This window comes from uncultured Vagococcus sp. (assembly GCF_963518325.1).
Classification (GTDB): Bacteria; Bacillota; Bacilli; order Lactobacillales; family Vagococcaceae; genus Vagococcus_D.
Genome location: NZ_CAUQJB010000022.1, coordinates 1 through 84191, shown reverse-complemented (window position 1 = coordinate 84191; position 84191 = coordinate 1). Strand labels below are relative to the sequence as shown.

The window sequence follows — 84191 nt, the reverse complement described above, 5'->3', positions numbered from 1 at the left end:
CTTTAACCAATCAAACAGTTGGGATGATACATCTGAATTAACCGGATTTTTCTAGCGGTCCACAGAAAAATCAAAAAAAAAACCGTTGAAAGATTTTCTCATTCTCTCAACAGTTTCCTTTATTCAGCTTTTTCAGGATCGATTTTATAAACAAAATTCGGATCTATTTCTTTGTCTAACTGAGCAAAAGCATCCGTCATTCGACGCTCAACCTCTTCAATTCCTTCTTGATTCATTTTAGCCACATCACTAATATCAATAGGTTCACCGAATCGAATCGTCACTTTCTGACGTTTAAATAGTCCGCCTAAAGTCAGTGGACCTTGATACACTGCTGGTACGATTGGCACTTTAGCCATTTTGGCAATCAGCGCTGCTCCGCCTTTAAGTTCCTCTGAATGTCGCGTCCCACTTGGAAACATGATTAAACTCAAATCAGAATTTTTCAAACTTTTAATCGGTGTTTTAATAACGCTTGGTCCCGGATTATCACGTTTCACTGGAAAGGCATGGGCATGAATTAAAATAAAACGGATAATAGGGTTTTTAAATAACTCTTCTTTGGCCATAAAACTAAACTCTTTAGGAGCTGCCGCAACTGCAAAGTATAATGGGTCCCACCAAGTACGGTGCGGTCCAACGAGTATGTAGTTGGTATCAGTTGGTAATTTGTCACGCTGTTGATAACTGGCCTTGCCATTAATCACAAACAGCACGAAGCGCACTACTTGGCGCATAAATCGAAAGAACATTTGCTTCTCCTCACTTTTCCTTATTCCCTAATAGTATGACGAATAAATAGCTTTCTTGCAAGTTTTTTATTTTATTTTTTCAGTTCATGTTATAATGTAGAACGAGTTGCATACCTTGCAATAATAATCAGACTGATAGCCTCGCTGGTTTATTCTCAGAATCATCAACATACGAATGATGATTTCAACAATAGCCGGTAGTTTAATGGCAAATGATTATTTAACAAGAGCGATATAGACTAATAAGGAGTTATCAAAATAGATGGAAGAATTAATAAAAAGTGGTGAGCGTATCGATCAGCTTTATGCAGATGGTATTCAAATCATTCAAAGTAAAGAGGTCTTTTCATTTTCATTAGATGCGGTCTTATTGGCAAATTTCGCTAGTTTACCAAAACGGGGGCAGATCGTTGACTTATGCGCTGGTAATGGTGCCGTTGGCCTCTTTATTAGTCAGAAAACAGAAGCCAATATCGTTGGGATCGAACTGCAAGACCGGTTAGCCGATATGGGCCGCCGTAGCATCCAGTTAAACCAGTTGGAAGAACAGATGACCCTTCACACCTTGAACTTAAAACAAACCACCACTATCGTCAAAAAAGATTCTGTCGATTTAATTGTGTGTAATCCTCCTTACTTTAAGGAATTACCCACAAATGTTAAAAATCCTAACCCCTATTTAGCAATTGCCCGTCATGAAATCGAAACGAACTTAGACGAAGTGGTTAACGAAGCGGCTGGCTTGTTGAAATCAAATGGAAAACTAGCTTTAGTCCATCGACCAGAGCGACTAGTAGACATTTTAGAGACGATGAAACGCTACAGCATCATTCCCAAGCGGGTGCGCTTTGTTTACCCTAAAACAGGCAAAGAAGCCAATGTGCTGTTAGTTGAGGGCATTCACAAAGGACGACCTGACGGCCTAAAAGTCCTACCGCCGCTCTTTGTTTACGACGAACAAGACGACTATTACCCAGAAGTGCGAGGGATGTTATATGGAAGCTAAAGAATTTTATTTTTATGTGCTGCTCTGTGCCGATGATACCTTTTACGGCGGCTATACCACTGAGCCAGAACGGCGCTTAAAAGAGCACAACGATGGAACAGGAGCCAAATACACACGTGTTCGCAGTCGCCGCCCGATGCGGATGATTTATACAGAAGCCTTTGAAACTAAAAGTGAAGCCATGCGAGCCGAGTATGCCTTTAAGCAGTTAGCTCGTCACGAAAAGATGGTCTTTTTGAAGAAATATATATGACCCCCCGCCATTGATTCTTAGTCAATGGCAGGGGGTTTTAGCAAAAAGATATACGTTAAGAAATACCACACTCTAAACAGACACGGATACTCATCTGTTCTAAAATTCTAGATTATTGCTAAAACTCTGTCAATAAGTCTATGGGACTATAAAATTGTTGTCAATGGTTTTAACTCACTAGAATCCAAATTGTACTTTTTCATCAGACTATCTACTTGTACTTTATTCTTAAAATGACTATAGTTTACCATCACCATTTTTAATAGGTCTGCCTTAGTATCTGGATCAGTTTGAACGTTAGAAGCCATAGCTAACAGTACGTCTGGCTCTACAGAAGACTTCTTAACATCTTTCAATAGTTGTATATATAATGCTGCTGTTTTTAAACGTCCACCTTTAAATTCACTAACTTGCAATTGAGCGTCGGACAATAACCTCTTGACATTCACTGTCATACCATCACCTCCATAGCTACTTATTTACCTTGATTACAGCATTTCTTCTAGTTTAGGAAGAATGTCATTTTTATTTAGTTCTGGATCATTTGAGAAAGGATTATACTCTTTTATTAAATCTATTGTTCTTTGTGGGTCAATAATTTCTAGAAGATCCTCATTCAAAATATCGTCCAAGTCTCTAGAACGTTTGGTTAGTGCTTTAGTTACAATTAACATTTCTGGTGTTACTACATAAACTCGGATGTTGATATAACCATCATTAAATTCTTTATATTCACCATCTCGTAAAGTTTCAGCCCCCGGAGGGAAAAGTACCGAATCAACATTTGAATTAATAGTTAATAACTCAAAGTGTGCTAATAATTTAGCCTTTTTTTCTGCGTTAACTTTCATTTCACTGACATCAATATCTCTAGTAGTTCTCACCTCCCTGTTGTGCATGGCAAGTGTCAAAATTAAAGCAGCCCCTCCTACTAAAATGAAGCTTGCATTAATGTTTATCTTCTTGACAAAGTTTATCTAGAAGTTTCAATTTAAAACGGATTTTTACATCATCCATCAACGTTTAACGCGACATCTTGTTTAAGGCTCCCCCGTTCGCACAAAAGAACCTCTCAAAAAGTTTCCTTTTCAAGAGGTTCTTCATTTTTATTCATTACATCCCCGGATCATAAAAGTTGCCTAGAATGGTAACATTGTCGGCAATACTAACAAAGGCCTCCGGATCGGATTCCTTCATGGCTTTTTCTAACGAATGCATTTCAAATCGTGTAATCACTGTCATTAAGACCGCTTTTTTATGGTGATCGAAGGCACCTTCTGCCCCATTAATAATGGTAATACCGCGACGTAAACGCTCCTGAACGCAATGGATAACCTGATCAGGGTGCTTCGTAATAATCATCACTTGCATTTTTTTCTGTTTAGTATAAACGGCATCTGTCACTTTGCCGCTGACGAAAATCGACAATACACTGTAAAAGGCAAAGGGCCAACCAAAAAGATAACCTGCAGTGAGGGCAATCATGCCATTAAAAATAATCGCTATAGAGCCAATACTTCTACCAGTGGCTTTACGGATGGTAATACTTAAAATATCCAACCCACCTGAGGAAATGCCATTTTTCAGCGCAAAACCTACTGCAAATCCATTCACAGCCCCACCAAAGATGGCACAGATAATCGGATCAGGAGACAGTGGGGTTACCGGCATTAGTTGAATGGCCAGCGAAGACAAGGTAACCGTAATTACCGTAAACACAGTGAACTTCTTGCTGATGCGTTTCCAAGCAAGAACGAATAGAGGAACATTCAATAAATAATAAATAACAGAAACTGGTGCGTTTTTTCCAGTTGCATTGCCGATTAAAGTCGTTATAATTTGCGCTAAACCTGTTACCCCGCTAGCGTAGATATTTCCTGGTCGCCAGAAGACATTCAGCGCCACCGATGCAAACAAGGCGTAAAGCACTGCCACCGTTAATTTCGTCGTATATTCATTACTAGTCAATCGTTCTCTAAGGTCGTCCATTTTTCCTTTAGTCACTCCCGTTTTTTAACTTTCTCTATGTCGTAGTCGGTGTCTAGCTTAGCTCATCAACCGATTCGCGAAGCTTTTCTGATTGACTTCATTATAGAACGATAGTGAAAACTTTAAAAGGAGAACTCATCAATATGAGAGGATATTAATAGATTTGTAACTTTTCACGAACTTCTTCGGGAATTTGCTAATAAAAAATAGCTGTATCAGCTATTTCTTTGGGGTTAAGGTTCGATATAATTTAATCATCAACCGACCTTCACTATAATCAACTTGCGCATCGTCGGTCATAATTCCCAACAATGAAAAGTCTTCAGCTTCGTGATGGGTCCCAACCAACCCTTCCACATATTCATCTAAATCAGGATCACGTTCAACACTCAAGAGCCAACTAACTTCCTCTAAATCACGAGGGGGCTCTGCCATTTCGCCTTGAACACTGACAATAAACTGCCGCCCTTCAAAGACCACATTCATTTGAATATTCGCTACTCGGTGAATAAAAAAGTAACGTAATAACTCATGGGAAATCAATTCAGCTTTGCGTCGTTCTTCTAACATCTTCTTCCCCTCCAACTCATCCTCTGATTTCAGGTTTGTTTCCTTCTCTTATTTTAACAAGACTATCGAGAATTGGCACTAAAAAGGCTGCGATAAACCCTCCTGAAAAACCATTATTGTACAAATTAATACCACCATGGAGAAAACCAACATTGCTGACTAATGCCATATGCAAGCCACCAGCTAAAAGACCTGCAACTGGGCCATAATAACCGGCAATCGGTGCCAAGGTCGTTCCAAAAAGAGTGGTCAGTAAAACCGACGCACTGTTAGGATCCCCACCCGTTAAAAACGAGGTTAGATAGACACCTAAGACAATCGGGATACTGTTTCGCAAATGGACACCGTAAGCACTGAATCCCACTACAGTATAAATCCCCCCCAGAACAGCACCGCTTAGTTGCCCACCAATCAGTAGGACATAACTCGTAGCGGCGATGCCCATTATTCCCATATTTATCAACGTTAAGCCGTAACCTTCGAGAGCAATAAAATCGGTGACCAATTTTCCAGATGACTTAAGAATACGGCTATAGCCTTTAACACTGCGTTCATTCAGCGCCCAGCCAATTACCAGCAAGCCTATAAATGAGGCATAAAGAAAACTGGCTAATAGAAGATTATTACCCGATGACACATGATTGACATTGGATATATCGTAGTTAAACAGACGCATAATTGCTGTAAAAACCATGCCGATAATTCCCGCAGTGAACCCCACATTATACAAGCTAAAGCCTTGATGAAAACTTAAAAAATGACTGGCTAACGGTGGCAAAACAAAACCTATTACCACACCGACGAGGGTGCCAACCAGCATGCCTACAAAAGGCGGCAGACCAAAACCAAAAGCAACTACGCTGACAGCTGGTGCTAATGCGGTGCCAAATAAGTTAACAATAATATAACTGGAAAAGGGCTTTTTCTGAAGCCTAGCAAATAGAAAAACACCTAAGGTAATTGGTAATGAGTTTAAAAGAGTTTTACCAAAAAAAGAAAAACCACTCATGGTATACAGCGCCGCAATCAAAGGACCACTCATGCGCACTTTATTAAGCTTTGCTAGCAGCACACTTAAAAGGGTTAAGAGTCCACTGTTGACAAAGGCTGCCCCTAGACCGGCAATTTGAATATAATCTGTAATCAATACACTGGATGAAATTGAAATAGCCCATAAGCCTTTCAAAATAATTAAAGGTGGGTCCAGTAAGAGGCCCATCCCGATTAAGATAAGGCTAAAGAGGAAGACTAATCGGTATTTTATTTTTTCTGATACTTTGTGCTGAGCTCTGGCGGCTGTTAGTTGTTTATTCATGGTTGCTCCTTAAGTCTGTTTGGTTTCATTATATAGAGAATAACACTAGTTAAGTTTGTAACGATTTATTATACAAAAAGCAGGTTAAAAAAGCGAATTTAAACACTTAAAAACAATGAATCCAGATTAAAATAGCGAATCATGGCTCCCTGTTCTTGTTAAAACTAATTCACTTGAATTTTTCCCCGATTAATTTTATAACTCAACAACCAGTCATCCTCAATATCGCATTCTCTATCACCTTTCCAATTACCTTTAAGGAGATCCTTAAACCTTCGTACCAAGATCTCAGTGTCTTCTCTAATAATTAAATTGATGACTTTTTCAAATTTGATCAAGTCGTAGTGTTTCTATTTTAAACGTTTCAACTCTCTTACAAAAATCGGCGTTGCTCTAATCTTCATTCGGCATACTGCTTATGAAATCTTTGACCGACTCATAAGTTTCCCCTTCCCCTTTTCCATCCGATGCCTTGCAACATCATTTTCTATCGGCTCCCTACTTAGTTGGAATGGCAATCGTTGCTCCGCAGTTTGAATCAAAAAAAAGTAATAGCCCTTGTCATATCCAATCCTAATTCATGAAATAATTCTGTTGCTTGTTCTTTTAACTGATCAATTCTGATATTTACTCTACTCATCTTCACCAGTCCTTTCTCCTGCTATTACATCACGTTCCATCCCATCGTACGCACAAAGGGATAAAAAAATCGTGCCAAGTAACTTGGCACGAGGAGCTTACTATTCACCTAAACTTTGGCCATTACTGGCGATTAATTCTTGATACCAGTTAAAGGATTTTTTCTTGTAGCGCGCTAAGGTTCCTTGGCCTTCATCATCCAAGTCCACATAGATAAAACCGTAACGTTTGCTCATCTCGCCAGTTGAAGCACTGACTAAATCGATGCAGCCCCAAGGTGTGTAAGCAAATAAATCCACACCGTCTAAATTGATGGCTTTCTCCATCTCACTAATATGCTGACGTAAATAAGCAATCCGATAATCATCGTCAATCTTAAAATTAGCATCTGGTGTATCAATTGCCCCTAACCCATTTTCAGAAATATACAACGGCACGCCGTAACGTTCATATAAATCCCCCAGGGCCACGCGCAAACCAACGGGATCAATTTCCCAGCCCCACTCACTGGCTTTCAAATAGGGATTTTTAGTGCCTCCGAAAAAGTTCCCTTGAGCCCCAGCATGTTCCGGATTGGTTGAAATAGTCGTCGACATATAGTAGCTAAATGACAGATAGTCCACTGGATGTGCGCTAATCAACTCTAAGTCGCCTTCGACTATTTCTAACTTAATCTGATTGTTTTCAAAATAGCGCAGAGCGTACTGTGGGTACTCCCCTCGAACTTGAATATCATTACAGAAGTAATTAAACATCCGATTACGGTCTTTCATGGCTACCACTGTATCAGGATTGCTATCGTAGGCATACATCGTGGCATAGATACTCATACAACCAACCTTTAGTTCTGGATTCAGCTCATGAGCAATCTTCGTTGCCAGAGAGCTAGCAACAAATTGATGATGAAGAGCTTGAAAGTTTTCTTGTGGGGCTTCGTTTCGCATGGCCACACTAAAGAATGAGCCACCAATTCCCGTGTTGATTTCATTAAAGGTCATCCAATACTTTACTTTTGTGTGGAACCGTTCCAAAATCGTTCTAGCATAGGTTTCAAAAAAATCGACTAATTGGCGATTTTTCCAGCCACCGTATTGTGTGACTAAGTTAAGAGGTGTTTCATAGTGAGACATGGTAATGGTTGGCTCAATGCCATATTTCAACAGTTCGTCAATGACATTCTCATAATATTGCAAGCCTTCTTCATTCGGGACGCCATCATCACCATTAGGAAAAATACGCGCCCATGAAATGGACATTCTGAAAGTTTTAAAGCCCATTTCAGCGAATAAGGCGATATCTTCTTTATAGCGGTGATAAAAATCAATGCCTTGATGGTTAGGGTACGTGTATTTTTCTCGATTAATTTCTAAAGGATAGTCTGCTGAAAACAACGTTTTAATCCGCTCTTTGCCACCAGGAGAGACATCGGCAATCGTCAAGCCTTTGCCACCTTCGTTATAGGCGCCTTCAAACTGGTTAGCGGCTGTTGCACCACCCCATAAAAAACCTTTTGGAAATTGAGCATTTTTTTCTGTCATAATAAATCGTCTCCTTTTAGATAATATGAATAATTTCTTCTTCTTTAAAAATCAAACCCTCTGTTTGGGCTGGTGACACATCAAAATAATTGGCTGTATTGGTGACAATCACCATGGTCACAGTCTCTAGCCCTTTTTCCTTAATGAAATTGTAATCCACTTTTCCAAGTAATTGTCCTTTTTCAACTCGCTGACCTTGAGTGATGTTAAAATCGAAGCCTTCTCCAGCTAATTCCACTGTGTCAATGCCAATGTGTAGGAGCACTTCCACGCCATTGTCGCCAAGAAAACCGATGGCATGCTTAGAATCAGGAAACATCATCACCGTTCCACTAACAGGTGAATAAACATTTTCATCACTAGCTTGAATCGCAATGCCTTTGCCAACTAATTCACTGGCAAATGTTTCATCTGGCACTGTTTTCAACTCAACTAATTGACCATTCATCGGTGAAAAAATACGGTGCTGCTCGCCTGCTTCTACTGGTTCAGGAGTTACCTCAACGGTCGGCGCTATTTCATCCACTTCATCTTCAAAACCTAAGACTAAAGTGAAGACAAAGGCCAATACCCAACTAATCAACAAAGCCAAGGCGAACCAGATAACGTTCATGGGGTCCTCCGCATTAATGTAAGCGGGAATTGACAGTAAGCCAGGCATGCCACCGCCACCAAATGAGCGGGTATTCATAAAGATGGCAAAGCCACCAGCCAGTCCACCACCGGCTAAAGCTGCGTAAAATGGACGTTTTAACTTTAAGTTAACTCCGTACATGGCAGGTTCGGTAATGCCAATGACAGCTGATATCCCTGATGATAGAGCAATTTGTTTCATGTTCGTGTTTTTAGAGCGCAAAGCCACAGCAAAGGCAGCCCCAGATTGTGCCACATTTGTCACAGCATTAACAGGTCCAATCATATTTTCATAGCCATTCTTCGCTAAGTTTGTTAAGGCGATTGGCACCAGTGAATAGTGCATGCCTGTAATTACTAACAGTGGGAAGGTCGCCCCTAGAACAATTCCTGCCAAGGGTCCAGCCACTTTAAATAACCAGCCAATCCCATCACCAACGAAATTACCTAGGTACGTACCAGCAGGGCCAATAATCACCATGGCAATCGGAAAAACTATCAAAAGGGCAACCATCGGCGTAAACATTAAGTTTAAACTTTTAGGCATCCACTTTTTGACCCAGTTATTGACATATTTTAATAATAGAACTGTAAAGATAATCGGTATAACCGAACTCGTATAGGTCACCAAGGGAACGGGTAACGCACCAAACAACTTCCAAGCGCTTACTGTTTCACCTGCCATTTTAGCGGCCATGGCCCCTTGGGCTGCCGTTAAAAAGGAAGGGTAAATCATGGCACCAGCTAAGGCCATTGCCAAGAATTTACTGGTTCTAAATTTCTCTGCTGCTGAGACGGCCAACATCATTGGGAAGAAATAAAGGACGGTATCGGATAACCCATACAACAACAAGTAGGTTTGACTATCTGAGGTCATCAGTCCCATAATAACCGCTAAAGCTAGGAATCCTTTTAATAAGCCTGTTCCAGCAAGTGCTGGTACAATCGGTGTAAAAACACCTGAGATCACATCAAAAATTTTAGACATGATGCCTTCCTCTGAATTTTGTGGCGCATTGCTGCCGCCACCGACAATCCCTTCGACCTCTTCAAAAACATCCCCAACGGTATTACCGATAATTACTTGAAATTGATCCCCTGAGAATTGAGCTCCCATCACACCTGGGATTTTTTTTATTGCGTCAATATTGGCTTGATTCTTATCATTTAAGTTAAAACGCAAGCGGGTCACACAATGCCAAGCATTGTTAACATTCCCTTTGCCCCCTATATTGTCGATCACTTGCTGGGCTGTTTCCTTGTAATTTGACATATTCCAATCTCCTCATCCTAATTTTATGTATAAAAAAATGAATAACAAAAATAAGCCGACTAACTAAGTGTTAGTGCCTTATCTTCATTATTCAGTAATGCCTGATCGAGTCAGTGACAATCCAAATCTTGAATGTGTCTTTAATTGTCTTCAGAGGTCAAACGTCGCACATGAACCGTTAAATAAAGTTTCTCGTCTGACGTTAACTGCCAGCCCTCTTTAAGAAAGAGAAACTCTTCAATCTTATCCGCCATGCGATAAGCCTCTGGGTATTTCATTTGAAACATATCGATTAACTCCTGATCAATCGAATTTTCGGAAAACATATGATGATTCATTTTGCGTAAAATAAAATAACGTAAATGACTGACAAATTTGCTGTAGTTAAAGGAATCCTCATCTAAATTAACTTGAAACTGATACTCCACTAAGGTGATGATTTTTTTGATTAACTTAGTCATTCGCAACGTATCTCTCAGACTACTATACTCCGTATTAGCATTAACAAAATGATTGGTAATAAAACTGATTTCCGCACTGTCCAGCTCAATCCCAAACTCCTCTTTAATAATCCCTAAACTTTCAACTGCCACATCATACTCTTTGGGAAATAACTTCTTCAATTCCCACTGATTTAAAGGCGCATACTCCATGCCTTCTTGCTGTCGCTTAATGCCATAGGCCAGGTGATCCGCTAAAATCAAGTAGTGAGTATTGTCAAAATGAATACCTAATTTTGCTTCGGCATGGCGACTGACTTTAGTGGTAATGTCCACAATATCCGAATTCATCTGAGTCAAAATTGCTAAAGACCCCGCCTCTTCGCCACCGTCTTCCGCCTTAAACATGCGGTCAACTAACTGCTCATCCACTAGAGAACCTGGCTCTGACTGAAAGCCGATCCCCTTACCAATCACCACATAATCAACTCCGGCTCGATCACGGGTAAACGCCACATTGTTATTAATTTTTTTTATAAACTCCAAGTTACGTCTCCCCTTCACCTAAACTGATATTTTTTAACACAAAAAATCCCTCTTTTAATTGCACCAAACAAGACTTCCCCAACAGGAAGTAACCGCTCAGTGATGCAATCAAAACAGGTAATGCCTGATCGAGTCAGTGACAATCCGTTTGATATCTCTATTAGTCAAGGCTTATATTATCATCAAATGAAAGCACTGTCAACACTATTTTTAGTTAAATGCCCCTTTATGTATAAACTCTTAAAAAAAGACGCTTTTCAGCGTCTTAGTTTTTAATCTTCAATTGTTACGTCTAAACTTAACTCAAAGAGCTGAGCTGGTGAGACTTTTCCTGGTGCTTCATTCATCGGATCGATGGCACGGTTATTTTTAGGGAAGGCAATCACTTCACGAATATTGTCTTTGTCCGCTAATAACATGGCAAGACGATCTAATCCTAAGGCAATGCCGCCATGTGGTGGGAAACCAAATTCCAAAGCATCCAACAAGAAACCAAATTGTTCGACGGCTTCTTCTTTTGTAAAGCCTAGGACTTCAAACATTTTTTCTTGAATCTCACGTTTGTGAATTCTCGTTGAACCGCCACCTAATTCATAGCCATTTAAGACGATATCATACGCTTCTGCGTAGACTTTTTCTGGCGCAGTGTCCATTAAAGGCAGATCGCTTTCTTTTGGCATAGTAAAGGGATGGTGAGCAGAGGTGTAACGTTTTGCATCCTCATCATACTCAAGTAATGGCCAATCAACGACCCATAGGAAGTTATACTTAGACTCATCGATTAACTCAAGTTCTTTCCCTAAACGATTACGCAAGGCTCCTAATGAGGCTGCCACCACTTCCGCTTTGTCGGCAGCAAACATGATGATATCACCTACTTCAGCGCCAACTTTAGCCACTAAATCAGCTTCGATTTCCGTTAAGAATTTCGCGATTGGCCCTTTTAAGCCATCATTTTCCACTTTCAACCAAGCAAGACCTTTAGCACCATATTGACTAACAAACGTGCCTAAGTTATCCATGTCTTTGCGGGAATAGTTACCAGCAGCGCCTTTTGCCACGATTGCTTTAACCTGACCGCCAGCTTGTAACGCCATTTGGAAGACTTTAAATTCCACGTCTTTGACCACATCAGCTAAGTCAATTAATTCCATGTCAAAACGAGTATCTGGCTTATCGTTACCAAAACGAGCCATTGACTCATCGTAGGTGATTTGTGGAAATGGCGTCGGAATCTCAATTCCTTTAACTTCCTTCATCACTTTAACTAACATGTTTTCCGTATAAGCTTGAATCTCTTCTGGTGATAAAAATGATGTTTCTATATCAATTTGGGTAAATTCAGGTTGACGGTCCCCACGTAAATCTTCGTCACGGAAACAACGGACGATTTGATAATAACGATCAAATCCCGCTGCCATTAACAGTTGCTTCGTAATTTGTGGCGACTGCGGCAACGCATAAAAATGACCAGCTTGAATCCGGGATGGGACCAAATAATCACGAGCCCCTTCTGGCGTTGATTTATTTAAGTAAGGTGTTTCCACATCGATAAAATCATGATCATCCAAGAAATGGCGAACAGATTTTGTCACTTCATGACGGAGACGCATATTGGCCAACATCTCTGGACGGCGTAAGTCTAAGTAGCGGTATTTCAAACGTAATTCTTCGTTACTTGGCGTCCCCTCTTCAATGCCGAATGGGACTGTTTTTGAGGCATTCAAAATCTCAATCTCCGTGGCCATAATCTCGAACTCACCAGTTTTCATTTTCGGGTTAATGGCTTCTGGATCGCGGTTAATCACTTCACCGGTAATCTCGATGACGTACTCTGTCCGACATGTGTCGGCGATTTCCCAAGCTTCACGTGATTTTTCTGGATTAAACACGATTTGCGAGAACCCTTCGCGATCTCTTAAATCGATAAAGATCACACCACCGTGGTCACGACGTTTGCGGACCCATCCTTTTAGTGTCACAACTTGACCTAAGTCCTCTTTAGAAATGTCGCCACAATACTTTGTTCTTTTTGCCATTGTTTGTCTTCCCTTCATTCGTCAAATTCCCTGTTTATACTTCCGTTAATTCATCGTAAATAGCTGCAAAACGAGTGTAAATATCTGTTAATGGCACTGTTTTTTCTTTTCTTGTTTCCATCTGTTTGACATTCACCGTGCCTTCAGCCAATTCTGTTTCACCAATGGTTAAAACCAAGGTGGCATTTAATTTATTAGCTGACTTAAACTGCGCCTTAGCCTTGCGATTCAAGAAATCCCGCTCTGCCGAGAATCCTGCCTGGCGAATGCTTTGAACTAGCTTCAAGGCTTCGATGTTAGTAGCTTCACCCAATCCAACGACATAGGCATCAATTTGGTTCAACATTGGGACTTCGGCGCCTTCTGCTTCAATCGTAATAATCGCTCGTTCAATGCCCAAAGCAAACCCGAAGCCTGCCGTTTCTGGTCCGCCTAAATCAGCCACCAGCCCATCGTAACGTCCCCCTGCACAAATCGTCGTAATCGCCCCACCAAAACCAGGTGCTTCACTCATGATTTCAAAGATGGTGTGATTGTAATAGTCCAAACCGCGAACCATTCGGTGATCGATTTCAAACTCCACATCAAGTGCCGTTAACATCTTTTTCACTTGATTGAAGAATGCTGCTGATTCCTCCCCTAAATAATCTAATATAGAGGGCGCGTTTTCAACAATCACTTTGTCTTTCTTATCTTTACTGTCCAGTACCCGTAGCGGATTATTGTGGAGACGGGTTTGAGAATCCTTGCTCAATTCTTCGAAGTGTGGTTCCAAATAATCAATTAAAGCTTGACGATAGACTTGGCGATCTTCTCTCGATCCTAATGAGTTAATCACTAAGCGAATGTGTTTCACCCCTAATTGCTCATAATAATCCATTGCCATCATCATGGTTTCCACATCGGTTGCAGGGTTCGTGCTGCCAAAAACCTCCACCCCAATTTGGTGAAACTGACGAAAACGACCAGCTTGAGGACGTTCATAACGGAACATCGGCCCCATGTAATAGGTCTTATAAGGTTTTTGGAACTCAGGTCCAAATAACTTGTTCTCAACAAAAGACCGTACGACCGGCGCAGTCCCCTCTGGTCTTAATGTAATGTGACGATCACCCTTATCATAAAAATCATACATCTCTTTTGACACAATATCCGTCGTGTCACCCACACTGCGAGAAATCACTTCATAATGTTCAAAAATAGGAGTGCGAATTTCGTGAAATTCGTAATCTTTGAAAAGTAAACGAGCCGTTTCTTCAACGAATTGCCACTTCTCTGATTCTCCCGGTAAAATATCGGCGGTGCCTTTTGGTTTTTGATAAGCCATTGATAAGTCCCCTCTCTATTTGGTTAATAAATTAATTCCAACACTTAACTACTACATCCACACGCCTCGTTTTAACAAGAACCTCATACGTACACAAACACTTTAGCTTCAGGATTCTTCTAGCCGTTTTCAGATGAACCAAACTCTACAGGTCTCGCTTTAACAAGACCTTAATACATACACAAACACTTTAGTTTCAGGGTTCATCTAGCGGTTTTCAGATGAACCAAACTCTACACGTCTCGCTTTAACAAGACCTTAATACATACACAAACACTTTAGTTTCAGGGTTCATCTAGCGGTTTTCAGATGAACCAAAAAAGCCCCTGTTTATTTTTTAATAAACAAGGACGAATGTATTCACACGTGGTACCACCTAGATTGAAAGATTGCTCTTTCCACTTTAACGATTAACGCTCGTAACGGAATAGCTTTGCACTACTCATCTCCAGAGTGTCCTTCACAGTTCTCTTTTTAGACTTATTTTCAGCCAAGATAAGTCTCTCTGAGTTAAAAAGAAAAAGTTACTGTCTCTATCATTGATTTCTTATGTATTACTAACTAACTTACTAGAAAGCCAGAGAAAAGTCAAGAGATTATTCTGATTTATGAGTTTGGTGGCGTTTTAGCCACAACAAGAATGAGCCTATTGCCATAATTCCACCTAAAATACCGATGCCTGTCACTAATTGTTCACCCATTTTTGGTAAAGTCGTTTGCTCATTATCTTTTCCACTGTTTTTTTTCGTAGACGGATCTGTGTCAGTTGTTCCATCGCTTGTTTCTGTCAAGTCACTGGAACTTTGACTAGTTTCGGTCGTACTTGTCGACTCTTCTAATGTGTCTTGATAAACAGTCACCGATAAAGGACCTACCCCTTTACGGCTTAACCCTTTTTTGCTGTCACCCTCATTAGAAAGGATGCTTTTCATTGCCTTGATACCAAACTCCGACACATCAAGATCGCTCTCTTTGGCATTCAACACCACAACATACCGATTTTTATTATTAGCCAACTCGTATGCAATAACCTGATCCTCTTGTGTTAAAATCTTGACCTGTTTGTTAATCTCATCATAACTGGTTAGACGGAATAACGGCTCGCTTTTCCTTAATGCAATCAGTTTTTTTACAAAGTCGACACTTTCCTGATTCTCATAAGCTAGATGCCAATCGAACTGATTCACAGTGTCAGATGAATTATAGCTGTTTTCATTCCCACCTTTTGTTCGCATAAATTCTTGTCCAGCATGAATAAATGGCACACCTTGAGAAAGTAACGGAATGCTCGTCGCAAGAGTATGACGTTTCAAACGCCATTCCGGACTGTCATTTGGATTGGTTTCACTTAACTTATCATATAAGGTTAAATTATCATGAGCTTCCACATATTGTATAACCTGTTGAGGGCCACTGTACTTGCCCGCACTAGCGTCCAAACCTTGCCCACCTAAAATATTCGTCATAACAAGACTTTCCTGATCTGGCTTGCCATTAACAAATCCCGGTTCAATTCGATCAAACACACTTCCCTTGACACCATCACGCAGCGAATCATTAAAGTGGGCAATTCCCGGCATTTTAAAGGCATTTTTTTGGGTGGCTTTCAATTCCGGGGCTAGCGGTGTATTCAAGTCCCAACCTTCTCCTAGAATAATAATCGATGGGTCAATTTTGTCCAAGGCCTGACGGACCGCATTCATTGTCTCCACATCATGAATGCCCATCAAATCAAAACGGAACCCATCTAATTGATAATTTTCCGCCCAGTAGCTGACACTATCGACGATATACCGACGCATCATCGCCCGTTCTGAAGCCGTATCGTTGCCCACACCTGTCCCATTGGCTAATTTTCCATCAGCTGTATAACGGAAATAATACCCTGGTACTGTTTTCTGTAAGGCTTGTTGATTTACTGCATAAACATGGTTGTATACCACATCCATAATGACTCGTATGTTGTTATCATGCAGTCCTTGGATCATTTCCTTCATCTCTAAAATACGAGTCAGCGGGTTGTAGGGATCTGTACTGTAGGACCCTTCCGGTACATTATAATTTTTCGGGTCATACCCCCAATTATACTGAGGACTTGGATTGGTTTCGTCCACAGAAGCGTAGTCATACATCGGTAATAGCTGAACATGTGTCACTCCTAGTTGCTTGAGATAATCCAATCCAGTTACTTGACCTTTCCCATTCTTAGTTCCCTCTTCAACCACTCCTAAGAATTTTCCTTTATGCTTAATCCCATTGTCTTCCTGAATAGAAAAATCTCGAACATGAAGCTCATAAATAATCGCATCTGCTGGTTGAGTAGGGGGGATTCTCTTAAACGCCTGCCTCTTTACAGTTTGAGGATCAACCACCACTGATCGCTCCCCATTGGCAACAACGGCTTTTGCATAAGGATCGCTAGTAACCGTCGTTGTCCCATCAGCAAAGGTTAACCGATAGGCGTAGCTTACCCCTGCCTGATTACCGGACAAACTTAGTTCGTGGGTCCCCCTTTCTTTTGGCAGCATCAGCCTGACTTGTTTTTCTTGACTATCTGGCTGACTGTCAACGTATTCCACTAACTCAACTTTCTGAGCCGTTGGCGCCCATAAACGGAAGGTTGTTTGTCGATCCTCGTAAAGAGCGCCTAACTCACCTGAATAGGCATAGGTCTCATCAAAAGACGGGGTTCTCACAATACCGCCAATGGTCAGTGGTACACTTGTCAATCCTTCAACGTTGAGCAGATAATTTTTTCCTAGATTCAGAGAAAGTGATGTCGTTAACCAAAAAACTCGCTCATTTTCCTTATCCAAGCTAATCTCAAAATCAGTCCCAATATCTGTCAATGACAATTTTCCCTTGAGCCACTCCAAGTCCACTGGATGACTCATGGTCACTTTAACTTTATTTGTCTCTTCAATCGTTGCTTTTTTAATACTCATCTCTTTATTCGCAAAATAGGGATTGTAATAAACCTTCTCATCCCCTGCTATTACCCACACATCGGTCACCTCTTTTTCAGGTAAAACTCTTATCTTGCGATCCTCCTCACCATCTTTTTCAGCCCACGGATTGTCACCCACAGATTTTTTGACGATGAAATTGACATGGCTAATAGGCTCTTCACTCACCGCTTCTATACGGGTGATTTTCCCATAGTTATCACTCTGATCAAAGGAATGAACCCGTCCATCTTCTTGATTAACCCATGACCATAACTCCCAGCCATCATAACTGTCTGGTCTAAAATAGTGAACCCTAACAGCCCCACTCAATTTGTTATCTTCAAACCCGACAGGTGGGCTTATTAAAGTCTCTGGGCTACCACCGTTAATCCAAACCTCACCCATGCCAGAGCTTGTATCGATAAAACGGTCACCACCATCCTGCGCTTCCCATGACCCTTTCTGCTTCACAATAATGCCGACTTTTTGATGAACACCAGGGACTTTCAGTACAGCCACCTGTCCAAATTTATCAGTCGAGGTAAACTGAAGCTCCTGGCCTTCACCTTCTTCCGGCCAAACCCATAAAGCCCATTGTCGTTCCTCAGATGAGCGATAATGAACCACAATCGTTGTTTCCTCCACCGGTATTTCCTCTCCACTAACACCCACATTCCAGCCAACCAAGCCGACCAACATCAAAAATAGTCCCCAACTTAGTTGCTTTAACCTTTTTTTCAACAAAGACACCTCTCCTTTTTAAAGCGTTATCATGATTATACATAAGGCTATATAGTTAAACAACTTGTTACCGGTAACAGAAATTAGACATTTCACAAAAAAAAGTCAGCTTGAAACAAATGCCTGCTCCCATCAATTTGTTACAACTTGATGTTGTTTTAGTGACGATTCGCATTAAGCGACAATATTCGACCCAATCTTTGTTATAATGGAAAAAGAATTTGTATGTTACAGTAAGAGAAGCCCTTCTTGTTGAAGATAAATTAAGTGAGGATATAACATTGAATAAGTACTTAAAACTGATAAAAAAACACCAACTCATCATTATTAACTTGGCGATTATCGTGATTGTCGTCATCGCTTTTTTGAGTTTTGGTAAAAATAAAGTGATTACCGTTTCAGCCATCGCCATGAATGTGCGAACAGGACCTGGTATCGAAAGTGAAATTTCCACCCAAGTCCAACGGGGTGACAAACTTGTTGTCTTAAAGGAAGAAAAACAATGGTACCAAGTGCGTTTGCAAAGTCGACGAACCGGTTGGGTAGCCAGCTGGCTCTTTGATGACAATCAAGATAGTCCCGCTACCAATCAAGTCGCCACCGTCAACACGGCTGACACCAAGTTACGGAAAGACCCCAACACAGACGGTGAAGAGATTCAGTCATTGAAAAAAGGCAAAGTAGTAACCATTACCTCAGAGCAAAATGGCTGGTCAAACGTGACCGTTGGCAAGAAACATGGTTGGATTTTCTCTGAACTCTTAACACTAGGTGCTCCTAAGAAAAATGATAAAGAAGTCATTGATGCCGATCAGCTTTACGCTCGGGAAGAAGGAACTAAAGTTCGTTCCACCCCTTCCATCGACGGTGCTGTTGTAGCAACCTTAAAAGCTGGCGCAAAATTAAGTTTCAAACAGCGGGATGGTTTATGGTATCAAGTTGAGACAGAGGATGGCCAAACAGGCTATGTGGCCAACTGGGTCGTCAGCTTTGAAGAACCCGGTAAAAATACGAAAAAAGCCAGTTCTCTGGCCGAAACAACCATCGTTCTTGATCCTGGACACGGAGGCAGTGACGTTGGTGCTCAAAGCAACGATGAAACAATCTCTGAAAAAATCATCACCTTAGCGACAGCCCACTATGTAGAAGCCGCTCTGAAAGAACTGGGCGCTAATGTGATTTTAACTCGGGACGACGATTCGTTAGTCGAGCTTGGAGACATTGCCCTCATCAGTAATCGCAAACGAGCCGATGCCTTTATTAGTTTCCACTATGATTCAACGGAAATTAGCAATGAAGCCTCTGGTTTTACCACTTATTTTTACGACGATAAGGATAAAACCCTAGCCGAAACACTTAACCGTCATTTGGAAAAAGAATTACCCTTACCGAATCGTGGTGTTGAAAAAGGCGATTATCAAGTGATTCGCGAAAATGAGCGGCCAGCCATCTTATTGGAGCTTGGCTATATGAATAACGATAATGACGCCCATACTTTTAAGACGAAAAAATTCCAACGACAAGTAGCCACCGCTGTCACCAATGCCTTGGATGAGTACTTTAGCAAATAGACATTAGCGAGCACCACCAAGTGACTTATTTCAGTCACTTGGTGGTTTATTTGTATAATGACATGATAGTTTCATTAGAAATCACGACTTAAATCAAAAAAATCACAATTAAGATTGACTCTTTAATTGGATAGCGTTATCATTTCTTTGTTGAATGTCCTTTAAGGTTCAAGCGGTGACTTAATGCTTTTTGCAAAAAACGGATCATTTAAAATCTTACCTCTTGTGATTCATTGAACTTTAAAGGGTAACGTCACTTTTTTTAATGATAGGAGGAAGAATACTTATGATGAATTTTTTAGCTCTACTTGTCGGTTTTATTAGCTTCGGGATTATTTATTTCTTAAGTAAAAAGAACAGTTTTAGTTTTTTGACAATTATCGCATTGGGTCTAGGTGTTGTTATAGGCTTATTTTTTAAAGGAAACACTGACTATTTAAGCATTTTTGGCACAATCTATGTCAAAGTGATTTCCATGATGGTTATTCCCTTATTAATGGTCTCGCTCATCCGGAGCATCTATAAAATGGAATCGGTTCAAGCTTTAAAATCAATTGGCTTAAAAACGTTCTTCTGGCTATTATTTCAAACCTTTTTAGCAGGCATCGTGGGCCTTTTCCTAGCACTTATCACTAACCTTGGAAAAGGAAGTCAGCTAAGTCTAGTGCAAGGCTTTACTGAAAAGGAAATCCCACCATTTACTCAAGTTATTACCGATTTGTTTTCCAGCAATTTATTCCAATCTATGGCTGAAGGGAAAGTGATTCCGATTGTCTTTTTTTCAATTATTATCGGGATTGCAATAGTAGTAGTTCGCGGAGACGGGCGTGATGTTCATGCTTTTATGTCTTTTATCGATGCTTGCCACATTTTAATTTATCAAATTGTCAAAGTGATTATTAAACTATTACCTTATGCCATTGTTCCATTGATGGCCAATACTTTAGCCACGAGTGATACTTCTGTCTTGAAACCACTTATTTTAGTCATTATCCTAACATTTATCGGCTGCTTTGTTCACACGTTCATTACAGGCGGTCTTTTAATTACCTTCGTTGCAAAAATGAACCCTGTCGCCTATTTTAAAAAGATTATGCCAGCCCAGATCATGGCTTTCACTTCTCGCAGCAGTTCGGGTACGCTACCTCTCTACGTTGATTGTTTAACCAACAAAGTGGGCGTCTCGGAAACCATCGCTAATTTTGTTGGCTCTTTGGGAACCAGTGTCGGAATGGCTGGCTGTGCAGGTGTTTGGCCTGTCCTTCTTGGCGTTTTCGCCATCAATGCCACAACTGGAAGTGTTTCTCCGTCACAAGCCATTTTAATGGTTTGCCTGACGCCACTTGTATCACTGGGAACAGCCGGTGTTCCTGGCGGCGGCATCTTAATCGCAACTGCACTTTTCATCACTATGGGTTTACCAGTTGAAATCGTCGGCATTTTTGCCGGAATTGATGCTTTTGTTGATATGGCTCGAACAATGGCTAATGTCAGCAGCTCCATGACTGCCGCCACTCTAGTGGCAAAATCAGAACAGGCCATCATTTCTGAAACAGAAAATGAAATTCTGGCATAATCATTGTGGGGAACCCATTTGACCCTTCCTTTCCATGCAAAAGAAGTCGTCTCACCAAAACTTGAGACGACTTCTTTTTTATGTTATTTATTTTCTGAGTCAAGTACAATCGTCACAGGCCCATCATTTACTAAGCTAACGGCCATATGTGCGCCAAACTGCCCTTCTGAAACGGAAAGTCCAGTCTCTCTTAACTTCTCGTTAAAGTAGTCATAAAGTGCCGTAGCTTCATCTGGTTTAGCCGCTTCAGTAAAACTTGGCCGATTGCCTTTTTTAGTATTGGCCAGTAAGGTAAATTGGGAAATAGATAAAACCTCCCCCTTAACATCATGAACCGATAAATTCATCTTATCCTCACTGTCCTCAAAAATTCGCATTTTACTAATTTTATTAGCCAAATAATCTGCATCCTTCTCCGTATCGCCTGTCTTCACTCCCACAAGCAACATCAAGCCCAGGCCCACATTAGCAATCACCTGCTGATCCACACTGACCGACGCTTGACTGACTTTTTGCAACACGACTTTCATGCTTTTCACCTTCCTAATGAGCTAACCATTTGTTCGTCGAACACTGTGAACATCTGGTACATTTTTTATTTTATCCACAATTCGTTCTAAATGAGCTAAATTTTGGATGGAAACAGTCAGTAAAATAACTGCCATTTTATTTTTAGTTGGCTTGGCTTCAACCCCAATCAAATTTTTAGTGGCAGAATTAACCACAATTAAAATATCATTAAGTAAGCCCGAGCGATTATAACCGTACACCTCTAAGTCAGCATTGTATTCTTTGCCACTTTCCGCCGCAGTATCTTCCCACTCCACGTCAATCAGGCGTTGTTGAACCTCTTCGTTATTGACGATATTAGGACAGTCTGCCCGATGAATCGAAACCCCTCGACCTTTCGTAATATAGCCCACAATCTCATCGCCAGGAACCGGATTACAACACCGACTAATGCGTACTAGCAGATTATCCACCCCTTGGATGACAATGCCACCTTCATGGCGAACTTTCATTTTATCCGGCTCTTTTTTCACCGGTTGCTTCATCAACTCTTCAGCCTCTTGTTTTTGACGCTCTTTTTCCTGTTCACGGCGCGCTTTTTCCGTTAAACGATTGACCACGATTTGAGCCGTCACTTCACCAAAGCCAACTGCCGCATACATATCGTCTTCGCTTTGAAAATTAAAGCGATCAAGGGTCTCTGCCAGCGCCGTTTTATTTAGAAAATCCTTCGGTCTAAAATCCTGACTTTGAAGTTGTTTCTCAACAGCATCTTTTCCCTTGTTAATATTCATCTCACGATCTTGAACTTTAAAGAACCGTTTAATCTTGTTGCGGGCTTTTGAGGTGGCCACCATATTGACCCAGTCACGACTTGGGCCAAATGAATTAGCTGAGGTCAGCACTTCAATAATATCGCCATTTTTCATCTTGTAGTCCAATGGCACCATCTTGCCATTAACCTTGGCACCAGTGGTTTTATTACCGATTTCCGTGTGAATATTATACGCAAAATCAAGGGGACCAGATCCTTTTGGCAGTTCCGTCACATCGCCCTTTGGTGTAAAGACGTAGACTTTGTCGCTAAAAATATCACCCTTCACACTTTCCATAAATTCGGAAGCATCGTAGCTTTCATCTTGTAATTCAATGATTTCATGGAACCAACTTAATTGTTTGCCAGTGCCGTCATCCTGCGTTTTTTCTGTCTTGCCTTCTTTATAAGCCCAGTGAGCCGCAACCCCAAACTCGGCGATTTCATGCATTTCATGGGTTCTGATTTGAACTTCCACAGGATTCCCCTTCGGTCCAATCACCGTTGTATGCAAGGACTGGTACATATTGGCTTTCGGCATGGCGATATAATCTTTAAAACGGCCAGGCATGGGCTTCCATTTTGTATGAATAGCGCCTAAAACAGCGTAACAATCCTTAATTGTATCCACCACAACACGAATCGCTAATAAATCGTAAATTTCTTCAAACTCTTTTTTCTGGTCTTTCATCTTCTGATAAATCGAGTAGATGTGTTTCGGTCGACCATAGATTTCAGCAAAGATATCCAATTCTTCTGTTGACAAGCGAATCTGTTCCACCGTCTCTTCAATATAGGCTTCCCGCTCGTCTCGCTTAGAATCCATCAAATTAACAATACGATAATATTGATTTGGATTTAAATAACGAAGAGCCGTATCTTCCAACTCCCACTTAATCCGACTAATCCCCAAACGGTGTGCCAGTGGCGCGTAAATTTCAATCGTTTCCTGAGCAATGCGACGCTGTTTATCCTCACGCAAATGGCGCAAGGTACGCATATTGTGCAATCTATCGGCCAGCTTCACCATGATCACACGTAAGTCTTCCGCCATGGCCAATAACATCTTGCGATGATTTTCCGCTAGTTGTTCCGCATGAGATTTATATTTAATTTTACCTAATTTTGTTACCCCATCGACTAACATGGCTACATCCGAGCCAAACTCTGCTTTTAAATCATCTAACGTTACATCCGTGTCTTCCACAACATCGTGGAGAAACCCTGTAGCAACGGTATGAGGATCCATATGCAACTCGGCCAAAATACCGGCAACCTGAATCGGATGAACAATATAAGGCTCCCCTGATTGGCGTGTCTGAAGCGCATGAGCCTCTGTTGCAAAGTCACATGCTTTTTTGACAAAGGCAACATGCTCCGGGCTCATATAATTTGACACAATTTTAATCACCGTTGGTCCAGTTAATACTTCATCTTTTGGCATGTGTTTCACTCCTCTAACTTAATGGTCCGTTGTCCTCTATTTCTAGCGAACTATCTTTATATGGTTTTTGGCGATTCTTTCAATTAATTATGATGATTCTGTGACAGTTTTAGCTTTGATTCATCGACTGTCTTATTCCGAGTTATTTTACGGGATGTATGTATTATACAAATTTTAAGCCGGCATTTCAATAAGCGACTAACTAATGGCTATTTTAAGAAACGGCGAATCCATTTATCTTTTATCTTTGTATAAGGTGCATACATTAGTTTTAATGGTAAATATGTTTTCCGCTCTAAGACAGAACGCTGATGTGTAAAGCATTCAAAGCTGTAGCGACCATGGTAATGGCCCATGCCTGAATGCCCCACACCACCAAATGGCAGTTGCGAATTACTAAGATGCAAGATGGTGTCATTAATGGTGGCTCCACCAAATTGAGTTCGGTCAATGATTCTTTGAATTTCTGCTTTATCGTTTGAAAAGGGATAAAAGGCCAATGGTGCTTCCCGTTCCTCAATATACGATAAAGCCTCATCTAAACGACTGTAGCTTAAGACTGGCAGAATCGGTCCAAATAATTCTTCCTTCATAGCTCCTAACTCTGAGGCTAGGGTACCTTGAATAATCGTTGGTTCAATGAATAAATCGGCCTTATCGATTTTGCCACCTAAGACAATCTGACTGGCGTCCTTCTCAAGAATCCCTTGTAAACGATTGAAGTGTCGCTGATTGACGATTCTTCCATAATCAGGAGACACTTGGCTATTCTCACCGTAAAGAGCTGTTATTTTGTGCGCCAACAACGACATGAACTCCTCCGCCATTGTTTCGTCAACTAAACAATAGTCTGGGGCAATACAGGTTTGCCCCATATTCAACAGCTTTCCCCAAATAATCCGCTCTGCTGCTAAATTCAAATCAGCATGTCCCGTGACTAGTGCGGGGCTTTTACCGCCTAATTCAAGAGTGACGGGCGTTAAATGTTGACTAGCTGCCTCTAAGACAATTTGTCCTACTGTGGTACTGCCGGTAAAAAATATTTTATCAAAGCGTTCCTTTAAAATCTGGGTATTTCGCTCTTTATTACTCTCAAAAACAGATACATAATCAGCCGAAAAATACTTGGGACAGACCTCAAATAAAACCTGATTAACATGTGGTGTGTACTCCGACAACCCCACCAATGCCACATTACCACCAGCAATGGCGCCGATTAAAGGGTCTAAAGACAAGAGTAAGGGGTAGTTATACGCACTTAAAATCAAGGTAGAGCCATATGGACTAGGTGTGATGTAACTTTTAGCAGGCATTAAAAAGAGCGGTGTCGCCACTTTTTTGGGTCGACTCCACCATTTTAGTGAGCTTTGAGCTTCTTTAAGATTATGATACAGCAGGCCGATCTCCGTCATATAGGATTCATTCGAATGTTTGCCTAAATCCTGCTTTAAGGCCTCAATCAACGCCTCTTCATGATCTTTAAGCAATCGCTCCAACTGCTTAAGTTGTCTTAAGCGAAAGTCCACTGATTTTGTTTGCTGACTGCGGAAAAATAAGCGTTGTGCCTCAATTATTTCTTTGATATCCCATTCCATCATCATTGAAATCCTCTCTGTTTGTTGTCTCATTATTATACCATATGTCAGGCTACCCTTTACTTATAAGATGATTACCGAACATCCTTTGATACTGCAAAAAGAACCATTCATTGATGAATGGTTCCAAATTCTTTTAGACTTCCAATAAGTCATACTGATAACTAATTGCACTTAACAAATATAGCGGAGCCGTTTCTGCTCGTAAAATACGTGGACCAAGACCACATATCTTGGCGCCCAAGGTCTCAAAGAAACTGACTTCTTTCATTGAAAAGCCCCCTTCTGGGCCAATTAGAACAAGTAGTGTTTGTCCCTGAGACATCTCTTGAATGGTTTGCACCAAGCGAGCTTTCTCACCAGCTTTAGCTGCTTCCTCGTAAGCCACTAAAATCTGATCATAACCACTGAAACTCTCATAAAAGGGCGCTGCTTGCTCAAACATGGTCACTGTTGGCTGAACTTGACGATGAGATTGCTCAGCAGCTTCTTTGGCAATTTTACTTAGACGGTCCTGCCGTTTGGCTAACTTCTTGCCATCCCATTTAACAACAGATGTCTGACTAGGAAACCCAATAAAATCATGGGCTCCCAACTCTGTCCCCTTTTGGACGACCAAATCCAGCTTGTCACCTTTGGGATAGCCACAGGCAATTGTCACATGAATCGGTAGCTCCTTGGTTTGCTCCTCACGTGCCACTTCTTTTAATTCTACTGTCTCAGGTAAGATACGCGTTACCTCAGCTTTGATGGCCACTTCATCTTGAAAGACCAGATAACACTGGTCGGTTTCTTTCATGCGCATCACATTGACCGCATGGTGATAGTCCTCTCCTATTAAAGATAATCCCTGATCAACTGCGGTCTGATACGCCTGCTCCACAAAATACCGTTGCATTCACAACTCTCCCTGACAATTCAACTTATTTTTACTCTTGATCACTGGCTGGTTTCGTTAAAATAATGCCAAACCAATCGGCTTGCTGCAAGATTTCAGTCACTTCAAACCCAATTTCCAGCAGGCCTTCCAGCACTTCTGCTTTTTTATCTTCAATAATCCCTGAGACGATAAATTTCCCACCAGGCTTAACTAAACGCCAAGCATCAGGAATCAATCGCAAAATGATTTCCGCCAAAATATTCGCCACGATTACATCGGCTTGAATCTCAATCCCCGTCAACAGATCATTGGCGCTGACATGAACATCTGTGGCAATCGGATTTAAATCCATGTTTTCTTGCGCGGCGGTCACTGCCACATCATCCAAGTCATAAGCATAGACGTCTTTGGCACCTAAATGCTTGCTGGCGATGCTTAACACCCCTGACCCTGTTCCCACATCTAACACTGTTTCGCCGCCTCGTAAGACGATTTCCAGGGCGTGTAAACTAACCATCGTTGTCGGATGCGTCCCTGTCCCAAAGGCCATGCCTGGATCCAGCTTTAAAATTTTTTCATCGGCATTTTTAGCTTGATAATCTACCCAGTTCGGCACAATTGTTAAATAACGACTAATCGACACTGGGTGATAATATTTTTTCCAAGCAGTGGCCCAATCCGTTTCCGCCACTTCATTAATTTCCACAGTGTTAGCCCCAATGGCTAAACCAAACTCAGGTAACTGATTAATTTTTTGTTTAATCGTCGGTAAAATTTCTGGTAAAAAGGCCGTTTCCGGAAAATAAGCCATCACAATGGCCCCTTCTTTAATATGATCAAAGTCAGTGGCATCTAAAATTTCGCCAAACTTATCACTTACAAAGTTCGTCACATCCAAGGCATCTTCAATGGCAACCCCGCTAGCTCCTGCTTCCATCATAATATTCGATATTGCTTCCACGGCTTCACTAGCCGTGGTTACTTTTACTTCAGTCCATTTCATCTTTCTTCGTCCCTTCTAGTATTTAGGATAAGGAACGTACTCAGTCGGTCCTGTAGCATCTGCTAATTGTTTTTCAAATTCAACTTGGTTCCACTGCAACTCAAATACTTCCGCGTCTTCATTTGCTAGGAAGTCCATTAAATCACTTTCGCCTTCAGTTAAGACCTGACCTAAGTACTTCGCCAAGGTTATTAAGACTTTCTTTTGAATGCCTTTTTTGCCTTCATACGGGATAACAGCCAAGTAATCTTCTTGATCGACAACATCGCCTTTAGCTGGATCATACAACAGCACGCTATCTTCGAATTCAATAACTTCTTCTTCTGTCTCGATACCATCTAAATCAGCAATCGCTTCGCTTCCTTGATTTTGTGCATACAAGACAGCAATGACTTCGACCGTATGGCTTTTAGCATCCCAGTCAATAGCGAAATCATAATCCCCTAAGTTTTTTTCTAATTGTTTTTCTAAAAATGTCAACATATGTTCTTTTTTCATCAGTTGTAATCCTTTCTTGGTACATTCTGCTATATAATTTCTATTTTAATAACCAGTATCTGCATGACGTTTAACTGATAATGCTGTTAAATTAGATGTTTGATTACTGTCGTAATGTATCTATTTTATCATACAAGATAGTGCCTTGAAATGCTACTATCATCTTCTCTCATGACTCGTCTATTTACTACTTTTTGACATTTGATAATTCACTTAAAAAAACGTATACTTTGCCTATATCAATTTGTAGCTAAATCTGACAATCAAAAGGAGCTCCTTATGTTTTCAACCATCCAATACTACGACCAACAACTCATTCGCTATATTCAACAGATACCCCGTTTACGTTTGTTGACGCAAATTGCCAGATTCATTAACACGATTGGCAATGGCGGCATCATGTGGGTTTGTTTAGCCCTCCTGCTAATCTTTACAGGTCATCAACCCTACGGCTATATGATTATCTTTGGTGATGCCTTTTATTTTTTAGTCTGTCACCAACTCATCAAAAAGCTGGCCGTGCGAAAACGACCCTTTCAAAACAACCCTGACATCCAGCTGGACATTAAGACACCGAGCAGCTCTTCGTTCCCATCTGGTCACGCCACTATCTCATTTGCCAGTACGACAATCCTCTTTTTTCTTAATCCCTTGGCCGGCTGGATTGCTTTGACAGTCTCTGTGATTGTTGCACTTTCCCGTCTCTATCTAATGGTACACTACCCAAGTGATGTCCTAGGCGGCATCCTTATCGGGGTTTTGGATGGCTTGATTGCTGTCTCTGTCGTTAGCTTTTGGCTGCATCTGTAAGTTATGTTACTGGTATTTTTTTCACTGTCATTAATGTTATGGCTCAAGTGACACCCATACTGATATTAGTATTTCCATGCTAATCCCCCAGCATTAAGAAGTCAAATACAAGAGGCAAAAAAACATCCAGGCCAATATAGGCACCTAGATGTTTAAACCAACAACAAGAATTATAAATCTTTTCTACGATCTATTTCCCACGGGAAGCCAGAATTAGCGTCCTGCTCTCAAGGATTTATTAAAGTCAACCAATTGTCTCATGCTCAACATCTTCGAGTAAAAAAGACCTCTTCATTTTCCCATGATTTCCTCATTCCTTTTTTCACTTTTCAAAATATGGCGCAATGAATGGATAACTTTTCTCCTCATTAATCGTCCAGATTGTATCAAAGTTCCAACCAGTAAACATCTTCTGCTGTTTCATTTCTTTATTAGACAAGCCTACTGGAAATGCCCCTTTTTCCCCACTTGGATTACCGCTATTACCGTGTGCTCTTAAGTTATTAGTACTATCACGATTATAGAAATTCGTTCCGAGATAATTGACACCAGAACGCCCATTGAAACTTCCATATTCTGCTGTTCCACTACCGCTAACATTTCCCGAAGCGTAACAATTCTTAACAGACTTCGCAAGACTGTTAGTATCTTTACCAGACCCAGCAAAATAACCAACTAATCCCCCCGTACCTGTTGTTCCTTTCACATTCCCTTGGGCGTAGCTGTCACTGATGGTAGCAGCAGATACTTCACCAACAAGCCCACCTGCTATATAGCTAATAGTGCTGACATTGCCATAGGCACCACTTTGTTCTAATATAGAGCTACCGTACAAGGTCCCAATCAACCCACCTGCATAATTTCGAGCGTTCACCTCTCCTTTTGCAAGGCCTCCTTTAACGGTCGATTTCTCGTAAACAACCCCTGCAAGCCCACCTGCATAAGACGTCTTGGCACTCACGCTTCCGGTTGTGTAGGCATTCACAATACTTGACTTACCTTTAAGGCCACCGACTCCCCCTCCTACGTATGAATTACCTGTGGAACTTGTCTCTATCGTCTGACAGTTTTCAATAATTGTTCCACTGTCAGCCACACCTACTAGACCACCTGAATAGTTCCCACTAGTCTGAGTATGAGTTTTCTCTACCACACAATTTTTAATACTGACAGGTGAACTATTGAGACTGCTATAGGCAAATCCAACAACGCCTCCTGCGTATCCACCACCAGTGGCAACAACTCTACCACCTTTTACTTTGACATTTTCGATGATTGTACCATCTCGAGCGTCTCCAGCCACCGCCCCAATTTCATAGCCACCTTCGATACCGGCATCGGCAAGCTCAATTGTCAAATTTTTAATTGTGGCATTTCTTGCCACAGAAAACAAGCCCTTATAGGAGATTCCCCATTTTTTGCTACTCCACAACCCTTTTATGCTATGCCCATTACCGTCTATTTCACCTGTAAAATAAGGTGCGCCATAACCTATTGGGTACCATCCTTTATCTTTTGTATGAGTACTAGAAACATAATCTGTCAGATCTATGTCTGCATGAAGCCGGTAGTTAGCTGCGGGATTTTTTCTGACTGCATCAAGGTCTTTCGCAGTCTTGATAATTAAATACCCATCTGGATCCACCGTTTCTCCAGTCCCACTTTTTTTCTTGAATTTGGCTGTAAGTGTCACATCTTTCATTACTCTGAAACGATAATTTAACTCTGTAGATAGACGTTTATCTTTCTCGTACCAGCCAAGAAACTCACTTTCTTTTAGAGGGATCGCTTCAACTTGAGTAAATGTTCCAAGCTGTCTAGAGCCAGAACCGCTTGCGTAACCTAAAGTCATATCAGTTGATTTAGCCTCAACATAAAAGTATGCTGATAAGGCATCCTCTCCGCTTAATTCATCATTTGGACGTATTTCTTCCCCTTCAGTACTAAGTTTATACTCAGTGGTAGAAGGCTTTTCAGTCATATCACCTACTTCTGTTTCACTGTAGGCTGGGATTGTGCTAAGGTATTTTTGTCCCTTTTTAATTGGTAAGTCATAGTAATTCAACAACCGATTTACTTCACCGACATTTGGATTAAACTCATTGATTGCATAAGTCATCACCCCATCACCTGTTGCTGTAATCTCAATTGAATAATCATCTGTTGTCGGAAGATACACCAACTTTTCCCCATTCTCATTCAATGCTGAAATAATACTACTTTGCTTTTGAGGGATATCGTTAATTATCGACGTCACTACTTCTCCAGTCGCATTGAATACTCTAACATCAACAGGGCAATTAATTCGCACAATCCGATACTTCCCATTTGTAAAGCCGTCTACGCCAGCAGCATCAGATGTATAATAGGAATCCATTGACTGCATCCACGCCAAACAAATTTCAGGCATATGCGCTTGTCCAATCCCTTTATAATTTTCTTTTAAAGTCGCAGTAAGATGAGGGTTTTGCAACAAGAAAGCGAGAACTGAATCTGCAAGGTAAGCCGCCGCTTTATCAAATGCCCCTTTATCATATTCTGTAATTCCCACTTCATTCAAACTTGCCCGTAACATCTTAGACACTTCTTGATAAACTGCCAACTCACCAGATGGTAATTTCAGGACAATATCCCCCCAATTATTTTTCAAGATATCCAAAAATATTTCGATTACTTTTCCTGTTGTACCTGGCTTTGAACCAAAGACGATACCCGCCAATTCTCTAACACCTTCTTGATAAGTTGACACATAATAGGTTCTGTTTCTCAAAACATCTCTTGTCATTAACGTAATAGTGTTCTGTAAAAATAGTCCCTGCGACTGGGCATTCTCTGGATCGTCATATATCATAGGCTTACCCAGTGGTAAAACACCAGATAAGAAATCAAATTTTTTCATGGAAAAATCGTCAATAATGTACGGAGACGTCCCCTCGAGGTCATTATGTTGAGTAAGCATTCTTTCTTTATTTGCATGATATACTTTTTCAGATTGAGTTTCTCCAGATGGTAGCCTCACATCCTTGCCATATCTAGTAAATTTCCATATTGAAGGAGCTACTCTAGGGACAGCATCGTTCCAATTTATCACATTGTAAATATTATCAAATTTGCTTGTTTTTCCATTATCTGAAGTAACAGAACCTGCTGGTGCTTCAAATGTATAGGTATATACATCGTCTAATTTCAGATTACAGTTTGGGAAAGATACTCTTCCTTCATCGATTCTACCAGCTACCATATTAGCAGTGGCTCCTGCACGACTATACCCAGTAATCCAAAGCTTAAGGTCTCCCTCAATCTCATGACGCTTCACATATTGTTTTAAGAATGCGATCACTTGATCGCGTGCTTGACTAAAGCCTTGATGTTGACCACTCTGACCGATAGTAAAATTACTGGCCCATTCACTTTCATAACCGCCTCCTCGCACAGCAAGAGCGATTAGCGTCTGTTTCTTTCCTTTCTCTTCAATTACTTTATTAGCTACAACGGCACCAATTGAATCCTTTGTTGGTTTACCGATAATGCCCTGACCAGTGAAATCCGTATAGTTATGAGCAAAATCTTTGAAACCAATATCAGTAAGCAGATTCTCTGCGTTAACCATTTTCAACGTATAATCATTTCCAACATCGGCACTTCCCCAGGCTGAAAGCTCTAAATTGAGAGACATGGTTGCCAAATGCTCATTATAGACATACGAACTCTTTTGGAAATAGGCGTCATCATAGTAATAAGTCGCCGTATTATCCCGATTGCTCCCAAGGTATTTAAATGTCCCCGTCTTTTTCGTGATATTTTCTATCACGTCTCCAAATACAAACTCTAACTCATTGGGATCTTTTACATCATAGAAGTGACGTGTTGAGGACGCTAATTCTAACGCACTCAGCTTGAAAAATTGAACGATTTCTTTTCCTTCTTCTGGCATATCGTTCATCATTTGAAAGAGACCAATCGTATAAATAGTCGCCTTGTTTTTAAGTTGTTCCGCCGCAGCATATGCCACATTAGCGTAGGCATATAAGCGAATTTGTGTATCACTGCGATGCCACTGACTCCCAACTGTGTTTTCATCATAATGCCCTGCATAATTATGGGCTCCATCATTTGTCATCCCTGTTGTAAAAAGAACCACATTTTTATTGGTCGTACTTGACACACTATCTAAAAGAATTTCAGCTGCAGAAATTCCTTTAGCAACATTTCGTGTGTTACTAGAAGCATACAGTCCGTCAATGGCTGATGATAGTCTTGTTAAATCCGTTGAAAATGATGCCACAACGGATGATGTTGCTCCTTTATACTGAACAACAGCAATATAGTTAGTCCCATTCGCTTTTTGACTATCTTCAATAAATTTTTTAGCTGAAGCCTTAACATGCGTAAGTGCCGTGTTTGCTGTATAAAACAATTTGCCATCCGATCCAACAAATCCTGTAGATGAGGAGGTGTCTAACACTAGTACCGTGTAACGCTCCGTTCCTTTCTCCTCGTTACGATTGTTTTTGTCTTGAAGATTTTGGGTCATTATTTCAACCTTAGGTGGATTGTCTGGCAATTCGATACTTTTTACTTGTCCCTGTTCCAGTATGTCTCCTTCTCCAAGGGATACTGCCTGAGATAAACCTAATTCATCACCCTCCAATTCATCAGCTAGAAAAATATTAGAACATGAGAATGCCACCACAAAAAAGCAACTTAACACAATCCATCTTTTTATCCATTTTAACATCAATCATTCCTCCTCTTTCATAATGTATACTGACTTTCCCTCTACTGCTTCGTCGCTTAAGACCACCGGTACACTTGGTGGTAAACAAAATGCTGGCCGAACACCACTTCCGATATCAGCCCCCCCTGAGCTATAGCCTCGTGTCCCCATTGTAAAAACACTATAGGAAACAAAAAATTCTGGCTGCCGCGTCCAATATGGACAGGCCTCGCCATTGGAAAACGAGGCAAAACGACGCCTGTAATCATCCTTAAAATACCTTAGATAGCTTCCTTCCGGTGCACTTGTCCCTCTAGCTTTACCTGTCAATTCTGTTAAGGAAAGTAAGAATATTTTCCTCGGAATTGTATGCGTGTCTCGCTTTGGAGTGCCAAAGTTACTTTTACTTGATATGACGACATGACTTAACACAATGGACTCTTTCACCTTTGAATCTATGGCGCCAATAAACTCTTTATTCAAAAAGGAATCGATACTACTTTCTTCATAGTAAGCACCAAAGTCATGATACGACCAAGAATGACTGTCATTCTTTTTAAAGGGTCTAGTGTCATCCAATAAGTATTTTCTAAGTAATAACACACACCCTTCATAATCCTCAGTAAGAACGAGATAAGGTGTGAAAAATCCATTTTCTTTGATGCAAATCTCATTATCTGTCTTTTTACTAACATCGTATGACAGCTCTCTTAGTGTTTCAGCTTTCCCTTCACAGCCTGCTAAGATGATACAAACAAATAGATTAGTCACCAATAAAAAAAACATTTTTAATCTTGGCATCCTAAAACGTCTCCTTTCCCCTCTCGATTTTTTTGATACCGATCCATTTTTACCACTCGTTTTAGCGGCATTTTACTCTTTTATAATGTATACTGACTTCCCCTCCACTGCTTCATCGCTTATGACCACTGGTGTACTTGGTGGTAAACAAAATGCTGGCCGAACACCACTTTCGACATCAGCTGCACCTGCACTAACACTACGTGTTCCCATTGTAAAAACATTATAAGTATCCCAAATTTCTGGCTGCCGTGTCCAATACGGACAGGCCTCTCCATTAGAAAACGAGGCAAAGCGGCGAGTATAATCATCTTTAAAATACGTTAAGTACTTGCCTTCTGGTCCACTTGACCCATCATTTTTACCAGTCAATTCTGTTAAGGAGAGCAAGAATATTTCTCTAGGAATAGTTAGTGTATCTAAATTTGGGGTACCAAAGTTACTTTTACTTGATATCACGACATCGCTTATCAGAATAGATGCCTTCACCTTTACCTCTATGGTCTCAATAAACTCTGTATTCAAAAAGGAATCAATACTACTTTCTTCGTAGTAAGCACCAAAGTCATGAGACGACCAAAGATGACTGTCATTTTTTTTAAAGGGTCTAGTGTCATCCAATAAGTATTTTCTAAGTAACAGGACACCACCTTCATAATCCTCAGTAAGAACGAGATAAGGTGAGTACATGCCATTTTCTTTGATGTAAATCTCATTGTCTGTCTTTTTACTAACATCGTATGATAGCTCTCTTAGTGTTTCAGCTTTCCCTTTACAGCCTGCTAAGATGATACAAACAAATAACATTGCTATCACTAAAGATTTCTTTTTTACGCTTACCTGCATAATAGCCCCCTTTCACATTTTTAAGTACGGGAAGTCAAGCTGTCGATGCCGTCACTAAGGAATATCCCGTCTCTCAACACGTTCATCTAAAAAAATCACACCCTCATATTTTTTAGGATCTCCTCTACATCGCATTAGCATCAAACAACCTCGATCAATAAAACGTGACAATATGAACTCTTCTATTTTAATACGCGCTCTCTCCTTCACACCCACCATTACGTTGAGTCCCTTTGAGAAACTGTTTAAAATTCCTCTCACTGATATAAACAAGTTCAAGCATAGAAACATCCCGTTTGAAATAAGCCTCAAGAGCCATGTCTATGTCCCTTAAAAAACTTATGACAAACTGCCTCTCCAATAATTTTTTTCACCTCTGTTCGGTTATAGTCAGTAAAAGTATCTTTTTTGAACTGTTTTATATCTTTTTAAGACAATCTGATTTCCTTTCTACCACCCTTTAATCAGAAAACGAATTCTCTTTATATAACTTTAACACGTTATCCGTTCACTAAAGGAGCGTTGAAACGCTATAATTAAAAAAAATTCACCTGTATGATTACTTACTTCATAAAAAACATTAAATTCGTCACGATAATAAATAGTGTTGATAATAAATTCATCAATAGCTATCATTAATAAAAAAGAAACCTGTCAAAAATCACCATGACCCATTTAGTTCAGCAACATTTGGTGTCAACCTGTTCCGTCGTTTGTATCTTAACCTCACTTAAACCAGCCTTTGATTATGATCGTTTGCTCCTACCGACAGCTCTCTGTTTTGGATCAGTTTAAATCTGTTTAGTGGATCTCGTGAGCGGTGCAATTAGTGCCTATTCACTTAATTGCAAGCCCTATTTACCTATTATCAAGACGTAAATCCGACTTATGAACCCAAGCCTGATTCCCTCCAACCCATTATCAATTTAAACGTAAACGGGCCAATGCCACTCTTCCATTGGTCTATGGTATAATTGAACCAGATAGTCCCAGTAACCTATGGAACAACCGGTCCCTTTTACACAATGTCTATCTATATAAAGGAGGTTAACGATGAATAAACCTTTAGCTTATCGCATGCGCCCTCGCAATTTAGATGAGGTTGTTGGTCAGCAACACCTTGTAGGGGCAGGTAAGATCATTCGCCGAATGGTCGACGCTAAAATGCTGTCATCGATGATTTTATACGGCCCACCAGGAACAGGTAAAACCAGCATTGCCAGCGCTATTGCTGGCTCAACTAAATACGCCTTTCGCCTATTAAATGCGGCCACTGATACAAAAAAAGATTTGCAAATCGTCGCCGAAGAAGCTCGCATGAGTGGCACGGTGATTCTCTTATTAGATGAGGTCCATCGCCTTGATAAGACCAAACAGGATTTTTTACTGCCCCATTTGGAAAGTGGCCGAATTATTTTGATTGGTGCGACGACCGAAAATCCTTATATCAGCATTAATCCAGCGATTCGTAGCCGGACACAAATTTTTGAAGTCAAGCCACTTAGTGAAGAGGATATCGAAACAGCCATAAACCAAGCCCTGAAGGATAAGGAACGTGGCTTAGGAGAAGAGGCCGTTACCCTTGACGAAGAAGCCATGCTTCATTTGACCCGGGCCACTAACGGCGATTTACGCAGTGCTTTAAATGGGCTGGAGTTGGCCGTTAAATCAACTCAGCCTCAAGAAGATGGTAGCATCCATCTCACCCTCTCGATTATCGAAGAATGCGTCCAACGAAAAGCCTTGACTCATGATAAAAAGGGCGATGCTCACTACGATGTGATTTCCGCCTTTCAAAAATCAATCCGTGGCAGTGATGTTAACGCAGCCTTACACTATTTAGGCCGCTTAGTCGAAGCAGGTGATTTACTGATTATCTGTCGCCGTTTGATGGTAATTGCTTATGAAGATGTTGGTTTAGGGAATCCACCTGCCGCCGCCCGCACAGTAAGTGCTGTCCAAGCAGCTGAAAAATTGGGCTTTCCTGAAGCCCGAATCCCATTAGCCAACGCCGTCATCGACTTGGCCTTATCACCAAAATCCAACTCAGGATACATGGCCTTAGATGCAGCCATTGACGATATTCGCGCCGGTAAATCCGGTGAAATCCCCGACCATTTGCGAGACAGCCATTACAAGGGAGCTGAGGAGCTTAACCGCGGAGTTGGTTATCAATACCCTCATGACGCACCTGGTTCTTGGGTGGATCAACAGTACTTGCCTAATAAAATCAAACGGGCCCGCTACTACGAGCCAAAAAATACCGGCAAGTACGAACAAGCTCTGTCCCAGCAATATCAGCGAATTAATCAAAATAAAAAAACATGAGACAACAATGTAACAACAGTTTTCTGATTAAAAGAAAGCGGTATGAATTGCTCATTTAATTGTAGTATGCTATTATAAGGGTGGGATATCTGTGATGTTCGAATCATTCCAATCTGTGTTGACCGAACATTTTTAGTATTACTTCGGGATTCAACGAGTTCAGAAAGAAAACAAGCCTTTTCACTTGGTAGTTTGACGTTTGGACAGCGAACCCCACCTGCTTACTGCGGGATCAATACTCCGGCGTGATAAACGGCATCTACGGATACTGCCCATTTTAGTTTAAACTAAAGCAATTTGCGCTAGCAAGTTGCTTTTTATTCTATTATAATTTAGGCCAACAGAATCACTTTTGCGAGCCGTAAAAAGGAGTTTCATATGATTATTAGAATTTTGTTGGTTATTGTTGTTCTCGTTTTATTTTTTGTCGCCTATTACTTACGTAAAAATAACTTGTCTTTTAGCCACGTATTGGCCGGTGACAACCAACCCGAACCGATTCAAACCATCTTTAAACAGTTTGCCAAAACTTGTCTCATCTTAGCACTAATCGGCTTAGTCTTTCTTGTTTTAGGCCACAAGTCCTTGGCTCTAGCCTATATTGCAGTCGTGATGATCGCATCGGCTATTTTTAGCATAAACTTATCTAAACTAATTTCCTGACCAACAGGATTGACTATAAAAATTTTTGAATTGAGGTGCCTTCCATGATCCAACAATACAAACACATTTTAGTGGCTGTCGATGGTTCTGATGAATCTGAATTAGCTTTTGCCAAAGCCGTTAATGTGGCTAAACGAAATCAAGCTAAATTATTTTTAGCCCATATTATTGACACCAGAGCCTTTCAATCAGTCTCTTCATTTGATGATGAACTGGCCAGTCAGGCGACTGAGTTAGCTAAACAAACACTGGCTGACCTATCTGCGAAAGCCAAGCGAAACGGTGTAGCACATGTGGTGGAAATAGTGGAATACGGAGCGCCAAAAGGACTTTTAGCTCGCCAATTGCCAGATGAGTATGAGATTGATTTAATCATGGTTGGTGCCACAGGGCTAAATGCAGTCGAACGCTTATTGATCGGCTCTGTATCCGAGTATATTATTCGACACGCTCATTGCGATGTCCTTGTTGTAAGAACTGATTTAACTAACCAACGACCAGAATAACTTAATGACAATCGAAAGTCAGACGTCTTGTTTATTCTATTTCAGGAAGTTTTTCCTCATCTGATACGCTTATAGAAGCATTAAGATACCCCTAAAAATCCCACTTCAGCCCAAAACTGAAGTGGGATTTTATTTATCTTTTGGTAAAATCACTTGGCAATGAGGATCAGACCGCATCTCTTTCTCTGGCCCTGAAAATTGATACACCGCTAAAATTTCCAGAGGACTGTCACCATTATTAATGGTGGAATGAAACACATCAGCTGGGATATGAATCAACTCACTAGCTACGACTACTTTTTCAACTTCCCCCTCAGGTAGCTCCAACATCTGAATTCCCGTTCCTTTTAACACATAGAGAACCTCTTGGATGCCTACATGATGGTGACGCTCATGGCCTTGGCCAGGTTTTAATGTAACTAAACCGGTCTTCATCTGATACGTCCCTGTCACTTTTGGTTCAGATAACCACTCCAGAGTCCCCCAAGGAAAGTTCTGAGCTTTCACATTCGTTTTTTACAAATCGCTTCATCACCTGAGCTTATTTCTCTAGCCACCCTATTAAATAATCCAATGAATCTGTTTATTTTAATGACGTAACAAGACCCGTCTATTTGATTTTTTTGAATTTTTCAGTTTGTTCACGAATCCCTTTTTCTGCTGCAAAACGCTCAATACTGGATGCTCCGAAAAAGCCATCTAAGTCTTTCGTCTGTTCAATCACATACTGCGCATCTTCTGGTTCCGCAATTGGTCCCCCATGACAAATGACCAAAATGTCTGGATTAACGGCTTTGCCAGCTTCGATAATGGCTTCAATTTTTGCGACACAATCATCAAGAGTAAGAGCTGTTTTAGCTCCGATCGTCCCTTTAGTCGTCAATCCCATATGAGCCACTAAGATATCCGCTCCCGCTTCTGCCATATCACGCGCTTGTTCCGCATCAAAGACATAAGGCGTCGTTAAGAGATTAAGCTTATGCGCCTTACTGATCATCTCGACTTCCAAACCATACCCCATATTGGTTTCTTCCAAATTTTGGCGGAAGTTTCCATCAATTAGTCCCACTGTAGGAAAATTTTGAACGCCACTAAACCCTTGTTCTTTCAATTGACGCAAATAGACATCCATCACGCGAAACGGATCTGTTCCGCAGACTCCTGCAAGTACCGGTGTATTGTCTACTACCGGCAAGACTTCTTGTCCCATTTCAACGACAATTTGGTTGGCATCTCCGTATGACAGTAAACCTGCTAATGAGCCACGACCTGCCATGCGATAACGACCAGAATTGTAAACGATTAACATATCTGCCCCACCCGCTTCGCTGCTTTTTGCTGTAATTCCTGTTCCTGCACCAACGCCTACTAAGTAAGCCCCTGTCGCTCTCGTTTGTCTAAATTCCGCCATAATCTCTTCTCTTGTTTGTGTATTCATCTTTAGTTCCTTCTTTCTTGATGTTCAATTAAATCAATCAATTGTTGCGCTGCAAATTCAGCAAATGTCGGCTCATTGATCGCTTCTTCTCGCTCAATTAGCGTGACCTTATCTGAGTTCACATGGGTCCTTAAAGCATCAAATAAACAATTATCCTCTTCGGGGCCATAAAAAAGCTCCCCTGCGACATCAATCCCTGATAATCCTTTCAACGGTAAAATTAACTGAGTATCACCAATCGACTTATTCAGTTTTTCAGCAATTATTTCACCTAGTTGCTGATTTTCTGCCCTAGTCGTCCGCATTAATGTGACTGTTGGATTGTGCTTGTATAACAATCGCTGATCAAATTTTTTAGGGACTGTTTCAAAGGGGCCAAAATTGACCATGTCCAAAGCGCCTACCGATACCACTTGAGGCACCCCAGATAGGGCTGCCGCTTCCAGACGATGTGGCCCTGCATTCAAGACCCCACCTACTATTTCATCGGCCCATTCGGTCGTTGTCAAATCCAAAACCCCATCAATAAATCCAGCTGAGATGAGAGCTTCCATCGTTTTACCGCCACTCCCTGTCGCATGAAATACCAGTACCTCATAACCCCTTGCCTCTAAATACTCTCGGGCAGTTGTCACTGCTGGTGTCGTAACACCGAACATAGTCGCTGCAATTAGAGGTCGCTTGTCAACAACCCTTTCAGGCCTTTCAAAATGCAACATTCCCGCCATAGCAAAAACAGCGTTGGTAAATATTTGCGTCGAAATCGAATTTAACCCAGAAACATCGACGATTGATGGCATCATCATAATATCACTGGTCCCCACGTAAGGTGAAATGTCCCCAGCAGCCATGGTTGATACCATCAATTTTGGCACCCCAATGGGTAATGCTTGCATGGCTGACGCCACCAATGAGGTTCCTCCAGAACCACCAAAAGAGATAATTCCAGCAAACTTGCCTTCAGCATACAAACGTGGAATAAGTTGCCTCATCCCTTTAGCCAATATCTCAGTGGCATAAGCTCGGTCCTTTTTAGCCATCAACGATTCAATTGTCACACCTGCTGCTAAGGCTACTTCCTGATTACTGACGTCTGGTTCAAAGTAAGGCGGAAAAACACCCGTATGGATGGTCAGTGTCTGAACCCCCACATCATGAAATAACTTTCGAATAAATAGATACTCTTCCCCCTTCGTATCAAAGGTTCCTACTAATGCTACCGTTCTTGTTACCATCTTAAAGCTCCTCTCTCTATCCCTTATACTTTCATTATAAGAAAAAAACACCAAGTGTAAACGTTTTTATAACGCATTCACTAGTGTTTATATTAGATGATTTGTGCTTTATAGTCACTGGGTGACATTCCCATATAACGTCTAAAAATTTTATTAAATTGGGCGTAGTCCTGATACCCTACTAAAGTAGCGACTTCTTTGAGTTTTAATGTCGGGTTGCTCAGTAATTGAACAGCCTGATTAAGCCGATATCTGATCAAATAGTCCGTAAAAGTAGACCCTGTTTTATCCTTAAACAACGTGCTAAGATAACTACTAGAAATATGGGCAACCTTAGCTAAATCATCTAATTGAACCTCACCGGCATAATTTTGTTTAATGTATTTTTTTACAAATTCCACATAATCATAATGCTTTTCAATACCATCCAGCATTTTCGCCATCAAATTAGTTTCAACCAATTCCTGAGGGTGCTTAAAATGTTTAGTCTTTTCAATAACTGCTTCAGCTGGCGTAATTCGATCAAAAGTCGACCCGCCAATATACCCATCCAACTCCCCTAAATGATTATAGATATACTGGCTATCCACTAAATCATTAACTGGACCACCATAAATCATCGTGATGACATTTTGGCGAATCTTACGACTTGCAGTAAAAATACCACGAGCTTGATTAATAACAGCTTCTAGCGTAATCACTTTTTTAGCCCCCAGCTTGCCACCTCTTGTCAGCCCACAGTGAAAACAGATGACATCTGCTCCCGCCCGAGTCATCGCATTCCCTTGAGATTCATTAAAAACAAAGGCAATCGTAAAAAGCCCCTGACGATGAGCCTCTGCGATGGCTCTGACCTCCTCTTCATAAGAGAGACCAGCTTCTTCTAACGCCTCTGCAAATTGACCATCCAATAAGCCCACAGTTGGATAGTTATTCACACCGGAAAAGCCACCTTCCTTAATCGCTTTAATAAACTCTGGCAAATCAATTAAAGGATCGGTCCCATTGAGACCAAAAATAATCGGCAAGTTAGGTAAAAGAGGCAAAAATTCCTTTGAAGCAAACCGAAAGACTTCCTGATTACTGTTTTCAAATGGCAAAAAGCCTGCAAGAGAACTCCGACCCATCGTTCGAAAGCGGCCTGAATTAAGAGCCATAATAAAATCAGCACCGCCTCTTGCTGCTTGACTAGCCATCATCCCCGAACCGGTCGACACACCTAAAAGATGCTGACCATTTCTCAGCTCACGACGCAGTCGCTTTAACGTATCTTGACGATCCATGCTCATCCTCCTAAGGCTACTCTTTTTCTTTTAGTATAAGCCAATAACCCGCTATTTGAAAGTCGTCATATAAAAAAATCCCGATTCAGCCTTCGCCGAATCGGAATTAATCAGATTATTTTAACGCTTCAACGTCACGAGCAATCATGACTTCTTCATCTGTTGGAATCAATAAGACTTTAACAGTTGAGTCATCTGTTGAGATCACACGTTGTTCACCACGAACATTGTTTTTCTCATCATCGATTTCGCAACCAAACCAAGTCATACCATTGATGATTGATTTACGCATGTTTGAATCATTTTCGCCAATACCAGCCGTAAAGACAATCGCATCCACGCCGTTCATAACTGTCACGTAGCTACCAATGTACTTACGAACACGGTCTGCAAAGATTTTAAGCGCCAATTGCGCTTCTGGTTTTTCAGAATGCTCCAAATCACGCATGTCACTTGAAATACCTGAAAGACCTGTTAAACCTGATTTCTGGTTTAAAATATCAATCATGTCTTTCACATCTGTTAAGCCTAATTTTTCCATTAAGTATGGTAATAGAGAAGGGTCGATATCGCCTGAACGAGTTCCCATTGTCACACCAGCAAGAGGCGTAAAGCCCATCGAAGTATCCACAGATTTACCGCCATCAACCGCTGTAATTGACGCACCATTACCTAAGTGACACGTAATGATTTTTAATTCTTCAGCTGGTTTGCCTAACATTTCAGCCGCTTTTTCAGACACATAACGGTGACTTGTTCCATGAGCGCCGTATTTACGCGCTTGGAATTTTTCATAGTATTCCATTGGGATGCTGTACAAGTAGTTAACTTCAGGCATCGTTGTATGGAATGACGTATCAAAAACAGCCACATTAACTGTGTTTGGCAATAACTTTTGAATCACACGAACAACAGCTGCTTCAGCAGGGTTATGAAGTGGTGCAAATTCAGCTAACTCATCAATTAATTTCAAAGCAGCATCGTCAATCAAAGCTGACTCTTTAAAGTGTTCGCCACCAGCTACAACACGGTGACCTGCACCAGTGATTTCATCGAAAGAAGCGATGATGTTTAATTCTGTCATTTTTTCTAATAACATGTTAATCGCAAATTCATGGTCGTTAATGTCTAATACTTCATTGAATTTTTGGCCTTCACCATATTTAATCGTAAAAATTGAATCATTTAATCCAATACGTTCCACGATTCCTGATGCGATAACATCTTCCTGAGGCATTTCGAATAACTGCCATTTTAGACTTGAACTACCTGCGTTGATTGCAATTGTTTTTGACATAATTTGATAGAACTCCTTTTAGTTAACTTATATTTTTGGCTTTCCACGTGCTAAACTGTTTGAAAAAGCGTTGTAACTGTTCGCCGTTTTTAAGTGACGGCACACTTGCTAACAATACTTCTTTGGCTTGATGACTCGTTTCGCCATGATTTTGGATAATGATAATCGACTTCTGAGAATTTTTGGCTTTAAACAAGCTATCTGGTAATTGTAAAATCCCTTGTAGATACACTTTTTCTGTCAGCCATTCTTTTAATTCTGAGGCTTGTTCTGTCTCTAAAAAGTCTCTCGGAACTAAGAATAAGCCAAAACCGTTCTCTTTGACATACGTCATGCTTTGTTCCATCAATAAGTGATGGGCATAAGAATGACCGTCCTTAGCACCTGTTACGAATCTTTGAGCGTGTTCGTCATTTGGATAAAACCCGATTGGCAGATCTGCCACTGCCACATCAGCAGGCTCCACTAGCAAGTGTTGCAAGCTGTCCTGGTGGAATAACTGCAAAGGCGTGTCAAACCACTGAGCATTAACTGCCGCCACAGCTAACAACGCGTCATCCACATCTACCCCAGTCCCTTTAACTGAATAAGATTCTCGCAAGCTCAGCATCACAGTCTGGATCAGATTTCCCATTCCCACTGTTAAGTCATTGATGGCCACTGATGGTTGGGTTTTCCCAACTAACGCTTCAACCAGATAAGCAAACAAAAAACCTAAGGCATCAGGTGTTAACTGATGATTGGCCTGTAAAGGTTCTGCCATGGTTCCTTTTAATAATAACAATTGGCTGACTTTACGTTTTTCTTCACTTGTTAATTCCAGTTGTTGAAACTCCTGATAATTTGCTTCAATCAATCCCTTTGTTTCCTCATCCGGCACATGATCAAGCACTCGCACTTGATAACCATCAGTCATATTTTCACCATTTTCGATATAGGCGTCAATAAACGGAATCTCTAGAGCTGTTTGAATTAATTTAATCGACGTTTCAAGTAATTGAAAGCCTGTTTCAATTTTATTTTGAGGCATTCTGTCACTTCTTTTCTCTCTTAAATATAACAATTTGCGTACCTCTTTCATTCTAACGAAAAAAGGTCTCAGATTCAAGAGTTTTGGCTCTTTTAGTCAAGTTTACTTTTAAAAATGTTAGGGAATTATTTCACAGAAATTGAAACACTTATTTTGTCTTGTTTTTTGACCGATTAAAGAGGCTGGGAAATCCCCTCAGCCTCTAGCTATCTAGTTCCTTTAAACGACTTGCCTGATCATTTAACAGGATGTCTCTACTAACTGTATTGTTGGTACCTATTTTCCAAATAATGCTGCACACGACCGATGGCCAAGCACAAGAGCCAATAGATGACGGCTACTAAAACATAGAGACTCATATAGTCAAATTCACGGCCACCGATGATTTTGGCTTTTTGAAAGATTTCAGGAACGGTGATCGTCGCCGCTAAAGCCGTCCCTTTAACGAGATCCATGGCCACATTCCCCAAGGAAGGAATGGCAATCCGAAAGGCTTGTGGCAAAATAATCTTGGTCATGATTTTAATAAAAGGAAAGCCCAAAGCTCTGGCAGCATCCCACTGACCGCTATCAACACCACTGATGGCGCCACGGTAAATTTCAGCCAAAAAGGCACTGCTCGTCAAGGTAAAACAAATCACCACTGCCGTAGTGGCGCTTAGTTGATAGGGCATGCCAAAGTATAAAATAAACAGTAAAACCAAGGCAGGCACACCTCGCAAAAATGAAATATAAAATCGCAACAACCACTGCAAAGGTTTAACCGGCAATAACCCCAATATCGTCAGCAAGATACCCAGAAAATTCCCCAATAAAAAACTTAACAGACTTAAACCAAGAGTGTAGGGTAACCCCTGTAAAATAAAAGGCACAGACTCCCACATTAATTTAATATCCAGCTGAGGGATATAAACTGCCCCATTCATCAATCCGCACTCACAGTCCGATCGACTTTAACCGTTGGCTCTACCGATACATCCGTACCAAAAAAGCTTTCTGCCAAGGTTTTTAACTGACCCTCTTGTTGCATCTCCTTGATAACACCATCAATTTTTTCACGTAACGCCACATCTTTTTTGTTATATAACAAACCTGAAGTTGAGGCATTAAAGTAGACATCTTCTAAAATTTTGACTGGAATATCCGGTAAAGCCCCTACTGACATCTTTTGTAAATAATAATCATTCAAAATAACATCAGTTCGACCATTAGCCACATCTGTTAAGTATTGGTCATTAGTGGCGTTATCGTAGCTCACCAATTCAGCTCCAAACTTTTCAGCGATTTTCATATAGCCAGTTGTCGCTTCTCCCGCTGCTTTTTTCCCTTTTAAATCTTCTAAGGAAGCAATTCCAGAATCATCGCTTTTTCTGACAATCATGCTGTCAAATGAATACTTTAAAGGCAGTGATAACGCAAAATTTTTCGCACGCGCCTCTGATAAGGATAAATCATTGGCAATCAAATCTGCCGTGCCATTTTTTAATGAGGCAATCGTGCCATCTATGTTGTATTCTTTAAACTCAATTTCCAGCCCTAAACGCTTGGCTACTTCCCGACTGACTTCCACTGAATAGCCGGTTAACTCATTCTGATCATTGTAGTAAGAAGCTGGAAACAAGGTGCCTGACGTGGCGACGACCAATTTGTTTGCTTTCTCCACCTTTTCCCAACTAGTGTCCTGAGCCTCTTCTTTGGCAGTCGGCTTTCCACAAGCCCCTAAAAGTAAAACCATCGCTACCATTAATCCCATGACTGTTTTTTTCATTTCCCCATCATCCTACTCTCTATAATATGCTGGCACAATCAATTGTTGGGCCTCTTCTAATTCTTTTCCTAAACGAAATAAGATGTCCTCACAACTTTTTGACGCCATTAACTGGACCCCAATTGGCAATCCATTTTTAGCCACATAGATTGGCAAACTAATGGCTGGCTGTCCCGTTAAATTCGCCAGTTGCGTATACGGTGTAATCGCCAGACTTTTCGCGAACATCTCATAAACCAGATCCTTCAAAGCCCTTTGACTTAGAACTTCCGCCTGAGCAAGCCCTTCACGAATCACCTCACTTTGTAAGTCATGGCTGATCTTTGGCGCTGTATCAGTCGCCGTTGGCGATAAAAAGGCATCATATGATTCAAAAAGAGTTTCCATTGTATACGCCGCCTGATCCCATAATTGCAGAGCACGAACGTATTCCCCTGCGCCAATTCCTTTACCATATTGATAAATAGCCCAAGTCATCGGCTCCACATCGTCTTTGGTGACAGCTCGACCAATCGCCCCTTCAATATCAGCCATCATGGCAACCGTCTCAGCCCCATTCATGGCATAATAACTGTTAATCAATTGTTCCCCATCAACTGGATAAGCCACCTCAACCAGTTCATGACCAGCTCGTGCCAAAAAGCTAGCGGCTTTTTCAAAAGCCTGATGGGCCTCTTCACTCACCAGCCCTTTGACCGGTGACGCTACGCAATAAGCAATTCGCAAAGGACCCTGACGCCCCTTCTCATAGGCCGGCGCCTGATAAGGCGAGGCTTTATGATTGCCACTTAAGCCTTTAAACAATTGCTCCGTATCTCTCATGGAGACCGTTAACGCAAAATTAATCGACGCCCCTTGCCAACCTCGCCAGCCATTAGGGCCTGTCGGCATGCTGCCACGAGTTGGCTTTAAGCCAATTAGCCCGGAAAAGCTGGCAGGAATCCGAATCGAACCACCACCGTCACTAGCCCCCACAATCGGGAACATGCCACTAGCAAGCGCTGAAGCAGCTCCACCACTAGACCCCCCTACATGATAAGCAGTGTCCCAAACATTTTTTGTGACCCCATATAATTGAGGATCGGTGATATTTTTAAAACCAAACTCTGGGGCATTTGTTTTCCCAAACGGAATCAGTCCCAATTTTTCGAATCCTTTAACAAAGTTGTCCGTCATACTGGCACAATGATTTGAAAATAAACGTGAAGAAGACGTATCCCCCATCCCCGCCTTATTTTGACCTAACATCTTCAACGCTATTGGCACCCCATAAAATGGCGCTGCTTCCTGACCAGTACGAGACGCCAAATCTGCCAGAGCACTGGCTTTATCAAATTCAACAACGGCATTTAATGCCGGATTAAGCGCCAATACACGCCGCTCGGTTTCCTCAATTAACTCTTGGGGCGATACCCGTTTCTCACGAATTTCCGTTGCCCAATAAGTTGCATCTTTCATATACGTTCTCCCCCTTTCACAAGCACCTCACAGGACTAATAAAAGTAGCCCAATCAAGAAAAGTATAGCACTCGCCCCCTTAAAGAACCATTGTTCAAACTCAACAGACCAACTTCCCAGCCCTCACTTAGCCTATCCTCTGACAAAAGACTAGTTTAACAACATTAACCAGCCATTAGCTCACAAAACAGACATACAAAATTGTTTTTTAAAACTCACTATAGTCATTCGGAACTACCACAATCACTCCAGCTACACGCCTCGCTTTAACCAGTCACCCAACAGCACATAAACACCAACAATCTCAGGATTTCCCTAGCGGTCCACAAGAAAACCAAACCAAGCAATGACCATGCTCTCCTTAACTACACGCCTCGCTTTAACCAATCAACCACTAGCGCACAAACACCAACAATCTCAGGATTTCCCTAGCGGTCCACAAGAAAACCAAACCAAGCAATGACCATGCTCTCCTTAACTACACGCCTCGCTTTAACCAATCAACCACTAGTGCACAAACACCAACAACCATCGGATTTCCCTAGCGGTCCACAGGGAAATCTAGACATCCCAACAATCACTCTAACCAGACTCCCCATCTACACGCCTCGCTTTAACCAATCAACCAACAGCGCACAAACACTAACAACCTCAGGATTTCCCTAGCGGTTCACAGGGAAATCAAACTATGCAATGACCATGCTCTCCCCATCTACACGCCTCGCTTTAACCAATCAACCACTAGCGCACAAACACCAACAATCTCAGGATTTCCCTAGCGGTCCACAGGGAAATCAAAAAATCAAAAAAAAAAAGCCAAGATTCTTCTCAGCTTTTTCCTTTCTTCTATTCCATTGTGCCCTCGATTACCTCAGCCATGCGCTGTCCCACTAGCGCCATGCCATCACTATTCGGATGTAGCTTGTCATACATATACTTGACTTGATTGTCACTTTCTTTGGTAATACCTGAATTTTCCATCAGGTTATCCGTCGGTAACTCATAGCTCTTAGCCACTTCCATAATACCGAGAGCAGTTGCCTCCATCTTCTCTTGCAAATTGTCTCGATCTGTTCGTTGGATCGGCGTAAAAACAAAGATTTGACACTTAGGATTGTTCGATTTGACATAATCAATAATCCCTCGCAAAGCTCCGAGGGTTGTAGCGGGTGTCTTATCCGTCACCGTGCCAAGGGCGGAACCTCTTCCCACATCATTGGTGCCACCAAATAAGGTGACAATATCCACGTCTTTAAAATCCACTTTAGCTTTAACAATCATATCGTAAATCGAACGGTGCTCACTGCCAGAAATGTTCTTATCATACAAGGCATAGGTGGCACCACTGTATCCATAAGTAACAACCGTTGCCCCCTGTTGGCGGAAAACCTCTTGATAACCAACGATTGGGCCAACATTTTTCACAGTTTGACCATCTAATTCAGTAATCGAATCACCAATCACCGCCACTTTTTTATCTTCCAAATAAGGACGCTTAGTAATTTCAACTGCCTCTAATTTTTCTGTCACAACTTTTTGACTTTCGCCAACCAACCCTTCCACTACTTTAGTGATACCTTGTGATTCACTTTTGGCTAATCGAGGTGCCAGATCCATCACTAAGACCGAAATTCCCGCCACCGTTACTAAGGTCATTAACAAGTCTCTAACAAGCTTGCCGTGTTTCGTTAATTTGCGACTAAAAAAAAGAATAGTGATATCAATTAAGCGCATGGCAATTATCACAATCACAACTTTTTCTAAACTCATTTCTTACATTCCTCCAAAACTCTTCAACTCTATCTTGTCTATAGACAACAATATCCACAACCTTTTTCCAAAATCCGGAAAGACTTCAGGTTGTGGATAGTAATTAACTCATTCAGCTTAATTAAAGAGTATCTTTTTGTTACTTATTTATACAGAACACTCTTGCCTTTCATTTCAGTTTTTTAGGACTATCACTTATGAGTTGAATAACTCATCATCTGACATGTTAGCAAATTCATTTTTAGTAATATCCTTCGACTCATTTATTTCTGCCATCAATGAACTGCTTTCGGTAATCAAAATTTTAGCACCAGCTCGTTCATTCACTATTCTTTCGATAGCTTGTTCTTCAACATTTTTCTCAGCAATATTAAGGTCTATAGTTTCTGGGATATCTCTGCCTGAATCGGTGTCCAACCTAACATAAAAATTTAAGTTTTCTTTTATTCGTCCCATAGTCATCATTCTTTCCAATAATAAAATCACTTGACTTAGTTCAATTTTACTATATTCACACCGTAACCTCAATGCGAAAGTCACTTCGATTCCTTTTGAAAATCTATCTCACTGCCGTCTTTTTCAGAAAAAAAGGCTACAAATCACTTTAAGATAACAGTAATCTGTAGACTTATTTATATCGCCGTCAAAAGGAAAGACTACGTCACACTCTTGCTTGGTATGCTAATTTATACAGATCAAGTAATTCGACATAAGTCTCTAACATATACGTCCGAGCCTTAGTCGGCGTTTTTAGGAGCACATCCTCTTTTGTGATAATCCGGCCCACTTGAAATTCGCCTTTCTTGACATCACGCCATCGTGTCAAATCTTTTACCAAATCAGTTTCCTTAATATTAATGTAGTTATTTATCGTATGATCTGTGTTAATAACAAAATCACCTGGTAGTTTTTCTAGTAATTCGATAGTCTCCAAAAAAGCCTGAGCCATCTGTTTTTCATTTTGTGGATTATCAATAAAAGATAACCACATCACAATATAATTTTCATTAATGCCTAAGGTAAAGTGGGGGTATTTTTTATAGCCACGCTTATCGCCACCCATAGCGCTCCAAGTGAAATCAGGAGCATTGGCAGTTCGACGACGGTGTTGCGCAATATGCACAATCAGTTCTTCCCCAACTAGCGGTGTCAGCTTTTTAACAAAATACTCATCCAGCTCTTGGAAAACTGGCTGAATCCGTTCACGAACAGCTGCCATTCGTTCATCTAAGCCCTCAACTTTAAACACATCAAATTCTTTTTTTCGAAACATCTTTACCATTTTATTTCTCCTGACTTTTACAATAATCCTCTTTCGTTACGCCGTACACAACATTAGTCGCCACGTCACCCTTAATAATCACCACATCTCTTAAAACCGCTTCTTTGATCATACCGATTTTCGCCATCACGCGACCAGATGCTGGGTTACGACTATCATGTATAGCTTCCACACGGTTCAATTCTAATTTTTCAAAAGCCAATCGAATTAATTCTGCTGCCGCCTCGGTCGTATAACCTTGGCCCCAGTATGCTTTATTTAGTGTATAACCCATCTCAGCTTTACGATGATCCTCATTGACTCGTAAATCAATCGTGCCAATCATTTTTTGATTGACCCTCAATACAATCCCGTAGTTGCCTAAGGGCTTACTCAAAAAATACTTAGCCAGGTTTTCCTTAGTATCCTCAAGTGAGGTATGAGTCTCAAAAACATATTTTGTCGTCTCATCATCTGAGGCATACTCATACATATCCTCAGCATCTGCTAGTGTGACAGGGCGCAAAAATAATCGCTCCGTTTCTAAAAATTGATTTTCTGCTAACATTAACGTTTGACTTTTCATCCTACTCCCACCTTCTCAAATTAGTTCTTTCTATAATAACATAATTTATGGTGGGAAAAGGGGAATTCTAAAAAAGAGGCTGAAAATCTCTCAGCCTCTTACGAACCATCTAGTTAAGTGCTGCTTGGACATCTTTCAACATTAATTCTGTACATTCAATCCCACCGCCAGATAAATACCAAACATCTGCTTGAAGGGAAATAATTTTATCGTTTTTACCAGCATTCGTTTGCGCCACTAATTCATTTTTAGACACATCGTTGTTTTCATCGTCGCCACCAATAGCTTTCGTACGGTCAATCACAAAAATCACATCAGGATTTTTTTCCAGAACATATTCAAATGAAGCAGATTGGCCATGCGTTGACGCCTCGATTTCTGTATCTGCTGGAATAAAGCCAAAGGTATCGTGAATGATGCCAAAACGTGAGCCTTCACCATAAGCTGACAGTTGGCCTTCGTTCACTAGTGTCACTAAGGTTGTTAATTTACTGGCTTGTGCTTTTTCTTTAGTGTCTGCAATTTGCGTTTCTAAATCAGAGATTTTTTCTTTAGCTAGCTTTTCTTCACCAAAAATAGTCGCAAGCGTCTCAATATTTGTTTTTGTTGACGCCCAAGTATCGGTGTTATCTACTGCCAAATACAAAGTGGGAGCAATCGCGGATAACTCTTTTTTGAAATCGCTTTGGCGACCGGAAATAATAATTAAATCTGGTTGTAACTCATTTATTTTTTCCAAATCAGGCTCTTTAATGCCTCCAGCTGATTCCACATCAGCAAAGGTGTCCAAGTAAGCTGGCAAATTATCCGTTGCGGTTCCAATGACTCTGTCACCTTTGCCTAAACTATTAATCGTATCCAATGAGCCCATATCAAAGACCACAACTTTTTGCGGGTCAACTGGTACTTCCACCTCCCCCTCTGAATCCTTGACGGTCATAACTTTTGCAGTCTGACTCGATGAGGCGGTCGTCTCTTTCTTGTCCCCACTATTACCACAACCAGCTAAAACCAATAATCCCAACGCTAAAATTCCCAACACTTTCATGCTTTTTTTCATGCCTATTTCCTCCTGTGTTTTTTAATTTTTAAACCCATTAGTCATTGAAGTACAAACAAAAGCGCTTGCCTTCCAATTCGCAAACACGAATATTCATCTCATAAAGGCTATCCAAAACGTCCTTTTGAATGACGTCATCCGTTACTCCCCGACAAAATATTTTGCCGTCTTTCATGGCCACGATTTCATCGGCATAACTTGAGGCAAAATTAATATCATGTAAAACAATCACCACTGTTTTGCCGTGTTCCTCCACTAAACGCTTTAAGGTTTTCATCATTTGGACCGCATAATTCATATCCAAATTATTCAATGGTTCATCTAATAAAATATAATCCGTATCCTGAGCGAAAACCATGGCGATGTAGGCCCGTTGCAGTTGGCCTCCTGACAATGTGTCGATTGGCTCATCTTGTAACTCAACCAGCCCCAGATAACTGAGAGCCTCGTCGATTTTTGCCTGATCATCCACCCCTAAGCGGCCCTTGCTGTATGGAAAACGACCAAAGGCCACCAACTCACGAACCGTAATTTTCAAACTAACGGAATTAGCTTGTTTTAGTATTGACAATTTTTTAGCTAACTCATTTTGTTTCCAGGATTTGACCTCATCTCCGTCTAAATAAATCTCACCAGCATCTTTGTCAATCAAACGACTCATCATGGATAATAAGGTGCTTTTGCCTGCGCCATTAGGGCCGATAAAGGCTGTCAACTTGCCTTCTGTTATGGGCAAATCCACATCTACCACAACCGCTTTTTTTCCGTACTGCTTGGAAACATTCTCAATATCCATCATCGTTCATTCTTCCTTTCAGACAAGATTTTTCCGACAAAATAAACACCGCCGATAAACTCAATTACCACGCTCATAGTCGTGTTCCACTTAAAGACCTGTTCCACAAAAAACTGACCGACAATCAATAACAACATGCCTAATAAACTGCTGGCCACAAACAGTGTACGATGACGAAAGGTTCCCATTAACTGGTAGGTCAGATTAGCCACAATAAACCCAAGAAACGTCACTGGCCCCACTAAAGCCGTAGACAAGGCAACTAATAAACTAATTGCCAACAATAAGCGAATTTGAAACTTCCCCACATCAATCCCTAAATTCAAGGCTTTCTCTTTGCCTAAGTGAAGGACATCCAATTGATGAGCCGAAAGCCATAGATAAACGATGGTTCCCAGCATTAACACCCCTGCAACCTGCAGTAAAGACACATCCACATTGGCGAAACTAGCAAATAACTTCCCTTGCAATTTATCGTATTCATTCGGATCCAGTAGGACTTGTAAAAAGGTGCTAGCGCTGCCGAAAAAAGTTCCTAAAACCATGCCAATCATCAAAAGTAAATACAAATTTTGATCGCCCTTCTTTAATAGAAAGAAAAAGAGCACCGTACTAAGGCCAACCATTAACACTACATTTAAGCCAAACATGGCATAATCACTTTGAAGAAGTGTACCTGTCTCGTGACCCATAAAGAAAAACAACAAGGTTTGAATCAAGATATACAAGGAGTCAAAGCCAAGAATACTCGGTGTCAAAAAATGATTGTGGGTCACTGTTTGAAAAGTAATCGTCGAAAAACTAGTGGCAATTCCCACAAAGGCAAACGCCAAGATCTTTTTCCCTCGTAAACGTAAAGCAAACTCCCAATTGCCATAAGTGTGATAGGTTAGAAACAACCAGCTAAACAACAAGACCCCGATTACCAAAGCGGCGATTTTCACCCACTGCGCTTGCCATAACTTCCTCATTTTTTCGCCCCCCTTAATAAGAGAGCAATAAAAATCACACTACCGATGACTCCCACAACCAAACTCACTGGAACCTCATAAGGCTGAATCACCAATCGGGATATGATATCGCAGACGATCAAGAAAATACTGCCTGCCCCAGCCGCCACCCAAAGGGTTTGTTTCATCTGATCACCATAATAAAGTGACACAATATTCGGCACAACGACACCTAAAAAGGGCAAGCCTCCAATTGTGACCAGAATAATACTGCTGGCCAAGGAGACGATTGCCAAACCAAACAGTTGCACTAGTTGGTAATTCAAGCCAATACCGGTCGCCAGATCTTTTCCCATGCCGGCAATCGTAAAATGATAGGCGTAAAGGTAAGCCAAGATCAACAATGGCACCGTCAAGTAGATTAACTCATACCCACCGCGCGTAATCGTCGCAAAGTTTCCCTGAAGCCAAGATGACATATTTTGAATCAGTTGTAGCTGATAAGCAAAAAATGTCACGACTGACCCAACAATGTTGCCAAACATCAAGCCAACTAAGGGCACCATCACCTGATTTTTTTGCGGTAAACGCTGGATTAATTGAATAAAGAGCATGGTTCCTAAAAAAGCAAACACAAAGGCCACAAAAGAGCGACTTAAGGTTGAGCCATTTGGAAAAAAAACCATTGCCACTAATATTCCTAAACGAGCACTGTCCATGGTACCCGCCGTTGTCGGAGACACAAATTTATTTTGAGTTAAATGCTGCATAATCAAGCCACAGACACTGCTTGTAGCACCAGCAATAATCAAGCTCACTGTTCGAGGGACCCGCGTACTCCACAGCACCAGTTGCTGAGTCTCATTTAGTTGAAAAAGATCTCTAATTGAGATACTTTGAACACCAATAAATAAGGAGCTTACAGCGACAATTACGAGAATAATAAAAAGTAAACCTTTTTTCAACGCTGCAGCCCTCCTTTTAATTGAGAATGATTTTCACTCTCATTTGTAAGTGTAAGTAATTTCACAAAAAAAAGCAAGACATTCTGACAATTTTCCTGACTTTTATCGAAGATTAGGTCCCCTGTTAAAAAAACAGAGAAAAAAGCTTGAGGCAACCCCAAGCTTTTTCTTAGTTACTACAATAATTCACCAAACCGCCGAATGTAGATTACCTTAAGCAAGGTAGCCAATAGCATATAGGCCAGAATCGTCACTGCCAGCCAAGCAAAGAACACCATAGGCAAAGCTACCATTCCTAGATGAGCTCCTAATGCCGTATAGGGCAACACTGTTCCGACGCCAATTCCAAGGAAGGTAATCGTCGTCACAATAAAAGACGCACGACTTTGCAAGAAGGGAATTTTTGGCGTCCGCAACGCATGAATCACCAAGGTTTGAGACCACAACGATTCGACAAACCAGCCCGCATGGAATAAAGCGATAAACAAAGCTTGATCCCCACCACTTAAGGTGTGATAAGAGCCACCGACTACTGCCGGACAGATAATAAAGTACATCAGTAAGTAGGTCGTAATATCAAAGACTGAACTGGTCGGACCAATCCATCGCATAAAAGAACCAATTGAAGACGCGCTCCATTTTTTTGGCTTCTCGAGGTACTCCTCATCCACATTATCCCATGGTAAAGAGACACAGGAGATATCGTAAATCAGATTCAAAAAGAGAATTTGAATGGGTAGCATCGGTAAAAACGGCAGAAACAGACTGGCCACAATCACAGAAAACATATTGCCAAAATTAGAACTGGCCGTCATTTTTATATACTTCACAATATTTCCAAAGGTTTGCCGTCCTGAGATAATGCCACGTTCTAAAATCATCAAATCCTTTTCCAGCAAAATCACATCTGCTGATTCCTTGGCAATATCAACGGCCGTGTCAACTGAAATTCCCACATCCGCTTCTTTCATTGCCGGCGCATCATTGATACCATCACCGAGAAAGCCCACTGTATTGCCTGCCTCTCTTAAGAGTTTAACAATCCGCGTCTTTTGTTTAGGTGATAACTTCACAAAGATATTGTAATCTGCCAGCTTCATAGTCAACACTTCATCAGACATCATTTCAATGTCACTGCCTGCCAACATCTCTTCATTTTCCAAACCAACTTGTTGACAGACCGTCCGCGTCACTAGCGCATTGTCACCTGTCAACACCTTAACTTGCACATGGTTCTTTTTCAAAGCCTCTAGAGCAGGTCGAGTCGTTTCCTTCGGAGGATCCAAGAATGCCAAGTACCCCATCAGAACCATCTCACTTTCATCCGAAACTGAAAATTCCCCTTGTACACGAGGATTGGTTTTTTGGGCAACCCCTAGAACTCTTAAACCATCCTGATTTAACTCATCCACCGTCTTTAAGATTTGCTGCCGCCGTTCATCGGTCAGCTCCAACACAGCTCCCTGATGTTCCACGTAACTTGAGACCACCAGCATCTCTTCAATGGCACCTTTCGTAATCATCTGAGTCTTTCCAAGAGGATCACGAATAACCACACTCATCCGCCGACGTTCAAAATCGAAGGGCACTTCATCGACTTTTTCATAATCATCCTTCTCAATCTCCAACTCTCGATCTGACGCATCGATAATCGCCACATCCAAAAGATTTTTTAATCCAGTTTGATAATAACTATTAAAAAAAGCATGACGTAAAACCCGATCGTCTTCGATACCCTCAACATTTAAATGGTATTCCAGCACAATCCGATCCTGGGTCAAGGTTCCCGTCTTATCGGTACACAAAACATCGATAGCACCAAAATTTTGAATGGCGTTAATATTTTTAATGATGGTGCCTTTCTTGGCCATGCCTGTGGCCCCTTTCACTAAATTAGTGGTGACAATCATCGGCAACATCTCAGGGGTTAAACCAACTGCCACTGATAGTCCAAATAAGAAGGCTTCTAACCAGTCCCCTTTCGTTATGCCATTAATTAATAGAACCGTCGGTGCCATGATGCACATAAAACGAATCAAGAGCCACGAGACAGAACTGATCCCCAGTTCAAAACTGGTTAAGCCTTTCTTTTTACTGACTTCTTGGGCAATGTCCCCAAAAAGAGTGTCATCACCTACACGTACCACGATTCCTTTGGCACTTCCACTGACCACGTTGCTTCCCATATAAACCATATTCACAAAATCAGTCATGGATTTTTGCGTGTCCTTTTCCACATTTGCCAGTTTTTCCACTGGCTGACTTTCTCCCGTCATTGCCGATTGACTGACAAATAAATCCTTTGCCTGAAAAAGGCGGACATCTGCCGGAATCATATCTCCCGCAGATAAATTAACAATATCTCCACAGACAATCTCTTCGATTGGGACTTCGGCTACTTGATGGTTGTTACGGGTTACTGTCGCCGTCACCCTAACCATTTTAGTCAAGCGCTCTACGGCATTGGTCGATCTGACTGATTGAAACAACGTCAAACTACCACTAACAACCACCATTGTACTGATGATCAGCACCGCCGTTATATCTTTTTCAGCCGGTGGCGCAATAACATAGTCCGTCACAAATGAAATGGCTGCTAATGCCAGTAAAATCATGGTAAACGGCGTAATATACGCCTTGAGTGCTTTCATAAATAAACTATCCTGTTTCTCTGTCGTGATAACATTAGCCCCATTACGCTGACGAGACACCAGGACACCATCCCCATCCAACCCCTTGTCAGATGTACCAAATTGTTTCATTACTCGTTTAAAACTGTTAGACGCTGAAAATTGATACACCTTATCCCCTTGTCCAACAGTCGCTAATCTTTTTGTCATTTTTTTCCCCTCAACTTTCTTCCAAACCACAGGTACCACAAAAGAGTGCCTATTCCGCCAAACACAATGACATCACATAATGCTGACATATCCGTTCCTCCTTGCTTGAACCATCAGTTTGGCTTGCTAACGCTGATTAATCACAGCTAGCAAGGCAAACAAACTTAAACATGGGACATTATTGGAAAAAATGAGAGACCTGTTTTAATTGGTCGGAATGACATGGTCGATTAAAGGACCATAATCATCCTCATCGCTCTCATCTTTTTCCTGCTTCTGCCAACTCGGTAAATGATCGTCCATTACTAACCACCTCTTCCTAACCTTCCTTATTACTAAAAAACATCAAAAAAACCTTACGCTAAACTCAACGTAAGGTTTATAAGCACGAAATTAAGGCACACAAAATAACCGCTTAGAGATCTCATCGTTGAGTTTTGGCACTATACAACGTAAAAAGCAGTTCGCTTTTAGCTACCTTATGAAAAGCCTTAGATCGACAATCCCTGTTCTACCCATTGGCGTCTCTCGACATTTTTGGGCAGTAGCCTGTGTTTGTATAGGAGCCTCACCTAACAAATCTTATGAAGTTTTCTAATTCGGGTTAACTATAACAAGGTCCTTTATAAAAGTCAAGGGTGAAAAACAACTTTAGATGCTTTTGCTACTGTCATTATTGGCGAATGTCGACCCACCAGCGATCGTTTGCGCCGAGATCTTCCACATTATCCGAGACACCACCATAGTAGAAAAGATTAATAAACATACTTGAAAGCTGCTCTTCATCAACAAAATAACCGAAGTGAATGGTTCTTTTTTCCTGTGGTTCAATCTTGGGCATTTTATAAAAGCCTTTATCTTCACCATGACTATCCAAGTAAGCCAATTCGCCTGAGCGTACTTGTATTTATTCTTTTTCATCCTTCGACCTCCTCTCACTCTATATAACGAATCAACTCGACTATATGTGACAGTTTTGACTTTCTTTCTAAGATTACCATAGCTAAACAGGCCAATGTCCAGTAAAACAGGTTCATAAGCCTACTGGGGCGCGAGATGTGCTATAATTGAAACAAAAGAAGAGACAGAAGGAAGGGGATGTTTATGGCCAAAGATGTTCAAGATTACTTAGAAAAAGGGATGTACGGAGCACCACAGATTAAGCCTGATGAAAAGCGAAAATACTTAGGCACCTTTCGGGAACGAATTTATTTATCAATGACCCTTGCTGAAATGTCAAAAGCCAATAATCTGGCTTATTTCAAAGAGGAATTGACAAAAAATCCAAACCACCAAGTTCTGATTAATGCCGCTCTAGCCCCTCATTTACAAAATACCTATATGGTCGCCAGTCAAAAAGCCAACTGTTCCTTTAAAATTGTGGATACAGAAAATCAAGCACAACCTGAGGCGATTGGCCTAGTTTACGCTGGCGAAGAAGCAGTCGATATTGATCCCATTAGTGTGACAGAAAAATACGATCACCAACCTGACGCACTTAATGTGGAAGAAACCAAGGTACCTGACAGACCACCTAAGAAAAAAGGTTGGCTTGGTCAACTATTCAAGTAAGTTTAGCTGCGGGCTTAATTCCCTTAAACTAAGCCCACAGCTTTCGATAAGCAGATCTCATCAGAAATAAGGAGGAATTTACATGACTTACCCTGTTGAACAACTGGAACTGAAAAAAGAATTGAGTGCTGCCTTAAGCGCTCACACCCAGCTACTGCGAAACGTGGAACACATCGAACCGGAGCAAATGGATGCCTTTACGTTTATGATGCGTAGTTTCGGCTTTATCTTTGAACGAGTCCCTGGGATTTTATTGGATAATGATGCGGAAGAAACCTATTTTGGCATCTTCCAATACTACAATTTATTAGCCGAACTTAAGCACAATTTAATGATGTCATTCCCTTATGCTCATTTACAAAACGTTAACTTCAGTGATATTTTGGCACCTTTTCCAACTCAATACGTCGCAGAAGTCAATCAGTGGTGGGAAGAAAAAACTGGTCTTGTGGTCGGCAGTACGAAACAAACAATGACGATGTAAGACAAACAAGGTCAGATACCTCATAACGAGAGTGCCTGACCTTGTTACCTTTATTAGATTACGATATATCACACCGGTTTAACCATTAATTTTTACAGTTAAACAACATCCTTTGCCTTTCATAAACTTACTTTTCTCACTTATCCTCTATCCCCGGTGCATCAACCAGCTGCCAATCCAGTTTCCCCTGATAGTTGCCTTTATAATTCCCCATCTGAAAGGATTGATACCGCAACCCTCGACCTGACTCCCAGCCACTTATCACATCAATAAACTCCGTACTGGCGTTGCTTTTCCCTTCCTCAATCCCTTTGTAAATTCCCACAGGAAGTTCGATCAATTGATTGGCTTGATTGGTATACAGATAAGACCCTTTCAAAATATGAGCTTCGCTCGACAACTCAGTCGGTTTAACTTTCAATTGCCAATTGCCGCCTAGTCGGTTATCACGAATTCTCAATCGATCATTCCCACTTAATCCAACTGGTTCCATCGCTAAACTGTCGGTTTTTAATGTTAGAGATAGGGTTTTAGGTGTGCCCATAATTGTTAACTCACGTGGCGTGCCTTTAATCACAAAGCAGTTATTCGGATTATTAGGCGCATCATCCATAATAATTTCAAATGATTCTCCCACATCAGCCACCACTTCCACTGACTTATTAGCAAGTCCTTCATAGACGACCTCACCTGTTTTTTGACTGATTATCTGATAGCGATGATCTGGGAAAAGAGCCAGTTTTGACTCGTCTGAAGTGGCCTTAACGTGAAGATTAAAGAATCCACGATTCGCTGGATCAAAAGGTTTAATCACCGTCTGATCCACTACGACTGGCAGTTTTTCATGGCCATTTAAATGCCATTCAACATAGGGCTTACCCGTGTTGCTGTGGTTCTTAACAATCAAGGTTCGTCCGTATTCATCTACTCTTGGAATAAAGGTCGGCGTCCTATGATCATTAAAAGTGACCTGAGAATAACTCACGTCATATTTAGTTAATTGACCATCTGGAAATACAGGAATCGAACCGATTAATTGATTAAAGCTCACATTTATTTCCCGTAACTTTTTCAAGTTTCCTAAGCCTTGCGGAATTGCCCCACTCAGTGAATTAAAATACAAATATAGAATGCTTAATTCCTTTAAATTCCCTAAGGACTCTGGGATGCTACCTTTAAATTTATTGCCATAAATAATTAAATGCTTTAAGTGACTAAGCTCGCCAAGTTCCTCTGGCAGTTTCCCAGTCATCTCCTTGTTCCAGAGCTCCAAACTTTCTAAATTTTTTAATTCACTGATGGTCTTAGGAATGTGTTGTCCAGCAAACTTAGCTTCCGTATCTCGATCAACAATTGACTTAATTTTCAGTAAATCCGACATATACACATCACTGTCGATTGTTTTAGGCGCAAGTTGCCGGTTGACTTCCTTAATTAACCACTCCTGGTCCTCAAAGAAGGCTCTCGTTACAATCACCGCCTCATCAATTGCTATGGGGACGCTGACTACTTTCACCCTTTGAGTCGACTTACTCGTTATGCTAACCTCAACTTGATACGTTTTGACCTCATCAAAGGTAATGGTTGGATCTACCATAGCAATGGCAAGCTCATCGCCAGGTAACGTCGTGGCAACATTTTTTAAGAGCCTCTCCACGTCAAGGTCACCACTCATCGTATACTGTGAAGCCTTAATCCCAGTCATTGCTTCTCCGTATATATTGGGAATAATATTAGCTACAGCCACCAGTTCCTCTGATTTTATTTTTTGATTATTTTGCCACTTATAGTTATAAAAAGTAACCGGTACAGGGTAAACCCCTTCCACTTCATCAAAGTCCTTCATAACTGCCTGACTATCTAAGCCTTCAGCTGAAAACGTCAGATTTAATTGATTACTCCCCAAGGCAATCAAGTCTTCCCTTTTAACACGAAATTCTACTTCATGATCGTTAATAGGAACCAACTCAATCAAATGAGAAATATCCTCACCTCCTTGATCTGTGAATATAGCGGAATCAACCCGAAGTCTTTTAAATTTACCTTTCCGATCAGACATGACGACACTAAGGTAATCAGGAAAATATTGAGTATAACCATCATTCAGCCCCTGAGTTAAATCAAAGTGAGCCTCAAATTTATCAGTATTCTTAACCGACTTTGTCTTTGGAGCAAGATACTTGATTTCTCCAGGGGTTTTAAGACTACTTTTGAAAAAAGTAGCATAACTAGCTGGAGATGTTACCCCTTTACCGTAAAATACCAAAGGCTGATTATTATCAAAAAAGAACGTCATGCCGACATTCTCTCCTAGGGGTGAGGTTGATTTGGAATTATCATGAACCATCTTCAAAGCCTCTGCCTCATAGGACTTGGCAGAGGTATCTATAAATGTATGAACCTCACGAGATACCCGATTAATTATATTGTTATAGGATAACGTCGTAAAATAAACACGCTTTAGGTTACTCGTTCGAACGTAAGACGTATCATAGGTCCCCTTCATCGGATTGTAAGCTGTCGGTCGATAAAGCAGTGGCAATTCCACATAAACATTTTCAACTGGGGTCCTATAATCACCATCATTATAAACCAGTCTAACTTCAGCTGGACTTTCATAATCCATAGCAAATCTGACTGCCCCATCACTTTCCAAGTTGACTTTAGCTGTCCAACTAGGGGTCGCCCGAGTGAAATCCATTCGTAAGGCAATTTCTTTGCCTTTGAACGTCCCCAGATTACGCATAATCGTGTTCGTACCAATCCGGTATTCATGCCCGTAATAACTGTCTCCCGAGCCAACATTTGGTTTTTCGCCATAAAATCCTAGAAAAGGTCCATCTGGCCCACTCACGTCTTCTTTGATGGCTTTTCCCACATACGTCGGCCTAATAACAGGTTTATCATGAGGGATATCTGCTAGACTCCCATCGATGACGGTACCATTACCATCAATTTCTGTATAAAGAGAATCCGTTGTTTCCCCTAGCACCGAATGAGGAAACCAGACAACGATCAACAAAAAACTTCCAGTGACTACCCACTTAACAACAGCTTTCATCATCTTCGCCTCTCTCTCTGTTGCGTAACTATATACCCTACTGTCAACAAGAAGATAATGATAAATACACTGATTAAACTCACCATTAAGATCATGCCGCCCTTGTTCACTGTTTTTTCTAGCTCGACTGCTTCCTCATTAAATTCAGTTGCCTCATCACGAGTAATTCTAAATTTTTTTGTTAACAACCAGCTTGCTTCACCAGAGGTTGCCTTCAAGCTCAACTCGTAACTTCCAGGCTGTAACTCTTGATTTTCCAAAGAAATAGGAAAATCAAAGTTTGAATTTGGCGCAAAAGCGATTCCCTTTTTTTCAACTTCATAAAGAGTTTTATCAGACCCTTTTTTCTTAACTTGTGCAACCACCTCAACATTACCTAAAAAATCTGGTTGGGGATTTTGAAGATTGACCAACACAGCCGTACGATAATTAAATAATCCTGCCTTGACCCCGTTCAAGGTCAATTTGGGTTGAATCATTGTCTCTTGTTCACGTAATTGAATCCCAATCACAACTGAAAAAACATTGTGAATTTGTACCTCATCTTTTCCTGATGACATACCATCTGCCTCATTCTCTTTATCGTAAATGGAAAAACCACCAACTAATCTCCCTGTCACTGCCTCTTTTGGCATAGTCAAGCGAAACGTCACGTGTTTCGTTTCCTTTGGTGGAACAGTCACAGATTGTTTGCTTGAGAGTAAGTCAGTGATTGGATAAAGAAGGGTAGAATCTTGTGTCTTAGGCGTGACACTGTATTCCAACTCACCATTTTGATTGGTCGTTGCAACATGAGGCTCCACCATTAACTCTAATGGCTGATCACTAGTACTGACTATTTCTAGTACCAACTCTTGTGTCGCACCAGCTACCATCTTTAAATCAAAGTATGTTTGCGATTTGTCTACTTGATTATCAGGGATAACCGCCCTTACTGAGTAGCCCATCCCCTCTGCCTCTACTAAACTCCCCTTGCCAAAAAGAAATAATAGACCTAACACTATTTGACTACATACGATCCATTTCATATTTTTCATGACTTATATCTGACTCCATCTTTGTTTTTTTCCATCACTCACTACGAGGAACATCTGAAAGTTTCCATGTAATTATTGCTTCGTAATTTCTTCCAGGCTGTGCCGTTTCTGGCAATATTGACAGTTCAATTTGATGATTAACCCTTTGACTACTCGGCCATCTTGTTGCCCATATCCCTTGTCCAGTTCCTTTCACAGCTCCTGTCACCTCTTGATACTGCTTATTTAATGTGACGTTACAACTAGTTGGTGATGCAGCAAAAACAGAGTCGTATTCTTGAACGGCCCCTTGGTGTAAGGTCAGCGTCGCCCCACTTAGTAAATAGGCTCTAGTGTCCTCTTCCGTTCGTTTTGAGACAAAATCAGAAATTTTAGCGGAGACACTCCACCCTCCTAAACTGCCACGAAAATCCGAGACTTGCAAATAGGGATTCGTATTACTGGCATACTCTGTTTGATAAAGTCCACTGGCAATCACATTATTAAAATGGAAGTTAGGCACTCGATCTATTTTTAACAATCCAGGAGTAGCCGTCCCTTTGTTTTCAGCATCTTCTGGGTCAACCCCAAAGAGGGGAGGAACTGGTGTGTCCTTCCCTTCTTCTACATGGGCTTGCAGCTCTGAATTAACTGGTGTTGCCATAACGTCTAAACCTAGCCCTGTTATGAGAAATCCAGCCCCTAGTCCCCATTTCAGCCATGTCCATAAGGTCATTCTCTTCCCCTCCATATTGACTAACTTTTCGGGACATTTAACAGTGTCCACTCTAATTTCCCACTATACGCCGCTTTACGTGCACTATTGGGAATGCTTAACTGAACTCCCGTTGTTCGTGTTGGCGTTTGCCCTGCGCGATACCGCTCAAAGATATTCGTGTAGCGTCCCATCCCTTTATCAGCCTCGGCCGCAAAGACCACTGCCGAAACATTGGCCGATAAATTAACAACTTTGCCAACTGGCGCCTCTTCTGCAGCCAGTGAACTATTTTTTGAAGTGATTTCTGCTGAAGGGATAGTTAACTCCCAGCCTTTCAGTTCTTCACCTTTATTAGCCCCATCGGCAACTGTTAAGGAAGGTAAAGTCACTTTGACGTGCCAGCCCGTTCCACTTCCGGTTACATCCACTACCTCAATGCCATAAGCTTTATCCTTTTCAATTGTCCCTGAACGTGTCTCTCCAATAGGCACCGAGGGAAAAGAAAAATCAGAGACAGCTTTAATCACAAATTCACCATTTGTGTGGCCCGGTTTGGTCATAATTGGCTCTTCCGGCTCCCCCGCACCCGTTCCCGCCTCAACATTGGCCGTTACATCTGACGCCGAGCTATCCGCCAAGACGACGACTGGCAACAAACTGGCACTACAGACTCCCACTAAGAACAGACTACTTATTTGTCGTTTCATCTCACTTCTCCTTAACGATTCTTATTTTCAACAGCTTACTACGATAACTTCATCCAAAAAGAAAACAAGGGCTGTTTTCTATTTTTGATTACTATTTATTCTACGATTAACATACGATTTGTCGATAATACGACTTATTTAGTGTCATCCAATGACCAGGTAACCGTTCCGCTAAAGGCTTTTCCTTTAGTTTCTTGATCACCATTTACTAATAGTTGAACGTTTTTCACTTCTGCAGCAAAACCACCATGCTCACCTTTTGCCAAGGCATCAGCTGTAGCGGTCATAACAGCTGTACTTGCAGTTGATCCCGCTTCAAGATTAACTTTCTTAAACCCTTGAACGGCAGTGCCGGCATAATCAACTAATGGTGGCAATTCAGAAACAATTTTCGGGAACATGCCATCTTCGTCTTTTACCAGTTTAAATGTACTAACAGTTGCTGTGTTAAAACTTAACGTTGCCGCTAAATTAGTGGCGCCATCTGCTGCTTTAAGATCTGACATTTGAGCATTGACGCTCCATTTAGTTTTTTCATCACGATCCTCATAAGCAGAAAGGTATTGCTTCTCATCGACAACTTGATCGTAAGCTTTAGTTGTTTCACTTGAATCGTTCGTTGTGCCAAATTGGAAAGCCGTAGGACGACTAATTAAACTCAATTGATTTTCGTAAGGTCCAGGAACAATCGTTGTGCCACCAGAACTAAACCCAATTCCAACACCTGTTTCTGCCACACCTTGTGCGTTGGCTTCTTTAGGCAATAATGCTGCCCCACATGCTAATGCTAATACTAAACTACCCAATACTTTTTTATTCAATTTCATTTCTCCTATTCTATCTGTACCGCTGATTCCATTAAGGAGAAGTTATCGTAGTAAACTGTTGAATTACTTTTTTACATTGGAAATAAGGCCAATTGATGTTGAATAACAGAAAATAAATAGAAGGTTAAGCCAAAACAGAGGATGGACATTGCCACCAGCACCCAATTCAACCAAATTTTACTGCGATTCAATTTCAACTTTTTAACTAGTACATTGTCTCGGTTAAACGTGATTAAAAATAACCCTAAGGCAATCACACCACCCGTTCCTAATAAATAGAGCCATATATAGACATTCATTGTTAATCCACTCCTTTAGTTTCAGTCCTCTGACAAATGAATTTGTTTGTCTAAAACCATCACAAACATCAAGATAATCACAATCATGCCACTAATAAGAATCCCCAAATGAGTCATCATTTCCCCCGTTTGAGGAAGTAGTGGTCCTTTTGTGACACTTGGTTGCACCCCAGCTTTCGGCGTGTTATCATCGGGAAGTTTTGTGTCAGGCAATTTAGTCGGACTATCATTAAAGCCAATTCCCACATTTGCCTGTTCTTCACCATAGACCCGGCCCCCCCCACTTAACAGTAAAATACCAACCATCATTATCATGGCGACACCCTTTTTCACTTTCTCAATCACACTCTCCCACCTTTCATGCTCGTTTCTTTCGCTTCTTATCTTGTTTCGATTTTCTTTTTTTAGCACGCTCTTTTAAGCGTTTTTGCCACTTAGAACTTCTCAACATTAATAAAATAGTGATACCAGCCATTGCACAAAGGGTCAGTACCACACTAACTGGAACCCATTTAGGCAATACTAATTTGAACGCAGCCTCTTCATTCATGGTCCTTGCCTCATCATCTGAGACACGAAAGCCTTTCTCCCAAGCCCACTCCCCATGGTCTGTTTTAGCTGTCATCTTGACTACATAGTCTCCTGCCTGAACCCGGTCAACGCCCCAGTCAATCAGAAAATTGTACGTGCTATTAGGTGCCATTCTGGCATTTTCTACTTTTTGTTGTTTTAACACCGTCTCTGACCCTTTTTTAGTAACCTTCGCCTCAACTGTCAATTTTTCGGCTAATTTAGGATCGGAGTTATGAATCATCGTCGAGACTTGTTTTCGTCCTAACGTTATCCCTAATTTGGCCGATAATAAATCCAGATTCTTAGCATCTTCATAGTCCTCACCGGTCTCTGTCGTTAGTAAGCCAACTCGGTAGCGATAATTATTCGCCACTGCTTTTTTGTCATCATTCTGACGGTCTTCCACTAATTCAAAAACTAAGGCCCCTAATTTAATTCCCTCATAAGACGTTTCTGGTGGTGTCACCGTCACTTCGATTATTTTTTCTTCGAAATTTTCCAAGGTGATATCCGTTTCGCTAAAGTGGGTAAACTCTGTTAGAGGATGTTCCAAACTGGAGTCTAACTCATCTGTCTGACTATCGTACTCAAGATTACCTGACATACCCGTCACCCCATTAGCAACCGAAGCTTTTATGGTGACCGGTTCCTTCTTCATTCCCTTTAAACGTATTTTTAAGACTTGTGAAACCCCTGGTTTTGTTTCAATAAAGAAATAGGACTTATTGGATTCTACTTGTGTATCCGGGCGAATCGCCTGTACCGTAAAACCTAGAGGATTCGGTTCCTCAGCTTCTACGGGATGGGACCAGCCCATACTCAGCCCGATGATTAATATGGTGATAATTCCACCTAAGCTCTTCTGCATGTTACTCATTCTAACAACCTCTCTTGTTTGCTGCCGCAGTCTGTGCCTTATCAGACTTCAACTTCTGCTTTCAGATATTTATGAACGGAGCCAATCGATACCTGACAAAAATCTGAAATCTCTCGATAACTCATACGCTTCTGACGGTGCAACTGCTGTATTTTTTCAATTTTCTCATCACTAATCGTCGGCCTGCCTAAGCTTTTTCCTAAACTTTTAGAAATCGCCAATCGTTGCTTAGTATTCTGACTCTTAAACTTGGAGTCAACCTCAGACAACGCTATCGCAATCTCTCTAAATGAGTAATGATGGTGGGAATCAATCTTGTCTTCTAAACTAATCACTCGAATTTTCTTGTCGAATAAGACATCAAAAAATACGGTTAATTCTCTTAAGGTTTTGCCGAAAACAGCTAAACTAACAACTACTACAACATCCTCTGGCAATAATTCACTTACTAATTTCTTTTGTTCTTCATCCTCATCAAAATTCATATTTTCGACAAAAATCTTATCACATGCGTAACACATCAATTGATTGATTTGAGTTGTAATTTCTGATGGATAGCCTTTTCGGGCGTAACCAAATACGGTCATATTAGGTCTCTCCTTATATCGATTATCACTTCCTTGACTATCAACTTTTAGAAAAATCCATTTCAGTCAGTAAGTCAAGGTCTGTGTCGTAACATTATCTCTAGTTATCTTTCCATATTTAGCAAGTTCGAATTAACTGATTGTCGAACACCAAAAAGCTTATCACGTATTCCACTTAATTTTTCATCACGTTTTGCGCACTTACTCCACTTTTTGACAAAAGTCAGGATTACCATGTATAAAAACTCCCCTAATAATGTTTTTATCTCTACTTTCAATATTTCTTTCTAGCCAATTTTATATTTTTGTGATATTTTTTAGTTAGTTTTCATCAGATTATAAATAACGAACTCTCTAGTTATTTTTTGATTTTTAGACTTCCTTGAAGGAGATTACCTTATGAAATCCATATTAAATAACTCAACCTTGCGCCATGTTACCATTCTTGAGCGCTTATACGATGCCGATGATTGGGTCTTGGTCTCAGATTTGGCCAAATCAACTGGCTATCCTATAAGAACGATACAACATATTATTCCAACCATTAATCAGGACTTTGCACCTGTTCAAATTGAATACGATCCTATTAAAGGTTTGCTGCTTCAGCTCCCTACTCACTTAGGTTTTGAATACATTTATGAACATGTCTACGGGACTGCCTACGAGTTCTTACTATTAGAAACTGTTTTTTTTCACAGTGGGCTATCCACTAATCAATTAGCTGACAAACTCTATATCAGTCCATCAACTACAACTCGTGTCATCAGTAAACTGAACCGAAAATTTAGAGAAAAAAAAATAGACCTGCGTATTTCAACTAAATACCACAGCCTAATCGGTGATGAGCTCACGGTTCGAAACTTTATGTTTCGCTTTCTAAGAGAGAAGTACAGCTTATTAACCTTGCCTCACCCAATTGAAGATATCCAAGCCTTTCAGAATACCGTCATAGAGTGTTACGCCCAGGGCGACCTATCTCTTTCCTATTATGAATTGGAATTTGTTACCTTTATTTTTGTGATTGTCGTCACACGAGAAAAATCTGGCTATAGCCTTGAACTCCTTGATCAATCAGCTCAGCAGCATCCTGTTTTTTTACATTTACTAAACAGCAATGTATACACCACTTATTTCACTCAAAGTACAGGTTTGCCTTGGTCCATCCCAATAGTAGAACAAATTTTCTCTCTATTTCTACGAGATCGTTTTTTCTATTCATACGAGGCACTTACTAAAGCAATGACTGATAGACCAGAATTAACCCTCTTAGTTACTCGGTTAAAACAGCTCTTCGATCGAATTGCCAGACGTTTAGGCATTGAAATCCCTAATTTAGACACACTTATTAGGAAACTAGTGAACTACCACGTTCTATTTGGCGATACCAATTACATTCTTTTTGATCAACATCGCGAATTTTTATGTTCTGTTTCAAAAGACTATACATTTTTGATGGCCGTTTTAGTGGAAGAAATCAGTCGTTTCAAATTTTACGATGAATTTGCTTGGACAACGGTTTCTTTAAATCAAACCTTGCAGCTAGTTGTGACACAATGGGACAATTTATTAGACCAAGTATTACTGTCTCAGCCTAAAATTTCACTGTTAATTTCCAGTGCCTTTGAGCCGGGCTACGGTGAAATTATTAAGGAGATGATTCCCTCTCACTCAAAAGCTAACTTAACAATCCATGTTTCTGACTCTCAGACGTTACTGGATTTTCAAAACGAATGTGACAACTATGATATTGTCCTCGTTAGTTCAAATAAATTAAATCTGGCTCATGACAATGTGATCCACTTTTCTCCTTATCCCTCATCCTCTGACTGGAAAAAATTATTGAACATAATCAATGATATTTCTGTTGGAAGGAAATAAAAAAGCCATGGCCTTCTTAATTAAGAGGTCATGGCTTTTCTCTTATAACAACACTTCCGTCTTCTTGTCCAAATACTTCGCCCCTTTAATATGAGCATACTTCCGTTGTCCCTTATGCTCAAACAACTCCATGGCTATCACCTGTTCCATAAAATGACGAACAGCTGCTGCATCTAGATTTTGATTGGGCTCATGAACAACAATCGTGGTCGGCTGTTCATCTTCATTAGTAAAATACAAATACAATTTTTTTGCCATTGCTTTCCCTCCTTATACATACCGTGTTCGTGTGATAATAACTGACGAATCTTTCGAATGGCTCTTTGGTAATACCTCTAACAATAAATTGGCAAAAGCCACGACTTTCTCAGGATCGGGCTTCTTTGGCAGATGAACAAACCGAATTCGCTTAAGCTCCATTTGAGCTGCCACATTGTAACAACAGACCACATCTGTTCCTTCCCAAATAATCATGATAAGGCTCCTTTCTGGGCATTCAAATAATTTTTAAACAATTCTTCATCGCCATTCTTAATAATCCGATAAAATATTTCAGTGAGATAGCCCGCTTCTTCACCACAATCCAAATAACCTAAGCCCATGACAATATTATTCATTTTTCCGTAGGCGAATTTGGGATTTCCTCTAAAATGATAACTGATGGCCACCGCCATGTTACGCTTGCACTTGGCCATAAGTTGTTCACTAGGGTATCGCCATTGCCGGATTTCTGCCAATAACGATTCCGCTAACTCCGTTTGCCCTAATGAAAAGGCTCGTAGTATTTGATCTTCTTTTTCCGTCTGATCTGAAATTTGCAAAGGGTTCTCATAGCTTGAGGTGATATACAGGCTTTCACCACAGGCATTTATCAACTTCTCTACTTTAATCAAATTTAACTGACGTCGATGCCCGTTTTCAATTTCAGATAAAAATTGTCGGCTAATAGCCGCTTTCTTACTTAAATCAGTTTGGCTTATGCCTTTAGCCTGACGCAATTCCTTAATTAATTGGGCCACCTCTAAGTGAACAGGGTGACGCTTAAGCAGTTGCGTCATCGTTTGATTTCTTTTCAACTTAAATTCCTCCTTTTTTACACGCCACGCTTAATAATTTAACCGTTGTCCTGGAAAAATCAGGTTTGGATCTGCTAGCTGATTGATTCGTGCCAATGTCTGCCAACTGACCCCTAACCTTTGGGCAATCTCCCATAAAGTGTCACCTGATGTCACCACGTAGTGCCGGTCGATAGTTCCTTGCTTGAACATGACTTTTTCATTGACCCACCCCATGCCATCATCTAATAAATAAGGATTCGCTACACCTTGAATGATTCGCGTAATTTTTCCTTGAGCCTTTAATGGCCGTAATTGAAGGGTGGACGTGGAACTGTCATAAATTCCTGTTATTTGGACGATCTCCCCCAGTTGATAAGCTGGCTTCACGACTGAACTGCCTGTAAAATAACTCGCTGGCTTATTGCTAGCTAAACGAGACAAATCTAAGGGGCCATTGTATCCCGGTAAGCGACCATTACTGGTGTATTGATGCAAATCATAACCAGCTGCAGACGTTGGATTATCACCGTCATAGCTGCCTGTATTTTGCCCATAAGTCGGTAGCCAAAGTCCCTCATATACTTGGGTTCCATGGGCTGAAAAACCAAACTCATGGTAACGATGGTTTGCAATATAAGCTCCGACTTTTTGCGCACCCAGCTCTTTTAAACGGCGCCGATAGCAGTCACAGCCGTTGACCATCTCCCACATGGAACGTTCTTCAATGTCCAACCACCAAAACATCGGCTCAAAGGAGGATGCCCGCTGATAAAAATCTTCCGCTTCTTTGATCATATCGGCTTCACTGATCCCACGAACCCAAGCATAGACATTGACCGGAACCTTCAAGCGTTTAAACTCAGCTAAGTGGGTTTGAAAATGACGATCTTGATGCAAGCTGCCATATTGTACCCGAACAATTACCCAGTCAATCGCCTGGGCCAACTGAGCATAATCAAGCTGAGTCGGTAGTTGATGCTCACTGATGTCCAGGATCAGTGGACGTGGCCGATTCATTTGCCCCCCTCAGGCAACTGCCAGACCGCTTTAAGCCAATCATAGCTACCTGCTGCTAGCAAACCTGCAATAAATCCATCCAGACAGGTCATGATTAGCGACTCCTGATAAATCAGCCCAATGATTAGGCCCATGATGACGCCAACCAGACTAGCTACCAATGGCAGCCACTTAGCTGGCACTCCGTTGACTTTCACCCCTTCAACAATCAAACAAACTGTCACCGCCAAAGCCACTAGATAGCTACTGTTAGCCTTGGTCAACCAATCGACAATCGTCATAAAATGTCCCTTCCTTCTTTTTTAATCGCCGTTCTTGAAGACGCAACCGTTCGTCTAAATCGTCTGTTCGGTTTTTTAAGCCTTCATATTCCGTCACCACATGGTATTCCAGCTGACTGATTTCCACTCTTAACTTATCCATGGCCTCTATCAGCGGGGCACTGATAGTTGTCCGAAACCGATGATAAAAGCGGCTAATTCCTGCCGCTACAAGGGAGACCACACTTAAAAGGGCCGCCACTTCCGCCAAACTTAAACCAAAAATCCTCATCACTTTCACTTCCTTTCTAAAAAAACTATGATATACTCCCTGACGTTACATTCGTAACATCGAGAGTATATCATAGCTATTTTTTGTTTACTATAGAAAATGGTGGTGCTGTGACAAAGAGAGAGTAATTGTTACACCAATTATTTACCTAAGATTGTCAGTCCCAAATCATCAATTATGTGGGCCATGTGCTCGCTAGGATGGGGACGTTCATCTAAAATCCAATTTAGTAACAAATTCCATAACCCCCCAACTAGAAAGTGAATTTCATAAGTCTCAGTTGAGTGTAATTGGAAATAGTCCATCTGTAATAGTTCACTTATGATTTTTTCAAGATAGTTTTTAAACTTTAATAATAATTCGTTAGTCAGTGCCGTTTTAATTAATAACTCAACTAACTGATGATGATCTTCAAAATAGTTGAAAAAGTGTAAACTAAACTCAAAAATCTCTTTTTTAGGTAATTTTTCTAGGTCTAAATAATAATTAATAAATAATTCATCCAGATGAGCCAAAAGAATCTCTTCTTTGCTCTGGTAATTTCGATAGTAACCCATTCGAGAAACTCCAGCTCTAGAGGTTATTTCAGTAACGGTTATCTCTGCTAAGGCTTTCGTTTCAAGCAATTGTTGAAGCGCAAGATAAATAGATTCTCTCGTGATAGCGTTAATTTCAGAATTAGACAAATAGACACCTCCTATTAACTATTCTTATTATAAGAGTAATTAACAATGAATGAAAGAGGAGATTTCTTGATTCATTCAAACTATACGGAATACGGTTCTGTTGCAAAGATTTTCTAAAGAGATCATCTGGTGTAAAATGGAAAGAAACAGAATCTAAGGAGAACAGTTATGGCCCATTTTAAAGGCTAACAGTTTAAGCAAGACATTATTATGGTAGCCTTAGGCTACTACCTACGGTATAACTTAAGTTACCGTGACGTTTCAGAGATCCTTCGTGAACGTAGAATTGACGTCTGCCATACAACTGTCTACCGATGGGTTCAAGAGTATAGTCAAGTCGCCTACTGTCTTTGGAAAAAAAGAAATCGCACAGCAAGTGATTCTTGGCGAATGGACGAAACCTACATTAAAGTGAAGGGCAAGTGGCACTATTTATATCGTGCGATTGATTTTTCTGGGCTAACCTTCGATATTTGGCTACGTAAGAAACGTGATAGTCAGGCCGCCTACGCCTTCTTCAAGCGATTAATCAAACAATTTGGTGAACCGTCACTGATAAAGCGCCATCGCTGGCTTGCGCTTTTAAACGGCTAAAAGCGGATGGTTTTTTTGAGTCAACGATTCACCGAACCAGTAAATACTTGAATAATATCCTTGAACAAGATCATCGATCTATCAAGAAAAGACACAAATTATATCGGTTCATAAGGACCGCTTCTGCTACGATTAAAGGGCTGGAAACGGTCCACGCCTTGTACAAAAAAAATCGAAGAAACCTCTTCGACTTTTCAGTATGCAATGAACTCAAACAATTAATGGGTTTACCATCTTAAAATGACCTGATGAGAAGCACTGACTTTTCTTTTTTTAAGTTTGCAACAGAACCAAATTTAGTATCTATTGGTAAAGGAATTGCGTTATTACCTACATATTTAGAAAGTGAAGGCTATTTATCCATTGATGATAATACGTTCTTAATTAATTATTATAGCTATCGCTATAGTTAATAGTCTAATAATATCAAATAAAATTAAATTGACAGTTGATTTTATCACACCTCCCTCAAGCTATAAAAACTCATATTTTTGATAGAGTGCGAACAACACTTATCACTCTACACAATGGATTAAAGTTGCATTCACAATCAAAAAAGGCGTCACTCCAAAAATAGAGGGATGCCTTATTCTACGTGGGGTATGACAGTTCTGATGAACGCACCACAACAAGGTTGTGGTGCGTTCAATCATTTGATTTGTTGATAGTAATTAGGAGACTTAAGCCGTCCTTCATCCTGATTCTAATTCAGATTTAGTTTGACGAGATAATTCTCTCTACCATGATAAACGTGATATACACGGACAATCTTTTCGTTTTCAAAAATTTTATAAAAAATGAGGTACTCTCCACTAACTATGTAACGATAGTCGTTTTCAATACTTGTTTTATTACTAAGTTTTGCCCCAATTCGAGGACTTGATCGGAGTCTCACCAAATCTTGATAGATTGTTTCAAAAATTTCCTTTATCGTACTTTCATAATAGTTTCCCTGTGACAGATATCGTTGTATTCGATCAATATCATTATCAAACTGGTGACTCGTTTTTACTTGATAGTCACTCACCAAAATTACCTAATTTATATTTCTTAGCAAACTCATCAATATCTTTCCCTGAACCAAAATTTTGTTCAGCTCGATTCAATTCCGTTAATAACCATATCTCAGCTTGTTTTCGTTGCCATTCGTCAATATTAACCATCACAACTTTTCCAACACCATTTTTCGTTAATACTAGTGGCTCTCCATCTTGAACCTCATCAATTACTTTGTTGTAATTTCTTAAAATGGTACTAGGTTTGATTACTTCCATTTTAATCAGCTCCTATTCGTTAGATAATTATAACACATCTCGCTGTAAATTTACAGCGAATCAACCTCAGATTTCCAAGCACGTCAATCTCTAAAACGAACGATTACAGGAACATAACACTCAGTGATTGCCAGAAGAGATTCATAATAGTAATAAACATCTTCTTTATTTGAATTTCTTAGCATTTTCTTTTAACAGCTTCTTGGCCTGTTTCCCAAATTTCCCTTTTAGTGATGATTCTAATGAAGCTAAAATTGCTGTTAAACTCTCTTTAGTCTGTTCTTGTATGTCCGCCACTTTTTCTTGAACTCTTTTTTCATTTTGTCTGCTTCTAGTACTAGCAGCAATTGCGACAAACGTTACAATCAAATTCTTCTCCATTGTCTTCTTCATGTTTAAAAGAGCTACTTCTGGATTTAAGGTGCCTCCGGTCCAATTACTCAAGCTTTATCCACCCCTCTTTCTTCTTGGCGCTGTCGATCTCTTTTATAATGTGTTTCGAGCTCTTCTAATGTTGAATTTATTTTAATTTCTTCTTTTTTTATACTCAATTCAAACGCTGAACGCTCACCTTCTAAATAATGATGTACTTGCGAGAAATCTACTTCGTCTGAATCCAATTGACGTAGATAATAATGACTTCTCTCCGCTAAATCATCAATGGCCATAACTCCTTGTTTTTTATAATAATGAAGTTCTTCTAATTGGTCATTATAGTGTTTTCTGTCCTCTAAATAGGTGTTTTCTAATTGATTTAAATCCATAGGGTCTCCTTTAGCTTAATGACTGTAATGCACTTGCTATTTGACTATCATGTTGTGCCATTTTTGAAATACTTTCAGTTAATTGGTGAATAAGTTGATCATACGATGCAACTATTTCCTTTAATTCGGCTTTTTTCTTGTCATGGTTGGCTTGAGGTTCTCTCACTATGAAAGATTCCGTTGCGGTTCCACGTTCTAGAGCATCGATTACTTCTGAATAGTTTAAATTAGCTCCAATCCCTTCAGCACTACTAAGTGTTTTGGTCCATAAATCTTGAGCGTCGTTACTTGCGCCGTCATAAATAACCATCAATGTGTCTAAACTGGATTGGACAACGTTTTGTGTGTTACTCAAAACAGCAATGGCTTCCGATTGATCCAAAAATATTTCTTGGTTTTCTGTCATTGGGCCACGAGATCCCCATTGACTTTTTAAACTCCCTATTTGCCTTAGATGATTGAAAAGAGCAATTTCACTTCTTGCTATACTTCCACCTAAAAGTTCATCCAATAACATTGCCCCATCTTTATCAAACATATTTTGGAAAGACCCCCTCATATGACCGATAATAAGAATAGTCATTGCCCCACTTGGGACTACGTATCGCCTTCCAATGATTTCTCCTAAGGGGACGTGGCCAACGGGGTCCCATGAATGACGATAATCAACAATTTTAGAATTGAAATGGCCTTGATCAACTAGTTTTTGTAATTCAGGCGGTAATAATCGATAGGCTTTTGCAGCCGCAAAAGTTGTCGCGTACTTATCCGTTAAAACTGCCATGTATTGTGCTAAGGCACCGCCTAAACTGTGTCCAGTAAATGAATAATCTTTGATTGAATTCTTTTTTAATGTCTCATTTACGAAACGTTCCATACCTAAAAATTGATTGTTGCTAACCATATTTTTTAACTCATCATCTAGCTGAGGAAACTGATTCCACCCCTCACTGTAGGCTGGTTTATTTTTATCACCACTTACATTTAGTCCATACGCATCTTTTAAATCGCTAGGTTTACCGCCTGTACCTAATGATCCACCATCTGTTTCTATCCAATCCTTATTGAATTCAGACAAATCATCAGTTTGACTTCCTCTTGCAGAAAAAATGACATTAGGATAATCCTTTATCTTTCCTGATTGCATATTTTGATAATCTTTGAGGGGAACTACTGCGATTGATTGTAAACCACTGGGATCATTTACTGAATTGATGACTACCCAATCATTTCCAGTATCGGAAATAATGGTCTGTCCAGGTTTTAAATACTTATCTTCGTATACTTTATCTGCTAAATCAAAATATTGTTCATCAGTTAATTGTGTCATACTCGTACCTCCTGTATATTAGATATAAAAGATTCACTATACAGGAGGTATTATGAAAAAAAAGACCTTTCTAATTATCTTTAGTATTGCATTAATAGTGTTAGGAGGAGTGTACCTGAAAAAGCAAATTGAAAAATCCCAATTAATCAGTGAGGAAGGACCTCGTATAGAAAAATATTTAAGATATAACTACAAAGATATTAATTCTGTAACTTTTACCAATGTAAAAGTTAATCCTACAGGTATTCCTCATATTACTGGTTACGTAAACAACCACAAAGATATGAACTTTAATGCTGGAATATACAAAAATCATTTTTCACGCGCTTTGGATTTTTTTGAAAAAAAACCTGAATTCAAAAGCAATAATGGAGAAATAAAGAGTATTGAAGAAATAGACAAAGAAGAAAAATAGATATTACCGACCGCGTATTATACTTTATAGTTTTTAACATAACGCTAATGCAACTCTATAAGAATTCCAATGCTATTGAGTTGCATTCATAACCCATATAAAAAAAGACCTTTCTTTTTTTTAAAGAAACGTCTAGAATGTGAATGGATACATCGATTTTGGCCACCACAACACAACTGGCTTGTGGTGCGTTGATAAATTCATTCAACCTTTATTGTTTGGTGCCAGAACCTCAATAATACATGAAAGTTGTCTATGACGTTATTTTTTATCTCAAGTGGCTAACTTGATTATAAAATGCGCCTATGAAAAGCAGCAGTAAAGTCGAATCAATAATTGAACTACCCAGCTATACACAATAAATTTGGTCCAATCTGGTTTACGAAAAAAGTCCACTAAACAATTGGTTTTGTAGGCTTTTTAGTCTATTATTGTGGAGCCAAGTTCCAGTAACTGTTGCTTGATTCACTCATTAATAGTCGTTAATTTTTCTCTGGTTATATTTTTTTCGATCTCAAGTAACTCATTCAACAATGCCCCTGGATCAACCTGAGCCGCTTTTGCGATTGCTTCTAAAGTTCTAATCGTCGTTTGGCCCATTGTCTTCTTAAAAGCGTTCTTGATAGTAGACGGAGCGAGCCCACTTACTTTAGAAATGTGATACATAGTTAAATTTTACCTTGCTGCATAAACGTCTAATGCTGTCATATACTCTCCTTTATATTAAGACCATATATGGTCCTAATTGAATGATAAGCGCCAGTAAGGTTCCTCTTCAGTAAATACGTGACTGACTTGGCCACAATTCACTCTCTTATCGTCTAATTCTGTGAAGGTATCGAACTTACTAAAATCAATTGAAATTGTCATTCCTTCAGACGGGGTGTTTTCTTTCAATTGCATCATGATGTTACCTGAAACAAAGTTCCAAGGGTAATCACCAACAATGCGCCCCAGGTTATCTCGTTCACATTTATTTAATAAGAGCTGATCATAGTTGTTCTTAAATACCCTTATGTCCTGGATAGTTGAGTAAATCATATCCATTTCCTCAAGTTCCTTCTTAAATCTAATTGGTATTTCCACTATCAAAACAGCTCCTTCCATCATCAGAATATTTTCTCTAACAATTATACAACAGATGTGTCGTAAACATAGGTTGTGTGGCCCCCGTGCTGCGCCTGTCCTCTAAAAAACTTGCGATCACTTCTCAGATTCCATATTGATCGGAATTCCATAAATTCACTGTGAGTCACTTCAATTTTATCAATTTCACCACTCTGTAACTGGCTTAGTTGATCTGTAAATTTATTTTCCAATATTATTCCCCATATCATAATCATATTTGTCTTACTATTACTACCAAGTATAACATTAGTTTCCCATTTAATCTCAATCCAACTGTTTCACAGCTTCGTTTTAAGGTATAATAGAGTGTCGCCTATCCGACAGTCTTGCGACTGAAAGGTGGTGTGTTCTATGTTCTTAGCATTTTTCTGTCCCCTTCTTGTAGGGCTTTTAGTAGCTCTATTTGAGTATTGGCTAAACACTCGAAACAAGAAGTAAAATTGAACTAGGCGACATTAGCCCACTAAAAAACCCCTGAAGAATCCGACCTCTTCAGGGGTTAAGTGCGTTCTATGTTCTTTTCTGCATAATCATTATAACATGATAAATCAAGAGTTGCCAGTATTATTGACCGCATCCAAGCTTAACAAGCTTCTTGATAACTCTCGCCATCCCTGGTTCTGGGAAAACATGAATAAACTTAATATAAGGCGGGGGTTGTTTTGCTGTAAACATTCTCACGTTGGCTAACTCATCATATAGTCGATTCATTGGTAGTAGATTCACTCATCTCCTCCTTCAAAGTCTATTTAGCTATCTTAAAAAACGGTCAAATTGCTGAAATTCAACTTAACAGGGTTTTTCTTTTTAGCGAAGTTGCCCCTGGTGATTGGAGACGGTCAGGTCCAGTAGCCTTATCAGATATTCAACCTATTGCATCTACTCTAAAAAAGTCGACTCATCCCATTTTTGACAATAAGACAGCCACGAGTCATTCTTTCTCGCTTGCAATCAAGTCAGTATTATCCTTTTTAAAAAGTGATTAAGCGATTATCTGATCAGATTAAAACGACAGTAGCGCTTAAACCGTAAGGCTATTCTGATAATCTCTTGCCAATTAATTTCTTATCATTAATTGGCAATTAAACGATTGACTCAAGCTCAACCATCCGTCTGGAATTATTAAACCAAATCACTTTTTCTTCATTACGAGCATATCATCGTCTACTTCTAAGGCAGAATCGACAGTACTTACTAACATTCGTAAATTAGAGTGTGTAATCCATACAGGTCAGATTTAAAGTTAATCCCTGAATATGTCATCAATAATAAAAGAAATGAGCCCCTTTGTGGGGCTCAAATTAAACCTTTAGAATCTATCTCTTCAACAGAGTGTACACGTCAAAAATGGCTCTCTTAACACATCAGAAGGTTTCTACGGTACGAAAGATTACACAACAGAGTTAATCATCGGATTACTACAGTAAATCACAAAATAATTATTATATGGTTGAAAAAAACAGGTTCGTCCAACCGCTAGTCGATTGGAGTATAACATGACATTACAATTCCTCTGGTTATGCAAGAATAAGCTGTACTTCTCTCACTAATTTTAGGCCTAGAATCATCAAATTTCTGCAACTTCTCATTGCTGAAACCCTCCTAGTACTTACGAAGTTTTCATCTTTACTTGTTCAATAGCCAATTGAACAACATTCAAAAGAGCCATCGCAAAATTAAGAATCAATTTTGTAATAGCCCAGCCTTAACTATAAGTTACTTTATCCGTACTTACTTCATTCAAACTTTCTTTTTACCTGTTTACAACAATATTTCTGTCTTCTTATCCAAATACTTCGCCCCTTTGATATGGGCGTACTTCCGTTGACCCTTATGCTCAAACAACTCCATAGCTATCACCTGTTCCATAAAATGACGAACAGCTACTGCATCTAAATTTTGATTGGGTTCATGAACAACAATCGTGGTCGGCTGTTCATCTTCATTAGTAAAATACAAATACAATTTTTTTGCCATTGCTTTCTCCTCCTTATACATACCGTGTTCGTGTGATGATAACTGACGAGTCTTTCGAATGGCTCGTTGGCAATACCTCTAACAATAAATTGGCAAAAGCCACGACCTTCTCAGGATCTGGCTTCTTTGGCAGATGAACAAACCGAATTCGCTTAAGCTCCATTTGAGCTGCCACATTGTAACAACAGACCACATCCGTTCCTTCCCAAATAATCATGATAAGACTCCTTTCTTCACTAACGTCTTTTCCGTCATATTTTGTTCCCCTTTTTTGACAATCCGATAATACATCTCAATAAAACGCTCCGCTTCTTCGCCACAACCAATCAACGACAGCCCCATGACAATCTCATTCATCTTATTTTGACTATAGCTGTGACGCCCCTTAAAGTAATAACTAATAGCAATGGCCATATTCCGTTTACACCTTGCCCGAAGATGCTCTGGTGGGTATTGCCAGCGTCTAATCTCAGCCAGTAACTCTTCCGCGACCTCAATTCGCCCTTGACTATATGTGATCAACACCTGATCTTCCTTTTCCGTTTGATGGGACAACTGTAGCTTGTTAATATAACTAGATTGCAATTCCAATTTTTCACCACAGCCATTAATCAACAGATCCAAACAATTTAAATCCAGTTTCTTGATGTGCCCATTTTCAATTTTAGATAGGTGTTGCCGACTCATATCAACTCGTTCACATAATTCATCTTGACTGATATCTTTTGCTAGCCGAACTTCCTTAACCAATTGGGCCGCTGATACAATAATCGATTTCTCCCGTTTAATCAACGACTCTGTTGTTATGTCTTTCACAATTTTCCATTCCTTTCTGTCTTTGTCTACTTATAATATAATTCTTGCCCTGGAAAAATTAGGTTAGGATCCGCCAGTTGATTCCGTGCCGCTAAAGACTGCCATCGGATACCGAGCCCTTGAGCAATTCCCCAAAGTGTATCTCCTTGTTTGACTCGATAGACATTCTCCTCTTGCGCTATTCGCTTAACAATGACTTCCTCATTCACCCAGCCTAAGTTGCCATTATCCAATAAGAAGGGATTCTTGGCCCCCTGACGAATAGCCGTTATCTTTCCTGTATTTCTAAAAGGTTTCAGCCTAACCCACGAATCAGAACTTTCGTAAACACCCTCTATCATTACCTGATCCCCTAATTTGTAAGGTGGAGAAGTTACAGTGACACTTGAGCCAGTAAAAAAACCAAAAGATTTTTTACTGGCTAACCGAGATAAATCAAGAGGACCCGCATAACCAGTTAACCGACCATTACTGGTATATTGATGGAAATCATACTCGTTTATAGCTGTCGGATTAGCCCCGTTGTATTGCCCTGTATTTTGTCCGTACGCTGGTAGCCATAAGGCGTCATACTTCTGTGTTGCTTGTTGAGTAAAACCAAAGGGATGATACAAATGATTGGCGATGTAAATTCCGACTTTCCCGGCCCCTAGTTCTTTTAACTGCTGGCGAAATGACTCACTGCCGCCAACCATGTCTGCCATAGACCTTTCTTCCACATCCAACCACCAAAAAGCTGGCTTGTAAGGACTGGCTCGCTGATAAAAATCAGCCCCTTCCTTTTTCATATCTTGATAGCTAATGCCCCTTACCCAGGCATAAACGTGAACGGGTACCCTTCGTTTTTTCAACTCACTCAGATGCTGATCAAAATAACGGTCTTGGTATAAACTGCCATATTGAACCCTAATAATCCCTAAATCAATTGATGCTGCCAGTTGATCATAGTTAATGGCCGATGGCAATTGATGTTCACTCATATCGATAATAAGTGGCTTAGGTCGACTCATTTAAAGACCTCTGGCAAATGCCACACTGCTTTCGCAAAATCAACACTCCCCGCTGCTAATAAGCCGGCAATAAACTCATTAAGCCCTGTTTTCACTAGCTCCTCATCAAAAATGACCCCCACACAACAACCAATCATTATTCCTACCACCCCAGCTATCACCGGTAGAACTTTTGGTGACAAACAGTCTGTTAATTTAATCACTTCGACCACTAAAAAAACAGTCACCGCCAAGGCCATAATATAATTACGGCTAACATTCGTTAATAACTCGACAATCATTGTCATGATTTTCCTCCCTTACTGGTACTGGACCTTCCTTTGACTGCACCTTTTCCATACGCCCCACACGTTGCGCTAGGGCCTCAGCATTAGCATCAATCCGTTTAAACTCAGATACTAGTTGTCGTTCCAACTGACCGATTTCATGTCTCAACTTGTTAAGGGCCTCAACTAAAGGCGCTGTGATGTGTTGTTGAAACTGATTAAACAATCGACCCATTGCAGCAAATAACGTCGAGACAATAGCGAGAAGAGCTGCCCACTCCGCTATGTTTAATCCAATAAATGTCATTATCTGTCTCCTCCTTTTTAGTCTTTTGGTTATTTCTGATTTGTTTTAGCTTCGTTCTCATTATTTCTATGTGCTGAAGCACTAAGAACT

Annotated in this window: 86 protein-coding genes, 1 other RNA gene, 1 pseudogene, 1 riboswitch and 1 other annotated feature; of the genes and pseudogenes, 16 read left to right on the top strand and 72 right to left on the bottom strand. The window is 40.5% G+C overall.

Annotated elements, in window-relative coordinates; all coding sequences use genetic code 11:
• Nucleotides 1–119: 119 nt before the first annotated feature.
• The gene (locus RWN13_RS16255) at nucleotides 120–752 is read right to left on the bottom strand and encodes a 1-acyl-sn-glycerol-3-phosphate acyltransferase (protein WP_314065736.1); all 633 of its coding nucleotides are present in this window, start codon (nucleotides 750–752) and stop codon (nucleotides 120–122) included.
• A 262-nt stretch (nucleotides 753–1014) separates the two neighbouring features.
• Here RWN13_RS16255 and RWN13_RS16250 point away from each other — a divergent pair, with 262 nt between their 5' ends.
• Together RWN13_RS16250 and RWN13_RS16245 are read left to right on the top strand one after the other, a co-directional pair.
• Nucleotides 1015–1758 (top strand): tRNA1(Val) (adenine(37)-N6)-methyltransferase, encoded by a 744-nt coding sequence (locus tag RWN13_RS16250; protein WP_314065733.1) that lies wholly within the window; start codon nucleotides 1015–1017, stop codon nucleotides 1756–1758.
• A complete protein-coding gene (locus tag RWN13_RS16245; protein ID WP_314065731.1) occupies nucleotides 1748–2011 on the top strand; it encodes a GIY-YIG nuclease family protein in 264 nt (87 codons plus the stop codon). The genes RWN13_RS16250 and RWN13_RS16245 overlap by 11 nt, the downstream gene beginning before the upstream one ends.
• A 146-nt stretch (nucleotides 2012–2157) precedes the next feature.
• On the opposite strand, the gene RWN13_RS16240 is transcribed toward RWN13_RS16245, so the two are convergent.
• The 9 genes from RWN13_RS16240 to RWN13_RS16200 form a co-directional block, all read right to left on the bottom strand.
• Nucleotides 2158–2466, bottom strand: a complete 309-nt coding sequence (locus RWN13_RS16240) for a hypothetical protein (RefSeq protein ID WP_314065730.1) — start codon at nucleotides 2464–2466, stop codon at nucleotides 2158–2160.
• Nucleotides 2467–2499: 33 nt separating this feature from the next.
• Nucleotides 2500–2970 (bottom strand): DUF6036 family nucleotidyltransferase, encoded by a 471-nt coding sequence (locus RWN13_RS16235; RefSeq protein ID WP_399553689.1) that lies wholly within the window; start codon nucleotides 2968–2970, stop codon nucleotides 2500–2502.
• 154 nt (nucleotides 2971–3124) lie between these two features.
• A complete protein-coding gene (locus RWN13_RS16230) occupies nucleotides 3125–4000 on the bottom strand; it encodes a YitT family protein (protein ID WP_314065727.1) in 876 nt (291 codons plus the stop codon).
• A gap of 219 nt (nucleotides 4001–4219) precedes the next feature.
• Nucleotides 4220–4570, bottom strand: coding sequence for a hypothetical protein (locus RWN13_RS16225; RefSeq protein ID WP_314065724.1), 351 nt, complete (start codon nucleotides 4568–4570; stop codon nucleotides 4220–4222).
• A gap of 16 nt (nucleotides 4571–4586) precedes the next feature.
• On the bottom strand, nucleotides 4587–5885 hold the full coding sequence (locus tag RWN13_RS16220) for a DUF1576 domain-containing protein (RefSeq protein WP_314065722.1): 1299 nt from the start codon (nucleotides 5883–5885) through the stop codon (nucleotides 4587–4589).
• A 164-nt stretch (nucleotides 5886–6049) separates the two neighbouring features.
• Nucleotides 6050–6223: a type II toxin-antitoxin system mRNA interferase toxin, RelE/StbE family gene (locus RWN13_RS16215; protein ID WP_314065719.1), complete on the bottom strand. Its 174-nt coding sequence runs from the start codon at nucleotides 6221–6223 to the stop codon at nucleotides 6050–6052.
• Between the two features lie 402 nt (nucleotides 6224–6625).
• A complete protein-coding gene (locus RWN13_RS16210) occupies nucleotides 6626–8062 on the bottom strand; it encodes a glycoside hydrolase family 1 protein (protein WP_314065717.1) in 1437 nt (478 codons plus the stop codon).
• 16 nt (nucleotides 8063–8078) lie between these two features.
• Nucleotides 8079–9968: a beta-glucoside-specific PTS transporter subunit IIABC gene (locus tag RWN13_RS16205; protein WP_314065716.1), complete on the bottom strand. Its 1890-nt coding sequence runs from the start codon at nucleotides 9966–9968 to the stop codon at nucleotides 8079–8081.
• 140 nt (nucleotides 9969–10108) lie between these two features.
• Nucleotides 10109–10954, bottom strand: a complete 846-nt coding sequence (locus RWN13_RS16200; protein WP_314065714.1) for a PRD domain-containing protein — start codon at nucleotides 10952–10954, stop codon at nucleotides 10109–10111.
• Nucleotides 10955–11053: 99 nt separating this feature from the next.
• On the opposite strand from RWN13_RS16200, the gene RWN13_RS16195 reads away from it, so the two are divergent.
• Nucleotides 11054–11230 carry a hypothetical protein gene (locus RWN13_RS16195; RefSeq protein ID WP_314065712.1) on the top strand — a complete coding sequence of 59 codons (177 nt, stop codon included), beginning with the start codon at nucleotides 11054–11056 and terminating at the stop codon, nucleotides 11228–11230.
• Here RWN13_RS16195 and aspS read toward each other — a convergent pair.
• The 3 genes from aspS to pulA all read right to left on the bottom strand — a co-directional run bounded on the left by aspS (nucleotide 11227) and on the right by pulA (nucleotide 18009).
• Nucleotides 11227–12993: an aspartate--tRNA ligase gene (gene aspS / locus RWN13_RS16190; RefSeq protein ID WP_314065709.1), complete on the bottom strand. Its 1767-nt coding sequence runs from the start codon at nucleotides 12991–12993 to the stop codon at nucleotides 11227–11229. The two genes, RWN13_RS16195 and aspS, sit on opposite strands and share 4 nt — an antisense overlap.
• Before the next feature lie 34 nt (nucleotides 12994–13027).
• On the bottom strand, nucleotides 13028–14320 hold the full coding sequence (gene hisS, locus RWN13_RS16185) for a histidine--tRNA ligase (RefSeq protein WP_314065706.1): 1293 nt from the start codon (nucleotides 14318–14320) through the stop codon (nucleotides 13028–13030).
• Nucleotides 14321–14663: 343 nt separating this feature from the next.
• Nucleotides 14664–14869 (bottom strand) — a binding site (T-box leader).
• A 47-nt stretch (nucleotides 14870–14916) separates the two neighbouring features.
• Complete coding sequence (pulA, locus tag RWN13_RS16180; protein WP_314065703.1) at nucleotides 14917–18009, bottom strand: type I pullulanase; 3093 nt, start codon at nucleotides 18007–18009, stop codon at nucleotides 14917–14919.
• Between the two features lie 281 nt (nucleotides 18010–18290).
• Between pulA and RWN13_RS16175 the strand changes: the two genes are divergently transcribed.
• Nucleotides 18291–19580 carry an N-acetylmuramoyl-L-alanine amidase gene (locus RWN13_RS16175; protein WP_314065700.1) on the top strand — a complete coding sequence of 430 codons (1290 nt, stop codon included), beginning with the start codon at nucleotides 18291–18293 and terminating at the stop codon, nucleotides 19578–19580.
• A gap of 286 nt (nucleotides 19581–19866) precedes the next feature.
• Nucleotides 19867–21156: a dicarboxylate/amino acid:cation symporter gene (locus tag RWN13_RS16170; RefSeq protein ID WP_314065698.1), complete on the top strand. Its 1290-nt coding sequence runs from the start codon at nucleotides 19867–19869 to the stop codon at nucleotides 21154–21156.
• An 83-nt stretch (nucleotides 21157–21239) separates the two neighbouring features.
• On the opposite strand, the gene dtd is transcribed toward RWN13_RS16170, so the two are convergent.
• From dtd to RWN13_RS16140, 6 genes are all read right to left on the bottom strand, one after another.
• Nucleotides 21240–21686, bottom strand: coding sequence for a D-aminoacyl-tRNA deacylase (gene dtd, locus RWN13_RS16165; protein ID WP_314065696.1), 447 nt, complete (start codon nucleotides 21684–21686; stop codon nucleotides 21240–21242).
• Nucleotides 21687–21707: 21 nt separating this feature from the next.
• Nucleotides 21708–23924, bottom strand: a complete 2217-nt coding sequence (locus tag RWN13_RS16160; protein ID WP_314065693.1) for a bifunctional (p)ppGpp synthetase/guanosine-3',5'-bis(diphosphate) 3'-pyrophosphohydrolase — start codon at nucleotides 23922–23924, stop codon at nucleotides 21708–21710.
• A 209-nt stretch (nucleotides 23925–24133) separates the two neighbouring features.
• Nucleotides 24134–25525 carry an aldehyde dehydrogenase family protein gene (locus tag RWN13_RS16155; RefSeq protein WP_314065690.1) on the bottom strand — a complete coding sequence of 464 codons (1392 nt, stop codon included), beginning with the start codon at nucleotides 25523–25525 and terminating at the stop codon, nucleotides 24134–24136.
• Nucleotides 25526–25655: 130 nt separating this feature from the next.
• Complete coding sequence (locus RWN13_RS16150; protein WP_314065687.1) at nucleotides 25656–26417, bottom strand: 16S rRNA (uracil(1498)-N(3))-methyltransferase; 762 nt, start codon at nucleotides 26415–26417, stop codon at nucleotides 25656–25658.
• Nucleotides 26418–26448: 31 nt separating this feature from the next.
• On the bottom strand, nucleotides 26449–27402 hold the full coding sequence (prmA, locus tag RWN13_RS16145) for a 50S ribosomal protein L11 methyltransferase (protein ID WP_314065686.1): 954 nt from the start codon (nucleotides 27400–27402) through the stop codon (nucleotides 26449–26451).
• Between the two features lie 15 nt (nucleotides 27403–27417).
• The gene (locus RWN13_RS16140) at nucleotides 27418–27900 is read right to left on the bottom strand and encodes a DUF3013 family protein (protein WP_314065684.1); all 483 of its coding nucleotides are present in this window, start codon (nucleotides 27898–27900) and stop codon (nucleotides 27418–27420) included.
• Between the two features lie 279 nt (nucleotides 27901–28179).
• Between RWN13_RS16140 and RWN13_RS16135 the strand changes: the two genes are divergently transcribed.
• Nucleotides 28180–28710: a phosphatase PAP2 family protein gene (locus RWN13_RS16135; protein ID WP_314065683.1), complete on the top strand. Its 531-nt coding sequence runs from the start codon at nucleotides 28180–28182 to the stop codon at nucleotides 28708–28710.
• 322 nt (nucleotides 28711–29032) lie between these two features.
• On the opposite strand, the gene RWN13_RS16130 is transcribed toward RWN13_RS16135, so the two are convergent.
• From RWN13_RS16130 to RWN13_RS16120, 3 genes are all read right to left on the bottom strand, one after another.
• On the bottom strand, nucleotides 29033–33448 hold the full coding sequence (locus tag RWN13_RS16130) for a VWA domain-containing protein (protein WP_314065681.1): 4416 nt from the start codon (nucleotides 33446–33448) through the stop codon (nucleotides 29033–29035).
• A 3-nt stretch (nucleotides 33449–33451) separates the two neighbouring features.
• Complete coding sequence (locus RWN13_RS16125; protein ID WP_314065678.1) at nucleotides 33452–34228, bottom strand: DUF6273 domain-containing protein; 777 nt, start codon at nucleotides 34226–34228, stop codon at nucleotides 33452–33454.
• Nucleotides 34229–34300: 72 nt separating this feature from the next.
• Nucleotides 34301–35074 (bottom strand): DUF6273 domain-containing protein, encoded by a 774-nt coding sequence (locus RWN13_RS16120; protein ID WP_314065676.1) that lies wholly within the window; start codon nucleotides 35072–35074, stop codon nucleotides 34301–34303.
• Between the two features lie 1053 nt (nucleotides 35075–36127).
• Here RWN13_RS16120 and RWN13_RS16115 point away from each other — a divergent pair.
• The 4 genes from RWN13_RS16115 to RWN13_RS16100 all read left to right on the top strand — a co-directional run bounded on the left by RWN13_RS16115 (nucleotide 36128) and on the right by RWN13_RS16100 (nucleotide 38571).
• Nucleotides 36128–37402: a replication-associated recombination protein A gene (locus RWN13_RS16115; RefSeq protein ID WP_314065675.1), complete on the top strand. Its 1275-nt coding sequence runs from the start codon at nucleotides 36128–36130 to the stop codon at nucleotides 37400–37402.
• 83 nt (nucleotides 37403–37485) lie between these two features.
• A non-coding RNA gene (ssrS, locus tag RWN13_RS16110) (6S RNA) lies at nucleotides 37486–37674 on the top strand.
• A 106-nt stretch (nucleotides 37675–37780) separates the two neighbouring features.
• Nucleotides 37781–38065 carry a hypothetical protein gene (locus RWN13_RS16105; protein WP_314065673.1) on the top strand — a complete coding sequence of 95 codons (285 nt, stop codon included), beginning with the start codon at nucleotides 37781–37783 and terminating at the stop codon, nucleotides 38063–38065.
• A gap of 44 nt (nucleotides 38066–38109) precedes the next feature.
• Nucleotides 38110–38571: a universal stress protein gene (locus tag RWN13_RS16100; protein ID WP_314065670.1), complete on the top strand. Its 462-nt coding sequence runs from the start codon at nucleotides 38110–38112 to the stop codon at nucleotides 38569–38571.
• A 129-nt stretch (nucleotides 38572–38700) separates the two neighbouring features.
• Here the strand turns inward: RWN13_RS16100 and RWN13_RS16095 are convergent, their stop codons facing one another.
• From RWN13_RS16095 to RWN13_RS16005, 19 genes are all read right to left on the bottom strand, one after another.
• A complete protein-coding gene (locus RWN13_RS16095) occupies nucleotides 38701–39006 on the bottom strand; it encodes a cupin domain-containing protein (RefSeq protein WP_314065667.1) in 306 nt (101 codons plus the stop codon).
• Between the two features lie 175 nt (nucleotides 39007–39181).
• The gene (locus RWN13_RS16090; protein WP_314065664.1) at nucleotides 39182–40009 is read right to left on the bottom strand and encodes a phosphoenolpyruvate hydrolase family protein; all 828 of its coding nucleotides are present in this window, start codon (nucleotides 40007–40009) and stop codon (nucleotides 39182–39184) included.
• Nucleotides 40010–40011: 2 nt separating this feature from the next.
• Entirely contained in the window at nucleotides 40012–41244 is a 1233-nt protein-coding gene (locus RWN13_RS16085; protein ID WP_314065662.1) for a Tm-1-like ATP-binding domain-containing protein, read from the bottom strand.
• A 92-nt stretch (nucleotides 41245–41336) separates the two neighbouring features.
• Nucleotides 41337–42527 (bottom strand): phosphoenolpyruvate hydrolase family protein, encoded by a 1191-nt coding sequence (locus tag RWN13_RS16080; protein ID WP_314065660.1) that lies wholly within the window; start codon nucleotides 42525–42527, stop codon nucleotides 41337–41339.
• Between the two features lie 115 nt (nucleotides 42528–42642).
• Nucleotides 42643–43824, bottom strand: coding sequence for an acetate kinase (locus tag RWN13_RS16075; protein ID WP_314065657.1), 1182 nt, complete (start codon nucleotides 43822–43824; stop codon nucleotides 42643–42645).
• A 22-nt stretch (nucleotides 43825–43846) separates the two neighbouring features.
• Nucleotides 43847–44854 (bottom strand): class I SAM-dependent methyltransferase, encoded by a 1008-nt coding sequence (locus RWN13_RS16070; protein WP_314065655.1) that lies wholly within the window; start codon nucleotides 44852–44854, stop codon nucleotides 43847–43849.
• 257 nt (nucleotides 44855–45111) lie between these two features.
• A complete protein-coding gene (locus RWN13_RS16065) occupies nucleotides 45112–45780 on the bottom strand; it encodes an amino acid ABC transporter permease (RefSeq protein WP_314065652.1) in 669 nt (222 codons plus the stop codon).
• A complete protein-coding gene (locus RWN13_RS16060) occupies nucleotides 45780–46622 on the bottom strand; it encodes a transporter substrate-binding domain-containing protein (protein ID WP_314065651.1) in 843 nt (280 codons plus the stop codon). Before RWN13_RS16060 ends, RWN13_RS16065 begins: the two co-directional genes overlap by 1 nt.
• A gap of 12 nt (nucleotides 46623–46634) precedes the next feature.
• On the bottom strand, nucleotides 46635–48080 hold the full coding sequence (locus RWN13_RS16055) for an amidase (protein WP_314065649.1): 1446 nt from the start codon (nucleotides 48078–48080) through the stop codon (nucleotides 46635–46637).
• Between the two features lie 846 nt (nucleotides 48081–48926).
• Nucleotides 48927–49850: an SGNH/GDSL hydrolase family protein gene (locus tag RWN13_RS16050; RefSeq protein ID WP_314065647.1), complete on the bottom strand. Its 924-nt coding sequence runs from the start codon at nucleotides 49848–49850 to the stop codon at nucleotides 48927–48929.
• Between the two features lie 195 nt (nucleotides 49851–50045).
• On the bottom strand, nucleotides 50046–50306 hold the full coding sequence (locus tag RWN13_RS16045; protein WP_314065645.1) for a hypothetical protein: 261 nt from the start codon (nucleotides 50304–50306) through the stop codon (nucleotides 50046–50048).
• Between the two features lie 205 nt (nucleotides 50307–50511).
• Nucleotides 50512–51123, bottom strand: a complete 612-nt coding sequence (locus RWN13_RS16040) for a DUF1054 family protein (RefSeq protein ID WP_314065740.1) — start codon at nucleotides 51121–51123, stop codon at nucleotides 50512–50514.
• Between the two features lie 10 nt (nucleotides 51124–51133).
• Nucleotides 51134–51697, bottom strand: a complete 564-nt coding sequence (locus RWN13_RS16035) for a GNAT family N-acetyltransferase (protein ID WP_314065643.1) — start codon at nucleotides 51695–51697, stop codon at nucleotides 51134–51136.
• Between the two features lie 109 nt (nucleotides 51698–51806).
• Nucleotides 51807–52757, bottom strand: coding sequence for a siderophore ABC transporter substrate-binding protein (locus RWN13_RS16030; RefSeq protein ID WP_314065641.1), 951 nt, complete (start codon nucleotides 52755–52757; stop codon nucleotides 51807–51809).
• Nucleotides 52758–52794: 37 nt separating this feature from the next.
• Entirely contained in the window at nucleotides 52795–53556 is a 762-nt protein-coding gene (locus tag RWN13_RS16025; protein ID WP_314065639.1) for an ATP-binding cassette domain-containing protein, read from the bottom strand.
• Complete coding sequence (locus tag RWN13_RS16020; RefSeq protein WP_314065637.1) at nucleotides 53553–54524, bottom strand: iron chelate uptake ABC transporter family permease subunit; 972 nt, start codon at nucleotides 54522–54524, stop codon at nucleotides 53553–53555. Before RWN13_RS16020 ends, RWN13_RS16025 begins: the two co-directional genes overlap by 4 nt.
• Complete coding sequence (locus tag RWN13_RS16015; RefSeq protein WP_314065635.1) at nucleotides 54521–55468, bottom strand: iron chelate uptake ABC transporter family permease subunit; 948 nt, start codon at nucleotides 55466–55468, stop codon at nucleotides 54521–54523. Before RWN13_RS16015 ends, RWN13_RS16020 begins: the two co-directional genes overlap by 4 nt.
• Before the next feature lie 176 nt (nucleotides 55469–55644).
• A complete protein-coding gene (gene mgtA, locus RWN13_RS16010) occupies nucleotides 55645–58308 on the bottom strand; it encodes a magnesium-translocating P-type ATPase (RefSeq protein WP_399553686.1) in 2664 nt (887 codons plus the stop codon).
• Nucleotides 58309–58723: 415 nt separating this feature from the next.
• Nucleotides 58724–58895, bottom strand: a riboswitch (M-box (ykoK) riboswitch).
• A gap of 86 nt (nucleotides 58896–58981) precedes the next feature.
• On the bottom strand, nucleotides 58982–59185 hold the full coding sequence (locus tag RWN13_RS16005) for a hypothetical protein (protein ID WP_314065633.1): 204 nt from the start codon (nucleotides 59183–59185) through the stop codon (nucleotides 58982–58984).
• Nucleotides 59186–59412: 227 nt separating this feature from the next.
• Between RWN13_RS16005 and RWN13_RS16000 the strand changes: the two genes are divergently transcribed.
• Both RWN13_RS16000 and RWN13_RS15995 read left to right on the top strand, forming a co-directional pair.
• Entirely contained in the window at nucleotides 59413–59880 is a 468-nt protein-coding gene (locus RWN13_RS16000) for a YueI family protein (protein ID WP_314065631.1), read from the top strand.
• 82 nt (nucleotides 59881–59962) lie between these two features.
• Nucleotides 59963–60364: a hypothetical protein gene (locus RWN13_RS15995; RefSeq protein WP_314065629.1), complete on the top strand. Its 402-nt coding sequence runs from the start codon at nucleotides 59963–59965 to the stop codon at nucleotides 60362–60364.
• A gap of 136 nt (nucleotides 60365–60500) precedes the next feature.
• On the opposite strand, the gene RWN13_RS15990 is transcribed toward RWN13_RS15995, so the two are convergent.
• From RWN13_RS15990 to RWN13_RS15950, 9 genes are all read right to left on the bottom strand, one after another.
• Complete coding sequence (locus RWN13_RS15990) at nucleotides 60501–63428, bottom strand: hypothetical protein (RefSeq protein WP_314065627.1); 2928 nt, start codon at nucleotides 63426–63428, stop codon at nucleotides 60501–60503.
• Nucleotides 63425–64462 (bottom strand): DUF916 and DUF3324 domain-containing protein, encoded by a 1038-nt coding sequence (locus RWN13_RS15985; RefSeq protein WP_314065625.1) that lies wholly within the window; start codon nucleotides 64460–64462, stop codon nucleotides 63425–63427. Before RWN13_RS15985 ends, RWN13_RS15990 begins: the two co-directional genes overlap by 4 nt.
• Nucleotides 64463–64496: 34 nt before the next feature.
• Nucleotides 64497–65177 carry a WxL domain-containing protein gene (locus tag RWN13_RS15980; protein ID WP_314065623.1) on the bottom strand — a complete coding sequence of 227 codons (681 nt, stop codon included), beginning with the start codon at nucleotides 65175–65177 and terminating at the stop codon, nucleotides 64497–64499.
• 20 nt (nucleotides 65178–65197) lie between these two features.
• Nucleotides 65198–65866: a WxL domain-containing protein gene (locus RWN13_RS15975; protein WP_314065621.1), complete on the bottom strand. Its 669-nt coding sequence runs from the start codon at nucleotides 65864–65866 to the stop codon at nucleotides 65198–65200.
• 134 nt (nucleotides 65867–66000) lie between these two features.
• Nucleotides 66001–66693, bottom strand: coding sequence for a WxL domain-containing protein (locus RWN13_RS15970; RefSeq protein WP_314065620.1), 693 nt, complete (start codon nucleotides 66691–66693; stop codon nucleotides 66001–66003).
• Nucleotides 66694–66764: 71 nt separating this feature from the next.
• On the bottom strand, nucleotides 66765–66992 hold the full coding sequence (locus RWN13_RS15965; protein WP_314065618.1) for a hypothetical protein: 228 nt from the start codon (nucleotides 66990–66992) through the stop codon (nucleotides 66765–66767).
• 21 nt (nucleotides 66993–67013) lie between these two features.
• Nucleotides 67014–67337 (bottom strand): hypothetical protein, encoded by a 324-nt coding sequence (locus RWN13_RS15960; protein WP_314065617.1) that lies wholly within the window; start codon nucleotides 67335–67337, stop codon nucleotides 67014–67016.
• 13 nt (nucleotides 67338–67350) lie between these two features.
• A complete protein-coding gene (locus RWN13_RS15955; protein ID WP_314065616.1) occupies nucleotides 67351–68442 on the bottom strand; it encodes a DUF916 and DUF3324 domain-containing protein in 1092 nt (363 codons plus the stop codon).
• 41 nt (nucleotides 68443–68483) lie between these two features.
• Nucleotides 68484–69029, bottom strand: coding sequence for a recombinase family protein (locus RWN13_RS15950; protein WP_314065614.1), 546 nt, complete (start codon nucleotides 69027–69029; stop codon nucleotides 68484–68486).
• A 399-nt stretch (nucleotides 69030–69428) separates the two neighbouring features.
• On the opposite strand from RWN13_RS15950, the gene RWN13_RS15945 reads away from it, so the two are divergent.
• Nucleotides 69429–70907, top strand: coding sequence for a helix-turn-helix domain-containing protein (locus RWN13_RS15945; protein ID WP_314065612.1), 1479 nt, complete (start codon nucleotides 69429–69431; stop codon nucleotides 70905–70907).
• A 42-nt stretch (nucleotides 70908–70949) separates the two neighbouring features.
• On the opposite strand, the gene RWN13_RS15940 is transcribed toward RWN13_RS15945, so the two are convergent.
• The 7 genes from RWN13_RS15940 to RWN13_RS15910 all read right to left on the bottom strand — a co-directional run bounded on the left by RWN13_RS15940 (nucleotide 70950) and on the right by RWN13_RS15910 (nucleotide 74220).
• Nucleotides 70950–71165, bottom strand: a complete 216-nt coding sequence (locus tag RWN13_RS15940; RefSeq protein WP_314065610.1) for a DUF2922 domain-containing protein — start codon at nucleotides 71163–71165, stop codon at nucleotides 70950–70952.
• 12 nt (nucleotides 71166–71177) lie between these two features.
• Nucleotides 71178–71381 (bottom strand): hypothetical protein, encoded by a 204-nt coding sequence (locus RWN13_RS15935; protein WP_314065608.1) that lies wholly within the window; start codon nucleotides 71379–71381, stop codon nucleotides 71178–71180.
• Complete coding sequence (locus tag RWN13_RS15930; RefSeq protein ID WP_314065606.1) at nucleotides 71378–71983, bottom strand: helix-turn-helix domain-containing protein; 606 nt, start codon at nucleotides 71981–71983, stop codon at nucleotides 71378–71380. The genes RWN13_RS15935 and RWN13_RS15930 overlap by 4 nt, the downstream gene beginning before the upstream one ends.
• A gap of 30 nt (nucleotides 71984–72013) precedes the next feature.
• The gene (locus tag RWN13_RS15925) at nucleotides 72014–72982 is read right to left on the bottom strand and encodes a LysM peptidoglycan-binding domain-containing protein (protein ID WP_314065604.1); all 969 of its coding nucleotides are present in this window, start codon (nucleotides 72980–72982) and stop codon (nucleotides 72014–72016) included.
• Nucleotides 72979–73263, bottom strand: a complete 285-nt coding sequence (locus tag RWN13_RS15920) for a holin (protein WP_314065602.1) — start codon at nucleotides 73261–73263, stop codon at nucleotides 72979–72981. Before RWN13_RS15920 ends, RWN13_RS15925 begins: the two co-directional genes overlap by 4 nt.
• On the bottom strand, nucleotides 73232–73534 hold the full coding sequence (locus RWN13_RS15915) for a hypothetical protein (protein WP_314065600.1): 303 nt from the start codon (nucleotides 73532–73534) through the stop codon (nucleotides 73232–73234). Before RWN13_RS15915 ends, RWN13_RS15920 begins: the two co-directional genes overlap by 32 nt.
• A gap of 140 nt (nucleotides 73535–73674) precedes the next feature.
• Nucleotides 73675–74220 (bottom strand): TetR/AcrR family transcriptional regulator, encoded by a 546-nt coding sequence (locus tag RWN13_RS15910; RefSeq protein WP_314065598.1) that lies wholly within the window; start codon nucleotides 74218–74220, stop codon nucleotides 73675–73677.
• Between the two features lie 210 nt (nucleotides 74221–74430).
• On the opposite strand from RWN13_RS15910, the pseudogene RWN13_RS15905 reads away from it, so the two are divergent.
• Nucleotides 74431–75053: pseudogene (locus RWN13_RS15905) on the top strand (IS6 family transposase).
• A gap of 464 nt (nucleotides 75054–75517) precedes the next feature.
• Here RWN13_RS15905 and RWN13_RS23700 read toward each other — a convergent pair.
• From RWN13_RS23700 to RWN13_RS15885, 5 genes are all read right to left on the bottom strand, one after another.
• Nucleotides 75518–75841, bottom strand: coding sequence for a type II toxin-antitoxin system RelE/ParE family toxin (locus RWN13_RS23700; protein ID WP_399553685.1), 324 nt, complete (start codon nucleotides 75839–75841; stop codon nucleotides 75518–75520).
• Nucleotides 75834–76088, bottom strand: a complete 255-nt coding sequence (locus tag RWN13_RS15900; protein ID WP_314065596.1) for a type II toxin-antitoxin system prevent-host-death family antitoxin — start codon at nucleotides 76086–76088, stop codon at nucleotides 75834–75836. The genes RWN13_RS23700 and RWN13_RS15900 overlap by 8 nt, the downstream gene beginning before the upstream one ends.
• 165 nt (nucleotides 76089–76253) lie before the next feature.
• Nucleotides 76254–76532: a hypothetical protein gene (locus tag RWN13_RS15895; protein ID WP_314065594.1), complete on the bottom strand. Its 279-nt coding sequence runs from the start codon at nucleotides 76530–76532 to the stop codon at nucleotides 76254–76256.
• Complete coding sequence (locus RWN13_RS15890) at nucleotides 76529–76852, bottom strand: hypothetical protein (protein WP_314065592.1); 324 nt, start codon at nucleotides 76850–76852, stop codon at nucleotides 76529–76531. The genes RWN13_RS15895 and RWN13_RS15890 overlap by 4 nt, the downstream gene beginning before the upstream one ends.
• 10 nt (nucleotides 76853–76862) lie before the next feature.
• Complete coding sequence (locus RWN13_RS15885) at nucleotides 76863–78182, bottom strand: hypothetical protein (protein WP_314065591.1); 1320 nt, start codon at nucleotides 78180–78182, stop codon at nucleotides 76863–76865.
• Between the two features lie 52 nt (nucleotides 78183–78234).
• Here RWN13_RS15885 and RWN13_RS15880 point away from each other — a divergent pair, with 52 nt between their 5' ends.
• Nucleotides 78235–78597 carry a DUF1433 domain-containing protein gene (locus tag RWN13_RS15880; RefSeq protein WP_314065589.1) on the top strand — a complete coding sequence of 121 codons (363 nt, stop codon included), beginning with the start codon at nucleotides 78235–78237 and terminating at the stop codon, nucleotides 78595–78597.
• 465 nt (nucleotides 78598–79062) lie between these two features.
• On the opposite strand, the gene RWN13_RS15875 is transcribed toward RWN13_RS15880, so the two are convergent.
• From RWN13_RS15875 to RWN13_RS15865, 3 genes are all read right to left on the bottom strand, one after another.
• On the bottom strand, nucleotides 79063–79263 hold the full coding sequence (locus RWN13_RS15875) for a hypothetical protein (protein WP_314065587.1): 201 nt from the start codon (nucleotides 79261–79263) through the stop codon (nucleotides 79063–79065).
• A 75-nt stretch (nucleotides 79264–79338) separates the two neighbouring features.
• On the bottom strand, nucleotides 79339–79683 hold the full coding sequence (locus RWN13_RS15870; protein ID WP_314065585.1) for a hypothetical protein: 345 nt from the start codon (nucleotides 79681–79683) through the stop codon (nucleotides 79339–79341).
• Between the two features lie 44 nt (nucleotides 79684–79727).
• Nucleotides 79728–79916, bottom strand: a complete 189-nt coding sequence (locus RWN13_RS15865) for a hypothetical protein (RefSeq protein ID WP_314065584.1) — start codon at nucleotides 79914–79916, stop codon at nucleotides 79728–79730.
• Nucleotides 79917–80076: 160 nt separating this feature from the next.
• Here RWN13_RS15865 and RWN13_RS23695 point away from each other — a divergent pair, with 160 nt between their 5' ends.
• A complete protein-coding gene (locus tag RWN13_RS23695) occupies nucleotides 80077–80163 on the top strand; it encodes a type I toxin-antitoxin system Fst family toxin (protein ID WP_399553688.1) in 87 nt (28 codons plus the stop codon).
• Nucleotides 80164–80289: 126 nt separating this feature from the next.
• Here the strand turns inward: RWN13_RS23695 and RWN13_RS15860 are convergent, their stop codons facing one another.
• From RWN13_RS15860 to RWN13_RS15830, 7 genes are all read right to left on the bottom strand, one after another.
• Nucleotides 80290–80451 (bottom strand): hypothetical protein, encoded by a 162-nt coding sequence (locus tag RWN13_RS15860; RefSeq protein WP_314065582.1) that lies wholly within the window; start codon nucleotides 80449–80451, stop codon nucleotides 80290–80292.
• A 1035-nt stretch (nucleotides 80452–81486) separates the two neighbouring features.
• On the bottom strand, nucleotides 81487–81702 hold the full coding sequence (locus RWN13_RS15855; RefSeq protein WP_314065580.1) for a DUF2922 domain-containing protein: 216 nt from the start codon (nucleotides 81700–81702) through the stop codon (nucleotides 81487–81489).
• Nucleotides 81703–81715: 13 nt separating this feature from the next.
• Nucleotides 81716–81919: a hypothetical protein gene (locus tag RWN13_RS15850; protein WP_314065579.1), complete on the bottom strand. Its 204-nt coding sequence runs from the start codon at nucleotides 81917–81919 to the stop codon at nucleotides 81716–81718.
• Entirely contained in the window at nucleotides 81916–82518 is a 603-nt protein-coding gene (locus RWN13_RS15845; RefSeq protein ID WP_314065577.1) for a helix-turn-helix transcriptional regulator, read from the bottom strand. Before RWN13_RS15845 ends, RWN13_RS15850 begins: the two co-directional genes overlap by 4 nt.
• A gap of 26 nt (nucleotides 82519–82544) precedes the next feature.
• Nucleotides 82545–83528 carry a GH25 family lysozyme gene (locus RWN13_RS15840; RefSeq protein ID WP_314065576.1) on the bottom strand — a complete coding sequence of 328 codons (984 nt, stop codon included), beginning with the start codon at nucleotides 83526–83528 and terminating at the stop codon, nucleotides 82545–82547.
• Nucleotides 83525–83815, bottom strand: coding sequence for a hypothetical protein (locus RWN13_RS15835; protein WP_314065574.1), 291 nt, complete (start codon nucleotides 83813–83815; stop codon nucleotides 83525–83527). The genes RWN13_RS15840 and RWN13_RS15835 overlap by 4 nt, the downstream gene beginning before the upstream one ends.
• Nucleotides 83781–84101 (bottom strand): hypothetical protein, encoded by a 321-nt coding sequence (locus RWN13_RS15830; protein ID WP_314065573.1) that lies wholly within the window; start codon nucleotides 84099–84101, stop codon nucleotides 83781–83783. Before RWN13_RS15830 ends, RWN13_RS15835 begins: the two co-directional genes overlap by 35 nt.
• Nucleotides 84102–84191: the final 90 nt, after the last annotated feature.

What these genes read in the sequence shown, in the direction of transcription:
- RWN13_RS16255 (WP_314065736.1), bottom strand. Translation starts at nt 752, where the DNA reads ATGTTCTTTCGATTTATGCGCCAAGTAGTGCGCTTCGTGCTGTTTGTG.
- RWN13_RS16250 (WP_314065733.1), top strand. Translation starts at nt 1,015, where the DNA reads ATGGAAGAATTAATAAAAAGTGGTGAGCGTATCGATCAGCTTTATGCA.
- RWN13_RS16245 (WP_314065731.1), top strand. Translation starts at nt 1,748, where the DNA reads ATGGAAGCTAAAGAATTTTATTTTTATGTGCTGCTCTGTGCCGATGAT.
- RWN13_RS16240 (WP_314065730.1), bottom strand. Translation starts at nt 2,466, where the DNA reads ATGACAGTGAATGTCAAGAGGTTATTGTCCGACGCTCAATTGCAAGTT.
- RWN13_RS16230 (WP_314065727.1), bottom strand. Translation starts at nt 4,000, where the DNA reads ATGGACGACCTTAGAGAACGATTGACTAGTAATGAATATACGACGAAA.
- RWN13_RS16225 (WP_314065724.1), bottom strand. Translation starts at nt 4,570, where the DNA reads ATGTTAGAAGAACGACGCAAAGCTGAATTGATTTCCCATGAGTTATTA.
- RWN13_RS16220 (WP_314065722.1), bottom strand. Translation starts at nt 5,885, where the DNA reads ATGAATAAACAACTAACAGCCGCCAGAGCTCAGCACAAAGTATCAGAA.
- RWN13_RS16210 (WP_314065717.1), bottom strand. Translation starts at nt 8,062, where the DNA reads ATGACAGAAAAAAATGCTCAATTTCCAAAAGGTTTTTTATGGGGTGGT.
- RWN13_RS16205 (WP_314065716.1), bottom strand. Translation starts at nt 9,968, where the DNA reads ATGTCAAATTACAAGGAAACAGCCCAGCAAGTGATCGACAATATAGGG.
- aspS (WP_314065709.1), bottom strand. Translation starts at nt 12,993, where the DNA reads ATGGCAAAAAGAACAAAGTATTGTGGCGACATTTCTAAAGAGGACTTA.
- hisS (WP_314065706.1), bottom strand. Translation starts at nt 14,320, where the DNA reads ATGGCTTATCAAAAACCAAAAGGCACCGCCGATATTTTACCGGGAGAA.
- RWN13_RS16170 (WP_314065698.1), top strand. Translation starts at nt 19,867, where the DNA reads ATGATGAATTTTTTAGCTCTACTTGTCGGTTTTATTAGCTTCGGGATT.
- dtd (WP_314065696.1), bottom strand. Translation starts at nt 21,686, where the DNA reads ATGAAAGTCGTGTTGCAAAAAGTCAGTCAAGCGTCGGTCAGTGTGGAT.
- RWN13_RS16160 (WP_314065693.1), bottom strand. Translation starts at nt 23,924, where the DNA reads ATGCCAAAAGATGAAGTATTAACTGGACCAACGGTGATTAAAATTGTG.
- RWN13_RS16155 (WP_314065690.1), bottom strand. Translation starts at nt 25,525, where the DNA reads ATGATGATGGAATGGGATATCAAAGAAATAATTGAGGCACAACGCTTA.
- RWN13_RS16150 (WP_314065687.1), bottom strand. Translation starts at nt 26,417, where the DNA reads ATGCAACGGTATTTTGTGGAGCAGGCGTATCAGACCGCAGTTGATCAG.
- prmA (WP_314065686.1), bottom strand. Translation starts at nt 27,402, where the DNA reads ATGAAATGGACTGAAGTAAAAGTAACCACGGCTAGTGAAGCCGTGGAA.
- RWN13_RS16140 (WP_314065684.1), bottom strand. Translation starts at nt 27,900, where the DNA reads ATGAAAAAAGAACATATGTTGACATTTTTAGAAAAACAATTAGAAAAA.
- RWN13_RS16135 (WP_314065683.1), top strand. Translation starts at nt 28,180, where the DNA reads ATGTTTTCAACCATCCAATACTACGACCAACAACTCATTCGCTATATT.
- RWN13_RS16130 (WP_314065681.1), bottom strand. Translation starts at nt 33,448, where the DNA reads ATGTTAAAATGGATAAAAAGATGGATTGTGTTAAGTTGCTTTTTTGTG.
- RWN13_RS16125 (WP_314065678.1), bottom strand. Translation starts at nt 34,228, where the DNA reads ATGCCAAGATTAAAAATGTTTTTTTTATTGGTGACTAATCTATTTGTT.
- RWN13_RS16120 (WP_314065676.1), bottom strand. Translation starts at nt 35,074, where the DNA reads ATGCAGGTAAGCGTAAAAAAGAAATCTTTAGTGATAGCAATGTTATTT.
- RWN13_RS16115 (WP_314065675.1), top strand. Translation starts at nt 36,128, where the DNA reads ATGAATAAACCTTTAGCTTATCGCATGCGCCCTCGCAATTTAGATGAG.
- RWN13_RS16105 (WP_314065673.1), top strand. Translation starts at nt 37,781, where the DNA reads ATGATTATTAGAATTTTGTTGGTTATTGTTGTTCTCGTTTTATTTTTT.
- RWN13_RS16100 (WP_314065670.1), top strand. Translation starts at nt 38,110, where the DNA reads ATGATCCAACAATACAAACACATTTTAGTGGCTGTCGATGGTTCTGAT.
- RWN13_RS16095 (WP_314065667.1), bottom strand. Translation starts at nt 39,006, where the DNA reads ATGAAGACCGGTTTAGTTACATTAAAACCTGGCCAAGGCCATGAGCGT.
- RWN13_RS16090 (WP_314065664.1), bottom strand. Translation starts at nt 40,009, where the DNA reads ATGAATACACAAACAAGAGAAGAGATTATGGCGGAATTTAGACAAACG.
- RWN13_RS16085 (WP_314065662.1), bottom strand. Translation starts at nt 41,244, where the DNA reads ATGGTAACAAGAACGGTAGCATTAGTAGGAACCTTTGATACGAAGGGG.
- RWN13_RS16080 (WP_314065660.1), bottom strand. Translation starts at nt 42,527, where the DNA reads ATGGATCGTCAAGATACGTTAAAGCGACTGCGTCGTGAGCTGAGAAAT.
- RWN13_RS16075 (WP_314065657.1), bottom strand. Translation starts at nt 43,824, where the DNA reads ATGTCAAAAACAATTGCAATCAACGCAGGTAGTTCAAGTCTAAAATGG.
- RWN13_RS16070 (WP_314065655.1), bottom strand. Translation starts at nt 44,854, where the DNA reads ATGCCTCAAAATAAAATTGAAACAGGCTTTCAATTACTTGAAACGTCG.
- RWN13_RS16065 (WP_314065652.1), bottom strand. Translation starts at nt 45,780, where the DNA reads ATGAATGGGGCAGTTTATATCCCTCAGCTGGATATTAAATTAATGTGG.
- RWN13_RS16060 (WP_314065651.1), bottom strand. Translation starts at nt 46,622, where the DNA reads ATGAAAAAAACAGTCATGGGATTAATGGTAGCGATGGTTTTACTTTTA.
- RWN13_RS16055 (WP_314065649.1), bottom strand. Translation starts at nt 48,080, where the DNA reads ATGAAAGATGCAACTTATTGGGCAACGGAAATTCGTGAGAAACGGGTA.
- RWN13_RS16050 (WP_314065647.1), bottom strand. Translation starts at nt 49,850, where the DNA reads ATGAGTTTAGAAAAAGTTGTGATTGTGATAATTGCCATGCGCTTAATT.
- RWN13_RS16045 (WP_314065645.1), bottom strand. Translation starts at nt 50,306, where the DNA reads ATGGGACGAATAAAAGAAAACTTAAATTTTTATGTTAGGTTGGACACC.
- RWN13_RS16040 (WP_314065740.1), bottom strand. Translation starts at nt 51,123, where the DNA reads ATGTTTCGAAAAAAAGAATTTGATGTGTTTAAAGTTGAGGGCTTAGAT.
- RWN13_RS16035 (WP_314065643.1), bottom strand. Translation starts at nt 51,697, where the DNA reads ATGAAAAGTCAAACGTTAATGTTAGCAGAAAATCAATTTTTAGAAACG.
- RWN13_RS16030 (WP_314065641.1), bottom strand. Translation starts at nt 52,757, where the DNA reads ATGAAAAAAAGCATGAAAGTGTTGGGAATTTTAGCGTTGGGATTATTG.
- RWN13_RS16025 (WP_314065639.1), bottom strand. Translation starts at nt 53,556, where the DNA reads ATGATGGATATTGAGAATGTTTCCAAGCAGTACGGAAAAAAAGCGGTT.
- RWN13_RS16020 (WP_314065637.1), bottom strand. Translation starts at nt 54,524, where the DNA reads ATGAGGAAGTTATGGCAAGCGCAGTGGGTGAAAATCGCCGCTTTGGTA.
- mgtA (WP_399553686.1), bottom strand. Translation starts at nt 58,308, where the DNA reads ATGACAAAAAGATTAGCGACTGTTGGACAAGGGGATAAGGTGTATCAA.
- RWN13_RS16000 (WP_314065631.1), top strand. Translation starts at nt 59,413, where the DNA reads ATGGCCAAAGATGTTCAAGATTACTTAGAAAAAGGGATGTACGGAGCA.
- RWN13_RS15995 (WP_314065629.1), top strand. Translation starts at nt 59,963, where the DNA reads ATGACTTACCCTGTTGAACAACTGGAACTGAAAAAAGAATTGAGTGCT.
- RWN13_RS15990 (WP_314065627.1), bottom strand. Translation starts at nt 63,428, where the DNA reads ATGATGAAAGCTGTTGTTAAGTGGGTAGTCACTGGAAGTTTTTTGTTG.
- RWN13_RS15985 (WP_314065625.1), bottom strand. Translation starts at nt 64,462, where the DNA reads ATGAAAAATATGAAATGGATCGTATGTAGTCAAATAGTGTTAGGTCTA.
- RWN13_RS15980 (WP_314065623.1), bottom strand. Translation starts at nt 65,177, where the DNA reads ATGACCTTATGGACATGGCTGAAATGGGGACTAGGGGCTGGATTTCTC.
- RWN13_RS15975 (WP_314065621.1), bottom strand. Translation starts at nt 65,866, where the DNA reads ATGAAACGACAAATAAGTAGTCTGTTCTTAGTGGGAGTCTGTAGTGCC.
- RWN13_RS15970 (WP_314065620.1), bottom strand. Translation starts at nt 66,693, where the DNA reads ATGAAATTGAATAAAAAAGTATTGGGTAGTTTAGTATTAGCATTAGCA.
- RWN13_RS15965 (WP_314065618.1), bottom strand. Translation starts at nt 66,992, where the DNA reads ATGAATGTCTATATATGGCTCTATTTATTAGGAACGGGTGGTGTGATT.
- RWN13_RS15955 (WP_314065616.1), bottom strand. Translation starts at nt 68,442, where the DNA reads ATGAGTAACATGCAGAAGAGCTTAGGTGGAATTATCACCATATTAATC.
- RWN13_RS15950 (WP_314065614.1), bottom strand. Translation starts at nt 69,029, where the DNA reads ATGACCGTATTTGGTTACGCCCGAAAAGGCTATCCATCAGAAATTACA.
- RWN13_RS15945 (WP_314065612.1), top strand. Translation starts at nt 69,429, where the DNA reads ATGAAATCCATATTAAATAACTCAACCTTGCGCCATGTTACCATTCTT.
- RWN13_RS15940 (WP_314065610.1), bottom strand. Translation starts at nt 71,165, where the DNA reads ATGGCAAAAAAATTGTATTTGTATTTTACTAATGAAGATGAACAGCCG.
- RWN13_RS15935 (WP_314065608.1), bottom strand. Translation starts at nt 71,381, where the DNA reads ATGATTATTTGGGAAGGAACAGATGTGGTCTGTTGTTACAATGTGGCA.
- RWN13_RS15925 (WP_314065604.1), bottom strand. Translation starts at nt 72,982, where the DNA reads ATGAATCGGCCACGTCCACTGATCCTGGACATCAGTGAGCATCAACTA.
- RWN13_RS15920 (WP_314065602.1), bottom strand. Translation starts at nt 73,263, where the DNA reads ATGACGATTGTCGATTGGTTGACCAAGGCTAACAGTAGCTATCTAGTG.
- RWN13_RS15915 (WP_314065600.1), bottom strand. Translation starts at nt 73,534, where the DNA reads ATGAGGATTTTTGGTTTAAGTTTGGCGGAAGTGGCGGCCCTTTTAAGT.
- RWN13_RS15900 (WP_314065596.1), bottom strand. Translation starts at nt 76,088, where the DNA reads ATGGAAGTAATCAAACCTAGTACCATTTTAAGAAATTACAACAAAGTA.
- RWN13_RS15890 (WP_314065592.1), bottom strand. Translation starts at nt 76,852, where the DNA reads ATGGATTTAAATCAATTAGAAAACACCTATTTAGAGGACAGAAAACAC.
- RWN13_RS15885 (WP_314065591.1), bottom strand. Translation starts at nt 78,182, where the DNA reads ATGACACAATTAACTGATGAACAATATTTTGATTTAGCAGATAAAGTA.
- RWN13_RS15880 (WP_314065589.1), top strand. Translation starts at nt 78,235, where the DNA reads ATGAAAAAAAAGACCTTTCTAATTATCTTTAGTATTGCATTAATAGTG.
- RWN13_RS15875 (WP_314065587.1), bottom strand. Translation starts at nt 79,263, where the DNA reads ATGTATCACATTTCTAAAGTAAGTGGGCTCGCTCCGTCTACTATCAAG.
- RWN13_RS23695 (WP_399553688.1), top strand. Translation starts at nt 80,077, where the DNA reads ATGTTCTTAGCATTTTTCTGTCCCCTTCTTGTAGGGCTTTTAGTAGCT.
- RWN13_RS15855 (WP_314065580.1), bottom strand. Translation starts at nt 81,702, where the DNA reads ATGGCAAAAAAATTGTATTTGTATTTTACTAATGAAGATGAACAGCCG.
- RWN13_RS15850 (WP_314065579.1), bottom strand. Translation starts at nt 81,919, where the DNA reads ATGATTATTTGGGAAGGAACGGATGTGGTCTGTTGTTACAATGTGGCA.
- RWN13_RS15840 (WP_314065576.1), bottom strand. Translation starts at nt 83,528, where the DNA reads ATGAGTCGACCTAAGCCACTTATTATCGATATGAGTGAACATCAATTG.
- RWN13_RS15835 (WP_314065574.1), bottom strand. Translation starts at nt 83,815, where the DNA reads ATGACAATGATTGTCGAGTTATTAACGAATGTTAGCCGTAATTATATT.
- RWN13_RS15830 (WP_314065573.1), bottom strand. Translation starts at nt 84,101, where the DNA reads ATGACATTTATTGGATTAAACATAGCGGAGTGGGCAGCTCTTCTCGCT.